The sequence below is a fragment of the Streptomyces sp. NPDC002176 genome, from assembly GCF_044903645.1.
GTDB lineage: Bacteria > Actinomycetota > Actinomycetes > Streptomycetales > Streptomycetaceae > Streptomyces.
In genome coordinates this window covers 57,672-171,942 of record NZ_JBJDQW010000002.1, presented here as the reverse complement: position 1 = coordinate 171,942, position 114,271 = coordinate 57,672, and the positions used below count along the sequence as shown (strand labels likewise).

At 70.6% G+C, this 114,271-nt stretch carries 101 protein-coding genes, 2 pseudogenes and 1 riboswitch (2 of these 104 only partly in view); of the genes and pseudogenes, 76 read left to right on the top strand and 27 right to left on the bottom strand.

Annotated features, from left to right (window positions below; all coding sequences use genetic code 11):
• Positions 1–1,451 carry the 5' portion of an HSP90 family protein gene (locus tag ACI2LY_RS09015; RefSeq protein ID WP_404707293.1) on the bottom strand. The gene continues 367 nt to the left of window position 1, outside the view, so 1,451 of the gene's 1,818 nt are visible here — the first part of the coding sequence; its start codon is at positions 1,449–1,451; the stop codon falls past the left edge of the window.
• Between the two features lie 194 nt (positions 1,452–1,645).
• Between ACI2LY_RS09015 and recG the strand changes: the two genes are divergently transcribed.
• From recG to mutM, 8 genes are all read left to right on the top strand, one after another.
• Positions 1,646–3,847 carry an ATP-dependent DNA helicase RecG gene (gene recG / locus ACI2LY_RS09010; RefSeq protein WP_404706615.1) on the top strand — a complete coding sequence of 734 codons (2,202 nt, stop codon included), beginning with the start codon at positions 1,646–1,648 and terminating at the stop codon, positions 3,845–3,847.
• Positions 3,848–4,003: 156 nt separating this feature from the next.
• Positions 4,004–4,591 (top strand): 16S rRNA (guanine(966)-N(2))-methyltransferase RsmD, encoded by a 588-nt coding sequence (gene rsmD, locus ACI2LY_RS09005; RefSeq protein ID WP_404706614.1) that lies wholly within the window; start codon positions 4,004–4,006, stop codon positions 4,589–4,591.
• Positions 4,592–4,617: 26 nt separating this feature from the next.
• Entirely contained in the window at positions 4,618–5,097 is a 480-nt protein-coding gene (gene coaD / locus ACI2LY_RS09000; RefSeq protein ID WP_404707292.1) for a pantetheine-phosphate adenylyltransferase, read from the top strand.
• A 116-nt stretch (positions 5,098–5,213) separates the two neighbouring features.
• Positions 5,214–6,314, top strand: a complete 1,101-nt coding sequence (locus tag ACI2LY_RS08995) for a cell division initiation protein (protein ID WP_404707291.1) — start codon at positions 5,214–5,216, stop codon at positions 6,312–6,314.
• A 133-nt stretch (positions 6,315–6,447) separates the two neighbouring features.
• Positions 6,448–7,101 (top strand): YceD family protein, encoded by a 654-nt coding sequence (locus ACI2LY_RS08990; protein ID WP_393912831.1) that lies wholly within the window; start codon positions 6,448–6,450, stop codon positions 7,099–7,101.
• A 2-nt stretch (positions 7,102–7,103) separates the two neighbouring features.
• Positions 7,104–7,277: a 50S ribosomal protein L32 gene (gene rpmF / locus ACI2LY_RS08985; protein WP_003951102.1), complete on the top strand. Its 174-nt coding sequence runs from the start codon at positions 7,104–7,106 to the stop codon at positions 7,275–7,277.
• A gap of 8 nt (positions 7,278–7,285) precedes the next feature.
• Complete coding sequence (gene rnc / locus ACI2LY_RS08980) at positions 7,286–8,137, top strand: ribonuclease III (protein WP_404706613.1); 852 nt, start codon at positions 7,286–7,288, stop codon at positions 8,135–8,137.
• Positions 8,138–8,227: 90 nt separating this feature from the next.
• Positions 8,228–9,088, top strand: coding sequence for a bifunctional DNA-formamidopyrimidine glycosylase/DNA-(apurinic or apyrimidinic site) lyase (gene mutM, locus ACI2LY_RS08975; RefSeq protein WP_404706612.1), 861 nt, complete (start codon positions 8,228–8,230; stop codon positions 9,086–9,088).
• Here the strand turns inward: mutM and ACI2LY_RS08970 are convergent.
• Both ACI2LY_RS08970 and ACI2LY_RS08965 read right to left on the bottom strand, forming a co-directional pair.
• Positions 9,061–9,462 (bottom strand): winged helix-turn-helix transcriptional regulator, encoded by a 402-nt coding sequence (locus ACI2LY_RS08970; RefSeq protein ID WP_404706611.1) that lies wholly within the window; start codon positions 9,460–9,462, stop codon positions 9,061–9,063. The genes mutM and ACI2LY_RS08970 overlap by 28 nt on opposite strands.
• Before the next feature lie 85 nt (positions 9,463–9,547).
• Positions 9,548–9,685: a hypothetical protein gene (locus ACI2LY_RS08965; protein WP_404706610.1), complete on the bottom strand. Its 138-nt coding sequence runs from the start codon at positions 9,683–9,685 to the stop codon at positions 9,548–9,550.
• Positions 9,686–10,213: 528 nt separating this feature from the next.
• Between ACI2LY_RS08965 and ACI2LY_RS08960 the strand changes: the two genes are divergently transcribed.
• Positions 10,214–10,723, top strand: a complete 510-nt coding sequence (locus ACI2LY_RS08960; RefSeq protein ID WP_404706609.1) for a GNAT family N-acetyltransferase — start codon at positions 10,214–10,216, stop codon at positions 10,721–10,723.
• A 104-nt stretch (positions 10,724–10,827) separates the two neighbouring features.
• Positions 10,828–11,463, top strand: coding sequence for a tyrosine-type recombinase/integrase (locus ACI2LY_RS08955; RefSeq protein WP_404706608.1), 636 nt, complete (start codon positions 10,828–10,830; stop codon positions 11,461–11,463).
• A 340-nt stretch (positions 11,464–11,803) separates the two neighbouring features.
• Here ACI2LY_RS08955 and ACI2LY_RS08950 read toward each other — a convergent pair whose 3' ends face one another.
• Positions 11,804–12,838, bottom strand: coding sequence for a CAP domain-containing protein (locus ACI2LY_RS08950; RefSeq protein WP_404706607.1), 1,035 nt, complete (start codon positions 12,836–12,838; stop codon positions 11,804–11,806).
• 184 nt (positions 12,839–13,022) lie between these two features.
• On the opposite strand from ACI2LY_RS08950, the gene ACI2LY_RS08945 reads away from it, so the two are divergent.
• The 4 genes from ACI2LY_RS08945 to ACI2LY_RS08930 all read left to right on the top strand — a co-directional run bounded on the left by ACI2LY_RS08945 (position 13,023) and on the right by ACI2LY_RS08930 (position 19,526).
• A complete protein-coding gene (locus ACI2LY_RS08945) occupies positions 13,023–13,304 on the top strand; it encodes an acylphosphatase (protein ID WP_393595980.1) in 282 nt (93 codons plus the stop codon).
• 370 nt (positions 13,305–13,674) lie between these two features.
• Entirely contained in the window at positions 13,675–13,878 is a 204-nt protein-coding gene (locus ACI2LY_RS08940; protein ID WP_388994898.1) for a hypothetical protein, read from the top strand.
• A gap of 256 nt (positions 13,879–14,134) precedes the next feature.
• Positions 14,135–17,881 carry an AAA family ATPase gene (locus ACI2LY_RS08935; RefSeq protein ID WP_404706606.1) on the top strand — a complete coding sequence of 1,249 codons (3,747 nt, stop codon included), beginning with the start codon at positions 14,135–14,137 and terminating at the stop codon, positions 17,879–17,881.
• Positions 17,882–18,107: 226 nt separating this feature from the next.
• Complete coding sequence (locus ACI2LY_RS08930) at positions 18,108–19,526, top strand: sugar porter family MFS transporter (RefSeq protein ID WP_404706605.1); 1,419 nt, start codon at positions 18,108–18,110, stop codon at positions 19,524–19,526.
• 116 nt (positions 19,527–19,642) lie between these two features.
• Here ACI2LY_RS08930 and ACI2LY_RS08925 read toward each other — a convergent pair whose 3' ends face one another.
• Both ACI2LY_RS08925 and ACI2LY_RS08920 read right to left on the bottom strand, forming a co-directional pair.
• The gene (locus ACI2LY_RS08925; RefSeq protein ID WP_404706604.1) at positions 19,643–19,906 is read right to left on the bottom strand and encodes a lysine transporter LysE; all 264 of its coding nucleotides are present in this window, start codon (positions 19,904–19,906) and stop codon (positions 19,643–19,645) included.
• A 94-nt stretch (positions 19,907–20,000) separates the two neighbouring features.
• The gene (locus ACI2LY_RS08920) at positions 20,001–21,452 is read right to left on the bottom strand and encodes a cytosine permease (RefSeq protein ID WP_404706603.1); all 1,452 of its coding nucleotides are present in this window, start codon (positions 21,450–21,452) and stop codon (positions 20,001–20,003) included.
• A gap of 180 nt (positions 21,453–21,632) precedes the next feature.
• On the opposite strand from ACI2LY_RS08920, the gene ftsY reads away from it, so the two are divergent.
• Entirely contained in the window at positions 21,633–22,838 is a 1,206-nt protein-coding gene (gene ftsY, locus ACI2LY_RS08915; protein ID WP_388994881.1) for a signal recognition particle-docking protein FtsY, read from the top strand.
• 84 nt (positions 22,839–22,922) lie between these two features.
• Here the strand turns inward: ftsY and ACI2LY_RS08910 are convergent, their stop codons facing one another.
• Positions 22,923–23,585 carry a bifunctional DNA primase/polymerase gene (locus ACI2LY_RS08910; protein WP_388994878.1) on the bottom strand — a complete coding sequence of 221 codons (663 nt, stop codon included), beginning with the start codon at positions 23,583–23,585 and terminating at the stop codon, positions 22,923–22,925.
• Positions 23,586–24,044: 459 nt separating this feature from the next.
• Between ACI2LY_RS08910 and ACI2LY_RS08905 the strand changes: the two genes are divergently transcribed.
• From ACI2LY_RS08905 to ffh, 5 genes are all read left to right on the top strand, one after another.
• On the top strand, positions 24,045–25,523 hold the full coding sequence (locus ACI2LY_RS08905) for a hypothetical protein (protein ID WP_404706602.1): 1,479 nt from the start codon (positions 24,045–24,047) through the stop codon (positions 25,521–25,523).
• Between the two features lie 359 nt (positions 25,524–25,882).
• Positions 25,883–27,223, top strand: a complete 1,341-nt coding sequence (locus ACI2LY_RS08900) for an ammonium transporter (protein ID WP_404706601.1) — start codon at positions 25,883–25,885, stop codon at positions 27,221–27,223.
• The gene (locus ACI2LY_RS08895; protein ID WP_031181810.1) at positions 27,220–27,558 is read left to right on the top strand and encodes a P-II family nitrogen regulator; all 339 of its coding nucleotides are present in this window, start codon (positions 27,220–27,222) and stop codon (positions 27,556–27,558) included. Before ACI2LY_RS08900 ends, ACI2LY_RS08895 begins: the two co-directional genes overlap by 4 nt.
• Positions 27,559–27,584: 26 nt before the next feature.
• Positions 27,585–30,050, top strand: coding sequence for a [protein-PII] uridylyltransferase (locus ACI2LY_RS08890; protein ID WP_404706600.1), 2,466 nt, complete (start codon positions 27,585–27,587; stop codon positions 30,048–30,050).
• 220 nt (positions 30,051–30,270) lie between these two features.
• Positions 30,271–31,821: a signal recognition particle protein gene (gene ffh / locus ACI2LY_RS08885; RefSeq protein ID WP_404706599.1), complete on the top strand. Its 1,551-nt coding sequence runs from the start codon at positions 30,271–30,273 to the stop codon at positions 31,819–31,821.
• Between the two features lie 56 nt (positions 31,822–31,877).
• Here ffh and ACI2LY_RS08880 read toward each other — a convergent pair whose 3' ends face one another.
• Complete coding sequence (locus ACI2LY_RS08880) at positions 31,878–32,711, bottom strand: methyltransferase domain-containing protein (protein WP_404706598.1); 834 nt, start codon at positions 32,709–32,711, stop codon at positions 31,878–31,880.
• Between the two features lie 434 nt (positions 32,712–33,145).
• On the opposite strand from ACI2LY_RS08880, the gene ACI2LY_RS08875 reads away from it, so the two are divergent.
• The 17 genes from ACI2LY_RS08875 (at position 33,146) to ACI2LY_RS08795 (ending at position 46,239) form a co-directional block, all read left to right on the top strand.
• Positions 33,146–33,745: a hypothetical protein gene (locus ACI2LY_RS08875; RefSeq protein ID WP_030808564.1), complete on the top strand. Its 600-nt coding sequence runs from the start codon at positions 33,146–33,148 to the stop codon at positions 33,743–33,745.
• Positions 33,746–34,023: 278 nt separating this feature from the next.
• Positions 34,024–34,446, top strand: a complete 423-nt coding sequence (rpsP, locus tag ACI2LY_RS08870; protein ID WP_161147810.1) for a 30S ribosomal protein S16 — start codon at positions 34,024–34,026, stop codon at positions 34,444–34,446.
• A 5-nt stretch (positions 34,447–34,451) separates the two neighbouring features.
• Entirely contained in the window at positions 34,452–34,691 is a 240-nt protein-coding gene (locus tag ACI2LY_RS08865) for an RNA-binding protein (protein ID WP_404706597.1), read from the top strand.
• 82 nt (positions 34,692–34,773) lie between these two features.
• On the top strand, positions 34,774–35,349 hold the full coding sequence (gene rimM / locus ACI2LY_RS08860; protein ID WP_404706596.1) for a ribosome maturation factor RimM: 576 nt from the start codon (positions 34,774–34,776) through the stop codon (positions 35,347–35,349).
• Positions 35,346–36,176: a tRNA (guanosine(37)-N1)-methyltransferase TrmD gene (trmD, locus tag ACI2LY_RS08855; RefSeq protein ID WP_404706595.1), complete on the top strand. Its 831-nt coding sequence runs from the start codon at positions 35,346–35,348 to the stop codon at positions 36,174–36,176. Before rimM ends, trmD begins: the two co-directional genes overlap by 4 nt.
• A 138-nt stretch (positions 36,177–36,314) precedes the next feature.
• The gene (gene rplS, locus ACI2LY_RS08850) at positions 36,315–36,665 is read left to right on the top strand and encodes a 50S ribosomal protein L19 (protein ID WP_384366787.1); all 351 of its coding nucleotides are present in this window, start codon (positions 36,315–36,317) and stop codon (positions 36,663–36,665) included.
• A 45-nt stretch (positions 36,666–36,710) separates the two neighbouring features.
• Entirely contained in the window at positions 36,711–37,406 is a 696-nt protein-coding gene (gene lepB / locus ACI2LY_RS08845; RefSeq protein WP_404706594.1) for a signal peptidase I, read from the top strand.
• Complete coding sequence (gene lepB, locus ACI2LY_RS08840) at positions 37,399–38,505, top strand: signal peptidase I (RefSeq protein ID WP_404706593.1); 1,107 nt, start codon at positions 37,399–37,401, stop codon at positions 38,503–38,505. The genes lepB (ACI2LY_RS08845) and lepB (ACI2LY_RS08840) overlap by 8 nt, the downstream gene beginning before the upstream one ends.
• The gene (gene lepB / locus ACI2LY_RS08835; RefSeq protein WP_404706592.1) at positions 38,471–39,376 is read left to right on the top strand and encodes a signal peptidase I; all 906 of its coding nucleotides are present in this window, start codon (positions 38,471–38,473) and stop codon (positions 39,374–39,376) included. Before lepB (ACI2LY_RS08840) ends, lepB (ACI2LY_RS08835) begins: the two co-directional genes overlap by 35 nt.
• A 190-nt stretch (positions 39,377–39,566) precedes the next feature.
• Positions 39,567–40,310 (top strand): signal peptidase I, encoded by a 744-nt coding sequence (gene lepB / locus ACI2LY_RS08830; RefSeq protein ID WP_404706591.1) that lies wholly within the window; start codon positions 39,567–39,569, stop codon positions 40,308–40,310.
• Positions 40,300–40,812: an NUDIX hydrolase gene (locus ACI2LY_RS08825; protein ID WP_404706590.1), complete on the top strand. Its 513-nt coding sequence runs from the start codon at positions 40,300–40,302 to the stop codon at positions 40,810–40,812. Before lepB (ACI2LY_RS08830) ends, ACI2LY_RS08825 begins: the two co-directional genes overlap by 11 nt.
• Before the next feature lie 56 nt (positions 40,813–40,868).
• A complete protein-coding gene (locus ACI2LY_RS08820) occupies positions 40,869–41,177 on the top strand; it encodes a DUF2469 domain-containing protein (protein WP_018544766.1) in 309 nt (102 codons plus the stop codon).
• Between the two features lie 106 nt (positions 41,178–41,283).
• Entirely contained in the window at positions 41,284–41,649 is a 366-nt protein-coding gene (locus ACI2LY_RS08815) for a YraN family protein (RefSeq protein WP_404706589.1), read from the top strand.
• Complete coding sequence (locus tag ACI2LY_RS08810; RefSeq protein ID WP_404706588.1) at positions 41,650–43,275, top strand: YifB family Mg chelatase-like AAA ATPase; 1,626 nt, start codon at positions 41,650–41,652, stop codon at positions 43,273–43,275.
• On the top strand, positions 43,272–44,429 hold the full coding sequence (gene dprA, locus ACI2LY_RS08805; RefSeq protein WP_404706587.1) for a DNA-processing protein DprA: 1,158 nt from the start codon (positions 43,272–43,274) through the stop codon (positions 44,427–44,429). Before ACI2LY_RS08810 ends, dprA begins: the two co-directional genes overlap by 4 nt.
• 344 nt (positions 44,430–44,773) lie before the next feature.
• Positions 44,774–45,616, top strand: a complete 843-nt coding sequence (gene whiG / locus ACI2LY_RS08800; RefSeq protein WP_404706586.1) for an RNA polymerase sigma factor WhiG — start codon at positions 44,774–44,776, stop codon at positions 45,614–45,616.
• 65 nt (positions 45,617–45,681) lie between these two features.
• On the top strand, positions 45,682–46,239 hold the full coding sequence (locus tag ACI2LY_RS08795) for a TetR/AcrR family transcriptional regulator (RefSeq protein WP_404707290.1): 558 nt from the start codon (positions 45,682–45,684) through the stop codon (positions 46,237–46,239).
• Here the strand turns inward: ACI2LY_RS08795 and ACI2LY_RS08790 are convergent.
• Positions 46,236–46,814: a peptidoglycan DD-metalloendopeptidase family protein gene (locus ACI2LY_RS08790; protein ID WP_404706585.1), complete on the bottom strand. Its 579-nt coding sequence runs from the start codon at positions 46,812–46,814 to the stop codon at positions 46,236–46,238. The two genes, ACI2LY_RS08795 and ACI2LY_RS08790, sit on opposite strands and share 4 nt — an antisense overlap.
• Before the next feature lie 271 nt (positions 46,815–47,085).
• On the opposite strand from ACI2LY_RS08790, the gene rpsB reads away from it, so the two are divergent.
• From rpsB to ACI2LY_RS08735, 11 genes are all read left to right on the top strand, one after another.
• Positions 47,086–47,991 (top strand): 30S ribosomal protein S2, encoded by a 906-nt coding sequence (rpsB, locus tag ACI2LY_RS08785; protein WP_393912866.1) that lies wholly within the window; start codon positions 47,086–47,088, stop codon positions 47,989–47,991.
• Between the two features lie 146 nt (positions 47,992–48,137).
• Complete coding sequence (tsf, locus tag ACI2LY_RS08780; RefSeq protein ID WP_388994811.1) at positions 48,138–48,974, top strand: translation elongation factor Ts; 837 nt, start codon at positions 48,138–48,140, stop codon at positions 48,972–48,974.
• Positions 48,975–49,166: 192 nt separating this feature from the next.
• On the top strand, positions 49,167–49,925 hold the full coding sequence (gene pyrH, locus ACI2LY_RS08775) for a UMP kinase (protein WP_388994808.1): 759 nt from the start codon (positions 49,167–49,169) through the stop codon (positions 49,923–49,925).
• A gap of 179 nt (positions 49,926–50,104) precedes the next feature.
• Positions 50,105–50,662 carry a ribosome recycling factor gene (frr, locus tag ACI2LY_RS08770; protein WP_026248385.1) on the top strand — a complete coding sequence of 186 codons (558 nt, stop codon included), beginning with the start codon at positions 50,105–50,107 and terminating at the stop codon, positions 50,660–50,662.
• On the top strand, positions 50,662–51,702 hold the full coding sequence (locus ACI2LY_RS08765) for a phosphatidate cytidylyltransferase (RefSeq protein WP_404706584.1): 1,041 nt from the start codon (positions 50,662–50,664) through the stop codon (positions 51,700–51,702). Before frr ends, ACI2LY_RS08765 begins: the two co-directional genes overlap by 1 nt.
• A 215-nt stretch (positions 51,703–51,917) precedes the next feature.
• Positions 51,918–52,553: a hypothetical protein gene (locus ACI2LY_RS08760; protein ID WP_393912868.1), complete on the top strand. Its 636-nt coding sequence runs from the start codon at positions 51,918–51,920 to the stop codon at positions 52,551–52,553.
• Positions 52,550–53,038 (top strand): hypothetical protein, encoded by a 489-nt coding sequence (locus tag ACI2LY_RS08755; RefSeq protein ID WP_404706583.1) that lies wholly within the window; start codon positions 52,550–52,552, stop codon positions 53,036–53,038. The genes ACI2LY_RS08760 and ACI2LY_RS08755 overlap by 4 nt, the downstream gene beginning before the upstream one ends.
• Before the next feature lie 83 nt (positions 53,039–53,121).
• Positions 53,122–54,228, top strand: a complete 1,107-nt coding sequence (gene rlmN / locus ACI2LY_RS08750; protein WP_388994799.1) for a 23S rRNA (adenine(2503)-C(2))-methyltransferase RlmN — start codon at positions 53,122–53,124, stop codon at positions 54,226–54,228.
• A 41-nt stretch (positions 54,229–54,269) separates the two neighbouring features.
• Positions 54,270–54,377: riboswitch (TPP riboswitch) on the top strand.
• An 80-nt stretch (positions 54,378–54,457) separates the two neighbouring features.
• On the top strand, positions 54,458–55,531 hold the full coding sequence (locus ACI2LY_RS08745; RefSeq protein WP_404706582.1) for a thiamine ABC transporter substrate binding subunit: 1,074 nt from the start codon (positions 54,458–54,460) through the stop codon (positions 55,529–55,531).
• A gap of 56 nt (positions 55,532–55,587) precedes the next feature.
• The gene (locus tag ACI2LY_RS08740; protein ID WP_404707289.1) at positions 55,588–57,189 is read left to right on the top strand and encodes an ABC transporter permease; all 1,602 of its coding nucleotides are present in this window, start codon (positions 55,588–55,590) and stop codon (positions 57,187–57,189) included.
• Positions 57,189–58,211 carry an ABC transporter ATP-binding protein gene (locus tag ACI2LY_RS08735; RefSeq protein ID WP_404706581.1) on the top strand — a complete coding sequence of 341 codons (1,023 nt, stop codon included), beginning with the start codon at positions 57,189–57,191 and terminating at the stop codon, positions 58,209–58,211. Before ACI2LY_RS08740 ends, ACI2LY_RS08735 begins: the two co-directional genes overlap by 1 nt.
• Positions 58,212–58,285: 74 nt before the next feature.
• On the opposite strand, the gene ACI2LY_RS08730 is transcribed toward ACI2LY_RS08735, so the two are convergent.
• The 8 genes from ACI2LY_RS08730 to ACI2LY_RS08695 form a co-directional block, all read right to left on the bottom strand.
• Positions 58,286–58,996, bottom strand: a complete 711-nt coding sequence (locus ACI2LY_RS08730; protein ID WP_404706580.1) for an LAETG motif-containing sortase-dependent surface protein — start codon at positions 58,994–58,996, stop codon at positions 58,286–58,288.
• Positions 58,997–59,154: 158 nt separating this feature from the next.
• Complete coding sequence (locus ACI2LY_RS08725) at positions 59,155–60,282, bottom strand: LOG family protein (protein ID WP_404706579.1); 1,128 nt, start codon at positions 60,280–60,282, stop codon at positions 59,155–59,157.
• Positions 60,283–60,469: 187 nt separating this feature from the next.
• On the bottom strand, positions 60,470–61,030 hold the full coding sequence (locus ACI2LY_RS08720; RefSeq protein WP_404706578.1) for a chloramphenicol phosphotransferase CPT family protein: 561 nt from the start codon (positions 61,028–61,030) through the stop codon (positions 60,470–60,472).
• A 10-nt stretch (positions 61,031–61,040) separates the two neighbouring features.
• Positions 61,041–61,448, bottom strand: a complete 408-nt coding sequence (locus ACI2LY_RS08715; RefSeq protein WP_404706577.1) for a VOC family protein — start codon at positions 61,446–61,448, stop codon at positions 61,041–61,043.
• Between the two features lie 94 nt (positions 61,449–61,542).
• Complete coding sequence (locus tag ACI2LY_RS08710; RefSeq protein WP_404706576.1) at positions 61,543–62,793, bottom strand: hypothetical protein; 1,251 nt, start codon at positions 62,791–62,793, stop codon at positions 61,543–61,545.
• On the bottom strand, positions 62,775–63,515 hold the full coding sequence (locus ACI2LY_RS08705; RefSeq protein ID WP_404706575.1) for an ABC transporter ATP-binding protein: 741 nt from the start codon (positions 63,513–63,515) through the stop codon (positions 62,775–62,777). The genes ACI2LY_RS08710 and ACI2LY_RS08705 overlap by 19 nt, the downstream gene beginning before the upstream one ends.
• Before the next feature lie 180 nt (positions 63,516–63,695).
• The gene (locus tag ACI2LY_RS08700) at positions 63,696–65,060 is read right to left on the bottom strand and encodes an aspartate aminotransferase family protein (protein ID WP_391300549.1); all 1,365 of its coding nucleotides are present in this window, start codon (positions 65,058–65,060) and stop codon (positions 63,696–63,698) included.
• A complete protein-coding gene (locus ACI2LY_RS08695) occupies positions 65,057–65,587 on the bottom strand; it encodes an Lrp/AsnC family transcriptional regulator (RefSeq protein ID WP_401630943.1) in 531 nt (176 codons plus the stop codon). Before ACI2LY_RS08695 ends, ACI2LY_RS08700 begins: the two co-directional genes overlap by 4 nt.
• Positions 65,588–65,794: 207 nt before the next feature.
• On the opposite strand from ACI2LY_RS08695, the gene ACI2LY_RS08690 reads away from it, so the two are divergent.
• From ACI2LY_RS08690 to ACI2LY_RS08660, 7 genes are all read left to right on the top strand, one after another.
• The gene (locus ACI2LY_RS08690; RefSeq protein ID WP_404706574.1) at positions 65,795–67,243 is read left to right on the top strand and encodes a gamma-aminobutyraldehyde dehydrogenase; all 1,449 of its coding nucleotides are present in this window, start codon (positions 65,795–65,797) and stop codon (positions 67,241–67,243) included.
• A gap of 148 nt (positions 67,244–67,391) precedes the next feature.
• Entirely contained in the window at positions 67,392–68,585 is a 1,194-nt protein-coding gene (locus ACI2LY_RS08685) for an extracellular solute-binding protein (protein ID WP_404706573.1), read from the top strand.
• Between the two features lie 115 nt (positions 68,586–68,700).
• Positions 68,701–69,909, top strand: coding sequence for a VWA domain-containing protein (locus ACI2LY_RS08680; RefSeq protein ID WP_404706572.1), 1,209 nt, complete (start codon positions 68,701–68,703; stop codon positions 69,907–69,909).
• The gene (locus ACI2LY_RS08675; RefSeq protein WP_404706571.1) at positions 69,894–70,568 is read left to right on the top strand and encodes a DUF6308 family protein; all 675 of its coding nucleotides are present in this window, start codon (positions 69,894–69,896) and stop codon (positions 70,566–70,568) included. Before ACI2LY_RS08680 ends, ACI2LY_RS08675 begins: the two co-directional genes overlap by 16 nt.
• The gene (locus ACI2LY_RS08670) at positions 70,565–71,008 is read left to right on the top strand and encodes a helix-turn-helix transcriptional regulator (protein ID WP_404706570.1); all 444 of its coding nucleotides are present in this window, start codon (positions 70,565–70,567) and stop codon (positions 71,006–71,008) included. The genes ACI2LY_RS08675 and ACI2LY_RS08670 overlap by 4 nt, the downstream gene beginning before the upstream one ends.
• A gap of 10 nt (positions 71,009–71,018) precedes the next feature.
• On the top strand, positions 71,019–71,429 hold the full coding sequence (locus ACI2LY_RS08665) for a VOC family protein (protein WP_404706569.1): 411 nt from the start codon (positions 71,019–71,021) through the stop codon (positions 71,427–71,429).
• 48 nt (positions 71,430–71,477) lie between these two features.
• Positions 71,478–73,844, top strand: coding sequence for an ATP-binding cassette domain-containing protein (locus ACI2LY_RS08660; protein ID WP_404706568.1), 2,367 nt, complete (start codon positions 71,478–71,480; stop codon positions 73,842–73,844).
• A gap of 36 nt (positions 73,845–73,880) precedes the next feature.
• Here the strand turns inward: ACI2LY_RS08660 and ACI2LY_RS08655 are convergent, their stop codons facing one another.
• Positions 73,881–74,459, bottom strand: a complete 579-nt coding sequence (locus ACI2LY_RS08655; protein WP_404707288.1) for a DUF305 domain-containing protein — start codon at positions 74,457–74,459, stop codon at positions 73,881–73,883.
• A 237-nt stretch (positions 74,460–74,696) separates the two neighbouring features.
• Between ACI2LY_RS08655 and ACI2LY_RS08650 the strand changes: the two genes are divergently transcribed.
• The gene (locus ACI2LY_RS08650) at positions 74,697–76,199 is read left to right on the top strand and encodes an LVIVD repeat-containing protein (RefSeq protein WP_404706567.1); all 1,503 of its coding nucleotides are present in this window, start codon (positions 74,697–74,699) and stop codon (positions 76,197–76,199) included.
• A gap of 310 nt (positions 76,200–76,509) precedes the next feature.
• On the opposite strand, the gene ACI2LY_RS08645 is transcribed toward ACI2LY_RS08650, so the two are convergent.
• Positions 76,510–78,792, bottom strand: a complete 2,283-nt coding sequence (locus ACI2LY_RS08645) for an N-6 DNA methylase (RefSeq protein ID WP_404706566.1) — start codon at positions 78,790–78,792, stop codon at positions 76,510–76,512.
• A gap of 412 nt (positions 78,793–79,204) precedes the next feature.
• Here ACI2LY_RS08645 and ACI2LY_RS08640 point away from each other — a divergent pair, with 412 nt between their 5' ends.
• From ACI2LY_RS08640 to ACI2LY_RS08630, 3 genes are read left to right on the top strand one after another with little or no spacing between them, the layout of a single operon-like run.
• Complete coding sequence (locus ACI2LY_RS08640; protein WP_404707287.1) at positions 79,205–80,656, top strand: 3'-5' exonuclease; 1,452 nt, start codon at positions 79,205–79,207, stop codon at positions 80,654–80,656.
• Positions 80,653–81,351 carry a DarT ssDNA thymidine ADP-ribosyltransferase family protein gene (locus ACI2LY_RS08635; RefSeq protein ID WP_404706565.1) on the top strand — a complete coding sequence of 233 codons (699 nt, stop codon included), beginning with the start codon at positions 80,653–80,655 and terminating at the stop codon, positions 81,349–81,351. The genes ACI2LY_RS08640 and ACI2LY_RS08635 overlap by 4 nt, the downstream gene beginning before the upstream one ends.
• 4 nt (positions 81,352–81,355) lie before the next feature.
• Positions 81,356–83,092, top strand: coding sequence for an ADP-ribosylglycohydrolase family protein (locus tag ACI2LY_RS08630; protein ID WP_404706564.1), 1,737 nt, complete (start codon positions 81,356–81,358; stop codon positions 83,090–83,092).
• Positions 83,093–83,118: 26 nt separating this feature from the next.
• Here the strand turns inward: ACI2LY_RS08630 and ACI2LY_RS08625 are convergent, their stop codons facing one another.
• The gene (locus ACI2LY_RS08625) at positions 83,119–83,805 is read right to left on the bottom strand and encodes a glycerophosphodiester phosphodiesterase (RefSeq protein WP_404706563.1); all 687 of its coding nucleotides are present in this window, start codon (positions 83,803–83,805) and stop codon (positions 83,119–83,121) included.
• A 405-nt stretch (positions 83,806–84,210) separates the two neighbouring features.
• Positions 84,211–85,319 (bottom strand): annotated as a pseudogene (locus ACI2LY_RS08620) (adenosine deaminase).
• 370 nt (positions 85,320–85,689) lie between these two features.
• Here ACI2LY_RS08620 and ACI2LY_RS08615 point away from each other — a divergent pair.
• Positions 85,690–86,340: a DUF4190 domain-containing protein gene (locus ACI2LY_RS08615; protein WP_404706562.1), complete on the top strand. Its 651-nt coding sequence runs from the start codon at positions 85,690–85,692 to the stop codon at positions 86,338–86,340.
• Here the strand turns inward: ACI2LY_RS08615 and ACI2LY_RS08610 are convergent.
• The gene (locus ACI2LY_RS08610) at positions 86,326–86,919 is read right to left on the bottom strand and encodes an NADAR family protein (RefSeq protein WP_404706561.1); all 594 of its coding nucleotides are present in this window, start codon (positions 86,917–86,919) and stop codon (positions 86,326–86,328) included. The genes ACI2LY_RS08615 and ACI2LY_RS08610 overlap by 15 nt on opposite strands.
• A 177-nt stretch (positions 86,920–87,096) precedes the next feature.
• Here ACI2LY_RS08610 and ACI2LY_RS08605 point away from each other — a divergent pair, with 177 nt between their 5' ends.
• The 8 genes from ACI2LY_RS08605 (at position 87,097) to ACI2LY_RS08570 (ending at position 96,784) form a co-directional block, all read left to right on the top strand.
• The gene (locus ACI2LY_RS08605) at positions 87,097–88,677 is read left to right on the top strand and encodes a gamma-aminobutyraldehyde dehydrogenase (RefSeq protein ID WP_404706560.1); all 1,581 of its coding nucleotides are present in this window, start codon (positions 87,097–87,099) and stop codon (positions 88,675–88,677) included.
• 31 nt (positions 88,678–88,708) lie between these two features.
• A complete protein-coding gene (locus ACI2LY_RS08600) occupies positions 88,709–89,956 on the top strand; it encodes a PotD/PotF family extracellular solute-binding protein (protein ID WP_404706559.1) in 1,248 nt (415 codons plus the stop codon).
• A gap of 5 nt (positions 89,957–89,961) precedes the next feature.
• The gene (locus ACI2LY_RS08595; protein ID WP_404706558.1) at positions 89,962–91,113 is read left to right on the top strand and encodes an ABC transporter ATP-binding protein; all 1,152 of its coding nucleotides are present in this window, start codon (positions 89,962–89,964) and stop codon (positions 91,111–91,113) included.
• Positions 91,113–92,039: an ABC transporter permease gene (locus tag ACI2LY_RS08590; protein ID WP_404706557.1), complete on the top strand. Its 927-nt coding sequence runs from the start codon at positions 91,113–91,115 to the stop codon at positions 92,037–92,039. The genes ACI2LY_RS08595 and ACI2LY_RS08590 overlap by 1 nt, the downstream gene beginning before the upstream one ends.
• A 1-nt stretch (position 92,040) precedes the next feature.
• Positions 92,041–92,841, top strand: coding sequence for an ABC transporter permease (locus tag ACI2LY_RS08585; RefSeq protein WP_031183732.1), 801 nt, complete (start codon positions 92,041–92,043; stop codon positions 92,839–92,841).
• 22 nt (positions 92,842–92,863) lie between these two features.
• A complete protein-coding gene (locus ACI2LY_RS08580) occupies positions 92,864–94,294 on the top strand; it encodes an NAD(P)/FAD-dependent oxidoreductase (protein WP_404706556.1) in 1,431 nt (476 codons plus the stop codon).
• A gap of 121 nt (positions 94,295–94,415) precedes the next feature.
• Complete coding sequence (locus tag ACI2LY_RS08575; RefSeq protein ID WP_355193149.1) at positions 94,416–94,877, top strand: hypothetical protein; 462 nt, start codon at positions 94,416–94,418, stop codon at positions 94,875–94,877.
• A 143-nt stretch (positions 94,878–95,020) separates the two neighbouring features.
• Positions 95,021–96,784, top strand: a complete 1,764-nt coding sequence (locus tag ACI2LY_RS08570) for a chitinase (RefSeq protein WP_404706555.1) — start codon at positions 95,021–95,023, stop codon at positions 96,782–96,784.
• Here ACI2LY_RS08570 and ACI2LY_RS08565 read toward each other — a convergent pair.
• Both ACI2LY_RS08565 and gabT read right to left on the bottom strand, forming a co-directional pair.
• A pseudogene (locus tag ACI2LY_RS08565) lies at positions 96,726–97,382 on the bottom strand (phosphatase PAP2 family protein); the annotation flags it as partial. The gene ACI2LY_RS08570 and the pseudogene ACI2LY_RS08565 sit on opposite strands and share 59 nt — an antisense overlap.
• A gap of 400 nt (positions 97,383–97,782) precedes the next feature.
• Positions 97,783–99,117, bottom strand: coding sequence for a 4-aminobutyrate--2-oxoglutarate transaminase (gene gabT / locus ACI2LY_RS08560; RefSeq protein ID WP_404706554.1), 1,335 nt, complete (start codon positions 99,115–99,117; stop codon positions 97,783–97,785).
• 235 nt (positions 99,118–99,352) lie between these two features.
• Between gabT and ACI2LY_RS08555 the strand changes: the two genes are divergently transcribed.
• From ACI2LY_RS08555 to ACI2LY_RS08535, 5 genes are all read left to right on the top strand, one after another.
• Entirely contained in the window at positions 99,353–101,476 is a 2,124-nt protein-coding gene (locus ACI2LY_RS08555; protein WP_404706553.1) for an ATP-binding protein, read from the top strand.
• Positions 101,477–101,597: 121 nt separating this feature from the next.
• On the top strand, positions 101,598–103,181 hold the full coding sequence (locus tag ACI2LY_RS08550; protein WP_404706552.1) for a PucR family transcriptional regulator: 1,584 nt from the start codon (positions 101,598–101,600) through the stop codon (positions 103,179–103,181).
• 128 nt (positions 103,182–103,309) lie between these two features.
• The gene (locus tag ACI2LY_RS08545; protein WP_393912895.1) at positions 103,310–104,755 is read left to right on the top strand and encodes an aldehyde dehydrogenase family protein; all 1,446 of its coding nucleotides are present in this window, start codon (positions 103,310–103,312) and stop codon (positions 104,753–104,755) included.
• A gap of 251 nt (positions 104,756–105,006) precedes the next feature.
• The gene (locus tag ACI2LY_RS08540; RefSeq protein WP_404706551.1) at positions 105,007–105,870 is read left to right on the top strand and encodes a formate/nitrite transporter family protein; all 864 of its coding nucleotides are present in this window, start codon (positions 105,007–105,009) and stop codon (positions 105,868–105,870) included.
• A gap of 148 nt (positions 105,871–106,018) precedes the next feature.
• Complete coding sequence (locus tag ACI2LY_RS08535; protein WP_404706550.1) at positions 106,019–107,956, top strand: acyl-CoA dehydrogenase family protein; 1,938 nt, start codon at positions 106,019–106,021, stop codon at positions 107,954–107,956.
• 3 nt (positions 107,957–107,959) lie between these two features.
• On the opposite strand, the gene ACI2LY_RS08530 is transcribed toward ACI2LY_RS08535, so the two are convergent.
• Complete coding sequence (locus ACI2LY_RS08530) at positions 107,960–108,418, bottom strand: lamin tail domain-containing protein (protein WP_404706549.1); 459 nt, start codon at positions 108,416–108,418, stop codon at positions 107,960–107,962.
• 199 nt (positions 108,419–108,617) lie between these two features.
• Here ACI2LY_RS08530 and dxr point away from each other — a divergent pair, with 199 nt between their 5' ends.
• The 3 genes from dxr (at position 108,618) to ispG (ending at position 112,517) form a co-directional block, all read left to right on the top strand.
• Positions 108,618–109,886, top strand: coding sequence for a 1-deoxy-D-xylulose-5-phosphate reductoisomerase (gene dxr, locus ACI2LY_RS08525; RefSeq protein WP_404706548.1), 1,269 nt, complete (start codon positions 108,618–108,620; stop codon positions 109,884–109,886).
• Positions 109,883–111,187: a M50 family metallopeptidase gene (locus ACI2LY_RS08520; RefSeq protein WP_404706547.1), complete on the top strand. Its 1,305-nt coding sequence runs from the start codon at positions 109,883–109,885 to the stop codon at positions 111,185–111,187. The genes dxr and ACI2LY_RS08520 overlap by 4 nt, the downstream gene beginning before the upstream one ends.
• A 172-nt stretch (positions 111,188–111,359) precedes the next feature.
• On the top strand, positions 111,360–112,517 hold the full coding sequence (gene ispG, locus ACI2LY_RS08515) for a flavodoxin-dependent (E)-4-hydroxy-3-methylbut-2-enyl-diphosphate synthase (protein WP_404706546.1): 1,158 nt from the start codon (positions 111,360–111,362) through the stop codon (positions 112,515–112,517).
• Positions 112,518–112,666: 149 nt separating this feature from the next.
• Here the strand turns inward: ispG and ACI2LY_RS08510 are convergent, their stop codons facing one another.
• Positions 112,667–113,206: an NUDIX hydrolase gene (locus ACI2LY_RS08510; RefSeq protein WP_404706545.1), complete on the bottom strand. Its 540-nt coding sequence runs from the start codon at positions 113,204–113,206 to the stop codon at positions 112,667–112,669.
• A 92-nt stretch (positions 113,207–113,298) separates the two neighbouring features.
• On the bottom strand, positions 113,299–114,271 hold the 3' portion of the coding sequence (locus ACI2LY_RS08505) for a hypothetical protein (protein ID WP_404706544.1). The gene runs 695 nt beyond the window's last position; only the last 973 of its 1,668 coding nucleotides appear in the window; the start codon falls outside the window, past its right edge — the gene reads right to left on this strand; the stop codon is at positions 113,299–113,301.

Below are 114,271 nucleotides of genomic sequence, written 5' to 3'. Positions count from 1 at the left end.
TCGCAGTCCAGCGGATCGAGCCGGGCCCGCGCGGCCGCCAGGAAGCCGGACAGCGCCAGCTCCGCCGCCGGGTCCACCGAGTCCAGATGGGCGGTCACCGTGTCCGCGTCCAGCTCCGCGACCACCGTGCCCGGCCGCACCGACGGCAGCGCCTCCAGCAGCTCGCTGTCGTAGGTGTAGCCCCCGTTCACCACCCCGACGCCCTGCGCGGCGGCGATCGGCGCGACCTGCCGGAACTCCTCGACGCTGCGGGTGAAGTGCACCATCGGGTGCCGCCGTGCGAACTCCTCCAGCGACAGCTGCCCGTCACTGGTCTCGAACGGCAGCCACGGCAGCATGACCTTGAGCATCTCGCCGTCGTGCCGGGCCAGCGCCCGCACCCCGAGATGGTGCACGGCCAGGAACGCCGCCAGCCGCTCCGGGTCACCCGCCGCGAGCCCCGTCAGCCAGTCCCGCACCCGCTCGCCGAGCGCCTCGCGCACCCCGGCCAGCGTCTCGTCCTCGTACAGCGCCTCGCGCGACGCGGTGGGCCGCAGCGTGTCCGTGTCCAGCACGCAGCGCACGAAGAACGCCCAGTCGGGCAGCAGCTGTTCGGCCCGCTCGGTGAGCAGCATGCCCTTGAGATGCACCCGGTGGGTGGCCCGCTGCGCCGGGCTCACCGCCGCGGGGAGCACGTACGCCACCCCGCGCACCCCGGCCAGCGGGACGTCCAGGGGGATCGCGTCCAGCGGGGTGAAGCCGAACAGCTCCCGGCAGTGCGCCTCCAGCGCCGCCCGCCGCTCCACCGGGCTCGGCCAGGGGCGGTCCCAGGGCGCCGGGAGATCCGTGACCGGCTCGTCGTCGACCCGCACGTCGTACGGCAGCAGCGAACCGAAGTCCCGCGCCAGGGTGCGCACCCGCGCCGGTGCCAGCCACTCGCCCGCACCCGCCCGCGCCACCAGGTGCACGGTCGTGCCCGGCTCCGGCCGCGCCGAGTCGGGGAGGGTGCGCACGGTGTACGAGCCGTCGTCGGCGGCCGTCCACTCCACGGGCGGGGCGTCAGGCGTACGGGCGCTGCGGCTGACCACGCGGATGCGCTCGGCGACCACGAAACAGGCCAGCAGACCGATGCCGAACCGGCCCAGGAACCCGGAGCGGGTCTCCTCCAGGCCCTCCGCCCGCTTCGAACTGCGGCCGATGGTCGCCAGCAGGGTGTGCACGTCCGACTCGGTGAGCCCGATGCCGCTGTCCTCCACCCGGAGCCCGCCGCGCCCGTCCGGGAAGAGCCGCACCCGCGCCGGGGCGCCGGGCTCCTCGGCCCGCCGGGCGGTGACGGCGTCCACGGCGTTCTGGAGCAGCTCGCGCAGATAGACCTTGGGACTGGAGTAGAGGTGCTGGGAGAGCAGGTCCACCAGACCACGCAGGTCGACCTGGAAGGTGTGCGGGGATGACTGAGGGTTCTGGGAGTCCATCGTCACGGCGCCGGTGGGGGGAGCTTCGCGCGGCGCGGGGTCGGGCGGTCGGGTGCCGTGGGGGCGGTGACCGCGGGGGATGGCTTAAGGCGCGTCATCCTAGGCCCGAAGGCCCGAGCTGACCAGGTACTTCGGGGATCTCGCCGGGACCGGGCGGAGCCACCTGTACGGCGATGTCGGTGGTGTGGTGTGCAATGGATCTCGTGCCCGCACTGCGAGAACCCCTGAAGAAGGTGCTCGGTCCCGCCACCGCGAAGGTGATGGCCGAGAACCTCGGCCTGCACACCGTCGGCGACCTCCTGCACCACTACCCCCGCAGATACGAGGAGCGCGGCCAGCTCACCCACCTCGCCGACCTCCCCATGGACGAACACGTCACCGTGGTCGCCCAGGTCGCCGACGCCCGGCTGCACACCTTCGCCTCCTCCCGCGCCCCGCGCGGCAAGGGCCAGCGGCTCGAGGTCACCATCACCGACGGCAGCGGCCGCCTCCAGCTGGTCTTCTTCGGCAACGGCGTGCACAAACCGCACAAGGAACTGCTGCCGGGCACCCGCGCGATGTTCTCCGGCAAGGTCTCCGTCTTCAACCACCGCCTCCAACTCGCCCACCCGGCGTACGAATTGCTGGACAAGGATGCCGAGGACGGCGACGAGGCCGTGGAGAGCTGGGCGGGCTCCCTCATCCCGATCTACCCCGCCACCGCCAAGCTGGAGTCCTGGAAGATCGGCAAGGCGGTGCAGACCGTGCTGCCCAGCGTCCAGGAGGCCGTCGACCCGCTCCCCGAGTCACTGCGCGAGGGCCGTGGCCTGGTCGAACTGCCCGAGGCCCTGGTCAAGATCCACCGCCCTGCCACCAAGGCCGACATCGCCGACGCCCGCGCCCGCCTCAAGTGGGACGAGGCGTTCGTCCTCCAAGTCGCCCTCGCCCGCCGCCGCTACGCCGACACCCAACTCCCCGCCGTCCCCCGCCGCCCCCTGCCCGACGGCCTCCTCACCACCTTCGACGCCCGCCTCCCCTTCACCCTCACCGACGGCCAGCAACGCGTCTCCGCCGAAATCTTCACCGACCTCGCCACCGCCCACCCGATGCACCGCCTGCTCCAGGGGGAGGTGGGGTCGGGCAAGACAATGGTGGCCCTGCGCGCCATGCTCGCCGTGGTCGACGCCGGGGGACAGGCGGCCATGCTGGCGCCCACCGAGGTGCTCGCCCAGCAGCACCACCGGTCGATCACCGAGATGATGGGGGAGCTGGCCGAGGGCGGCATGCTGGGCGGGTCCGAGCACGGGACCAAGGTGGTGCTGCTGACCGGGTCGATGGGGGCGGCCGCGCGCAGGCAGGCGCTGCTGGACATCGTCACCGGTGAGGCGGGGATCGTCATCGGCACCCACGCGCTCATCGAGGACAAGGTCCAGTTCCACGACCTCGGCCTGGTCGTCGTGGACGAACAGCACCGCTTCGGCGTGGAGCAGCGCGACGCCTTGCGCGGCAAGGGCAAACAGCCCCCGCACCTGCTCGTCATGACGGCCACCCCGATCCCGCGCACGGTCGCGATGACGGTCTTCGGCGACCTGGAGACCTCGGTCCTGGACCAGCTCCCGGCGGGCCGCTCCCCGATCGCCACCCATGTCGTCCCGGCCGCCGACAAGCCCCACTTCCTCGCCCGCGCCTGGGAACGCGTCCGCGAGGAGGCCGAGAACGGCCACCAGGCGTACGTCGTCTGCCCCCGCATCGGCGACGAGGACGAGAGCGCCGCCGAGAAGAAGGCCACCGAGGGCGACAAACGCCCCCCGCTGGCCGTGCTCGACATCGCCGACCAGCTCGCCCGGGGCCCGCTCCAGGGCCTCAAGGTCGAGGTGCTGCACGGCAGGATGCACCCCGACGACAAGGACGCCGTGATGCGCCGCTTCGCCGCCGGGGAGACGGACGTCCTCGTCGCCACCACCGTCATCGAGGTCGGCGTCAACGTCCCCAACGCCACCGCGATGGTCATCATGGACGCCGACCGCTTCGGCGTCTCCCAGCTCCACCAGCTGCGCGGCCGCGTCGGCCGAGGCTCGGCCCCCGGCCTCTGTCTCCTGGTCAGCGAGATGCCCGAGGCCAGCCCCGCCCGCCAGCGCCTGGGCGCGGTCGCCTCCACTCTCGACGGCTTCGAACTCTCCCGCATCGACCTCGAACAACGTCGCGAGGGCGACGTCCTCGGCCAGGCCCAGTCCGGCGCCCGCACCAGCCTCCGCGTCCTGGAGGTCATCGAGGACGAGGAGATCATCGCGGAGGCGAGGGAGGAAGCGACAGCGGTGGTGGAGGCAGACCCGGAGCTGGAGCACATCCCCGGCCTACGCACAGCCCTGCAGGCCCTCTTGGACGAGGAGAGAGAGCAGTACTTGGAAAAGGGCTGAGCTGCATCTCCGTTAAGGGGCGCGGGGCTGTGTCCATTTGCGGCTCCGCCGCGTGGGCGCGATCAACCACAACGGCCCCGCACCCGCCAACGCACCACAAGACCCCCCACCACCTGCGAAAATAAAAGAACGCCCCCGCAGAAGAAGGACCCTCACATGACCCGCGTGATCGCCGGCACCGCAGGCGGACGGCGCCTCGACGTGCCGCCCGGCACAGGAACCCGCCCCACATCCGACCGCGCACGCGAAGCCCTCTTCTCCACCTGGCAGTCCCTCCTCGGCACCCCCCTGAACGGCGAACGGGTCCTCGACCTCTACGCGGGCTCCGGAGCCGTCGGCCTGGAGGCACTGTCCCGCGGCGCCGCCCACGCCCTCCTCGTCGAGGCCGACGCCCGCGCCGCGAGGACCGTCCGCGACAACGTCCGCAACCTGGGCCTCCCGGGCGCCGAAGTACGGGCGGGCAAAGCGGAACAAGTCGTCCGTACCGCACCCCCCGCCGAGCCGTACGACCTCGTCTTCCTCGACCCCCCGTACGCCGTCTCCGACGACGATCTCCGCGAGATCCTCCTCACACTCCGCGCCGGGGGCTGGCTGACCGCCGAAGCCCTCGTCACCGTGGAGCGCAGCACCAGAGGCGGCGAATTCCACTGGCCGGAGGGGTTCGAGCCGATCCGGTCCCGCCGGTACGGCGAGGGAACGTTTTGGTACGGTCGCGCCGCCTCAACGTGCGAAGACGCACGATGACCGGACCCGAGAGCGAGGGATCTCCAGTGCGCCGCGCCGTCTGTCCCGGATCGTTCGACCCGATCACCAACGGACATCTCGACATCATCGCCCGCGCCTCCCGTCTGTACGACGAGGTGTTCGTCGCGGTGATGGTCAACAAGTCCAAGAAGGGCCTGTTCGACGTCGACGAGCGGATCGGCCTGATCCGCGAGGTCACCGCCGAGTACACCAACGTCCGCGTCGAGGCCCACCACGGCCTCCTCGTCGACTTCTGCAAGGACCGCGACATCCCCGCCATCGTCAAGGGCCTGCGCGCGGTGAGCGACTTCGACTACGAGCTGCAGATGGCCCAGATGAACAACGGCCTCACCGGGGTGGAGACGCTGTTCGTGCCCACCAACCCCACCTACAGCTTCCTGTCCTCCTCCCTGGTCAAGGAGGTCGCGGCCTGGGGCGGCGACATCTCCCACCTGGTGCCCCCGCAGGTGCTCGCGGCACTCGGCGACCGGTTCCGGAAGGACTGACGCCCGCGGGCGTGACGGGGAAGGTGATGACCCGTCACCCGGTGTCGGACGGCCGCCCCATGGCCGTACAGTCGACCCGTCCGTCTCCAACACAGCAGTAGAGAGTGGCGAGCCAGGTGGACGTCCAGAACAAGCTCGACGAGATCGTCTCCGCGGTCTCCGGTGCCCGGTCCATGCCCATGTCGGCCTCCTGCGTGGTCAACCGGGCCGAACTGCTCGCGCTGCTCGAAGAGGTCCGCCAGGCCCTGCCCGGCTCCCTCGAACAGGCGCAGGAGCTGATCGGCGGCCGCGAGCAGCTGGTCGAGCAGGCCCGCGCCGAGGCCGAGCGGATCATCGAGACCGCGCACGCCGAGCGCGGCAGCCTGATCGCCGGTACCGAGGTCGCCCGCCACTCCCAGGCCGAGGCGGACCGCATCCTCGCGGAGGCCCGCGCCGAGGCCGAGCAGGTCCGCGCGGACGCCGACGACTACGTCGACTCCAAGCTCGCCAACTTCGAGGTCGTCCTCACCAAGACCCTCGGCTCGGTCGGCCGCGGCCGGGAGAAGCTGCTCGGCACCGGCCCCGGCCTGGACGAGCACGGCTACGAGGACGAGGACGCCCCCGAGCGCAGCCAGGACCCGGAGACCCTGCGCCACGACGCGGACGCCTACGTCGACGTCAAGCTCGGCGCCTTCGAGGCGGTGCTCGCCAAGACCCTGGAGGCGGTCCACCGCGGCCGCCAGAAGCTGCACGGCCGGATCGCCACCGACGACCTCGGCGCCCTCGCGGACGACACCACGACCTTCCAGCACTCCAGCGACGCCGACTACCTGGCCGACCTCGCCGCCCTGGCGGACACCCCGCCCGCCCCGGCCCAGCGCGCCCCGGCGCCCCCGGCTCCGGCCCCGGAACCGGTGTACGAGGCGCAGGAGGCGTACGGCTACCAGCAGCCCGACGCCTACCCGGCGGCCTACCCCCCGCAGCCCGGCTACGCCCCGCAGGAGGCGTACGGCTACCAGCAGGACCCGTACGCCGCCCCCAACGGCTACGCCCCGCAGACCGAGGGCGCCTTCCACGGCTACGACCCCCAGCAGCCGGGCTACGACCCGAACCAGCAGCAGGGCCAGCAGCAGGGTCAGCCCCAGCAGGACTACGCCCTGGACGAGGCCAGCCTCTTCGACACCAGCATGATCAGCGCGGAGCAGCTGCGCGCGTATGAGCAGGGCCGCGGGCTGTAGCCGCTCGGGGACCCGATTGGGCCCTGAGCGAAAGGTCCAGTATCCTGGCTGTTCGGTCGCGTGTATCCCCGCGATCACCGCTGCCCGGAACACCGTCGGGCGGCGTCCCTCCTAGCCCGGACCGAAAGCAGGAATGGCTTCCAACGCACGACTCGACCACCGCAACCCTCTCGTGATCGACACCCACGAGCTGGGCCGGCGGCCTGGTGCGATGCAGCGCCTGACCCGCGAGGTCGACGCCCCCCGTGACCTCGGTCTCGAGGGCGTCATCGGAGTGCCGGAAGGCGCGCCGCTGGAGCTCGACCTCCGTCTGGAGTCGGTCATGGAAGGGGTGCTTGTCACAGGCACCGCCCGTGCATCGGCGAAGGGGGAGTGCGTAAGGTGTCTGGAGCCGGTCGGGCTGGAGCTCGAAGCGGACTTCCAGGAAATGTTCTCGTACCCTGACGCCGACGACCGTGGCCGCGTGAGCGCGGAACCGGGCGACGACGCCGAGGACGACGAGGACAGGCAGTATCTCGAGGACGGTCTGATCGACCTCGAACCTCTGCTGCGGGATGCGGTGGTGCTCGCACTGCCGATGCAGCCGGTGTGCCAGGACGACTGTCAGGGACTGTGCTCCACATGCGGAGCGCGGCTCACGGACGACCCGGACCACCACCACGACGCCGTCGACATCCGTTGGGCGGCATTGCAGGGACTCGCCGACACCATGTCGGACGGCGAGAAGGACGAGATGAGCGGCGACGTGCCTCGATCCGCACGTGCCGACGAGAAGCAGGAGAAGTAGCCGTGGCTGTTCCGAAGCGGAAGATGTCGCGCAGCAACACGCGCCACCGCCGGTCGCAGTGGAAGGCTGCGGTCCCCACCCTGGTTGCGTGCGAGCGCTGCCACGAGCCCAAGCAGCAGCACATCGCGTGCCCGTCTTGCGGCACCTACAACAAGCGCCAGGTCCTCGAAGTCTGAGCGGGCTGGTGAGAGGCACTGTGTCCACTGCCAAGAAGGCGGAAGACGCCGGAATGAACAGCCCTCGCCGACGTGCGAGTGCCCCGGCGGACAATATGGCCTCGTCCCACACGCTTCTGGAAGGGCGGCTCGGCTACCACGTCGAGTCCGCCCTTCTGGTGCGTGCGCTGACCCACCGTTCCTACGCGTACGAGAACGGCGGTCTGCCGACGAACGAGCGGCTGGAGTTCCTCGGGGACTCCGTGCTCGGTCTCGTCGTCACGGACACGCTGTACCGCATCCACCCCGACCTGCCCGAAGGCCAGCTGGCCAAGTTGCGGGCCGCGGTGGTCAACTCGCGTGCGCTGGCGGAGGTCGGCCGTGGCCTCGACCTGGGTTCCTTCATCCGGCTCGGCCGTGGTGAAGAGGGCACGGGCGGCCGGGACAAGGCATCCATCCTCGCTGACACCCTGGAAGCGGTGATCGGCGCGGTCTATCTCGATCAGGGCCTCGACGCGGCGTCCGAGCTGGTTCACCGGCTCTTCGACCCGCTGATCGACAGGTCCTCCAACCTCGGAGCCGGCCTGGACTGGAAGACCAGTCTCCAGGAGCTGACCGCGATCGAGGGGCTCGGCGTGCCCGAGTACCTGGTCACGGAGACCGGTCCTGACCACGAGAAGACTTTCACTGCTGCTGCCCGCGTCGGGGGCGTCTCGTACGGCACCGGCACCGGCCGCAGCAAGAAGGAGGCGGAGCAGCAGGCCGCCGAGTCCGCCTGGCGGGCCATCAAGGCCGCCGCGGACGAGCGTGCCAAGGCGACCGGCGAGTCCGGCGACGCCGAGGCCGTCAAGGACGACGCACCGTCGTCCGCCACCGCCTGACCCAGCACATCCCGAGCGCCCGCCCCCGTCCGACGGAGGCGGGCGCTCGGTTCTTCCACCCGGTTCACGGTTTTCCACAGGGGGTTGTCGATGCCCGAGTTGCCCGAGGTCGAGGTCGTCCGGCGAGGGCTGGAGCGATGGGTCGAGGGGCGGACCGTCGCCGAGGCCGAGGTGCTGCATCCGCGCGCGGTGCGGCGGCACCTGGCGGGGGCGGACGACTTCGCGCACCGGCTGACGGGGCACCGGTTCGGTACGCCCAGCCGACGCGGCAAGTATCTGTGGCTGCCGCTCGCGGACACCGGGCAGTCCGTCCTCGCCCACCTCGGCATGAGCGGCCAGCTGCTGGTGCAGCCGCACGCGACGCCGGACGAGAAGCATCTGCGGGTACGGGTCCGGTTCGCCGACGACCTGGGCACCGAGCTGCGCTTCGTGGACCAGCGCACCTTCGGCGGTCTGTCGCTGCACGACAACACCGCCGAGGGCCTGCCCGACGTGATCGCGCACATCGCCCGCGACCCGCTGGACCCGGTCTTCGACGACGAGGTCTTCCACCAGGCGCTGCGCCGCAAGCGGACCACGATCAAGCGCGCACTGCTGGACCAGTCGCTGATCAGCGGCGTCGGCAACATCTACGCGGACGAGGCGCTCTGGCGCTCCCGCCTGCACTACGAGCGCCCCACGGCCACCTTCACCCGCCCGGTCACCGCCGAACTCCTCGGCCACGTACGGGACGTGATGAACGCGGCCCTCGACGTCGGCGGCACCAGCTTCGACAGCCTCTACGTCAACGTCAACGGAGAGTCCGGCTACTTCGACCGCTCCCTGGACGCCTACGGCCGCGAGGGCCTGCCCTGCCGCCGCTGCGGTACGCCGATGCTGCGGCGCCCCTGGATGAACCGGTCCAGCTACTTCTGCCCGAAGTGTCAGCGGGCGCCGCGGGTCTCGTCGTAGCGGGCGCGGGCGGCGAGGACCTCGTCCATGGCGCCCTCCACGCAGTCGATGAGCGCGAGCAGCCGCTCGGCGACCTTCCGGCCGAGGTCGGTGAGCTCGTAGTCCACGCGGGGCGGGTTCACCGGCTGCGCGTCCCGGCGCACCAGCCCGTCCCGCTCCAGCGCCTGGAGCGTCTGGGACAGCATCTTCTCGCTGACCCCGTCCACCCGCCGCCGCAACTCATTGAACCGCAACGACCCTTCATACAACGCCCCCAACGCCAGCCCACCCCACCGCCCGGTGACATGCTCCAACGTCCCCCGTGAGGGACAGGCCCTGGCGAACACATCGAACTCGAACCCCTCACCCACCCGCTCCTGAATATTCCCGCTCATGCCTCTCAGCGTAGGCGAGCAGGACGCTAACCGCCAGGTTGCACTAACCGGGAGTTAGCTCTCACCCTTATTGCTCGAGACTGGTCTAGAGCTGGTCCCGCCACCACGGGAGGTCGGGGGAGGGGGCGCTGATCACTTTCGCTCGGCGGAGGATCTTGGAGTCGAGATCCCGGACGAGCTTGCGCAGCTCTCGCGCCGACTTCTTGGGGAGGGCGTGGATCATCTCTTCGAGATGATCGCGGGAGTAGCCCGGATCGCAGCCACACTGCGGAATCCCGCACCGGTCCGAGCTCCGGGGATCGGCGATCGCCCTGAGCGGACCGTGAGCCAGCCGAGCCCAGTCCCGGAATGCCCTGTCCGTGGCGCCCAGCCAGAAGCGCCTGTGTTCGAGCCTGCGAATCTGGGCTGCGCACGCGCCGGACAGCCTGTCGATCGGCGGGCACTCGTAACGGCAGTAGTGCCTGCGGAGGCGCACGGGAAGGTCGTCCCGCACGGCAGAGGGGCGCCTACGCGGCATTGCCCTTTCGGTGGTGAGTCATGGCGGCAATGTACCGCCGCCCGCGTCGATGATCCAGAGCCTTTACGTGAGTACGCGGGCGGTGGAGCGACTGCGGCCGGGACGGCTTTCTCAGTAGCCGAAGAAGTGAAGGGCCGCAATCGTGACCTGCGGTCGCGTAATCGATCAACGCCGTGATCTGCGACTTAGCTGTCGTTGGTGGTGGGAGCATCCCCGTAAACCGAGGAGGAGCCAGTGCAGCTGCGCAACGTCTCACCGGACGATGTCGATGCCTACGTTCGGATGCGGTGTGATCCTGTCATGATGGCCGACCTGGGCGGTCCCCTGCCGCTTGAGGGGATGGCGGACAAGGTCCGCCGGGATGCTCAGGAGGCGGCGGCCGACCTTGCGTGGCTGAAGATGATCGTTCCTGATCTGGCCAGGCCCGACGTGGTGGCGGGGACGGTGACTATTTGGTCCCACGACACCGATGACGGACCGGTTTCCGAGATTGGCTGGATGGTCCTGCCTGAATTTCAAGGGCAGGGGCTAGGCAAACGTGCCGTCCGCGTCCTCCTCGAACAGGCCCGGGATCAAGAGCGCTGGGGACTCCTGCATGCCTTCCCCTCAACGAGTAACGCTGCTTCGAACGGTATTTGCCGTTCTGTCGGCTTCCGGCTTCTTTCAGAGGTTGCTGTGACCTTCGCGGGACGGGTCCTCAAGACCAACCACTGGGTCATAGATCCAGGACGAGATCTGACTTGAGGGTAAGAGCGCTTGCCCCCGTGGCTGGGCGCGGAGACGGAGAAGGTCGGCGGAGCGGCTTTGGGCTGGAGCTGGTCACCTTCGAGCATTACGCCACGGAGTGGATGACGACGCAGATCACGTACCCGCTGACCCGTGAGTCCGTCGAGAGTCGGCTACGGCTGCACGCGATTCCGTATCTGGGCATGCGACCGATGGGCTCGTTCACCCCGTCGCACCTCCGGGCTTGGCTGCGGACGTTGGAAGACCGGGGCCTGTCGGCCGGGTACCGGCGCGGGATCTTCGCTCACGTCTCGACGGTGTTCACCGCTGCTGTAGAGGACAGAGTCATCCGGGTGAACCCGTGTAGTGCCCGTTCGGTGCAAGCGCCCAGGCTGGAACCGCGCAAGGTCAGGCCGTGGTCTGCCGAACAGGTCAAGAACGTCCCGGCCGCGCTGCCAGATCGCTACCAAGCGATGGTCACCCTGGCTGCCGGGTGCGGTCTGCGCCAGGGAGAGCTCTTCGGCATGGCCGTGGAGGACGTGGACTTCCTCGGCGGCTTGCTGCACGTTGTCCGGCAGGTCGAGCTACTGCGGCTGTGCCGACCGGTGTTCGCTCCGCCCAGGGTGGAAGGGAGCGGGACGTTCCCCGGCCGGAGTCGGTGGCGTTCGCGCTGGCACGTCAGCTCAACAGCCACCCGGCCCAGCGGATCACGCTGCCCTGGAAGAACCTCGACGGGCCGCCCGTCACGGCATCGCTGATCTTCACGGGGACCGCCGGGCTCGCGCTGGACCGGAACCGCTTCAACGAGCGAGTCTGGCGGCCGGCGCTTCGGGCCTCGGGGGTCCAGCCGGGCCGGGACAACGGAATGCACGCCCTGCGGCACTTCTACGCCTCGGTGCTCCTGGACGCGGGTGAGAGCATCAAGGCTCTGGGCGAGTACCAGGGCCCACCACGACCCGCTTCACGCTGCGGACGTACACGCACCTCATGGCGTCGAGCGGTAGCCGGACTCGGGCCGCCGTGGACCGCATGTTCGCTCACGCGGAACTGGAGAAAGACGGCCCAGGACGGTGCTTAGGCGTCTGAACTACGGCTTTCTCAGTACCCGAAGTCCTGCGTCCACCAAGGGCCGCCCGGGGCCAGGTGGACCCCGACGCCGAGGGTCTTGAAGTCGCAGTTGAGGATGTTGGCGCGGTGGCCGGGGCTGTTCATCCAGGCTTCCATCACCGCGGCGGCGTCGGACTGGCCGCGGGCTATGTTCTCGCCGCCGAGGCCCGTTATGCCGGCCTTCGCGGCGCGGTCCCAGGGGGTGGCGCCGTCGGGATCGGTGTGGTCGAAGAAGGCACGCGCGGCCATGTCGGAGCTGAACGCCTCGGCCAGCCCGGTGAGCGCGGAGTTCGCCGCGACCGGGGTGCAACCGACCTTCGCCCGCTCGACGTTGACCAGTCGCAGCACCTCGGCCTCGGCGACGGCCTGCGCCGACACGGTGACCGGCGCGGAGGTCTCGGGCGTCTTCGGCTCGGGAGCCGGGGCCGGGGTCTGCGACTCGCTGGGCTTCGGGGCGGGCGCGGGGTCGGCGGCCGGCTTGGACGGGGTCGGCTTCGGCGCCGGGGCCTGGGAGGTGGGGGCCGACGCCGGGGCGGACGGGGCCGGAGCCGCCGGGGTCGTGGTGCGCTGGTTGCCCGTCGACGGGGAGCCGGGGGTGCTCGGGGTGTCCGCGCTGCCGGTGGAACCGCCCTGCTCGCTGGCCGCGTTGCCGGGGGCGCCCACCGCCTGCACCGTCTCACCGGGGCCGGAGCTGGTGCCGCCGATCCGGTAGTTCTGGAGCCCGGGCACCGCGCCCGTGGCCACGGCCGCCGTACCGAGGGCGACGGCGGCGGAGACACCCAGCAGACCCGTACGTACGGGGGTGGCGGCCTTCCTGGCGCGCCGGTGACCGCGCTGCCGGGTGCCGACCCTGGCCGCGAAGTCGTTCTCCAGGGCCCGGCGCTCGTCGTCGGTGGCGTACAGATAGTCCGCGCTGCGGGTGGTGGTCCCGGCGTACGCCTGCGGCCGCTGGTACGACGCCGCACCCCTGGGTTCGTACGACTCCGGCCCCGTGCTCCCTGTGCCGGATCGTCGATGGCGTCCCATGCCCCTGCCCCATTCCTCGTTCTCGCGATCGGCCGACGCCGGGTTGCGGCGGATTCCCCCCGGCCGATCCAACTCACTCACTCGATCGAGTGAGTTTCAGATGAGAGTCATTGGACCGGGACGGTACCGCATGCCACTGGGGCAGGGTGTGCCTCGCGGGACATCCGGCGGTTAGGTTGCAGCCATGAGTGAGGAAGTACGCCTGGTCGCCTGGGTACGCGGACGGGTCCAGGGAGTGGGTTTCCGCTGGTTCACGCGTGCCAGGGCGCTGGAGATCGGCGGGCTGAGTGGTTTTGCTCTCAATCTGGCCGACGGACGGGTCCAAGTGGTCGCCGAGGGGCCCCGCGCGGGCTGCGAAGGGCTGCTCGACTGGCTCCAGGGCGCCGACACGCCCGGCCGCGTCGACGGCGTCACCGAGATCTGGGACACACCGCGCGGCGGATACGACGGCTTCGCCATCCGCTGATCCGACCTCGCCCGGACCCCCCTCCGGACCCCCGCGCGAGGGGGGTCCGGAGGGGAAACAGGCTGGTGGTTGCCAAGAACGGCTCGGCGTGGCAGGCTCCCGAGGTACAGCTGATCGTCACGCCCCGAGGGCCCCGCAGAAGCAGCAGCGCCGCCGTCCACCGGCCGCGCGCCGCGGGTGCGCCCCCCAATACGGGGTGTGATCGTGTTGACCGTCAAACTTTTTGGTGAGACGCTGAAAGCCCCGCGCATCTTGGCTGTTTGGCATGGCGAACGGCAGTGCAACATCAGCGTGTGCCAGGCATGCCGGGTGCGAATCCCTCACGACCCAACCGCATCGGTCGGTCACTCAGTGTGGAGGACCATCCATCATGGCAAAGGCGCTTCTCGGTTACGTCGGCGGCTCCGACCCGCGACTCCTCGCCGAGATGCGACGGCTCCAGCAGCGTGTACAGGATCTGGAATCCGAGCTCACTCGAATCCAGACGGAGAACGACGCGCTGACGGCTGCCGCTTCTCAGGACAGGATCATGGAGAGCATCGACGCACACCAGGCGGAGCCTGCGCTCACCTGATCGCCGCGTCGCCAGCAGTCGCAGCGGTCGGGCCCGCCCGAATCAACCGCTTCCGTGGCCATCGCTTCAAGTAGACCGGACGGCGAAGCCCGTCCGTCCGAGTCCTCAGGGACGCTTCGGCGTCCCTCAGTTCTTTCCCCCGCGCATCCTTTCAGCCCCTTCAACAAATGGTGTGCCCTTCGGGTACATGGGCGAAACCGTGGGGTTGCGAGTGTTCGTGGAGTGAGATAGCACCTGCCCGGTAAAGTCCGGCTGTGTGCATCTCAAGGCCCTGACCCTCCGCGGCTTCAAGTCGTTCGCCTCGGCGACCACGCTCCGCTTCGAGCCGGGCATCACCTGCGTCGTCGGTCCGAACGGCTCCGGCAAGTCCAACGTCGTGGACGCGCTCAGCTGGGTCATGGGCGAGCAGGGCGCCAAGTCGCTGCGCGGCGGCAAGATGGAGGACGTCATCTTCGCCGGGACCACCGGCCGCCCGCCGCTGGGCCGCGCCGAGGTGTCCCTCACCATCGACAACTCCGACCGCGCGCTGCCCATCGAGTACGCCGAGGTCACCATCACGCGGACCATGTTCCGCAACGGCGGCAGCGAGTACCAGATCAACGGCGACACCTGCCGCCTGCTGGACATCCAGGAACTGCTGTCCGACTCCGGCATCGGCCGCGAGATGCACGTCATCGTCGGCCAGGGCCGGCTGGACTCCGTCCTGCACGCCGATCCCCTGGGCCGCCGCGCCTTCATCGAGGAGGCCGCGGGCGTCCTCAAGCACCGCAAGCGCAAGGAGAAGGCGCTGCGGAAGCTCGACGCGATGAAGGCCAACCTCGCGCGCGTGCAGGACCTCACCGACGAACTCCGCCGTCAGCTCAAGCCGCTCGGCCGCCAGGCCGCCGTGGCCCGCCGCGCCGCCGTCATCCAGGCCGACCTGCGCGACGCCCGCCTCCGCCTCCTCGCCGACGACCTCGTCACGCTCCGCCAGGCGCTCGGCGCCGAGATCGCCGACGAGGCCGCCCTGAAGGAACGCAAGGACACCGCCGAACGCGCACTGAGCCAGGCCCTCCAGCGCGAGACCGCCATCGAGGACGAGGTACGACGGCTCACCCCCCGCCTCCAGCGCGCCCAGCAGACCTTCTACGACCTGTCCCAGCTGGCCGAACGCGTACGCGGCACCGTGTCGCTGGCCGAGGCCCGCGTCCGCAGCGCCACCTCCGCACCCCCCGAGGAACGGCGCGGCCGCGACCCCGAGGACCTCGAACGCGAGGCCGCCCGCGTCCGGGAACAGGAGGCCGAGCTGGAAGCCGCCCTGGAAGCGGCCCGGCACGCCCTGGAGGACACGGTCGCCCACCGCGCCGAACTCGAACGCGCGCTCACCGCCGAGGAACGGCGCCTGAAGGACGTCGCGCGGGCCATCGCCGACCGCCGCGAGGGCCTGGCCCGGCTGTCCGGGAAGGTGGGCGCCGCCCGCTCCCGCGCCGCCTCCGCCCAGGCCGAGATCGACCGGCTGACCGCGGGCCGCGACGAGGCCCAGGAGCGCGCGGTCCACGCCCAGGAGGAGTACGAGACGCTGAAGGCCGAGGTCGACGGGCTCGACGCGGACGACGCCGATCTCGCCGACCGGCACGCGTCGGCCAGGCTGCGGCTCACCGAGGCGGAGGCCGCGCTCGGCGCCGCCCGCGAGGCCGTCACCGGAGCCGAACGCGAACGGGCCGCCCTGCGCGCCCGCCACGATGCCCTCGCCCTCGGCCTGCGCCGCAAGGACGGCACCGGCGCCCTGCTGGACGCCCGCCTCACCGGCGTCCTCGGCCCCGCCGCCGAACTCCTCACCGTCACCCCCGGCCACGAGACCGCCCTCGCCACCGCCTTCGGAGCAGCCGCGAACGCCCTCGCCGTCACCTCCCCCACCGCCGCGCTCGAGGCGATCCGCCACCTCCAGAAAGAGGAGGCGGGCCGGGCGTCGCTGCTGGTGGCGGGGGGCCCGGAAGAGGAGCGCTCCACCTGGGTGCCGGGTACCGGAGGTGAGCGGTGGCCGGACGGGGCTTCGGCCTGCGCCGACCCTGATCAGGCCGGTGACGGGCCCGGTTCGCCGGGGGAGCGGCGGCGGGACACGACTCCGCTCTCCGCCCAGGCTGACGCCGGAGGTGGCTCCGCCGACACCCGGACGACCGGGCCTCGTGGCGGCGGCCGTACCCCCGCCCCAGCCCCCGGAGGGCACCCCTTCGCCGCCGATCTCGTACGCGGGCCCGTCGAGCTGATGTCCGCCGTGCGGCGGTTGCTGCGGGGGATCGTCGTGGTGGGGACGCTGGAGGAGGCGGAGGCGCTGGTCCACGCGCGGCCCGAGCTGGTCGCGGTGACCGGAGAGGGGGATCTGCTCGGGGCGCACTTCGCGGAAGGGGGCTCGGCCGGGGTGCCCAGTCTGCTGGAGGTGCGGGCCGCCGTGGACGAGGCCGCCGCCGAGCTGGCGGAGCTGGCCGTGCGGTGCGGGGAACTGGCGCGGGCGCAGGAGACCGCGGCCGGGGTGCGCGCGGAGGCCGCCGCGCTCGTGGAGGACGTGGGGGAGCGGCGGCGGGCCGCCGACCGGGAGAAGTCGACGGTGGCCCAGCAGCTCGGCCGCCTCGCCGGGCAGGCGCGCGGCGCCGCGGGCGAGGCCGAGCGGTCGGCCGCGGCCACGGCCCGCGCCCAGGAGGCGCTGGAGCGGGCCGTCGCCGAGGCGGAGGAACTGGCCGAGCGGCTGGCCACGGCCGAGGAGATGCCCGCCGAGGAGGAGCCCGACACCTCCGTACGCGACCGGCTCTCCGCCGACGGCGCCAACGCGCGGCAGACCGAGATGGAGGCCCGCCTCCAGGTGCGTACGCACGAGGAGCGGGTGAAGGGGCTCGCCGGGCGGGCCGACTCGCTGGACCGGGCCGCCCGCGCGGAGCGCGAGGCACGCGCGCGTGCGGAGCGGCGGCGGGCCCTGCTGCGCCACGAGGCGGCCGTCGCCGGGGCGGTCGCGGACGGCGCCCGGCAGCTGCTGGCGCACATCGAGGTGTCCCTCGGCCGCTCCCAGGGCGAGCGTGACGCCGCGGAGGCCGCCAAGGCGGCTCAAGAGCGGGAGTTGGCCGACGCGCGCGGTGCGGGGCGTGAACTCAAGGCGGAACTGGACAAGTTGACGGACTCGGTGCACCGGGGCGAGGTGCTCGGCGCGGAGAAGCGGCTGCGGATCGAGCAGTTGGAGGCCAGGGCGCTGGACGAACTCGGGGTCGAGCCGGAGGGTCTCGTGGCCGAGTACGGTCCGCTGCAGCCGGTGCCGCCCTCGCTCCCGGCGGACGGCGAGGAGCTGCCGGAGGACCCCGAGCATCCCCGTAACCAGCCCCGTCCCTTCCATCGCGCGGAGCAGGAGAAGCGGCTGAAGGCGGCCGAGCGTGCCTATCAGCAGCTCGGCAAGGTCAATCCGCTCGCGCTGGAGGAGTTTGCGGCGCTGGAAGAGCGGCACAAGTTCCTCAGTGAGCAACTGGAGGACCTGAAGAAGACGCGGGTCGATCTGCTGAAGGTGGTGAAGGAGGTCGATGAGCGGGTCCAGCAGGTCTTCGCCGAGGCGTTCCGGGACACCGCCCGCGAGTTCGAGGGCGTCTTCGCCCGGCTCTTCCCCGGTGGTGAGGGGCGGCTCGTGCTGACCGACCCGGACGACATGCTGGCCACCGGGGTGGACGTGGAGGCGCGCCCGCCCGGCAAGAAGGTGAAGCGGCTGAGCCTGCTCTCCGGCGGCGAGCGGTCGCTGACGGCCGTCGCGATGCTGGTGTCGATCTTCAAGGCCCGGCCCAGCCCCTTCTACGTCATGGACGAGGTCGAGGCGGCGCTCGACGACACCAACCTCCAGCGGCTGATCGGGCTCATGCGGGAGCTCCAGGAGAGTTCGCAGCTGCTCGTGATCACGCACCAGAAGCGCACGATGGAGGTCGCGGACGCGCTGTACGGCGTCTCGATGCAGGGCGACGGTGTGTCGAAGGTCATCTCGCAGCGGCTGCGCTAGCCGTTCTTCCAAGATCAATTAAGCATGCGTTTACTTCTTGAACGACTTCCGCATGTCGCTATCTCTTAAGTCACAGTCATCTGGGTATTGACTTCGAAACTTGAAGGCATAGTCTCTGCAACGTTGCTTTTACCTTCAGGTGTAAGTGGCGCCAAGTTGTGCGCCACTGGAACCTGGAAGGGCTCGCCCCCACCCGGCAGCGTTGCCGTGGCCCGAGGAGTTACACGTGACCAGCACAGCGCAGGCACCCCAGCCAGGAGCCCGGTCGGCTCATCCCGAACATCTCGGGCACGTCATCTTCATCGCGGCCGCGGCCGCGATGGGCGGCTTCCTGTTCGGCTACGACAGCTCCGTGATCAACGGCGCCGTCGAGGCCATCCGCGACCGTTATGACGTGGGTTCCGCCGCGCTGGCCCAGGTCATCGCCATCGCACTGATCGGCTGCGCCATCGGCGCCGCCACGGCCGGCCGCATAGCCGACCGGATCGGCCGTATCCGCTGCATGCAGATCGCCGCCGTGCTCTTCACCATCAGCGCCGTGGGCTCCGCCCTTCCGTTCGCGCTGTGGGACCTCGCCTTCTGGCGCATCGTCGGTGGTTTCGCCATCGGTATGGCCTCGGTCATCGGCCCGGCCTACATCGCCGAGGTGGCCCCGCCCGCGTACCGCGGCCGACTCGGCTCCTTCCAGCAGGCCGCGATCGTCATCGGCATCGCCATCTCCCAGCTCGTCAACTGGGGCCTGCTGAACGCCGCGGGCGGCGACCAGCGCGGCAAGCTGATGGGCCTCGAGGTCTGGCAGGTCATGCTGGGCGTCATGGTGATCCCGGCCGTCCTCTACGGCCTGCTCTCCTTCGCCATCCCCGAGTCCCCGCGCTTCCTGCTCTCCGTCGGCCGCCGTGAGCGCGCCCGCGAGATCCTGGCCGAGGTCGAGGGCAAGGGCGTCGACCTCGACGCCCGCGTGAACGAGATCGAGCACGCGATGAAGTCCGAGCACAAGTCGTCCTTCAAGGACCTGCTCGGCGGCAGCTTCTTCTTCAAGCCGATCGTCTGGGTCGGTATCGGCCTCTCGGTCTTCCAGCAGTTCGTCGGCATCAACGTCGCGTTCTACTACTCCTCGACGCTGTGGCAGTCGGTCGGTGTCGACCCGACGGACTCCTTCCTGTACTCCTTCACGACGTCGATCATCAACATCATCGGCACCGTGATCGCCATGATCTTCGTGGACCGGGTCGGCCGTAAGCCGCTGGCCCTCATCGGCTCGGTCGGCATGGTCATCGGTCTCGCGCTGGAAGCCTGGGCGTTCTCGTACCACCTGGTCGACGGCAAGCTGCCCGCCACGCAGGGCTGGGTCGCCCTCGTCGCCGCGCACATCTTCGTCCTCTTCTTCGCCCTCTCCTGGGGCGTGGTGGTCTGGGTCTTCCTCGGCGAGATGTTCCCGAACCGCATTCGCGCCGCCGCCCTCGGTGTCGCCGCGTCCGCGCAGTGGATCGCCAACTGGGCCATCACCGCGAGCTTCCCGTCGCTGGCCGACTGGAACCTCTCCGGCACGTACGTGATCTACACGATCTTCGCCGCGCTCTCCATCCCCTTCGTCCTGAAGTTCGTCAAGGAGACGAAGGGCAAGACCCTGGAGGAAATGGGCTAGCCGCCCCCCCCGAGCCCGAGGAGAAGGGCCAAGTCCCCGCTGCCCCTCTCCTCGCACCTCCACCGCCCCCATCCCGGCCACTGCCGGGGGTGGGGGCGGTGTTGTGTCCTCTGGCCCTAGTCGGCCCGGCCGGTGACGGCGACCGCCGCACCGAGGCTGATCATGGTCAGGACGCCGGTGGCGCTGATCAGGGCCGTGCGGTGGGGAAAGCGGCTGAGCCAGGCGCGTGCGGTGGAGGCGGTCAGTCCCCAGATTCCGTCGGAGAGCAACTGCCGCAGGGCACCGGCCAGGCCGAGGACAAGCATCTCACCACGAACCCGGCCCGGACCGAACCCCCGAGGCCACCGCCGGGCGACGGTGCGGTGGGAGCCGTCGGCCATGAGCGGATCGTGCCTGGAGACGGCGACCCCCCGCCAGACCTAGGTACACGAAGGCCCCCTCCGCGGAGGGGGCCTTCGGGGTGGGGGCGGCGGGTCAGACCGTCGCCGGGATCTGCTCCTCGGCCGGAGCGGGGGCGGGGGTCGGGGAGGGGACCCGGGGCTTCGGGAGGGCCAGGTACAGGGCGGCGGAGACGACGATCGCGGCGATCCAGCCCAGGCCGTACTCGCCGATGAGGTTGTTCTTCGCCAGCGGGCCGGTGAACCAGTCGGAGGTGGTGAAGAGGAGGCCCGAGACCAGGCCGATCGCCCAGGCGGCGACCGCCGCGGGGGAGAAGCCCGCCCGGTACCAGTAGGCGCTGGTGCGCGTGGTGTCGGCCAGGGCGCGGGCGTCGTACTCCTTGCGGCGGAGCATGTCCGCGCCGAAGACGCCGGTCCAGGCGGAGAAGGCCACCGCGAGCATCGACAGGAAGGCGATGAAGGAGCCCATGAAGCTCGACGCCACCAGCATCAGCACACCGCCCAGCGCCAGCGAGATCACCGCGTTGACGGAGACCGCCCAGTGGCGCGGGATCTTGAAGCCGAGCGTCTGCGCGGTGAAACCGGCCGAGTACATCGACATCGAGTTGATCAGCAGCATGCCGACCACCGCGATCAGCAGATACGGCACGGTGATCCACAGCGGCAGGATCGTGCCGAGGAAGGAGACCGGGTCGGAGGCCGAGGCCAGGTCCGGCGTGCCCACCGCCATCACCGCGCCCATCAGCACCAGCGGCAGCACGACGATGCCCGCCCCGCCGACGGTCTGCCCGACGATCGCCCGCGAGGACGCCGTACGCGGCAGATAGCGCGTGAAGTCCGGCGCGGACGGAATCCAGCTCACGCCACCCGCGGCGATCATGCCGACGGCGGTGATCAGCGACGCCGTCGACCCCGCGCTCCCGTGCAGCACGCGCGACCAGTCGGTGTGCACGGCCAGGTACCCCAGCACCAGCACCGAGAAGACACCGAACAGATACGTCGCGTACTTGCTGCACTTCTGCACGGCGTTGATGCCGAGCCCGGAGATCACGAACGTGGCGATCACGAAGAGCAGCAGCGTGACCATGTCCAGCACGCCGTTCGCCTTGATGCCCAGCGCGAGGTCCAGGATGGTGAGCAGGGCGTACGCGCCGGTCACCGCGTTGATCGTCTCCCAGCCCCAGCGCGCGACCCAGATCAGCGAACCGGGCAGCAGATTGCCGCGCTGACCGAAGACCGCCCGCGACAACGCCATGCCCGGCGCGGCACCCCGCTTGCCGGCGATGCCGATCAGCCCGACCAGGCCGTAGGAGACCAGCGGCGCGACGCCCGCCACGACGAGGGCCTGCCAGAAGTTCAGGTGGTACGTCACGACCAGGCTCGCGCCCATCGTGAGCAGCAGGACACTGATGTTGGCCCCCACCCAGGTGGGGAAGAGCCCGCGGGTGCGCGCGGTGCGTTCGTGATCGGGGACCGGCTCGATGCCACGGGTTTCCAGCGCGCCCTCGCGCGCGGCCGTCTTGCTCATGGAGGGGGAGTGTCCTAGCGGTGGGGGACGAGGACGACGGGCTCGACGCGCGGAGCGGAGCCAAGGGTCATCGTAGTTTAATCCGACTCCATCACCCCTGTGGCATTTGTCTCCTGGAGGAAATGCCCGCTGCGTGGAAGCCCTTTCGTCGGATACACCATGGCCGATACTGGTCGGGTTATGGAAACCATCATCCTTGCTGTAGTCATCGCCGTGGTCGTGCTCGGCGCGCTCGGCGGGCTCCTCATCACCAGCAGGCTCAAGAAGCCGCTGCCGCCGCCCCCGCCGTCGAAGCCCGACCTGACCGCGCCCCCCGCCGAACCGCACGTCGGCGACGAGGCCGAGACCCCGCGCGACGAACAACGCCGGACCATCGACGAGGTGGATCTGCCGGGCGGTGGCGCCCCCACCACCGTCGAGGAGCCCCCCGCCGCCGAGAAGGCTCCCGAGATCGAGATCCCGGAGCCCAGCGCCGGACGTCTGATCCGGCTGCGCTCCCGTCTCTCCCGCTCCCAGAACGCCCTGGGCAAGGGCCTGCTCACGCTGCTGTCGCGCGAGCACCTGGACGAGGACACCTGGGAGGAGATCGAGGACACCCTCCTCACCGCCGACGTCGGCGTCCAGCCGACCCAGGAACTGGTCGAGCGGCTGCGCGCGCGCGTCAAGGTGCTCGGCACCCGCACCCCCGAGGAACTGCGCGGCCTGCTCCGCGAGGAGCTTCTCAAGCTCGTGGGCACCGACATGGACCGCGAGGTCAAGACCGAGCCCGAGAGCCGCAAGCCCGGCATCGTGATGGTCGTCGGCGTCAACGGCACCGGCAAGACCACCACCACCGGCAAGCTCGCCCGGGTCCTGGTCGCCGACGGCCGCACCGTCGTCCTCGGCGCCGCCGACACCTTCCGCGCCGCCGCCGCCGACCAGCTCCAGACCTGGGGCGAGCGCGTCGGCGCCTACACCGTGCGCGGCCCGGAGGCCGGTGACCCCGCCTCCGTCGCCTTCGACGCGGTGAAGGAGGGCAAGGAGATGGGCGTCGACGTGGTGCTCATCGACACAGCCGGACGCCTGCACACCAAGACCGGCCTCATGGACGAGCTGGGCAAGGTCAAGCGCGTCGTGGAGAAGCACGCCCCGCTCGACGAGGTGCTGCTCGTCCTGGACGCCACCACCGGCCAGAACGGCCTGGTGCAGGCCCGCGTCTTCTCCGAGGTCGTGGACATCACCGGCATCGTGCTCACCAAGCTCGACGGCACCGCCAAGGGCGGCATCGTCATCGCCGTGCAGAACGAGCTGGGCGTCCCCGTCAAGCTCATCGGCCTCGGTGAGGGCGCCGACGACCTGGCGCCGTTCGACCCGGAGGCGTTCGTCGACGCGCTCCTCGGTGACTGAACCCGGCCACCCCGCCCGCGACCACGCCGAAGCGCCCGCCCCCACCAGAACCGGGGGACGGGCGCTTCGCCGTACAGCCAGCTGTCAGGCCGGGGCCGCGGAGCGGTGCGCCACATAGGCCAGCGTGCCCAGCAGCAGCCGGGCCGCCGGAGGACGCGTCGCCCCGTCCAGCACCGGCGGCCGGAGCCAGCGCACCGGGCCGAGGCCGCCCCGGTCGGAGGGCGGGGCGGTGATGTACGCACCCGGACCGAGACCGCGCAGGTCCAGCGCCTCGGGGTCGTCCCAGCCCATGCGGTACAGCAGATGAGGCAGCTCGGCGGCGGTGCCGGGAGCGACCAGGAAGTGCGCGCGGCCCTCCGGGGTCGCGGCGACCGGACCGAGCGGCAGCCCCATCCGCTCCAGCCGCACCAGCGCCCGGCGCCCCGCGGCCTCCGCCACCTCGATCACGTCGAACGCGCGGCCCACCGGCAGCATCACCGACGCGCCCGGCACCTCGGCCCACGCCCGGCTCGCCTCGTCCAGCGTGGCCCCGGCGGGCACCCGGGGCGCGAAGTCCAGCGGATGCGCGCCCGGCGCGGGACAGTCGGCGCGCCCGCAGGAGCAGGCGCCGCCCGAGGCACGCGCCCCCGGCACCACGTCCCAGCCCCACAGGCCGGTGAACTCGGCGGCCGTGGTGCATTCCGGCGTGCGGCCGCGCCGACGCGTGCCGGAGCGGATCTCCCGGATGCCGCCGATCGTGAAGCCCATGCCCCCTCCAACGGGTCCAGCGCGCCGGTGGTTACGAAACGGAGCGAGAGGGATGCGGAACGTAACTCCTCGACTCTCGCTTTCCCTCACCTCTACCGGGACAAGGCGGCGCATCGCGGCACGAACGGTGGTGAACGGGGCTTCGCGCGCCCCCGCGCGCTTCCTTCCGCCCACTGTCGTTCGTCCGGTGTCAAGTGAATCGCGGGGCGGTCATCGTGAGTTCATTCGAAGGGGTGGCGAATGGTGGCGTTTCAAGGATCGCCGTGGCTGGAAGGGTGATCGTGGGATTACTGTGAGTGTGCGAGTCCCGGGGGCACATGCACTCATGGGTATGCCGGAGGCAAGCCGTCAGCTCGTTCGAAGGGTGAGAACCACCGGACGGGCGGCCCGGTCCACCGGCATTCTGATAGGGCTTGGCGCATCCGGCGACAGGTGGATTCAGGGAATGGGGGCGTTCCAGTGGGCGGCAACGGCGGTGGCGGGACGAACGCTGACAAGCGCCCCAACGAGCTGCTCGGCTCGTGGTTCGTGCGCAGCGGCTGGTCCAAGGGCGAGCTGGCCCGCCAGGTGAACCGCCGGGCCCGGCAGCTCGGCGCCAACCACATCTCCACCGACACCTCGCGGGTCCGTCGCTGGCTCGACGGGGAGAACCCGCGCGAACCCATCCCGCGCATCCTCTCCGAGCTGTTCTCCGAGCGGTTCGGCTGCGTCGTCTCCATCGAGGACCTCGGCCTGCGCGCCGCCCGCCAGTCGCCCTCCGCCTCCGGCGTCGACCTGCCCTGGACCGGCCCGCAGACGGTCGCCCTGCTGAGCGAGTTCTCGCGCAGCGACCTGATGCTCGCCCGGCGCGGCTTCCTCGGCACCTCGCTCGGCCTGTCGGCGGGCCCCGCGCTCATCGAACCCATGCAGCGCTGGCTGGTCCCCACCCCCTCCTCGTCCGGCCCGCCCGAGCCCGACCCGCTCCACGAGCCCCGCAGGCCCGGCCGCCTCTCCCGCCCCGAGCTGGAGCTGCTGGAGGCCACCACCAAGATGTTCCGCCAGTGGGACGCCCAGTGCGGCGGCGGCCTGCGCCGCAAAGCGGTCGTCGGCCAGCTGCACGAGGTGACCGACCTCCTCCAGGAACCCCAGCCCGAGGCCACCACCCGCAAGCTCTTCAAGGTCGCCGCCGAACTCGCCGAACTGGCCGGCTGGATGTCGTACGACGTCGGGCTCCAGCCCACCGCGCAGAAGTACTTCGTCCTCGCCCTGCACGCCGCCAAAGAAGCCGGGGACAAGCCACTCGGCTCCTATGTGCTCTCCAGCATGAGCCGCCAGATGATCCACCTCGGCCGCCCCGAAGACGCGCTCGAACTGATCCACCTCGCGCAGTACGGCAGCCGGGACTGCGCCAGCCCGCGCGCCCAGTCCATGCTGTATGCGATGGAGGCCCGCGCCTACGCCAACATGGGCCAGCCCGGCAAGTGCAAGCGCGCCGTCCGCATGGCCGAGGACACCTTCGCCGACGCCGACGACTGGGACGAGCCCGACCCCGACTGGATCAGGTTCTTCTCCGAGGCCGAGCTGTACGGCGAGAACTCCCACTCCTTCCGCGACCTCGCCTACGTAGCGGGCCGCAGCCCCACCTACGCCTCGCTCGCCGAGCCGCTGATGGAGCGCGCCGTGGAACTGTTCGCCAAGGACGGCGAACACCAGCGGTCCTACGCGCTCAACCTGATCGGCATGGCCACCGTGCACCTCCTCCAGCGCGAACCCGAGCGGGGCAGCGCCTACGCCTCCCAGGCCATGGAGACCGCCCGCAAGGTCCGCTCCGAGCGGGTCAACACCCGTATCCGCAAGACGGTCGGCGCGGCCGTGCGGGACTTCGGGGACCTCTCCGTCGTCGTCGACCTCACCGAACAGCTCGCCGTCGACCTCCCGGAGAGCGCCGACGCGGGCTGAGCGGCCCGCACCACCCACATTCCCCGGCCGCGGCCGGTCCTCCCGAACTGCCCGACTCGGCTCCCCCATGCCAGGTCATCGAGAGGCCGGACGCGGCCGGTTCACGTATGCCCCCGCCCGCCTGTCGCTACGGCCACCCCGGCGCCGGTTGCGCCACGATAACGACCGGTGTGCCCGGCAGCGGGCAGTTCATGGACGCGTAACACGCCAGGTGCCTTCGTCACCCCCGCGAAACAGTCAGGGGCCCCGGTCGAAACCACGCTGCGTCAGTCTCTGGCGCATAACCGGCCCACCCCTCACTTGACCGGACCGCCCAGGCACCGCCCGCACGGGGCCGTACAACCGATGAGGAGACGCCGATGGCAGCAGCCATCACGCTTGCCGCGGAGGCACCCAAACTGTCCTCCGCGAACACAGGCTTCATGCTGATCTGTTCCGCCCTGGTGCTGCTCATGACGCCGGGTCTGGCCTTCTTCTACGGAGGCATGGTCCGCGTCAAGAGCACCCTCAACATGCTGATGATGAGCTTCATCAGCATCGGCATCGTCACCCTCCTCTGGGTGCTCTACGGCTTCTCCCTGGCCTTCGGCTCGGGGTCCGCCTTCATCGGATGGAACGCCGACTGGCTCGGACTGAGCGACATCGGGCTGACGGAACTCTGGCCGGACTACACCATCCCGGTGTTCGTCTTCATGGTCTTCCAGATGATGTTCGCCATCATCACCCCCGCCCTGATCAGCGGAGCCCTCGCCGACCGGGTCAAGTTCTCGGCCTGGGCCCTGTTCGTCGCCCTGTGGGCCACGGTCGTCTACATCCCGGTCGCCCACTGGGTCTGGGCCTCCGACGGCTGGGCCTACAAACTCGGCGTGATCGACTTCGCGGGCGGCACCGCCGTCCACATCAACGCCGGTGCCGCCGCCCTCGGCGTCATCCTGGTCATCGGCAAGCGCGTCGGCTTCAAGAAGGACCCGATGCGCCCGCACAGCCTCCCGCTGGTCATGCTCGGCGCCGGACTGCTGTGGTTCGGCTGGTTCGGCTTCAACGCCGGTTCCTGGCTGGGCAACGACGACGGCGTGGGCGCCCTGATGTTCGTCAACACCCAGGTCGCCACCGCCGCCGCCATGCTCGCCTGGCTCGCCTACGAGAAGATCCGCCACGGCGCCTGCACCACCCTCGGCGCCGCCTCCGGCGCCGTCGCCGGACTCGTCGCCATCACCCCGTCCGGCGGCGCCGTCTCCCCGCTCGGCGCGATCGCCGTCGGCGCCATCGCCGGTGTCGCCTGCGCCGCCGCCGTCGGCCTGAAGTTCAGGTTCGGCTACGACGACTCCCTCGACGTCGTCGGCGTCCACATGGTCGGCGGCATCGTCGGCTCCCTGCTCATCGGCTTCTTCGCCACCGGCAAGGGCCAGTCCGACGCGGCCGGCGTCTTCTACGGCGACCACACCTTCGACCAGCTCTGGAAGCAGTGCGCAGGCGTCTTCGCCGTCCTCGCCTACTCCCTGCTGGCCTCCGCCGTCCTCGCCTTCCTCCTCGACAAGACCATCGGCATGCGGGTCCCCGAGGAAGAAGAGGTCTCCGGCATCGACCAGTCCCAGCACGCCGAGACCGCGTACGACTTCAGCGGCACCGGCGGCGGGGTCGTCGGCAGCACCACGGCCCAGGCAGCGGCCGCCACGAAGACCAAGAAGGTGGACGCATGAGGCTCATCACGGCGGTCGTCAAGCCGCACCGGCTCGACGAGATCAAGGAAGCCCTCCAGGCGTTCGGCGTCCACGGCCTCACCGTCACCGAGGCCAGCGGCTACGGCCGCCAGCGCGGGCACACCGAGGTCTACCGTGGCGCCGAGTACACCGTCGACCTCGTCCCCAAGATCCGCATCGAGGTGCTGGCCGAGGACGAGGACGCCGAACAGCTGATCGACGTCATCGTGAAGGCCGCCCGCACCGGCAAGATCGGGGACGGCAAGGTCTGGTCCCTGCCGGTCGAGACCGCTGTCCGTGTCCGCACCGGCGAACGCGGCCCGGACGCGCTCTGACACGAGGAAAAGACAGGAGTCGCTGGGTGACGCGCACGGACGACCGTAAAGAGACCGACGACACGGGACCCAGCGGCTACGCGGCGGCCCGGCTGCACCTCCTCAACGAGGGGGCGCGGTCCGGGCCGCCGCGCCGTACCGCCCTCGCCGGACTCACCGACGACTGGCTGACCGGCCTCTTCACCGCCGCCGCCCCCGCCGGCCCCTCCTTCAAGGGCGTCTCCCTGATCGCCGTCGGCGGCTACGGACGCGGCGAACTCTCCCCCCGCAGCGACCTCGACCTGCTGCTCCTCCACGACGGCAGCGACCCCGCCGCCGTCGCCACCCTCGCCGACCGGCTCTGGTACCCCGTCTGGGACCTCGGCATCAGCCTCGACCACTCCGTACGCACCCCCGCCGAAGCCCGCAAAACCGCCGGGGAGGACCTCAAGGTCCAGCTCGGCCTGCTCGACGCCCGCCACCTCGCCGGAGACCTCGGCCTCACCGCAGGACTGCGCACCGCGATCCTCGCCGACTGGCGCAACCAGGCCCCCAAACGCCTCCCCGAACTCCAGGAACTCTGCGCCGAACGCGCCGAACGCCACGGCGAACTCCGCTTCCTCCTCGAACCCGACCTCAAGGAAGCCCGAGGCGGACTCCGCGACGCCACCGCACTACGAGCCGTCGCCGCCTCCTGGCTCGCCGACGCACCCCGCGAGGGCCTCGCCGACGCCCGCCGCCGCCTCCTCGACGCCCGCGACGCCCTCCACCTCGTCACCGGCCGCGCCACCGACCGCCTCGCCCTCCAGGAACAGGACCAGGTCGCCGCCGAACTCGGCCTCCTCGACGCCGACACCCTGCTCCGCCAGGTCTACGAGTCCGCCCGCGTGATCTCGTACGCCGGAGACGTCACCTGGCGCGAGGTCGGCCGCGTGTTGCGGGCGCGTGCTGTACGACCCCGGCTGCGCGCCATGCTCGGCGGGGGGAAGCCGGTCACCGAGCGCACCCCGCTCGCCGAAGGCGTCGTCGAGCAGGACGGGGAGGCCGTCCTCGCCCGCACCGCACGGCCCGAACGCGACCCCGTCCTCCCCCTGCGCGCCGCGGCCGCCGCCGCACAGGCCGCCCTCCCGCTCTCCCCGCACGCCGTACGGCGCATGGCCGCCACCGCACGCCCCCTGCCCACCCCCTGGCCCGCCGAGGCCCGCGAACAGCTCATCACCCTGCTCGGCTCCGGCCGTCCCACCGTCGACGTATGGGAGGCACTGGAGGCCGAGGGCCTGATCAGCCGCCTGCTCCCGGACTGGGAACGCGTCCGCTGCCGCCCCCAGCGCAACGCCGTCCACCTCTGGACCGTCGACCGGCACCTCATCGAGACCGCCGTCCGCGCCTCCGCCCTCACCCGCCGCGTCAGCCGCCCCGACCTCCTCCTCGTCGCCGCCCTCCTGCACGACATCGGCAAGGGCTGGCCCGGCGACCACTCGGTGGCCGGTGAGATCATCGCCCGCGACGTCGCCGCCCGCCTCGGCTTCGACCGCACCGACGTCACCGTCCTCTCCACCCTCGTCCGGCACCACCTGCTGCTCGTCGAGACCGCCACCCGCCGCGACCTCGACGACCCCGCCACCGTCCGCGCCGTCGCCGACGCCGTCGGCAGCCAGAGCACCCTGGAACTCCTGCACGCCCTCACCGAGGCCGACGCCCTCGCCACCGGCCCCGCCGCCTGGTCCACCTGGCGCGGCTCCCTCGTCACCGACCTCGTCCGCCGCGTGGCCGCCCTGCTCGCCGGTGAGCACCCCGACACCGAGCCCGAGACCGCCGCGCCCACCGCCGAACAGGAACGCCTCGCCATCGAGGCCCACCGCACCGGCGGCCCCGTCCTCACCCTGCGCGCCCAGGCCGAACCCGCCCCACCGGAAGAGTCTGAGGAGACCGGCGAGCCGCTCGGCGTCGAGCTGGTCATCGCCGTACCCGACCAGCCCGGCGTCCTGCCCGCCCTCGCCGGAGTCCTCGCCCTGCACCGGCTCACCGTCCGTACCGGCGGACTGCGCACCCTCCGCCTGCCCGACGATGTGGACGACGACGGCTCCGTCCTGCTGCTCGACTGGCGCGTCGCCGCCGAGTACGGCTCCCTCCCGCAGGCCACCCGCCTCCGCGCCGACCTCGTCCGCGCCCTCGACGGCACCCTGGACATCACCAGCCGCCTCGCCGAACGCGACGCCGCCTACCCCCGCCGCCGCGGCCGCACCGCCCCACCCCCACGCGTCACCGTCGCCCCAGCCGCCTCCCGCCACGCCACGGTCATCGAGGTCCGCGCCCAGGACGCCCCCGGCCTGCTGTTCCGCATCGGCTCGGCGCTGGAGAAGACCGGGTTGCGGGTACGGAGTGCCCACGCGTCGACGCTGGGCTCCAATGCTGTGGATGCCTTCTACGTCACGACCGGCGCCGGGCTCCCTGTGCCGACTGAAGAGGCCACCTCCATGGCGAAGGCGCTGGAGGAAGCATTGCGCGCGTGACCTTCGGGGGATGGGGTCGTTGCACGGCTGTGGTCCCCGCAGCGGCGGGGGTGATCCGGCGTCCACCGCCTTCGCACCCAGTGTGCTCACGTAGTCCCCGCAGACGCGGGGTTTTCCGTCCCTCGCCGGTCTCCGCACCGGCGAGGGGCGATTCGCTTGCGGAGCCCGATACTCTGGAGGGCGATCCACCATGCCCCCTACCTGAGGACCGACGAGCGCCGTGTTCGATACCCTCTCCGACCGCTTGGCGACTACCTTCAAGACCCTGCGGGGCAAAGGTCGGCTCACCGAAGCGGATGTCGACGCCACGGCCCGCGAGATCCGCATCGCGCTCCTCGAAGCGGACGTGGCTCTGCCTGTCGTCCGGTCGTTCATCAAGAACGTCAAGGAGCGCGCGCTCGGCGCCGAGGTCTCGCGGGCCCTGAACCCGGCCCAGCAGGTCCTCAAGATCGTCAACGAGGAGCTCGTGACGATCCTCGGCGGCGAGACCCGCCGACTGCGCTTCGCCAAGCAGCCGCCGACCGTGATCATGCTGGCCGGTCTCCAGGGTGCCGGTAAGACCACGCTCGCGGGCAAGCTCGGCCGCTGGCTGAAGGAGCAGGGCCACTCCCCGCTGCTCGTCGCCTGTGACCTCCAGCGCCCCAACGCCGTCAACCAGCTCAGCGTCGTCGCCGAGCGCGCCGGTGTCGCGGTGTACGCGCCCGAGCCGGGCAACGGCGTGGGCGACCCGGTCAAGGTCGCCAAGGACTCCATCGAGTTCGCCAAGGCCAAGGTCCACGACATCGTGATCGTGGACACCGCAGGCCGCCTGGGCATCGACCAGGAGATGATGGCGCAGGCCGCGGACATCCGCGACGCCGTCTCCCCGGACGAGATCCTCTTCGTCGTCGACGCCATGATCGGCCAGGACGCGGTCAACACCGCCGAGGCGTTCCGCGACGGCGTCGGCTTCGACGGCGTGGTGCTCTCCAAGCTCGACGGTGACGCCCGTGGTGGTGCCGCCCTGTCGATCCGGCAGATCACCGGCAAGCCGATCATGTTCGCGTCCAACGGCGAGAAGCTGGACGAGTTCGACGCGTTCCACCCCGACCGGATGGCCTCCCGCATTCTCGACATGGGTGACCTGCTCACCCTGATCGAGCAGGCGGAGAAGACGTTCAGTCAGGAAGAGGCCGAGAAGATGGCCTCGAAGCTGGCGTCGAAGAAGGGCCAGGACTTCACCCTGGACGACTTCCTGTCCCAGATGGAGCAGGTCAGGAAGATGGGCAGCATCAGCAAGCTGCTCGGCATGCTCCCGGGCATGGGCCAGATCAAGGACCAGATCAACAACATCGACGAGCGGGACGTGGACCGCACGGCCGCCATCATCAAGTCGATGACCCCGGCCGAGCGCACCGACCCGAACATCATCAACGGCTCCCGCCGCGCCCGTATCGCCAAGGGTTCCGGTGTCGAGGTCAGCGCGGTCAAGAGCCTGGTGGAGCGGTTCTTCGAGGCGCGGAAGATGATGTCCCGCATGGCCCAGGGCGGCGGGATGCCGGGCATGCCGGGGATGCCGGGCATGGGCGGCGGCCCCGGCCGCACCAAGAAGCAGCCGAAGAAGGCCAAGGGCAAGCAGCGTTCGGGCAACCCGATGAAGCGCCAGCAGCAGGAGCTGGAGGAGGCCCAGCGCCGCGAGGCCGCCGCCAAGGGCGGCAACGCGCTCGGTCTGCCCCAGCAGGGCAGCCAGGACTTCGAACTCCCCGACGAGTTCAAGAAGTTCATGGGCTGAGCAGTCCCGTACGTGCCGAGGGCGCCCCTTCTCGATGAGGGGGCGCCCTCGCGCGTCTACGGCACGCGGGCGATCAGGTAGCGGAAGACGTTCGGCATCCAGACCGTCCCGTCCGGGCGCCGGTAGGGGTGCAGGGACTCGGTCAGTTCCTTGCCGACCTGCTTGCGGTCCGTCGCCGCGATCGCCGCGTCGAACAGCCCGGTCGACACCAGGCCGCGCACCGCGCTGTCGGTGTCGGCGTAGCCGAACGGGCAGGCCACCCGGCCGGAGCCGTCCGGCTTGAGCCCGGCGCGCAGCGCGACCTCCTCCAGGTCGTCGCGCCGGGCCGGACGCCAGCCGTGCCGCGGCTCGGCGAGCTTGGCGGCCACCCGCAGCACGGTGGAGGTGGCGCACCGTTCCGGCGGGCCCCATCCGGCCAGCACCACGGCGGCCCCGCGCGCGGCCAGCGGCAGCGCGGCGGCGAGGGTGTCCCCGAGGCCGTCGGAGTCGTCGAGGGCGCCGACCGTCTCGTAGGCGGTCACGAGGGTGTACGAGGGTGTGTCGTCGTCGGCCGCGTCCGCGGGGGAGTCCGTCTGGACCAGCCGGGCGTCCAGGGGGCCGTCCGGGTCCAGGCGTTCGCGGGCGAGGGCGAGGTGTTCGGGGCGGGAGTCGACGCCGGTGACGGTCGCGCCCTTGGCGGCCGCCAGCAGCAGGGCGAGCCCGGAGCCGCAGCCGAGGCCCAGCAGTCGGGTGCCCGGTCCCACTTCGAGGCGCTCGTGGACGGTCTCGTGGAGCGGGAGAAGCATCCGCTCCTGGATCTCCGACCAGTCGCGCGCGCGTTTGCGGGGGTTCACGCGGGGTGGTGCGGAACCCGCGTGGGCCAGGTGCTCCCGCACGAGCGTAGGTGTCATAGGTAGCGCCCCAATCCGCCGGCTGTCCGTCGCTGTGCCCGGTGTGTGGCCCCCGTGTGCCGTGCGTGCGCACTTTCCACGTATGCCAGGTAACTCCCGGCTCGCCGAGTCGTCCAGTGGTCGTGGGGCCCGGCTTGCCACCGGATGGCGCGTGTGGCTCGAATTCACGCCCCCGCAATCCGGAGCGCACCACCGGGTGCGAGGGCGCTCGGGCGCACCCGGTAACGTGCGGCTGCGGCGGTGTCAGTAGCCCCGGGGGCGCCGGGAACCGTACGTGTGGCTACGCACCGGCTTGGGAGGAGCTGTGAGGCTTCTCCGTGAAACGGCGGACCCGCCCTCGTCAGGACGCATCGGCGACAACTGACGGGTAGGTGCAAAATATTTGAGATGCCCCGGAATAGGAACACAGCGGCACCCCCGCTCGTTGTCATTACGTGAGCACGACACAGACACCACCTGTTCTCGCCGCGGAGCTGGCGCAGGCGTGGGCCGATATTCAGCGGTACCACCCCGAGCTGCCCGACCTCGCCGCACCGGAATCCCTGATCGGGGAGTCGTCGTCCGCGTGCGGGCACGAACTCTCCTTCGAGCGGCTGCTGCACGAGGCGGTGCACGGCATCGCCGCGTCCCGAGGGGTGCGCGACACCTCCCGGGCGGGCCGCTACCACAACCGCCGTTTCCTCGCCGTCGCCGAGGAGTTGGGCCTGGACCACCCCGAGGAGCCGCATCCGAGCAGCGGTTTCTCACTGGTCACGCTCAACCCCGAGGCCAAGCGGCGCTACCGTCCGACCATCGACCGCCTGCAGCGCGCGCTGAAGGCGCACACGGTGGCCACCTCCGCCGACACCTCGCGCACCTTCCGGGGTCCGGCCGCGCGGCACGGCTCCTCCGGGGGCGGTGTCCGGGTGAAGGCGGTCTGCGACTGCGGCCGCAACGTCCGGGTGGTCCCCTCGGTCCTGGCGCAGGCGCCGATCATGTGCGGCGGCTGCGGCAAGCCGTTCCGTATCCCGGAGGCGGTGGCCGCGGCGAGCTGACCACGCGGCTGCTCGTGGCAGCCGTACTCAGCTCTCCTTCACCCTGCGGGCGGCCGTGCCGCAGGGGTAGCGCCGAGTGCTCCACAGGCATGCGCAAGATCGCCGACCCCGTCCCGGACGGCCCCGCGGGGTGTGGCACAATGGCAAGCTGTACTCGACAGTCGCACAGGACCCCTCTCTCCTCCGGCTGACGCGTCCATCGGGCACTCGGGTACCGCAACCCCACGCGGCAACTCCGCCGTGCCCAACACACGTCAAAACCAGGAGAACTCACTCCCGTGGCAGTCAAGATCAAGCTGAAGCGTCTGGGCAAGATCCGTTCGCCTCACTACCGCATCGTCGTCGCCGACTCCCGTACCCGCCGTGACGGCCGGGCCATCGAGGAGATCGGCAAGTACCACCCGACCTACAACCCGTCGGTCATCGAGGTGGACGCCGACCGCGCCGCCTACTGGCTGAGCGTCGGCGCGCAGCCGACCGAGCCGGTGCTCGCCATTCTGAAGAAGACCGGCGACTGGCAGAAGTTCAAGGGCGAGCCGGCCCCCGCGCCGCTGCTCGTGGCCGCGCCGAAGCCGGAGCGTCCGTCGTTCGAGGCCCTGGGCTCCGCCGACGACAACAAGGGTGAGGCCATCACCCAGAAGAAGAAGGCTGAGAAGAAGGACGAGGCGGCCGCTGAGTCCGCCGAGTCGACCGAGGCCTGAGCAGCATGCTCGAAGAGGCGCTTGAGCACCTCGTGAAGGGCATCGTCGACAACCCCGACGATGTGCAGGTCGCCTCGCGTGACCTGCGCCGCGGGCGCGTGCTGGAGGTTCGGGTGCACCCCGAGGACCTCGGTAAGGTGATCGGTCGTAACGGCCGCACCGCGCGTGCTCTGCGTACCGTCGTGGGCGCCATCGGCGGCTGCGGTGTCCGTGTCGACCTCGTCGACGTGGACCACGTCCGCTGACGCTTCATAGCAACCGGCTCGGGCCGGGGAGGGCCACTGGGCCGTCCCCGGCCCGTAGTCGTATGACAGGAGATCTGTACTCGTGCAGCTGGTAGTCGCACGGATCGGCCGTGCCCATGGCATCAAGGGCGAGGTCACCGTAGAGGTGCGTACCGACGAGCCGGAGTCGCGGCTCGCGCCGGGCGCCGTCCTGGCCACCGACCCGGCGTCCGTCGGGCCGCTCACCATCGCCACCGGCCGCGTGCACAGCGGCCGTCTCCTCCTGCGCTTCGAGGGCTTCGGCGACCGTACGGCCGCCGAGACGCTGCGCAACACGCTGCTGATCGCCGACGTCGACCCGGAGGAGATGCCGGACGACGAGGACGAGTACTACGACCATCAGCTGATCGACCTCGACGTGGTCACCGCGGACGGCACGGAGGTCGGCCGGATCACCGAGATCTCCCACCTGCCCTCCCAGGACCTCTTCATCGTGGAGCGCCCGGACGGCAGCGAGGTGCTGATCCCGTTCGTGGAGGAGATCGTCAGCGAGATCGACCTGGCCGAGCAGAAGGCGGTCATCACCCCGCCGCCCGGCCTGATCGACGACCGCGCCGAGATCGCCTCGGCCCGCGACGCGGAGCAGGACGAGGCTTCGGCCGAGGACGACGACGCATGAGGCTCGACGTCGTCACGATCTTCCCGGAGTACCTGGAACCGCTGAACGTCTCCCTCGTCGGCAAGGCCCGCGCACGCGGCCGGCTCGACGTGAACGTCCACGACCTGCGCTCCTGGACCTACGACCGGCACAACACGGTCGACGACACCCCCTACGGCGGCGGCCCCGGCATGGTCATGAAGACCGGGCCCTGGGGTGACGCCCTGGACACGGTCCTGGCCGACGGCTACGAGTCGGGCGCGCACAGCCCCGCCCTGATCGTGCCGACCCCCAGCGGCCGCCCCTTCACCCAGGAACTCGCCGTCGAGCTGTCGGAGCGCCCCTGGCTGATCTTCACCCCGGCGCGTTACGAGGGCATCGACCGCCGGGTCATGGACGAGTACGCGACCCGGATGCCGGTCTACGAGGTGTCCATCGGGGACTACGTCCTCGCGGGCGGCGAGGCGGCCGTGCTGGTCGTCACCGAGGCCGTGGCCCGGCTGCTGCCCGGCGTCCTCGGCAACGCCGAGTCCCACCAGGACGACTCCTTCGCCCCCGGCGCCATGGCCAACCTCCTGGAAGGCCCCATCTACACCAAGCCGCCCGAGTGGCGCGGCCGCGAGATCCCGGACGTGCTGCTCAGCGGCCACCACGGGAAGATCGCGCGCTGGCGGCGGGACGAGGCGATGCGCCGGACCACCGCCAACCGGCCCGACCTGATCGAGCGCTGCGACCCCGCGACCCTCGACAAGAAGGACCGGGAGATGCTCTCCATCCTGGGCTGGGCCCCGGACCCGGAGGGACACTCGTTCGGGCGATTTTGGCGCAGGACCGACGGCGTGGAATAATAGGTCGCTGTTGTGCGTCCGTCCGGCGTGCGCCCCTGCCGCAGGGGGACACGACGCCCGTTCCGACCCGCACGGCAGACCTCTTCGAACATCTAGTTCCGTTGATGACCTGTGGCATCAGCGAAGAAAGCAGACGAAATGTCTCACCTGCTCGACACCGTCGACTCCGCGTCGCTGCGCACCGACATCCCGGCCTTCCGCCCGGGTGACACCGTCAACGTGCACGTCCGCGTCATCGAGGGCAACCGCTCGCGTGTGCAGCAGTTCAAGGGCGTCGTGATCCGCCGCCAGGGTTCGGGCGTCCGCGAGACCTTCTCGGTCCGCAAGGTCTCGTTCTCCGTCGGCGTCGAGCGCACCTTCCCGGTGCACACCCCGATCGTCGAGAAGATCGAGCTCGTCACCCGTGGTGACGTGCGCCGCGCCAAGCTGTACTACCTCCGTGAGCTGCGCGGCAAGGCCGCGAAGATCAAGGAGAAGCGCGACAACTGAGCGCCTTCCCGGAGTCATGGCGGGGCCGGATAGCATCTGGCCCCGATGGACACCGAAGCTCAGCCGACGGAACGCGACCGCTCCCGCCCACCCGGAATTCCGGGTGCGCGGGACCGGTCGCGTTTCGCGTTGGTGGACCGGCTCGCCGAGTGGCTGCCGGGCGGCCGGTTCACCCTGCTCCTCCTCACCTGCCTGGCCTTCCTGCTCGTCCTGAGCACGTTCGTGGTGCGGCCGTTCGAGATCCCGAGCGGTTCCATGGAGGGCGGATTGAGGATCGGGGACCGCGTTCTCGTAAACAAGTTGGCGTACCGTTTCGGTGCCCGGCCGGACCGCGGTGACGTGGTGGTGTTCGACGGGACCGAGTACTTCGGGCACGCGGACTACGTCAAGCGCGTTGTAGGGGTGGGAGGCGACCATGTGGTCTGCTGCGACAGGGAGGGGAGGATCGAGGTGAACGGCCGCCCGGTCGACGAGACGGCGTTCCTCTATCCGGGGAACAGCGCGTCCGACGTGCCCTTCGACGTGGTGGTGCCCGAGGGCCGTCTCTTCCTGCTCGGCGATCACCGCGCCCGCTCCAGCGACTCCCGTGACCATCTCGGCTCGCCCGGTGGCGGCATGGTCCCGGTGACCGACGTGGTGGGCCGCGCCGACTGGATCGTCTGGCCGTACGGCCACTGGACGCGCATCGAGCGCCCCGGCGCCTACGCGCACGTACCTGCCGCGGAGGCCGCGCATGGGTAACCGGGCCAGGCCGCGCGGGGTGTCCGGCGCGGCCGCCGAGAATCTGCTGCCCACCGGCGCCCGCCGGACCGGCAGGCCGAGCCCCGGCCGGTCGCGCGCGGAGCGGCGCAAGCTGCAGCGCAGGGTGAAGCGCAAGCGCAGACGGTCGGCGGTGCGGGAGATCCCGCTGCTGCTCGGGGTCGCCGTGCTGATCGCGCTGGTGCTGAAGACCTTCCTGGTGCAGGCGTTCGTGATCCCGTCCGGCTCGATGGAGCAGACGATCCGGATCGGGGACCGGGTGCTGGTCGACAAGTTCACCCCCTGGTTCGGCTCCCGCCCGGCCCGCGGTGACGTGGTCGTCTTCCACGATCCGGGCGGCTGGCTGACCGGCGAGGAGACGCCGAAGAAGAACGACCCCGTGGGCGTCAAGCAGGTGAAGGAGGGGCTGACCTTCATCGGCCTGCTCCCCTCCGACAACGAGAAGGACCTGATCAAGCGGGTCATCGGGGTCGGCGGCGACCATGTGAAGTGCTGCGACGCCGAGGGCCGGGTCACGGTCAACGGCGCCCCGCTCACCGAGGGCGCCTACATCTACCCCGGCAACGCCCCCTCCGCGAGCTCCTTCGACATCACGGTGCCCAAGGGCCGCCTGTGGGTGATGGGCGATCACCGCGGCAACTCCGCCGACTCCCGCTATCACCAGGACACGTACGGCGGGACGGTCTCCGAGGAGTCGGTCGTCGGCCGGGCGATGTTCATCGGCTGGCCCTTCGCGCACTGGACGCGCCTGGAGGAACCTAAAACCTTCGCAAGCGTCACCGACGCGGCCGCCGGGGCGGCTGCGGTCCCCGCGCCGTCGCATAGGGTTGCCTCCGACGACCCGAACGGACTGACCCAGCTCCCGACCCCTGCGGAACTCCCGCTCGTTATGGGAGTGGTGGGCCTGCACCGTGTATGGGGCAGGCGGCGGCACAGAGTAAGGAGTTGGCGTGGGGGATGTGGCGGTTGGCGCACGGTCGGGGCACGACGGCGAGGAGCACCGCGGGCACCCCGTGGGGTCCGACGCCTCGGCCCCGGACGGCGCCGTGAACTCCGGGAACGGCTTCGCGGCGGCCGGTGACGGCACCCCGCCCGGCCGCCCCCCGCGGACCGACGAGGACGGCGGCGGCAGCGGCGACGCGGCCCGCAGGCCGGCGAAGCAGCGTTCCTTCTGGAAGGAACTGCCGATCCTGGTCGGTATCGCGCTGGTACTGGCCCTGCTGATCAAGACCTTCCTGGTGCAGGCGTTCTCGATCCCCTCCGACTCGATGCAGAACACCCTCCAGCAGGGTGACCGCGTCCTGGTGGACAAGCTCACCCCCTGGTTCGGCTCCAAGCCCGAGCGCGGCGAGGTCGTCGTCTTCCACGACCCGGCCCAGTGGCTGGCGGGCGAGCCCACGCCGGAGCAGAACGCCATCCAGAAGGGCCTCAGCTGGATCGGTCTGATGCCGTCCGCCGAGGAGAAGGACCTGATCAAGCGTGTGATCGGGGTCGGCGGCGACACAGTCGAGTGCGAGGGCGCGGGCCCGCTGAAGGTCAACGGCAAGGCGCTGAACGAGCCGTACGTCTACCCCGGCAACACGCCGTGCAGCGTGGACGACCAGGGCGGCCAGTTCAAGGTCAAGGTGCCCAAGGGCTACATCTGGGTGATGGGCGACCACCGCCAGAACTCGCGGGACTCCCGGTACAACCAGACCGACGAGAACCACGGCATGGTGCCGGTCAAGGACGTCGTCGGCCGGGCGATCGTGAAGGCGTGGCCCGTCAACCGCTGGGGCACCCTGCCGATCCCGGACACCTTCGACCAGCCGGGCCTGGACAAGCAGAACTCCGCCGCCGCTTCGCTGCCGTACGCGCCTGGTGCGGCCGCCGTCGCGGGTGTGCTGCCGATCGCCGTGTGGCGCCGCCGCAAGGCCGCCCGCCCCGCCGCCGAGGCCGCGCGCGAGGGGTGAGCCCGGCGCACTTCGGTGCGCCCCACGGACATCCCCGAGGACACGCCCGAGGGCGGTGTTTCCCGGAGACCCGGTGAAGAACCGGTCACCGGGGGACACCGCCCTCGCGGCTTTCCGGCCCGGTGTGCTACCAAGAGCGGATCGAGCGTGGCAGGCCGGGCGAGCCCGGCGGAGGGGACCGGGAGACGACATGGGAAGTGCCGCAGGCGAGGGGTCCAAGGGGGGCCTCGGCGGAGTGCTGTCGGGCGTGGCGGTGGCCGTGGGCCTGTTGCTCTTCCTGGCCGGTTTCGGCTGGGCGGCGGTGACCTACCGTCCGTACACCGTGCCCACCAGCTCGATGGCCCCGACCATCGACGCCGGGGACCGGGTGCTGGCCCAGCGGGTCGACGGCGCGGAGGTGCGCCGGGGTGACGTGGTGGTGTTCAGCGACAAGACCTGGGTGACCGGCTCCGACGTGGTCAAGCGGGTCGTCGCGGTCGGCGGGGACACCGTCGCCTGCTGCACCGACGGCAAGCTCACCGTCAACGGCAAGCCGGTCGACGAGCCCTACCTGCCCAAGGGCGCCCCGGCCGAGGTCCAGGGCTTTCCGACGGTGACCGTGCCGAAGGGGAGGCTCTTCCTGCTCGGTGACGAACGCCAGGGCTCGCTGGACTCCACCGCCCATCTGAGCGATGCCGCCGGGGGCACGGTGAGCCGGAGCGCGGTGGCCGCCCGGGTGGACTCCGTGGTCTGGCCGATGCGGGGCATGCTCGCCCGGCCGACCGGGTTCGAGGCGATGGGCACGCTGTCCCGGCCGGGTCCGCTGCCCTTCATCGAGGCGATGATCGTCGCCGGTGCCGTGCTGGTGCTGGGCGGTGCCGCCTACGGCCCGATCGCGGCGCGCGTGGGCCGGTCCCGCGCCCGGACCGGCGCGGAGCCCGTCCATGTCGGCTGACGCCCCGGACACCTACGCGGGCGGGCTGCGCAAGGTCGCCCGCGTGGTGCTGCTGGACCCCGAGGACCGCGTCCTGCTGCTGCACGGGCATGAGCCGGACGATCCGGCCGACGACTGGTGGTTCACCCCCGGCGGCGGTGTGGAGGGCGTCGAGACCCGCGAGCAGGCCGCGCTCAGGGAACTGGTCGAGGAGACCGGGATCACCGAGGTCGAGCTGGGTCCGGTGCTGTGGCGCCGCCGGTGCTCCTTCCCGTTCGCCGGGCGCCGCTGGGACCAGGACGAGTGGTACTACCTGGCGCGTACGACGCAGACGGCGACGGCCGCCCTGGGGCTGACCGAGCTGGAGCGGCGCAGTGTGTCGGGAGCGCGCTGGTGGACGTGCCGGGAACTCGAGCGGGCGCATGAGACGGTGTACCCGACCAGACTCGCCGGGCTGCTGCGCACGCTGCTCGACGAGGGTCCCCCGGCCACACCCGTGACCCTGGACACGGAAATCGTCTGAGGGTTCGCCGGACTGGCGCACAATGGGGGGATCGCACGGCTGAAGGGGAACATGCCATGAGCGCCGAGGACCTCGAGAAGTACGAGACCGAGATGGAGCTGAAGCTCTACCGGGAGTACCGAGACGTCGTCGGTCTGTTCAAATACGTGATCGAGACGGAACGGCGCTTCTACCTCACCAATGACTACGAGATGCAGGTGCACTCGGTTCAGGGCGAGGTGTTCTTCGAGGTGACGATGGCTGACGCCTGGGTGTGGGACATGTACCGCCCGGCGCGGTTCGTCAAGCAGGTTCGGGTGTTGACGTTCAAGGACGTGAACATCGAGGAGTTGAACAAGAGCGATCTGGAGTTGCCGAGCGGCTGAGTTCACCCGCACGGGTGGCGGAGTTTTCCACAAGCTCGGCTCCGTCCACCAAGATCCACATCTTTCGGCGTGCCCCGTCACGGTGGGTGCCGGAGGTGGTGCCGACATGGACAAGGCACGTGGTGGACTGGGCAGGTACGGCGAGGATCTGGCCGCGCGGCGGCTGACCGAGGCCGGGATGAGCATCCTGGAGCGCAACTGGCGCTGTGGGCGCTCCGGAGAGATCGACATCGTGGCGCGGGACGGCGCCACGCTGGTCGTCTGCGAGGTGAAGACCCGCAGCGGCGGCGGCTTCCAGCACCCGATGGCCGCCGTCACGCCCGAGAAGGCACGACGGCTCCTGGATCTGGCCGAGCGATGGGTCCACGCGCATGGCGGGGCACCGCCGGGCGGGGTCCGGGTCGATCTGGTCGGGGTGCTGCTGCCCCGGCGCGGGGCGCCCACCGTGGAGCATGCGCGGGGGGTGGCCTGAATGGGATTCGCCCGCACCTGCTCGGTGGCCCTGGTCGGAGTCGAGGGGGTCCTCGTCGAGGTCCAGGCCGACCTGGAGCCCGGAGTGGCCGCCTTCACCCTGGTGGGGCTGCCGGACAAGAGCCTGACGGAGAGCCGGGACCGGGTCCGGGCCGCCGTGGTGAACTCCGGCGGCGAGTGGCCGCAGAAGAAACTCACCGTGGGACTGAGCCCGGCCTCGGTGCCCAAGGCCGGCTCCGGCTTCGATCTCGCTGTCGCCAGTGCCGTGCTCGGTGCCGCCGAGCGCATCGATCCCAGGGTGCTCGCCGACATCGTCATGATCGGTGAACTCGGTCTCGACGGCCGGGTCCGGCCGGTCCGGGGCATCCTGCCCGCGGTACTGGCCGCCGCCGACGCCGGGTACACCCAGGTGGTCGTCCCGGAGTGCGCCGCGGCCGAGGCCGCGCTCGTGCCCGGGGTGTCCGTGCTCGGTGTGCGCAGTCTGCGCCAGCTGATCGCCGTCCTCGCCGACGAACCGGTGCCCGACGAGGAGCCGGACGTCCCGGGGCGCCCCGATCCGCTCCTCGCCGGTCTCCGGATGCCCGGCACGGGCTCGGCCACCGGTATGCACAGCGCCGGAGCCGCCCAGCACGACCAGGGCCACGACCTGGCCGACGTGGTGGGCCAGACCTCGGCGCGCACCGCCGTGGAGGTGGCCGCGGCAGGCGGTCACCATCTCTTCCTGGAGGGGCCGCCGGGCGCGGGCAAGACGATGCTCGCCGAACGGCTCCCCGCCGTACTGCCTCCGCTCACCCGGCAGGACTCGCTCGAGGTCACGGCCGTGCACTCGGTGGCCGGACTGCTCCCACCGGGCAAACCGCTCATCGACGTGGCGCCCTACTGCGCCCCGCATCACTCGGCCACCATGCAGTCGCTGGTCGGCGGCGGCCCCGGCATCGCCCGGCCCGGCGCCGTCTCCCTGGCCCACAAAGGAATCCTGTTTCTCGACGAGGCGCCCGAGTTCCACATCAGGACGCTGGACGCCCTGCGGCAGCCGCTGGAGTCCGGGCACGTGGTGATCGCGCGGAGCGCGGGCGTGGTGCGGTTCCCGGCGCGGTTCCTGATGGTCCTCGCGGCCAACCCCTGCCCCTGCGGGCGGTTCTCCCAGCGCGACTCCCTGTGCGACTGCCCGCCCTCGGCGATCCGCCGCTACCAGTCCCGTCTTTCCGGCCCGCTGCTGGACCGGGTGGATCTGCGGGTCGAGGTCGACCCGGTGACCCGGGCCCAGCTGACCGACCCCGGTGCGCGCGGCGAGTCCACCGCGACCGTCGCCGACCGGGTGCGCGAGGCCCGGCAGCGGGCGGCGGCCCGGCTGGCCGGGACCCCGTGGGGCACCAACAGCGAGGTGCCGGGCAGGGAGCTGCGCAGCCGCTTCCACGCCGTCGCGGGCGCGATGGACGACGCCGAACGCAATCTGGAGCGGGGCGTGCTCACCGCGCGCGGCATCGACCGGGTGCTGCGGGTGGCGTGGACCGTCGCCGACCTGCTCGGACACGACCGCCCGGACGCCAACGACGTGGCCCTCGCCCTGCAGCTGCGCACCGGCGTCCCCCGAGGCGTCCCCATGGCCATCGGAGCCCTGGCGTGACGGCGGACCGTGCGGAGGAGGAGCGGACCGGGCGGGTGTTCCTCACCCGCGTGATCGAACCCGGCGACGACATCGGCGGACGGTGGCTGCGGCTGTTCGGGGTGCCGGAGGTGGTGCGGCGGCTGCGGGAGGGCGGCGACCCTCTGCCGGGGGTGAGCGGCACCCGCTGGCGGGGGCTGCTGGCGCGAGCGGCGCGCGCCGAGCCGGAGGCGGACCTGGCGGCCGCGCGGGAGGCCGGGGCACGGTTCGTGTGTCCGGGGGAAGCCGAGTGGCCCGCCCAGCTGGACGACCTGGGCGACGGCCGCCCGGTGGGCCTCTGGGTGCGCGGGCGGCCCGGACTGCGGATGTGGGCGCTGCGCTCGGTGGCCGTCGTGGGCGCCCGCGCCTGCACCGAGTACGGCGCCCATGTGGCGGCCACCCTCGCCGCCGGGCTCGCCGAGCGGGGCTGGGTGGTCGTCTCCGGCGGGGCGTACGGGGTCGACGGCGCCGCCCACCGGGGTGCCCTCGCGGCGGAGGGTGCCACCGTCGCCGTGCTGGCCTGCGGGGTCGACCGGCCCTACCCGCGCGGGCACACCGCGCTGATCGACCGGATCGCCCAACAGGGTCTGGTGATCGGGGAGTTGCCGCCGGGGGACCATCCGACACCGAACCGGTTCGTCGTACGCAACCGGGTGATCGCCGCGCTCACGCGGGGCACAGTCGTCGTGGAGGCCGCGTGCCGTAGCGGTTCCCTGGTCACGGCCCGCGCCGCCCAGCGGCTCGGCAGACACACCATGGGGGTACCCGGCCCCGTCACCAGCGCGCTCTCCGCCGGGGTGCACGAGCTGCTGCGCGGGGAGGCGGTCCTCGTCAGCGACGCGGCGGACGTCGTGGAACTCGTGGGGGAGATCGGCGAGCTGGCCCCGTCCCGGCACGGCCCGGTGCTCCCGCGCGATCTGCTCGACCCCGAGGCGGCGGCCGTCCTCGCCGCCCTGCCCGCCGCCCGCGCGGCCCGCCCTGCGGAGATCGCCCGTGAGGCGTGCACCACTCGCGAGGAGGCGGTCGCCCGGCTGTACGAGCTTCGAGCGCTTGGCTATGTCGAACGACACGACGACGGCTGGAAGTTGACACGCCAGGCGCTCCGCCCGGTCCGGAAAGACCCGCACCCGCCCTGACCGAGGGTGTTCGGCCGTCCGGGGGAATCCCCTACGCCCTTGGGATTCACCGGAGTTGACGCCCATCGGTGGTCACGCTGAGCGAACCGGGTGACGCGGGGGAGCGGCCTCGTACAGGGGTGCGCGCACGGGTGGTGCCCCACTGTTCGCACACCGCGACTCCTCAGTCACGCTACGCTCACGAAAGCTCCGGTGCGGACGGGCAGGCCCGATCCCGCACGGACCCGCGCGGCCCCCCGCGCCCGCACCCCACCGAAGACCCGGCGTCCAGCCCCTACCCCGCTTCCCCCACCTACGGCACGGCAGTTCACGGCACTTCACGGCAGAACGGCACTAGGCGACGAATGCCCCAGCACACCTCCGGCTCCGACCGGGCGGCGGCCCCCCCAGCCGCCCGCGACGGCGGCAGCGTGCGGCCGCCCGCTCCCTCGACGCTCGACGAGCTGTGGCGGTCGTACAAGGCGACGGGGGACGAACGCCTCCGGGAGCAGCTGATCCTGCACTACTCGCCGCTGGTCAAGTACGTGGCGGGCCGGGTCAGCGTCGGGCTGCCGCCCAACGTGGAGCAGGCCGACTTCGTCTCCTCCGGGGTGTTCGGACTCATCGACGCGATCGAGAAGTTCGACATCGACCGCGAGATCAAGTTCGAGACCTACGCGATCACCCGCATCCGCGGCGCCATGATCGACGAGCTGCGGGCGCTGGACTGGATTCCCCGCTCGGTCCGGCAGAAGGCGCGCAACTACGAGCGGGCCTACGCCGCACTGGAGGCGAAGCTGCGGCGCACCCCGAGCGAGCAGGAGGTCGCCGCCGAGCTGGGTGTGGAGGTCGAGGAGCTGCACGCCGTCTTCAGCCAGCTGTCCCTCGCCAACGTCGTCGCGCTGGAGGAGCTGCTGCACGTCGGCGGCGAAGGCGGGAACCGGCTCAGCCTCATGGACACCCTGGAGGACACCGCCGCCGACAACCCGGTCGAGGTGGCCGAGGACCGGGAGCTGCGCCGCTTCCTGGCGCGGGCCATCAACACGCTGCCCGACCGCGAGAAGACCGTGGTCACGCTCTACTACTACGAGGGCCTCACCCTCGCCGAGATCGGCAACGTCCTCGGTGTCACCGAGAGCCGGGTCAGCCAGATCCACACCAAGTCGGTGCTCCAGCTGAGAGCCAAGCTGGCGAGCTTCGGACGCTGACCTCCTGCCGCGTTTCGCGGCCGGTCCGTAAAGTGGAGGGCGTGCCAAGGATTCGAGCGGCCTCCGTGGCCGAGCACCGGTCGATGCAGCGAGCCGCCCTGCTGGACGCGGCCCGGACCCTGCTGTCCGAGGGCGGGACGGAGGCGCTGACCTTCCCCGCGCTGGCGGAGCGCACCGGTCTTGCCAGGTCGTCGGTGTACGAGTACTTCCGGTCGCGGGCAGCCGTGGTCGAGGAGCTGTGCGAGGTCGACTTCCCCGTCTGGGCGGCGGAGGTCGAGACCGCGATGGGCGACGAGCCCACAGCCGAGGGCAAGGTCGAGGCGTATGTGCGCCGCCAGCTGGCCCTGGTGGGGGACCGTCGGCATCGGGCCGTCGTGGCGATCTCCGCGAGCGAACTGGACGCCGGGGCGCGGGAGAAGATCCGGGCCGCGCACGGCGGGCTGGTGGCGATGATCGTCGAGGCGCTGGCCGACCTCGGGCACGAGGAGCCCCGGCTCGCCGCGATGCTGCTCCAGGGCGTCGTGGACGCGGCCGTGCGCCGGATCGAACTCGGCGCGGCCGAGCATCCCGACGCGATCACCGAGGCGGCGGTCGCCATGGTCCTGCGGGGCGTCCGGGGCTAGCCCGGCGGCACCGGGACTCCCAGTACCGGAAGCAGCCGGGACGGGCCGTGCCCGAGCAGCCACGGTGGCAGCAGGTCCAGGGGATTCAGATAGGTCTCCCCGTCCAGCAGCCCCCAGTGCACACACGCGTCCAGGCAGTGCGACCCGGTGCCCTCCACCCTCCCCACCACCTCCCCGGCCCGGACTTCCGCGCCCTGCTTCACCTCGGCCCGCACCGGCTCGTATGTCGTCCGTAACGACGTGCCCGCCAGGGCCACCGCGACCACGCCCCGGCCCGCGACCCGCCCCGCGAACGACACCCGGCCCGCCGCCACCGCCCGCACCGGGGCGCCCGGCGTCGCCGCCAGGTCCACGCCCCGGTGCCCGGCGGCGTACACGGTGGCGGGTGGCTCCCAGCCCCGCAGCACCGCCGGACGCGACCCCACCGGCCAGACGCGGGCCAGCGCGGGCACCCGCTCACCAGGCGGTCTCTCCGGGGGCGCCGGGTCGGCCCAGGCCAGGGGCGCCAGCACGGCACAGGTCAACAGCAGGGGCAGGACTGTCCAGTTCAGTAGGTATCGCACCAGTCGTCGCATGCGAGAAGTCTTTCGCTCGCCGCCGGAACCCGCCGGGACCTGTGGACAACCAGCCGGTTGTGGACAGCGGCGTCACCCGGCGCCCTGGCGGTCACGTACACTTCTTCTGGCGATCCGGGTCACCGGGTCGACTTCGCACGCCCCGGTACGAAGCCCGTCACAGGGCTCGTACAAGCGCCCCTCGGTCCTTCGCGGCACGGCGCACCGCGGGCGTCAGGCGCGACCGCCGTCCGGCGGACGCGGCACAACCGAGAAACTCAAGGAGATGGCCATGGCCGTCGTCACGATGCGGGAGCTGCTGGAGAGCGGCGTCCACTTCGGTCACCAGACCCGTCGCTGGAACCCGAAGATGAAGCGCTTCATCTTCACCGAGCGCAACGGCATCTACATCATCGACCTGCTCCAGTCGCTGTCGTACATCGACCGCGCCTACGAGTTCGTCAAGGAGACCGTCGCCCACGGCGGCACGGTCATGTTCGTCGGCACGAAGAAGCAGGCGCAGGAGGCCATCGCCGAGCAGGCCACCCGCGTCGGCATGCCCTACGTCAACCAGCGCTGGCTGGGCGGCATGCTCACCAACTTCTCGACTGTCTACAAGCGTCTGCAGCGCCTCAAGGAGCTCGAGCAGATCGACTTCGAGGACGTCGCCGCCTCCGGTCTGACCAAGAAGGAGCTGCTGGTCCTCTCCCGCGAGAAGGCCAAGCTCGAGAAGACCCTCGGTGGTATCCGCGAGATGTCCAAGGTGCCCAGCGCCGTCTGGATCGTGGACACCAAGAAGGAGCACATCGCGGTCGGCGAGGCCCGGAAGCTCAACATCCCGGTCGTCGCCATCCTCGACACCAACTGCGACCCCGACGAGGTCGACTACAAGATCCCGGGCAACGACGACGCGATCCGCTCCGTCACCCTGCTCACCCGCGTGATCGCCGACGCCGTCGCCGAGGGCCTCATCTCCCGCTCGCGCGTCGCCACCGGTGACAAGGGCGAGAAGGCCGCGGCCGAGCCGCTGGCCGAGTGGGAGCGCGACCTGCTCGAGGGCGAGAAGAAGGCCGACGAGGCCGCCGAGGCCGTCGAGATCGCCGCCGAGTCGCCGGCCCCCGACGCCCCGGTCTCCGAGGCCGTCGAAGAGGCTGCCGCCGAGGTCGAGGCCGAGGCCCCCAAGGCCGAGCAGGCCTGACACCGGAGCTGACGGTGGGGGCGGCATGAACCCCGCCCCCGCCCGTCACCCGCAGGCCGACATGACGCCCGCGACCGGCCACCAGCCGATCGCGGGCCCGTGCGGATCTCCGTCCTTCCAAGACTTCCAGAAAGACTCACTGACTCATGGCGAACTACACCGCCGCCGACGTCAAGAAGCTCCGTGAGCTCACCGGCGCCGGCATGATGGACTGCAAGAAGGCGCTGGACGAGGCCGAGGGCAACGTCGACAAGGCCGTCGAGGCGCTGCGCATCAAGGGCCAGAAGGGCGTCGCCAAGCGCGAGGGCCGCTCCGCCGAGAACGGCGCCGTGGTCTCCATCATCGCCGACGACAACTCCGAGGGTGTCCTCGTCGAGCTGAAGTGCGAGACGGACTTCGTCGCCAAGGGTGACAAGTTCCAGGCCGTGGCCAAGGCCATCGCCGAGCACGTCGCCAAGACCTCCCCGGCCGACATCGAGGCGCTCCTCGCCTCCGAGATCGAGCCCGGCAAGACCGTCCAGGCGTTCGTGGACGAGGCCAACGCCAACCTCGGCGAGAAGATCGTCCTGGACCGCTTCGCGCAGTTCACCGACGGCTACGTCTCCGCGTACATGCACCGCACGATGCCCGACCTGCCCCCGCAGATCGGTGTCCTCGTCGAGCTGGACAAGCCCAACGCCGAGGTCGCCAAGGGCATCGCCCAGCACATCGCCGCGTTCGCGCCGAAGTACCTCTCCAAGGAGGACGTGCCGGCCGACGTCGTCGAGTCCGAGCGTCGCATCGCCGAGGAGACCACCCGCGCCGAGGGCAAGCCCGAGGCCGCGATCGCCAAGATCGTCGAGGGTCGCCTCAACGGCTTCTTCAAGGACGCCACGGTGCTCGGCCAGCCGTACGCCCTGGACAACAAGAAGTCCGTCCAGAAGGTTCTGGACGAGGCCGGTGTCACCCTGACGCGCTTCTCGCGCATCAAGGTCGGCATCTGAGTCCGTACCGCGATCGACGCGCGACCCCGATAGGGTCGACAGCAGTCGTCCGCGCGGACCGCCATCCGTGAGCCAGGCGGCGGACGGCAGCAGATCTGACGAGGAGGCCATTGCCGCGCATGGGAGCGAGAACCGACCCCACCGGCAATGGCCTTCTTCGTATGTGCGACACGTGAAAGAGGCGGGATCCCCATGACCACCAAGGCCCAGAAGAGCGACGACGGCAAACTGCACGGCCGGTTTCTGCTGAAGCTGTCCGGAGAGGCGTTCTCCGGCGGCGGTGGCCTCGGCGTCGACCCCGACGTGGTGCACAAGATCGCCCGTGAGATCGCCGCCGTCGTGCGTGACGGCGCCGAGATCGCGGTCGTGATCGGCGGCGGCAACTTCTTCCGCGGCGCCGAGCTCCAGCAGCGCGGCATGGACCGCGCCCGCTCCGACTACATGGGCATGCTCGGCACCGTGATGAACTGCCTCGCCCTCCAGGACTTCCTGGAGAAGGAGGGCATCGACAGCCGCGTGCAGACCGCCATCACCATGGGCCAGGTCGCCGAGCCGTACATCCCGCTGCGTGCCGTGCGCCACCTGGAGAAGGGCCGCGTGGTCATCTTCGGCGCGGGCATGGGCATGCCGTACTTCTCCACCGACACCACCGCCGCCCAGCGCGCCCTGGAGATCGACGCCGAGGCGCTGCTCATGGGCAAGAACGGCGTGGACGGGGTCTACGACGCCGACCCCAAGACCAACCCGGACGCCGTCAAGTTCGACGCGCTCGGCTATGCCGAGGTCATCACCCGCGACCTCAAGGTCGCCGACGCCACCGCCGTCACCCTGTGCCGGGACAACAGCCTGCCGATCGTCGTGTTCGAGCTGCTGGCGGAGGGCAATATCGCGCGGGCCGTCAAGGGTGAGAAGATCGGCACGCTCGTGGGTGACCAGAGCAGCCGGGACTGACCGGCGACCCCGTCTTATGGGCGCGACCCCGTCCGGAGCATGGACGGGACGCGCCCCGGCCGGGGGATGGACAATGTCCTGCCGGTCGGGAACCGTGCAGGAAGCAGACGCGACGCAGCCGGCCGCCGCCCGATCGGGGATCGCAGCCGGGCCTCACTCAAGACACGCAGGAGCAAGTGGTGATCGAAGAGACCCTCCTCGAAGCCGAGGAGAAGATGGAGAAGGCCGTCGTGGTCGCCAAGGAGGACTTCGCCGCGATCCGCACCGGCCGTGCGCACCCGGCGATGTTCAACAAGATCGTGGCCGACTACTACGGTGCCCCGACGCCGATCAACCAGCTGGCCTCGTTCTCCGTGCCGGAGCCGCGCATGGCCGTGGTCACCCCGTTCGACAAGAGCGCGCTGCGCAACATCGAGCAGGCGATCCGTGACTCCGACCTGGGCGTCAACCCCAGCAACGACGGCAACATCATCCGTGTGGTGTTCCCCGAGCTGACCGAGGAGCGCCGCCGCGACTACATCAAGGTCGCCAAGCACAAGGCCGAGGACGCCAAGGTCTCGATCCGCTCCGTGCGCCGCAAGGCCAAGGACGCCATCGACAAGCTGATCAAGGACGGCGAGGTCGGCGAGGACGAGGGCCGCCGCGCCGAGAAGGAGCTCGACGACCTGACCGCGAAGTACGTGGCGCAGGTGGACGAGCTGCTCAAGCACAAGGAAGCGGAGCTGCTCGAAGTCTGATGAGCGACTCTTCCTGGGGGGCGCCGCCGCAGGCGGGGCAGGCCGGGTACTGGGGGCCCACCGCGGGTGGGCCTGCCCAGGGGGCTGTCACGGCGGGTCCCGCATACGATGCGCCCGAGGCGCAGCAGACTCACCTCATGCCCAGCGTGCCCGACGTACCCGCGTATGGCGGAGACCAGGACGACGACCCGATGCCCGACTCCCCGCAGCCGGTGCCCGCGCCGAAGAAGACCGCGGGCCGTGACTTGAGCGCGGCCATAGGCGTCGGCGTCGGACTCGGCGTGGTGATCATCGCCTCGCTGTTCGTCGTCAAGGCGGTCTTCGTCGGTGTCGTCGCCGTCGCGGTGGTCGTCGGGCTGTGGGAGCTGACCAGTCGGCTCCAGGAGCGCAAGGGGATCAAGGCACCCCTGGTGCCGCTCGCGGTGGGCGGTGCGGCCATGGTGGTCGCCGGGTACGCGCGCGGCGCCGAGGGTGCCTGGGTCGCCATGGCGCTGACCGCGCTCGCGGTGCTGGTCTGGCGCATGGCCCAGCCGCCGGAGGGCTACCTCAAGGACGTCACGGCCGGTGTCTTCGCCGCGTTCTACGTGCCGTTCCTGGCGACGTTCGTGGCGATGATGCTCACCGCCGACGACGGGCCCTGGCGGGTGCTGACGTTCCTGCTGCTCACCGTCGTCAGCGACACCGGCGCGTACGCGGTCGGCTGGCGCTTCGGCAAGAACAAGCTGGCTCCGCGCATCAGCCCCGGCAAGACCCGCGAGGGTCTGATGGGCGCGATCGCCTTCGCCATGGTCGCGGGCGCGCTGTGCATGCAGTTCCTGATCGAGGACGGCGCCTGGTGGCAGGGCCTGGTCCTCGGCCTCGCGGTCGCGGCCAGCGCCACGCTGGGCGACCTCGGCGAGTCCATGATCAAACGCGACCTCGGCATCAAGGACATGGGCACCCTCCTCCCCGGCCACGGAGGAATCATGGACCGCCTGGACTCCTTGCTCCCTACGGCCCCGGTGGTGTGGCTGCTGATGGTGGCGTTCGTGGGTTCCTGAACCCCGCACTCGGTCCTCGGGCCCTGCTCTCCGGTCGGAGAGCAGGGCCCGTTGGTGTCAGCGGGGCAGAGCTCATCGCTCCTGACGGGGCCGGAGGGACGTAGATCCTCAAGTTCTCCTCAGAGCATCTCTGTTCCGAGGGTCATGCACATGTCTAGACCATAGTGTCCAAGTGCTCGATCGCCACGGGGGCGGTCCACCAGAAAAGGTGTCACATGGGCATCAGTACATGGCGCGCTCTGACCGGCGCTGCCGCGGCCTCGCTTCTCTGCCTCACGGCAGCCAATACCGCAAGAGCGGAGGAAGTGCCGGCCGACAGTACGGCGATACCTGCCGAACAGACCGCGGACATCAATGACAGGCAGGACTGGGAGGGTGCGGACGACCAGCCGGTCGGTGAGGAGTCGCCGAGTCTGTGCGACCGGCCTTCCACGTGGTACAGCATCAAGTCCAAGAAGGCCGTTCACGTTCCGTCCTGGTGGAACGGCACCAAGTACAAAGATGGGCCGGGCGGCACGATGACCGTGGTCGTGACCAAGGGAGGGACCATCTCCGCCGAGGTGACGGGCACGGGCGAGTTCGAGGCCAGCGGGGTCGTGGCGAAAGCCAAGGCCAGCGTCAGTGTGAAGGTCGGCGGTAGCGTCACGGTCACCACCGGGCACACGTACTCCCGTGAAATCGCCAGGGGTAAGTACGGTCATCTGCAGTACGGTTCCTGGGGCTACAAGGTGACCTGGAAGAAGTACCGTTCCGGCAGCGGCGGCAACTGCGGCGGTGTCGAGATCGGGCATGGGTCGGCGACGCTGCCCACCTCCGAGACCGGCTGGAAGTACTGGGAAACCTCATCATGACCCATACGATTCCGCGGGCCTGGCTCGCCGCCGGTGCTGTGACCGTCTCGGTGTTGCTGCTGGCGTCGTGCAGTTCTGGTGGTGGCGACGGTGACTCCACTGGGCCAGCCTCGTCCCCGGCCGTCGGCGCGTCTCACGACACTGTTGACGCCCGGGAGAAGAAGCTCACCGCCGAGGCTCAGGGTGTCCTTGCCGCGGTGGGCGGCGGGACGAAGGTCGAGGCTGGAGTGGAGCGGGTAAGCGATGGCATCCACACTGAGCCGCTGCTCAGCAAGGGCAAGACGTACAAGCTCAGTCTCGTGTGCGTCGGCAGCGGTAGTGCCCGCGTCACGCTGACTCCTGCGAGTGTCGGTCCGAGTGCCGAGGTGCCCTGCGATCGGTCGATCGTGCAGCAGCGGATCACGGCGCCCGAGCAGGTACGCATCGATGCCGACGGCGTCAAGGGTTCCGTGGGCGTCATCGCGTGGCAGATCGACACCGTTTGATCGTGGCGCCTGGCGGGGTGGGTGACCACTCCCACCCCGCTCTGGCCAGGCACCCCAAGTCGATCTGAGACACTGGTACCACCATGCCCAAGCCCGGAGAACTCACTTTCGTCGCCCCCCGCGGAGCCAAGAAGCCGCCGCGGCATCTCGCTGACCTTTCGCCCGCGGAGCGGAAGGATGCTGTCGCGGAGGCGGGGGAGAAGCCGTTCCGCGCCAAGCAGCTCTCGCAGCACTACTTCGCGCGGTACACGCACGACCCCGAGCAGTGGACGGACATCCCGGCCGGTTCGCGGGAGAAGCTGCGGGAGGCGCTGTTTCCTGAGCTGATGTCGGTGGTCCGGCATCTGGCCACGGACCAGGGCACCACCCGTAAGACGCTCTGGCGGCTGTTCGACGGCACGCTCGTGGAGTCGGTACTGATGCGGTACCCGGACCGGGTCACCATGTGCATCAGCTCGCAGGCCGGGTGTGGGATGAACTGCCCGTTCTGCGCGACGGGACAGGCGGGGCTGGACCGGAACCTGTCCACCGCCGAGATCGTGCACCAGATCGTGGACGGCATGCGGGCGCTCCGGGACGGAGAGGTTCCCGGCGGGCCCGCGCGGCTCTCCAACATCGTCTTCATGGGCATGGGCGAGCCGCTCGCCAACTACAAGCGCGTCGTCGGCTCCATCCGGGCCCTCACCGACCCCGCCCCCGACGGCCTCGGCCTCTCGCAGCGCGGGATCACCGTGTCGACCGTCGGCCTCGTCCCCGCCATCCACCGCTTCGCCGACGAGGGCTTCAAGTGCCGGCTGGCGATCTCCCTGCACGCCCCCGACGACGAGCTGCGCGACACCCTCGTCCCCGTGAACACGCGGTGGAAGGTGCGCGAGGTGCTGGACGCCGGGTTCGAGTACGCGGAGAAGTCCGGGCGTCGGCTGTCCATCGAGTACGCGCTGATCCGGGACATCAACGACCAGGCGTGGCGCGGTGACCGGCTCGGCCGACTGCTCAAGGGCAAGCCCGTGCACGTCAACCTGATCCCGCTCAACCCCACCCCCGGCTCCAAGTGGACCGCCTCCCGCCCCGAGGACGAGAAGGCGTTCGTGGCGGCCATCGCGGCGCACGGCGTGCCGGTGACGGTCCGGGACACCCGCGGTCAGGAGATCGACGGGGCGTGTGGTCAGCTCGCCGCCACCGAGCGGTAACCTGAACCGGTCAGCACAACTTCACACGGTCATACATCTACATATTCCGACAGGGGAGCGCCACAGCGCTGAGAGTGCGGCAACCAGGCCGCAGACCCTCTGAACCTCGCCCAGGTCATTCTGGGTAGGAAGTTCGGTCATCACTCAAGCTGTTGCGCCCTGCCCGGGCTCCCGCGCGGAGTCCGGGCAGGGCCGCGTCTCTTCCTGGCCCACCCCAGGAGGACCACCAGTGCACACCAAGACCTTCGTGGCCGCGGCGGTCGGCCTCGGCCTGCTCACGCTCTCCGCGTGCGGGTCCACCGACACCAAGGGGAGCGCGGACACCAAGACCGTGACCCTCGTCAGCCACGACTCGTGGGCCGCGTCCAAGAACGTGATCGCGGACTTCGAGAAGCAGTCCGGCTACCAGGTGCGCGTCCTCAAGGACGGCGACGCCGGGCAGGCCGTCAACAAGGCGGTCCTCACCAAGGACAACCCCCAGGGCGACGTCTTCTTCGGCATCGACAACACCCTGCTCTCCCGCGCCCTCGACAACGGCCTCTTCCAGCCGTACGCCGCCAAGGGCCTCGGCCAGGTCGACCCCGCCTTCCAGCTGGACCCCGCCAAGCACCGGGTCACCCCCGTCGACCACGGCGACATCTGCGTCAACTACGACAAGGCGTACTTCACCGAGCACAAGCTGAAGCCGCCGCGCACCTTCGCCGACCTCGCGGACCCGAAGTACAAGAACCTGCTGGTCACCGAGAACGCCGCCACCTCCTCGCCCGGCCTCGGCTTCCTGCTCGGCAGCGCCGCGAGTTACGGCGACAAGGGCTGGGAGGGGTACTGGAAGAAGCTCAAGGCCAACGGCGTCAAGGTCGTCGACGGCTGGGAGCAGGCGTACTACCAGGAGTTCTCCGGCTCCTCCGAGGGCAGGAAGGCGGGCGGTGACCGGCCGCTCGTCGTGTCGTACGCCTCCTCGCCGCCCGCCGAGGTGATCTACGCCAAGAAGAAGCCGAAGACCGCCCCCACCGGCGTCTCCGAGGGCACCTGCTTCCGGCAGGTCGAGTTCGCCGGGCTGCTGAACCACGCGAAGAACCCCAAGGGCGGCAAGGCGTTCCTCGACTTCCTGCTGTCCAGGCAGTTCCAGCAGGACATGCCGCTGAACATGTTCGTGTACCCGGTGATCAAGGACGCGAAGGTCCCCGCCGAGTTCACCGCGAACGGGCCCGCCGCCAAGGACCCGGAGACCATGGCGCCTGAGAAGATCGCCGCCAACCGCGACCAGTGGGTCAGCTCGTGGACGTCGCTCGTACTGAAGTAGCCGAAGCAGCCGCACGGCGCAGCCACCCGCGCGGGAGCGCGGCGCGGCTGGGGCTGATGGCCCTGCCCGTCGCGTTCTTCGCGCTGTTCTTCGCCTGGCCCGTCGCCGCCATCACGGCGCGCGGGCTCAAGGCCGACGGCACCTGGCACCTCGGGCGGTTCGCCGAGGTGCTGGGCCGCTCCGACATCCGGCACGTGCTGTGGTTCACCACCTGGCAGGCGCTGGCCTCCACCGCGCTCACCCTGCTGATCGCGCTGCCCGCCGCCTACGCCTTCGCCCGGTTGGAGTTCCCCGGCAAACAGGTGCTGCGGGCCGTGGTCACCGTGCCGTTCGTGCTGCCCACGGTGGTCGTCGGCACCGCGTTCCTCGCCCTGGTCGGCCACGGCGGACTGCTGGACGAGCTGTGGGGCGTGCGGCTGGACACCACGGTGTGGGCGATCCTGCTCGCGCACGTCTTCTTCAACTACGCCGTCGTCGTCCGTACCGTCGGCGGACTGTGGGGACAGCTGGACCCTCGGCAGGAGGAGGCCGCCCGGATGCTCGGCGCGTCCCCGCTGCGCGCCTGGCGCCAGGTCACCCTGCCTGCGCTGGCGCCCGCAGTGGCCGCCGCCGCGCTGATGGTGTTCCTGTTCACCTTCACCTCCTTCGGTGTGGTGCAGATCCTCGGCGGGCCCACCTTCTCCACCCTGGAGGTGGAGATCTACCGGCAGACCTCCGAGGTCTTCGACCTGACCACGGCCGCCGTCCTCACCCTGGTGCAGTTCGCCGCGGTCGGCGCGATCCTCGCCGTGCACGCCTGGACGGTCCGGCGCCGGGAGACCGCGCTGCGCCTGGTCGATGCCTCCGGCACCGCCCGCCGTCCGCGCGGCGCCGGACAGTGGACGCTGCTCGGCGGGGTCCTCGCCACCATCGCGGTCCTGCTGGTGCTGCCGCTCGGCGTGCTGGTGCGCCGCTCCCTGGACGCGCCGGACTTCGGCTACTACCGGGCGCTCGCCGACGCCGACGGCGGTACGTTCCTGGTGGCGCCGCTGCACGCGGTGTGGACCTCGCTGGAGTACGCGGTCGCCGCCACCGGCATCGCCCTGGTCGTCGGCGGGCTCGCCGCGGCCGCGCTGGCCCGGCGGGACGCGGGGCGGCTGGTACGCGGGTTCGACGCCCTGCTGATGCTGCCGCTCGGTGTCTCCGCCGTGACGGTCGGCTTCGGCTTCCTGATCGCGCTGGACGAGCCGCCGCTGGACCTGCGCCAGTCCTGGTTCCTGGTGCCGCTGGCCCAGGCCCTGGTCGGCGCCCCCTTCGTCGTACGGACCATGCTGCCGGTGCTGCGGGCGGTGGACACCCGGCTCAGGGAGGCGGCGGCGGTGCTCGGCGCCTCGCCCTGGCGGGTGTGGCGGGAGGTCGATCTTCCGTTGGTGCGGCGGGCGTTGCTGGTCGCGGCCGGGTTCGCGTTCGCCGTGTCGCTGGGTGAGTTCGGGGCGACCGTGTTCATCGCCCGGCCCGACAACCCCACGCTCCCGGTGGCGGTGGCCCGGCTGCTGGGCCGTCCGGGAGAGCTGAACTACGGCCAGGCGATGGCCCTTTCCACGATTCTGATGGTGGTCTGCGCGGCCGCGCTGCTCGTCCTGGAGCGGCTGCGCACCGACCGGACGGGGGAGTTCTGATGCTGCTGAGCCTCGAGGAGGCGACCGTCCGTCTCGGCGGGCGGCCGGTGCTCGACACGGTGGACCTCGGGGTCGCCGAGCACGAGGTGGTGTGCGTGCTCGGACCGAGCGGCAGCGGCAAGTCGACCCTGCTGCGGAGCGTGGCCGGACTCCAACCGCTCGACTCCGGACGGGTGTTGCTCGACGGCCGGGACCAGGCGGGGGTGCCCGCGCACCGGCGCGGGGTCGGGCTGATGTTCCAGGACCATCAGCTGTTCCCGCAGCGGGACGTGGGCGGCAACGTCGCTTTCGGGCTGCGGATGCACGGCCTGCCCAGGACCCAACGGGACGAGCGGGTGGGGGAGTTGTTGGAGCTGGTCGGGCTGCCCGGGGCGGCCCGGCGGGCGGTGGCCGGTCTTTCGGGCGGTGAGCAGCAGCGGGTGGCTCTCGCGCGGGCGCTCGCGCCCCGGCCGAGGCTGCTGATGCTGGACGAGCCGCTCGGGCAGCTGGACCGCTCGCTGCGGGAGCGGCTGGTGGTCGAACTCCGGGAGTTGTTCGGCCGGTTGGGCACCACCGTGCTCGCCGTCACCCACGACCAGGGCGAGGCGTTCGCGCTGGGCGACCGGGTGGTGGTGATGCGGGACGGGCGGATCGCGCAGTCGGGGACCCCGCTGGAGGTGTGGCGCCGACCGGCCGACGCCTTCGTGGCGAGGTTCCTCGGCTTCGAGAACGTGGTCCCGGCGAGCGTCACCGGGGCGGCCGCCGACACTCCCTGGGGCAAGCTGCCCGTGCCCGAGGGGTCGCCGCAGGGTGCCGGGGAGCTGCTGGTGCGGCCCGCCGGGGTGCGGCTCGTGGCCGTCGGTGAGGGGCTGGCCTGCACGGTGACCGCGCGTACCTTCCGGGGCACCCATGTGGCGCTCCGGCTCCGGCCCGCCGACGGCGGCCCGCACCTGGAGGCGGCCTGCCCGCTGCGCGACGCGCCCGAGACCGGCGCCGAGGTCGGGGTGGAGTTCGACGCGGCGGAGACCGTCGTCCTCGGCTGACCCACGCACATGGCAGCGGCCCGCCCCCGTACGAGACGGGGACGGGCCGCTGTCGTGCTGTGCGGGCGAAGACGTCAGCTGCCGGTCTTCGCGCCACGGCGGCGCATGCCGAAGTACACCGCGCCACCGCCGACGACGACGAGGGCACCGGCGACACCGGCGATCAGACCGGTGTTGGAGTTCGCACCGGTCTCGGCGAGGTTCGAGTCACCGATCGCCGCGGACGGCGCGTTGCTCGGGGCCTCGGACACCGGAGCGGCGGCGCTGCTGCTCTCGGACGCCGACGCGGACGGGGAGGCGCTCTCCTCGGCCGGAACGGAGGCCGACGGGGTCGGCTTCGGCGACTCGGAGGCGGGCGGCGTGGGGGAGGGGGACTCCTCCTTCTTGCACGCCGTGGCCGGGGCGATCACGTTGGGCGTGATGCTCTTGTTGTTGATGAACTTGGGCACGTTGACGTTGACGCGGTAGACCGCGCCGGGCGCCCAGTCCTCGTCGAAGACGATCGTGGCGCCTTCCTTGGTGCCCTTCACCTGCTGCTCGCCGATCTTCTTCTCATCGGCGCCGTTGTTCTCCAGGAACACCGAGACGGTGGCCAGCTGGCCGGAGAAGTCGCGGTCGGTGACCTTGATCTGGCCCTTCTCGCCCGTGCAGACGGCCTCGGCCTTGAACTCGCCGATGTTGCAAGCGAGAGCCTGGCCGGAGACGCCCAGGACCAGAGCGGCCGACGCGGAGGCAAGACCCAGGATGCGCACGGAGCGGCGCGCGTTACGGCGGGATATGGACAAGTCATGTCCTTTACTGAGTGCAGAACTGCGGGGGGCAGACGGGGAGTTGGAGCGATGGACGGAGCGGAGCCCCAGCTTCCCCACAAGACACACAGGTTTATAAGCGCGTCATAAGCATGTCAATGCGTAGGCGGTCAACGGGCGTTGACTTTACCTTCTTATTGCTCAGCCAGACGTTTCAACGCGTCGGAAGCCAGCTCGATCCGGCCAACCAGGGCGATACGGGACTCCATCGGCCGTTCCCGTGCCAACGCCCGCAGCAGGGGCCAGGTGGGGAGCTTCTCGGTCCAGTGCTCCTCGTCCACCAGCACCATGGGCGTCGGATTGCCGCGCGAGCCGTAGTAGTTGGGCGTGGCGTTGTCGAAGATCTCCTGTACGGTCCCGGCCGCGCCCGGCAGGAACACCACCCCGGCGTTGGAGCGGGCCAGCAGACCGTCCTCGCGCGTGGCGTTGGCGAAGTACTTGCCCAGGTGGGAGGCGAACGCGTTCGGCGGCTCGTGGCCGTAGAACCAGGTCGGGATGCCCACCGACCCGCCCCCGTCCGGCCAGCGTTCCCGTACCTCGAAGGCGGCCCGCGCCCAGTCCGTCACGGACGGGGTGAACGACGGCGCCTTGGCCAGAATCCGCAGGGCCTCGCCGAGCATCCCGTCCTCGAACGGGGCCGCGTACGCGCCGAGGTTGGCCGCCTCCATCGCGCCCGGACCGCCCCCGGTCGCTACCGTGAAGCCCGCGCGGGCCAGTTCGCGACCGAGCCGGGCCGCGCCCGCGTACTCCTCGGTGCCACGGGCCATCGCGTGACCGCCCATGACACCCACCACCCGTGCGCCGACGAGGAGTTCGTCCAGGGCGTCGGAGACGGAGTCGTCGTGGACCGCGCGCAGCATGGAGGCGAGGATGTCGCCGTCGGACTTGGTCCGCTGGAACCACTCGTACGCCCGCGCGTCCGGCGTCGCCTCGTACCCGTCCGCCAACGAGGCGAACAACTCCTCGGGGGTGTAGGCGAATCCACGGTACGGATCGAAGGGCAGTCCCGGCACCGGCGGGAACACCAGGGCACCGCGGGCGGCGACATGCGCTGCCGCGTCGGCGTCCATCGGGCACCCGAGGAAGACGGCGCCCTCGGTGTCCAGCTTCAGGAGGTCTTCCGTGCGGCCGGTCAGGTCGACGGCCTGCACGCGGAACCGCGCGAGTGTCCCGTGCGCGGCGACGACGGCGTCGAACTCCGCCAGCGACTCGATCTCATGGTCCGGGGCGACCTCTTCGGGCCGGGCGGGTATCGGAGGCATCCGCACATGCTAGGGGGTGTCTTGTCGATCACGCCGGGCTCGCGGCGTCTGGCACCGCACCTCGCCGCGTTGTCGTCACTCGCCGATGCTCCGCATCGACTCCCTCCTCCGCCTTGCGATGCACGGCACCAGACGCCGCTCCCTGATCCGGCCTGATCGACAAGACACCCCCTAGTGCCGCGCCGCCTCACCCCTCGATGGCGTACCGGGCGCGCAGGCGGCTGAAGGCGGTCGGGGTCGGCCGGTGGGGGAGGAAGTCCCGGATGCGCTCGGCGCAGGCGCGCGGGCTCTCCGTACCGGTGTCGCACTCCAGGTCGTAGTCGCCGTGGGCGTGGACCAGGTCGTACTGCAGGGCGGCGAGGCCCGCCTCGCGGTCGCCGCGGGCCCGCTCGCGCCGCTCCAGCTCCGGGAGCGGGCAGTGGACGCCGACGAAGAGGACGTCCTCGGGGCGCAGCACCGCCAGACAGTCGGCCAGCCGCCACGGCTCGCTCAGCACATGGTCCACCACGAGGTCGTTGCCCACCTCGGCCATGGCGGCGACCGAGCGGTGGAAGCCGAGCCGGGTCCGGCGCAGCGCGGCGTGGAACTCCTGCTCGGACAGCTCCCGTTGGGCGCGCATCGAGTTGAAGGCGTCCACCGACAGGTGGGAGAACACGCCGTCGTCCAGGATGTCGAGCAGCTCGCGCGCGATGCTCGACTTCCCGGAACTCGACGTGCCGTTGAGGAAGATGATCCGGCCGGGTGTCATACGGCCATGCTCACCCCTGGACGGCGGCGGGGTCCATCCACATGATCTCCCAGGTGTGGCCGTCGAGGTCGTCGAAGGCGCGGCCGTACATGAAGCCGTGGTCCTGGGTCTCGCCGTGCGAGGTGCCGCCCGCCGCGATGGCCTTCTCCACCAGCTCGTCCACCTTCTCGCGGCTCTCGGCGCTCAGGCAGAGCAGGGTCTCGCTGGAGGTGCGGGAGTCCACGATCTTCTTCTGGGTGAACTGGGCGTAGTGCGAGGGCGCCAGGAACATCGCCACGATGGTGTCGCTGATCATCACGCTGACCACGTCGTCCGTGCTGAACTGCTCGTTGATGCCGTAACCCAGGTCGCTGTAGAACTTCCGGGTGGCGGGCACGTCGGCGGTGACCAGGTTCACGAAGATCATCTGCTGGTACATGGGTTCTCCCCTGCGATAAGTGCGCGATACGCGTTCGCCGGTATAGACGACGGGCCGCCGGAAAACTCATCGGCGGCCCGTGAACTCGTTCCCGTCACTTCGTCGGCGGCAGCGCCGACAGGTAGGCGATCAGCAGGGTGAGCGGTACGAACAGGGCGATCAGGGCACCGGCCCGCAGCGCGGCGGAACCCCGCAGCATCGTGGCCGGGGCGCCGAGCCGGAGCAGCGCGGACGTGGTGTCGGCGCGGGATTGGCGGGCCTCCACGGCGGCCGTCAGCAGCGTCGCCAGCGTGCAGCCGCCGACCACCAGCGTGGCCACCGTGGACAGCGGGCCGAAGGCGGCGGCGGGCTGGTCGTACATCGCGGTCGTGGCGAGCGCCGCCGACGTCACCGCGCACACCACCCCGAGCGGCCGCCCGATCCGGGTGGCCTCGGACATCAGCACCCGCCCCGCCAGCAGCCGCAGCGCGCCGGGCTGCGCCGACTGGAGCACCTTCCCGCACAGGTAGGTGAGGCCCGGCGCGGCCAGGACCAGCCCGAGCGCGGTGAGCAGCCAGCCGCCCAGCACCGCCGAGCCCTCCACGGGCAGCGCCAGCACGGACGCCGGGGCGGCCCGGTTCGCGTACGCCTGCACGGCGAGGCCCGCCGCCAGCGCGGCGACACCCCAGGGGAAGCCCGCCGGGGCCTCGCGGGGCGGCGGCGCGACGGTCAGCACGTCCGACCAGCCCGCCTGCTCGGCTCCGGCCTCCACCGGGGCCTCCGCGGGCGCCTCCGCCTTGTGGGTGACGGCGTGCCAACGGGCGCCGAAGGTGCCCTTCGCGGCGGGCCGACGCGGGTCCCGCGGGCGCAGACTGAGCGCCACCGCCCCCGAAGCGGCCAGCGGCAGCAGCGCCAGCAGGGTGAGCGCGGCCGGGACCGGGAGCGGCCGGTCGGCCGCGAGGAACTGCGCGCCCTTCCCGTCGATGGGCAGCCCCGACAGGTCGCCGCGCAGATGCAGGAAGAACAGCAGGGCGACCAGCGAGCCCAGCACGCAGGCGAGCAGCGTGGTCAGCGCGGAGACCGCCATCAGCCGGCCCGGCCCGAGCCCCACCGCCGACAGCCCCGGCCGGGGCCGGGTGCCGGGGTCGGTGCGGGCCACCGCGAGCGCCAGGTAGACCGTCGCGGCGAGCGGCACCACGCACCAGGCCAGGCGCAGCGCGGCCGCGCCCGGGGTCTGGGGGTGGTCCAGCGCGTAGCCGAGCGAGCCGAGCAGCAGGAAGCCGGTGCCCGCCGAGGCGGCCGCCACGAGCAGGCGGCGCAGCTGGACGGCGGGTCTGGCCGCGCGGGTCAGACGGAGAGCGAGCACGCCGCCCGGCCTTCCGTGTCCGGGGCGTCGGGCAGGTGCACGGTCTTCACCCGGCGTCCGTCCAGCATCGAGACCGAGCGGTCGGCCAGGGCCGCCGTCTCCGGGTCGTGGGTGGCGAGGACCACGGTGATGCCGTGCGAGCGGGCCGCCGTGGTGAGCGTGCGCAGCACGTGGCCGCGGTCGGCGCGGTGCAGCGGCGCGGTCGGCTCGTCGGCGAACAGGACCGTCGGTCCGGGGGCCAGCGCGCGGGCGATGGCGACGCGCTGCCGCTCCGCCTGGAGCAGTTCGTGCGGGCGCTTCCTGGACTTGTCGCCCACGTCCAGCCGCTCCAGCCACTCCATGGCGGCCACCTTGGCGCGGCGGCGGCTGGTGCCGCGCAGCATCAGCGGGAGCGCCGCGTTCTCCCAGACGTTCAGCTCGGGGACGAGCGCCGGGGCCGGGTCGATCCAGCCGAACCGGTCGCGGCGCAGTTTCTCGCGGGCCATCGGGCCCAGGGTGTGCACCGGGGAGCTGTTGAACCACACCTCGCCCTCGTCCACCCGGACCTGCCCGGACAGACAGCGCAGCAGGGTCGTTTTTCCGCTGCCGCGCGGGCCGCCGACCGCGAGGATCTCGCTCTCGCGTACGCCCAGCGAGACCCCGGCGACACCGGGCGAACCGTCGGGATGCTTGAAGTGCAGGGAGCGTGCCCAGAGCACGTCGTTGTCCGGCGGAGCCTCCATGGCGTACACCTCGGTTCTGATCCGTTTTCCCGTGTTCCTGTGCCCCGTTGGGGGGAACGAAGAGCGGGCCGATCGGTCACTGGGCACGCTAGGCAGCGTCGCGGGGGAGGCGGCACAGCACACGGCCCCGGGCCGCCGTTCTCACTCGAACGGGCGCCGCCGGGGCCGGGGCCGGAGAGGTCAGAGCTTGGTCCACGCCTCCGTGAGGGTCGCGCGCAGGATCTGCTCGATCTCGTCGAACGTCTCCTGGTTGGCGATCAGCGGCGGGGCCAGCTGGATCACCGGGTCACCGCGGTCGTCGGCGCGGCAGTACAGGCCGTTCTCGAACAGGGCCTTGGAGAGGAAGCCGTACAGGACGCGCTCGATCTCGTCGGCGTCGAAGGACTCCTTGGTGTTCTTGTCCTTGACCAGCTCGATGCCGTAGAAGAAGCCGTTGCCGCGGACGTCGCCGACGATGGGCAGGTCGTGCAGCTTCTGCAGGGTGCGCAGGAAGGCGCCCTCGTTGTCCAGGACGTGCTGGTTCAGGCCCTCGCGCTCGAACAGGTCGAGGTTGGCGAGGCCGACCGCGGCGGAGACCGGGTGGCCGCCGAAGGTGTAGCCGTGCAGGAAGACGTTGTCGCCCCGGTAGAAGGGCTCGGCGATCCGGTCGGAGACGACGGTCGCGCCGATCGGGGAGTAGCCCGAGGTCATGCCCTTGGCGCAGGTGATGATGTCCGGGACGTAGCCGAACTTGTCGCAGGCGAACATCGTGCCGAGGCGGCCGAAGGCGCAGATGACCTCGTCCGAGACGAGCAGCACGTCGTACTGGTCGCAGATCTCGCGCACCCGCTGGAAGTAGCCGGGCGGCGGCGGGAAGCAGCCGCCCGCGTTCTGCACCGGCTCCACGAAGACCGCGGCGACGGTGTCCGGGCCCTCGAAGAGGATCTGCTGCTCGATCTGGTCGGCGGCCCAGCGGCCGAACGCCTCCGGGTCGTCGCCGTGGATCGGGGCGCGGTAGATGTTGGTGTTGGTCACCTTGTGCGCGCCCGGCACCAGCGGCTCGAAGGGCGCCTTCAGCGCGGGCAGGCCGGTGATGGACAGGGCGCCCTGCGGGGTGCCGTGGTAGGCCAGCGAGCGGGATATCACCTTGTGCTTGGTGGGCTTGCCGACCAGCTTGAAGTACTGCTTGGCCAGCTTCCACGCGGTCTCCACGGCCTCGCCGCCGCCGGTGGTGAAGAAGACCTTGTTGAGGTCGCCGGGGGCGTACCCGGCCAGCCGCTCGGCCAGCTCGATCGCCTTCGGGTGGGCGTAGGACCACACCGGGAAGAAGGCCAGCTCCTGGGCCTGCTTGAGGGCGGTCTCGGCCAGTTCCACCCGGCCGTGCCCGGCCTGGACCACGAACAGGCCCGCCAGACCGTCGAGATACCGCTTGCCCTTGTCGTCGAAGACATGGGTGCCCTCGCCCCGCACGATGGTGGGGACGGGCGAGTTCTCGTACGAGGACATGCGGGTGAAGTGCATCCACAGGTGGTCGTACGCGGTGCGGCTGAGGTCCTTCTGGGTCATCGGGTTCCCCACATGTAGGTCTGCTTCTTGAGCTTGAGGTAGACGAAGCTCTCGGTGGAGCGGACGCCGGGCAGGGCCCGGATGCGCCGGTTGATCACGTCCAGCAGGTGGTCGTCGTCCTCGCAGACGATCTCGGCGAGGACGTCGAAGGAGCCCGCGGTCATCACCACGTACTCGACCTCGGACATGGCGCTCAGCGCGTCCGCGATCGTCTCCACGTCACCCTCGACATGCACCCCGACCATCGCCTGGCGGCGGAAGCCCACGGTGAGCGGGTCGGTGACCGCGACGATCTGCATCACGCCCTGGTCGAGCAGCTTCTGCACCCGCTGGCGCACGGCCGCCTCGGAGAGGCCGACCGCCTTGCCGATCGCGGCGTAGGGCCTGCGGCCGTCCTCCTGGAGCTGCTCGATGATGGCGAGGGAGACGGCGTCCAGCTGCGGGGTCGCCCCCTTGGACTCGCTCCTGGACTCGCGGGCGGAGTCCCTGTGTTCTGTGCTTCGACTGGCCACGCCCTCACTGTGCACGACACCTCGACAGTTTCGCAAGGCTCGATCGATGAAATTCGTTGTTTACGGGCGTGCAGTGTGCGGATTTCGCAGGAAGGGTGGTGGCGGGGGTGTTGAAAACGTGGGTGTCCCGACTAGGGTTGGGTTGTCTCAGCCACCGGACAGCCGTGCGGCCTTCCGGGGGCGGGACCGCTCGAACCCTCGAACCAGATCAGGAGGCCGGCAGTGAGCACCGAGCCGCGTGGGCTGCGCAAACTCCGGAACTATGTCGCCGGTGAGTTCCGGGACGCCGCCGACGGACGGACCACCGAGGTGGTCAACCCCGCCACCGGTGAGGTGTACGCGACCGCGCCGCTGTCCGGGCAGGCGGACGTGGACGCCGCCATGGACGCGGCCGCCAAGGCGTTCCCGGCCTGGCGCGACGCCACCCCCGCCGAGCGGCAGAAGGCCCTGCTGAAGATCGCCGACGCGTTCGAGGAGCGGGCCGAGGAACTCATCGCGGCCGAGGTGGAGAACACGGGCAAGCCCGTCGGGCTCACCCGCTCCGAGGAGATCCCGCCGATGGTCGACCAGATCCGCTTCTTCGCGGGCGCGGCCCGGATGCTCGAGGGGCGCTCTGCGGGCGAGTACATGGACGGTCTGACCTCGATCATCCGCCGCGAGCCGATCGGCGTCTGCGCCCAGGTCGCGCCGTGGAACTACCCGATGATGATGGCTGTGTGGAAGTTCGCCCCCGCGCTCGCCGCGGGCAACACGGTCGTCCTCAAGCCCTCGGACACCACCCCCGCCTCCACCGTTCTCATCGCCGACATCATCGGCTCGGTGCTGCCCGCGGGCGTCTTCAACGTCGTCTGCGGCGACCGCGACACCGGCCGCATGATGGTCGAGCACCCGACCCCGGCCATGGCCTCCATCACCGGCTCGGTGCGCGCGGGCATGTCCGTCGCAGAGTCGGCCTCCAAGGACCTCAAGCGGGTCCACCTGGAGCTGGGCGGCAAGGCGCCCGTCGTCGTCTTCGAGGACACCGACATCCCCAAGGCCGTCGAGGACATCTCGGTGGCGGGCTTCTTCAACGCCGGTCAGGACTGCACGGCCGCCACCCGCGTCCTCGTCCAGGAGTCCATCCACGACGAGTTCGTCGCCGCGCTCGCCAAGGCCGCGTCCGAGACCAAGACCGGCCAGCCGGACGACGAGGACGTGCTCTACGGCCCGCTGAACAACCCCAACCAGCTCAAGCAGGTCGCCGGGTTCATCGAGCGGCTGCCCGCGCACGCCAAGGTCGAGACGGGCGGCCACCAGGTCGGCGACAAGGGGTACTTCTACGCCCCGACCGTGGTCTCCGGCCTCCAGCAGGACGACGAGATCATCCAGAACGAGGTGTTCGGGCCGGTCATCACCGTCCAGTCCTTCACCGACGAGGACCAGGCCGTCGAGTGGGCCAACGGCGTCGACTACGCGCTGGCCTCCTCGGTGTGGACCAAGGACCACGGGCGCGCCATGCGCATGTCGAAGAAGCTGGACTTCGGCTGCGTGTGGATCAACACCCACATCCCGCTGGTCGCGGAGATGCCGCACGGCGGCTTCAAGAAGTCGGGCTACGGCAAGGACCTGTCGGGGTACGGGTTCGACGACTACACGCGGATCAAGCACGTGATGACTTCTTTGGACGCGTAAGGCCCTGCCGGGTCCCGCCGGATGTCGGCCGCGGGCGCGTGGGGGCTGGTCGCGCTCACGCGGCGGTAGCCGCATGTTGAGGCAGCCCCGCGCCCCTGGGTCGGCATCCGAATTGTTCCTTCGAGGGCTCGGGCGGCACACTTTCCGGGTGCTTCACACCTCTGTTCGTGGCTCCGCCCCCACCCGCCGGTCCTTCCTGCGGGCCCTCGGGGGCACCGCCGCGCTCGGCGCGCTCGCCGGGTGCGGGGTGCCCTCGGCGTACGTCCGCCCCGGCGACCGCTCCGCCCCCGACCGCTCCGCCGCCGACCACCGGCTGACCTGGTCGAACTGGCCGCTGTACATCGACACCGATGACAATGACGCGCGCAAGCGGCCCACGCTGGACGCCTTCGAGAAGCGCACCGGGATCTCCGTCGACTACGTCGAGGAGATCAACGACAACGACGAGTTCTTCGGCAAGATCAGCCCCGCCCTGATGAACCACCGGCCCACCGGCCGCGACCTCATCGTCATCAGCGACTGGATGTGCGCGCGGTACGTCCGCCTCGGCTGGGTCCAGCGGATGGACCGGGCCGGGCAGCCGAACGTAGCGAAGTATTTGGACCCCCTGCTGCGCCGCCCCGCCTTCGACCCCGGCCGCCTGTTCACCGTCCCCTGGCAGTCCGGCATCACCGGCATCGCGTACGACCGCCGCCGTCTCGGCCGCGAGATCCGGCACGTGAAGGACCTCTGGGCGAGCGACCTCAAGGGCCGGGTGACGCTGTTCTCCGGGCTGAACGAGGCGTTCGCGCTGCTGATGCAGGGCAACGGCGTGGACATCACCCGCTGGACGGCCGCCGACTTCCACACCATGTGCGACCAGGTGGAACGCGAGGTCCGCCGGGGCCAGATCCGCCGCTTCACCGGCAACGACTACACCAAGGACCTGGTCAGCGGCGATGTCCTGGCCTGCCAGGCGTACTCCGGCGACGTCATCCAGCTCCAGGCCGACAACCCGCACATCCGCTTCGTCGTCCCCGAGGAGGGCGCCGAACTCTGGTCGGACTCCCTGATGATCCCCGACCGCGCCGCCCACAAGGCCGACGCCGAGCGCCTGATCGACTACTACTACACCCCGTCGGTGGCGGCCGAGTTGGCCACCTGGGTCAACTACGTCTGCCCGGTCCCGGCCGCCCAGCACATCCTCGCCGACAGCGACGACCCGGAAACAGCGTCCCTCGCCGCGAACCCCCTCATCTTCCCCACCCCCACCATGCGCAAGCGCCTGGCCATCGCCCGCGACATCAAGGCGTCGGAACGGGCGGAGTTCATGCGGCGGTGGAACTCGATCGTCGGGCTGTAGGGGTCGCGCGGCGGCGTCGGAATCTGCTTCTCCGAGCCGGACCGAATTCCGTCAAAAGCCGTCGTGACCGGGCAGTAGGGGTCTAACGTATCCCCCCTGCGATCAAGGGGGGCGTATGCGGGCGACGTCGTTGCGCAAGGGGGAGAACGCGCCATTGCTGTCGGCGCCGGTGCTGCTGTCGGTCTCGGTGCAGGGACCTGCGTCGGACGTCTCGGCGCTGCTGCTCGGCGCGCAGGGCAAGGTGCGGGGCGACCATGACCTGGTCTTCTACAACCATCCGGCCCAGGACGGCGTATCGGTCGCGGGCTCGGTGGTGACGGCGGATCTCGGCCGCGTGCCCGCCGACGTGGACCGGGTGGCCATCGTCGTCAGCGTCGACCCGGGGCAGCCGGGCGGGGTCTTCACCCGCGCCCCCGTACTCGCGATCACCCAGCCGGGCACCACGGAACTCTCCTTCACCGCGCCGGACTTCACCGCGGGAGAGACGGTCGTCGTCCTCGCCGAGCTGTATCGGCGCGAGGGCGCCTGGAAGGTCCGGGCCGTGGGTCAGGGGTACGCCTCCGGGCTGGCCGGTCTCGCCACCGACTACGGCGTCGACGTGGAACCTCCCGCGCCCGCCCCGGTTCCGGTCCAGCGACCGCGGGCACCGAGCGCCGTGGTGGACTTGGCCAAGGTGGAGCGGGTCGCGCCGGCTCTGGTCGCCCCGGCCCGGCAGGCGTCCCGGGTGCTGGCGATGCGGGGCATCGGGCAGCGGCGGGCGGCGGTGTACCTGCTGCTGGACCACGGCTGGAACATGGAGGAGCTGTACGAGTCGTTCGCCGTACAGGCTTTCGCGGAACGGGTGCTGGCCCTCTCGGCCAACCTGGACGACGACGGCACCGTCCCCGTCCTCTTCTCCAGCGGGGACCAGCCGTTCCTGGAGGACATCCGGCTCGACAACTACCGGGGCCGGATCGACCAGTTGCACACCCAGGTCGACTGGGGCTGGGGCAATGTCGCGGCGGCGATGCGGCACGCGGTCGGCCACTACCGGGAGTCAGGGGCGCAGGACCCGGCGTTCATCGTGACCCAGGTCGGCGACGAGCCCTGGGACAAGGCCGAGGTGCGGTCCCTCCTCCAGAACACCGCCTCCCTTGGGGTGTTCTGGCTCTTCGTCGGCTTCGGCCGAGGCAAGCTCGCCTTCTACAAGAACCTCAACGCCGCCACCGGTGCCAAGTTCCCCAACGTCGCCTTCTACGACGCGAGCAAGAATCCGGGGGCGGTGCCGGACGAACGGTTCTACGCGGGGCTGGTGGAGGGGTTCGCGGCGTGGATGCGGGGCTGAGGGACATCGTGCGGGGCCGTCTGGGCTCCGAGAGTGCCGTGGGTGATCTGCGGAGGTACTTCGGGCTGGAGGGCGGGGCCGCTTATACGGGGGCGCGGTTCGAGCATCTGGGGGGCGGGGGTGATCGGGACGGGGTCGCGGATGTGGTGACGGCGGAGGATCTGGTCGCGGTGCAGATGTTGTCGGTGACGGTGTCGGCGAAGGGCGCCTTGGAACTGCTGGAGGGCGAGCCGGGCAGGCGGCTGAGCGGGCTGCTGAGGCGTATACCGGTGGATGCCGACATGGCCGACGTCGATGCTGCGGAGTTGGACACCGGCTCGGCCGCTGTTCTGGCGTGGAAGCTCCTGCGTACTGTGGACGGCATCGGCTGGGTCACAGCGGGCAAGCTGCTGGCCCGTAAGCGGCCCCGACTGGTCCCCGTCTACGACAACGTCGTGAAGTGCCTGCTCGGCCGCCCCTCGGCCTTCTGGCTCCCCCTCCACACCGCCCTCCGAGCCGACGATCACGCCCTCCGCCACACCCTCCTCGACCTGCGGAAACGTGCTGGGATACCCGAGACGGTCAGTGCCCTCCGGGTCTGCGACATCGTCCTCTGGATGGCGCACGAGCAGGATCACAAGGCCCGGCGATGTGCCGGGCATGGCACGATTTCGGTATGACCACCTCACCCGCCGACCCGCGCCGCCTGCGGGAGCTCAAGCTGCTGCGGCAGGTGCGGGACCGGATCGACCGGGAGTACGCGCGGCCGCTGGACGTGGAGGCGTTGGCGCGGGGGGTGAACATGTCGGCGGGGCATCTCAGTCGGCAGTTCCGGGCGGCGTACGGGGAGTCGCCGTACAGCTATCTCATGACGCGGCGGATCGAGCGGGCGATGGCGTTGCTGCGGCGGGGGGATCTGAGTGTGACCGAGGTGTGCTTCGAGGTGGGGTGTTCGTCGCTGGGGACGTTCAGTACGCGGTTCAGGGAGCTGGTCGGGATGGCGCCGAGCGTGTACCGGACCGAGGCGGCGCGGGCGACGGAAGGGCTGCCGACCTGCGTGGTCAAGGTGGTGACCAGACCGGTCAGGAATCGAGAAGCGCGGGTCCCGGGCCACGGCTAGCGTGACGGCCATGGACATCAGCATTCACGCCAGCTTCCTCCCGCAGGACGACCCGGAGGCGGCCCTCGCCTTCTACCGGGACACCCTCGGCTTCGAGCTGCGCAACGACGTGGGACACAACGACCTGCGCTGGCTCACCGTCGGTCCCAAGGGCCAGCCGGACACGAACATCGTGCTCAGCCCGCCCGCCATGGACCCCGGCATCACCGACGACGAGCGGCGCGTCATCACCGAGATGATGGCCAAGGGCACGTACGCCAGCATGGTGCTCGCCACCCCCGACCTGGACGGTACCTTCGACCGGCTGGTGGCCGCCGGTGCCGACATCGTCCAGGAGCCCGCCGACCAGCCGTACGGCATCCGGGACTGCGCGGTACGGGACCCGGCGGGCAACATGCTCCGCATCCAGGAACACCGCTGAGCCTGCCCGGCGTACGACAAGAAGCCAGTACGTGAAGATGGAGATGGGATGACCAAGGGCACGGACGTGCACGCAGCCGACAGCCACGAGATGATCCGGGTCCACGGCGCGCGGGTGAACAACCTGAAGGACGTCAGCGTCGAGATCCCCAAGCGGCGGCTGACGGTGTTCACCGGCGTCTCCGGCTCCGGCAAGAGCTCGCTGGTGTTCGGCACCATCGCCGCCGAGTCGCAGCGGCTGATCAACGAGACGTACAGCGCGTTCGTCCAGGGCTTCATGCCGACGCTCGCCCGCCCCGAGGTGGACGTGCTCGACGGGCTGACCACCGCCATCATCGTGGACCAGCAGCGCCTCGGCGCCGACCCCCGCTCCACCGTCGGCACCGCCACCGACGCCAACGCCATGCTGCGCATCCTGTTCAGCCGCCTCGCCGCCCCGCACCTCGGCCCGCCCAGCGCGTACGCCTTCAACGTGGCGTCGGTGCAGGCCAGCGGCGCGATCACGGTGGACAAGGGGGCGCGCCGGGCGGAGAAGGTGACCTTCAGCCGCACCGGCGGGATGTGCCCGCGCTGCGAGGGCCGGGGCGCGGTCACCGACATCGACCTCACCCAGCTCTACGACGACACCAAGTCGCTGCGCGAGGGCGCGCTGACCATCCCCGGCTACAGCGTGGACGGCTGGTACGGCCGTATCTACACCGGCTGCGGCTTCTTCGACCCCGACAAGCCGATCGCCAAGTTCACCAAGCGCGAGCTGCACGACCTGCTCCACAAGGAGCCCACCAAGATCAAGGTGGAGGGCATCAACCTCACGTACGAGGGCCTGATCCCGAAGATCCAGAAGTCGTTCCTCTCCAAGGACGTCGACGCGCTCCAGCCGCACGTACGCGCCTTCGTGGAGCGCGCCGTCACCTTCACCGTCTGCCCCGACTGCGCGGGCACCCGGCTCAACGAGGGGGCCCGCACCTCGACCATCGACGGCGTGAGCATCGCCGACGCCTGCGCGATGCAGATCACCGACCTCGCCGCATGGGTACGCGGCCTCGACGCCCCCTCGGTCGCCCCGCTGCTCACCGCGCTGGGCCACAGCCTGGACTCGTTCGTGGAGATCGGCCTCGGCTATCTTTCCCTGGACCGCCCCTCGGGCACGCTGTCCGGCGGCGAGGCGCAGCGGGTCAAGATGATCCGGCACCTCGGCTCCTCGCTCACCGACGTCACGTACGTCTTCGACGAGCCCACCACCGGACTGCACCCGCACGACATCCAGCGGATGAACGGCCTGCTGCTGCGCCTGCGCGACAAGGGCAACACGGTGCTGGTCGTGGAGCACAAGCCGGAGACCATCGCCATCGCCGACCACGTGGTTGACCTCGGTCCGGGCGCCGGTACGGGCGGCGGTGCCGTCTGCTTCGAGGGCACGGTGGACGGGCTGCGGGCCTCGGACACCGTCACCGGGCGCCATCTGGACGACCGGGCCTCGCTGAAGAAGACCGTCCGTAAGGCCACCGGCGCGCTGGAGATCCGGGGTGCGGACGCCAACAACCTGCGCGGGGTCGACGTGGACATCCCGCTCGGGGTGCTGGTCGCGGTGACCGGGGTCGCCGGGTCCGGCAAGAGTTCGCTGGTGCACGGGTCGGTGCCCGAGGGTGACGGGGTCATCTCCGTGGACCAGGGCGCGATCCGGGGTTCGCGGCGGAGCAACCCGGCCACCTACACAGGGCTGTTGGACCCGATCCGCAAGGCGTTCGCCAAGGCCAACGGGGTCAAGCCCGCGTTGTTCAGCGCCAACTCCGAGGGTGCGTGCCCCACGTGCAACGGCGTCGGCGTGGTCTACACCGACCTCGCCATGATGGCGGGCGTCGCCACGACCTGCGAGGAGTGCGAGGGGCGGCGCTTCCAGGCGGCGGTGCTGGAGTACCGGCTCGGGGGCCGCGACATCAGCGAGGTGCTGGCGATGCCGGTCAGCGAGGCGGAGGCGTTCTTCGCGGAGGGCGAGGCCCGTATCCCGGCCGCGCACCGCATCCTTACCCGCCTCTCCGACGTGGGCCTCGGCTACCTCCCCCTCGGCCAGCCGCTGACCACCCTCTCCGGCGGCGAACGCCAACGACTCAAGCTGGCCACGCACATGGCGGACAAGGGTGGTGTGTACGTCCTCGACGAGCCGACCGCCGGACTGCACCTCGCCGATGTCGAGCAACTGCTCGTTCTGCTGGACCGGTTGGTCGACTCCGGCAAGTCCGTCATCGTCGTGGAACACCACCAGGCGGTGATGGCCCACGCGGACTGGATCATCGACCTGGGGCCGGGTGCGGGTCATGACGGCGGGCAGGTCGTGTTCGAGGGGACGCCGACGGAGCTGGTGGCGGACGGGTCGACGCTGACGGGACGGCACTTGGCGGAGTACGTGGGGGAGTGACGGCTCCGGCCCGGGCGGTCAGGTCGGCCGCCTTGGTCAGAGCATGTCGCGCATCCGGACGATCTCGCTGGTCTGCTGGGCGATGACGTCGTCGGCCATCTCCTCGATCTGGATGTTGTTGCCCTGTGCCTTCACGTCGGTGGCCATGGTGATGGCGCCGTCGTGGTGGGCGATCATCAGCTTCAGGAAGAGCTGGTCGAACGCCTTGCCCTTGGCGGCGCGGAGTTCGGCGAGCTGGGCGTCGGTGGCCATGCCGGGCATGACGGCGTGCTGGTGAGCGTCTTTGGCGCCCTTGCCGTATGTGCTCAACCAGCCCTTCATGGAGGCGATTTCGGGTCCCTGCGCGGCGGATATCCGTTCCGCGATGCGCTTCACCTGGATCGACTGGGCTCTCTTCTGGGCGAGTTCGGTCAACGTCAGGGCCTGGGCGTGGTGCGTGATCATCATGTGCGCGTAGGAACGGTCCGCCGCGTTGGGGGAGTTGTCGTCCTCGCGCTGCTCGGCGGCGTCCTCGGCGGACATCGTCCGGTTCGCCTCGCCCGGCTTGCCCGGCGCGATGACCGAAGGTCCGGCGTGCGTTGCGGAGTCGGGGTCGGAACCGGAGCAGCCGCCCATCGTGAGTACGGCAGCCGCCGTCAGGAGGGCCGTGGTGAGGGATGTGCGGCGGTGAACCACGGAGATCTCCTGCCTTCGCGATGGTGCGGACACTGACCGTCCTAGCACTTTCCGGCCCGCGAATGACCGAGAACCTTCGGATGCGACTCATTGCGCACTGTTGACCTGTCCATGACGCGGACGATACTGCGGGGGAGTGTGAGCCGCGCCCCCACGTCCGGCACCAGGGAGGAAGCAGTGACCCTGTCCCACGATCCCCGAACCCGTCGCAGACGCCTGGGAGTTGCCGCCGCCGCGGCAGGTCTCCTGGCCGCGCTGCTCACCACGGCACCAGCCTCCGCCACCCCCGACCCCGGCGACAGCCCCGCCGCCGGGCAGCGCGTCTCCAAGAGCGACGCGGCCGAGGTGCGCGATGCGATCGCGGACGGTGAGATACCGGGCCAGGACGAGATCGTCCACTCCGCCAACATCGAACACCTCACCAACGTCCCCAAGGACGCCCTGCCCGGCTTCAACACCGACCTCGCCTTCCAGGGCCGGTACGCCTACGCGGGCAACTACGACGGCTTCCGCATCTTCGACATCAGCAACCCGAAGGCGCCGAAGACGGTCTCGCAGGTGCTGTGCCCCGGCTCGCAGAACGACGTCTCCGTCAGCGGCGACCTGCTCTTCCTCTCCACCGACTCCTCGCGCAGCGACAACTCCTGCGCGAGCACCTCCCAGCCCGCGACCGAGAAGTCGTCGTGGGAGGGCATGAAGATCTTCGACATCAGCGACAAGGCGAACCCGAAGTACGTCGCCGCCGTGGAGACCGCGTGCGGCTCCCACACCCACACGCTGGTGCCCGACCGCCGAGACGTCTACATCTACGTCTCCTCGTACTCGCCGAGCGCCACCTTCCCCGACTGCCAGCCGCCGCACGACGGCATCTCGGTCATCAAGGTGCCGCGCAAGGCGCCCGAGAAGGCGGCCGTGGTCGGCTTCCCCGTCCTCTTCCCCGGCGAGGGCCCCGACGGCGGCGGCAACCCCGGCGCGCCCACCAACCCCGGCGTCTCCAAGACCACCGGCTGCCACGACCTGACCGTGCTGCCCTCCAAGGACCTCGCGGCGGGCGCCTGCATGGGCGACGGCATCCTGTTCTCCATCAAGGACCCCGAGCACCCGAAGGTCATCGACCGGGTCCAGGACAACGTCAACTTCGCCTTCTGGCACTCCGCGACGTTCAACCAGCGCGCGGACAAAGTCGTCTTCACCGACGAGCTGGGCGGCGGCGGCGCGGCCACCTGCAACGCGGCCATCGGCCCGAACCGCGGCGCCGACGGCATCTACGACATCGTGGGCCGTGGCGACCACCGCAAACTGGTCTTCCGCAACTACTACAAGATCCCCCGCCACCAGGCCGACACCGAGAACTGCGTCGCCCACAACGGCTCCCTCATCCCCGTCAAGGGCCGCGACCTCATGGTCCAGGCGTGGTACCAAGGCGGCATCTCCGTCTGGGACTTCACCGACTCCCGCCACCCCAAGGAGATCGCCTACTTCGAACGCGGCCCCCTCTCCACGGACACCCTCCAGGTCGGCGGCTCGTGGTCGGCGTACTACTACAACGGCTACATCTACTCCAACGACATCGTGAAGGGGTTCGACGTCCTGAAACTGAACGACCGCCGCACCGACTCGGCCCGCCGGGTCCACCTGCCGGAACTGAATGTGCAGACGCAGCCGGAGTACTTCGACTGAGGCGTTGGCCGCTCGCCGGAAGGTGGGCGGCCTCTGCCATCTCATAGAAACCTTCAGCCGCGCTGACGCAGTTGTTGGACTACCGGTACCACAGCCAGGCAGAGCAATGCGGCTCCTCCGAACGCTGCACCTGCCGAGAGCAGTGCCTCCGAGGTGTGACTGCCACCGAGGATCTTCAGAAACCCCACGCAGACCGCGACGAGGGTGGAGAACAAGGCCATGACCAGCAGCCATGGAATCCACGCGCTGCTTGCAGATGTGGGCGCCGACGGGGGAGGGGGCGTCGGAACAGACGGTCGGTGCCTGGCACTCACAGCGCTGCTTCCTTTTCGAATCGGTGGGGAGGAGTAGTGGCTGCATCGGCTCTGACCGCTGGACTGAGCAGCGCTTCCGCCAGTGCGATGCGAGCGCGCCGCGCCGAGTCAGCGACGGCGAGATGCGCGCGATCCAGTTCGTCGAGGCCGTTCAGCGCCGCCACGCGCTCTTCCTGCTCGGCAAGGGGGGGCAGTGAAATTCGCAGCGTTCCTAGAGATTCCGACCGGAGTGAGGGAGCGGCGGTTGCTGCTGCCCGGTCCCGCATCCATGCCACGGATTCGTCCAGGCACAGATAGTGGAGCAGGTACTCGGGCAGCACCTGGTTCATCCGGTCCGCGGGCACACGGAGCCGGATGATGTTGGGGCTCATAAGCCAGCCCGCCTGATGCTGCTGTACCAGCGCCGGCGGAACGATCGCACCGGATCGGATACAGACAATGTCCCGATGCCGCACCGCGAAGTGCTTCAGCCGGCGTGCTGTCTCCTCGGTCACCCGTTCATCCGCATCGTCGCTGACACGCTGGTGCTTCAAATGCCGCGGGAATACCACTGGGACTGTGCCGTTGACGCTACGTTGATCCTTGCCGAGCTTGGTATAGGAGGGACCGGCCTGGATTTCGCACAGTGAGGCAAGGCTGAATGTTCCAGCTTTCCGACGGCCTTGAAGGATCGGTGCGGGTCCACGCCCCCCTAGCGGGAGTCCCGTGAGAGCGTCCTGTACATCCCCGAGGTGCTCCTCGGCGTCGTCCAGATGTTTCCAGGCAGAAATGAGCTTGTGCTCGGTGCCGTCTCCACCACCTGCGTGCTCGATGTGATCGAGAGGGTTGAGCGAGTAGCCGCTGAGGCACAGTTGTTCCCTGGGTACCAGAGCGGTTGCCACGACGTGCTCTCCCTCTTGTATGTCGGGGCGAGTTAAGGGCCCTCCTGTGTTTCGGTGGGCACGGTAGGCGGCGAGAAGAACTTCAGCGTCGTGGGCGCTGAGGACGCGTCGCGATCCGCTTTTTGTTCCCATGTGCCGCGCGTCGAGGAACAGCGTGTCGGAGCTCGGATTGTCAGGGTGGCGCAGTATCCACACGCAGACCGGAACGGTGGCGCCGGTGAACAACTGTGCAGGTAGGGCGATGACGCAGTCGACGACTCCGCTCTCCACCAAGTTCCGGCGGATGGCTTGCTCGGCCTTGTGACCGGAGTTGCCTGCCTTGTTGGGCATGATGATCGCGGCTCGGCCCCGCTTGCCCAGCTTGGCCACACAGTGCTGAACCCAGGCAAGGTTGTCATTGTCGAGTGGCGGAGGACCGAACGCCCATAGTCCTTCGCTGCGTTCTTCGCCGCCCGGGTCACTCATGTTGAACGGCGGGTTGGTGAGGACGATGTCGAACGAATCCAGCGGGGGACCCTCCGAGCCACCGTGCCACGGAGGCGTGCGCTTCAGGTCGAGATTCGGTGAGACGCCGTGGAGCAGCAGATTCATGGTTGCCAGCCGCCACGTCTCGGCACGTCTGGTCTCGCCGTACGACTGCAATCTTTCGCGGCGCGGCAGACCGTTCTTGTCCAGAGCGCAGGCGGCCATCGCCTCGATGAGGAATCCGCCGTCACGCGCGTAGGGATCGTAAACCGACTCGGGTTCTCCCGGACCGAACTCCGAGCACGCCAGATTTGTCATCAGCCGGACCACGGGGCGGGGAGTGAAGAACTCACCGCTACCGAGTGCGGCTCGTTGCTCGTACTCGTCAAGGATCAGGCCGAAGACGTCCTCGGTGAGGCTGCCCATCGCCTCCACGACCCTGCGAAGGTCACGAGCAGTCCGCGGCTCAAGCCGCCCCAATGCCTCCTGCATGCTTGAGTGCACCCCGATCCCACGCATGTCTTCGTCTGCGGTGCGGCCGATGTCCCGGAGCAACTGGTTGGCTTCGTCGACGCTGCCGAGAGTGCGGGCGCGGTCGGCCACCGCATCGAATCCTTTAGGGGAAGCGCTGCGCAGGTAGTGGAGGCAGAACAGAAGGTTCAGATAGTCGAGGACACTGGCCGCGCCGCGAACCCGGTCGACGAGGTTCCCCATCAGGTCGGTCACGATCTGTTGGTTTTCGGGCCGGGGTTCATCAACGGCGCCCGTCGGGATGCGGTACGACGTCGTGGTGCCGGGCCGGCTCTTCACGGCGTCTGAGGAACGCCCGTCGGACCATTCTCTTTTTCTTGCACGGTCCCCGTAGGTCGTACCCACGGTCTCGCCAGCAAGGAGCCGCGAGGGGGGAACCGGCCGGTGGTCCAGCCAGTCCATGATTTCCGACCGTCGGAAGTAGTCCTGTCCGTTGGAGCGCCGTGGTGGTGGGAAGCCGGCGCTCCCACTTTCCCAGGACGTCACGGTCGGGCGACTCACTCCGGCGAGTACCGAGATCTGGGCTCGTCTGAGCAGCGGATCGTCACGGGACGGGGGTGAGGGCATGTGCATGTGATCCTTTCCAGGACACCGCGAGCTGTAGCTGACGGTTGATTAGCCTAGGTCTGCGCGACGATGCTGACCAACTGCGCACCTACAGTGCGCAAATCGAGAAGGCGTTCCAAGCGCTGGGCATGCAACAGGGGTGTTCCGCTCTGGCCAGGCATTCGCCGACATCTAAGACTTCGTGGTCAAGGATGTTGTCTGAAGCGGGTGTTGGTCTCCATCCGACCCTCGCGTGCGCTGGAAGAGGATGCTTGCCGCGTCTGTACCTGATGGCCATGGACGCGTCATAATGTCGCGATGGGGCTTTCGTTACCCGACCCGAGGGGTCACCAGCGGGACGTCGTCTTCCTCAATGAACGCGGCCACTGTGTCGTCCTCGGCACGGCCGGGAGTGGCAAGACCACGATGGCGGTACACCGGGCTCACTACCTCGCCCGGGCGCCGGGAGTCGGTGGCCGCACGCTGCTGGTCACCTTCAACAAGGCGCTCGTCACCTACCTCAAGGGCATGGGGGCGGCCCCCTCCGAATCTCCAGATCGAGACCTATCACGCCTTCGCCCGCGGCTACCTCGCGCACCGGACAAAAGCGGCGGTGCGCATATGCAAGATCAAGAAGAAGTTGGTGGAGCAGGCGCTGCAGGAGGCCCGTCAGCGACTTCACGGCCGGGCGGTTGTCAAGCGTCCGCTGGAGTTCTTCCTGGACGAGCTGCACTGGTTGGTCGGGTACGGCATCAACCGGCAGACGTACGTGGAAGGCCGTACCCGTCGAGTTGGCCGTGGCAAACCCCTCCAGCAGCCCGATCGCGAAGTCGTTTTCGCGATCTACCAGCGCTATGAACAGATGCGCTCCGAGGTCGGGTACGAGTACGACTTCGAGAACATGGCGTCGTCCGTTCTGGCGCTGCTCAGTGAGGACGAGACCGCGCGGCACTACCGGCACGTGGTCGTCGACGAGGGGCAGGATTTCACGCCAGAGATGATCCGCAGTCTCGCGGCGGCCATCCCGAAGCATGGATCACTGACGTTCTTCGGGGACTACGCGCAGCAGATCTATGGCAGCCGGATGTCCTGGCGTTCACTCGGACTTCACGTACCTAAGGGAGTCGTGGAATTCGCTCACAATTACCGTAACAGTCGTCAGATCGCTCAACTCGCGCATGTTATGTCGGAGATGCCGCATTTCCAGGACGAGGTCGACCTCGTTCAACCGACCAGACCGGCTGCCGACGGCCCGAAGCCGACCATTCTGGAGACGCCCGGCAAAGAGCGGCAACTCGCTGAGGCCGCGCGCACAGCCCTGGCCCTGGGCGCCGACCGGCAAGTCGCGATTTTGATGCGTACTCGGGATCACGAAGCTCAGTTGAGGCGCCTTCTCACTGGTAGCCGTGTACCTGTCGAGAAGCTGCACCGCGACCTGCCACGCTGGACGGATCAGCCCGGTGTCTTCTACGGAACGTATTCGGCAGCGAAGGGCTTTGAGTTCGACTCGGTGATCCTGCCGTTCTGTGACGCGGACGAGCTGCCGAAGGCAAGCGAGTTGGAGGCGCACGGTTCTGACGAGGCGAAGGCGCGCGAAGCGCGGCAGTTGTACGTGGCCGTCACACGAGCCCGGGCGGAACTCGTCATTCTGCATTCAGGGAAACTCACCGACCTGCTGCCGAACGAGATGTCGGACCTCTATGTCCGGGTGGGCGCGTGAGCGACATCATCGCGCGGGCAACGGCCCGCAGTGTCACGCGACTGTGCCACTGCACCAAGTCGACCAACCTGTCCCACATCCTCCAGAGCGGTGGAATGCATTCGGTGGCCGCGCTGCGGGAAACATCCGGCGCCTATCGCCCGGCGGATATCCAGCGACTGGACGGGGCGCCGGACCGCACCTTTTTGAGTGTCGAGTATCCGAACGCGTGGTACCAGTTTCAGGCTGCGGGGCGGGACCCGTACTTCGCGGACTGGGTGGTGCTCACACTTGATGTCGAAGTGCTCGCCATGCCTGGTGTGCGGTTCTCTCCCTACAACTCGGCGCGGGACCAGAGTCTCGGCGCGCTGCCCGGCCCGGACGCCTTTGACGCTCTGTTCGCGCCTGTCGTGACCGGCAACGCCACCCGGAAGAGAGGACGGGGGCACCCGACGTGGTGGCCTACGGACGACCAGGCCGAGATACAGGTACCCGGAACCATTCCACTGGCCGCCATACGCTCGATCATCGTGCGGGACGAGCAGCAGGCGGCCTTGGAACACTTCAGGCTTGCACAGTTCAGCATGGAGACTCTCCTGCCGCCATTGGTCATCGCGCCAGTGCTCTTCGATCGCTACGCCTTGAGCAACTCTGTACGTGCGGGCTTCCGGCCACACGAGACCCCGTACATCCCACGAACGACGCTGGCAGAGTGAACACGTGAACGCTGAGCTTCACCCATGGAACGATCGGGCCCGCGGCGTCCTGGTCGGGTCAGCCGTCGGGGATGCCATGGGCTGGCCCTATGAGCGGCGCGACCAGACACGCTCGCTGCCGACCCAGAGCCAGGTTTCCGGTCGGTTCTTTGGCTGGCGGCGTATGACCGGCCACCGCTTCCGCCCGATCATCGATGACATCGGGCCGGGCGAGTACAGCGACGACACTCAGATGCTGATCGCGGTGGCCCGCGCTCGTCTCACCGCGGGAGACCAGTGGCTATCGTGGCTGCAACGAGTTGAGTGGCCTTTCCTTCTCGACTATGAACGTGGCGCGGGGGCCAGCGTCAAGCGTGCTTGCCGGGCTTGGGAGAAGCAGGGATCAGCCTGGGGAAACCGGGCCGACGACCAGGACAAGTACTTTGCCGCTGGAGCCAACGGTGCAGCCATGCGCATCGCGCCGCATGCCGTCGCTCACCACGAGAGTCCTTTTGCCGAGTTGGCCCAGGACGTGATCCGCGACGCAGCGACGACTCACGGGCATCCCCGTGCGCTTTTGGGCGCCTTGCTGCACGCCTACGCTCTGTGGGCCAGTTTGAGGCAGCCCGCGCCGCTCTCCTACGGCTGGCTGCTCGAAGCAGCGCTGGACGGATTGAAGGACTGGCGTGAACCGGTGTGGCAGAGCTTGGACCAGCGTTGGCTGGACGCAGCGTCACTGGCGTTCTCGGAGGAGTATGAGTGTGCTTGGGACGACACTGTGCAAGAGGTGGAGGAACTACTCTCCAGCGCACGGACGTCGCTGAAGAGTGGAGCCATCAGCGCTCCGTCCGCCTTCCTGGAGGAACACGGGCTGACGCGGCCCAAGACACGCGGGTCAGGCACGCTCTGTGCGGTGGCCGCCATATACCTTGCGGCCCGCTCCGCCTCCAATCCGGATGTCGGCGTCGGCGTACCGGCACGGCAACGGGGTGCGGATCCGGACACGTTGGCATCCATGACGGCTGGGCTGCTCGGGGCGGGACTGGGGCAGGAATGGCTTGGCGCCCATGGTCGGTCCGTCCAGGATGCTCGTCTGCTGGCGGGGCTGGCCGAGAATCTGCTCCAGCCGGTTCTCAAGCCGCAGGCCGTGCCCTCCCCGGACGAGGCACGTCAGGCACGGTCTCGGTTCCTTGCGGGAATCGATGCCGCCGACAGCGGAGCCAGCCTTGTCCTCCCGGATCGACGCGAAGCACGTGTGGTGAGTCGAGGCACGCTGGCGGCGGGCGGCTGGTCGGCGGAGCAAGCCACCCTGACCACCCTGGATGGACAGACCCTCTTCTTCATTCGCAGGATGCGGCGCCTGGATACAGAACACGCAGAGGCTGTGCATAGCCCCCAGGTAACAGCGAAGGAGCAGAACCGGCCGGCTGTGCAAGCGCGCTTGCAGGGGGCGTACCTGGCCGCCACCAATGTCGGGCGGGTGTATGAAGCCCTCACCGCCCTGGGCATGACTCCTTCCCGTCGGGGCAACGACTGGGTCTCCTACGACAACCTGGTCATCAGGCAGACCGAGGCCGAGGTGCGAGGGGCCGACGTGCCGGGAGCCCAACTTCGCCTTGCGATCAGCGAAGTCCGGGCCGCGTGGGAGCGACTGCGGGACATGGGATTCGACGGGGCGCTCCAGCGGGACGGGAGTGCCTTCTGGCTGCAGATCGACCTCTACCTGATCGTCTCTGTCAACAACGCGGAGTCGTCTGCCTGAGCGACGCACAGTGGTGAACGTCCATCTCACACCCTCTTCTGCAGGGCGGTCAGGGTGTCGATTCGGTTCGTTGTGATCGAGTCCGCTCCCAGCGACAGCAGCTTGCGCATGGAGCGGCCCGTGTCCGGGGTCCATACCGACAGGAGGTAGCCCTCCTTGTGGACTCGGGTGGCGAGGTCGCGGTCGACCAGGGAGAAGCGGTAGTTGAGGTAGCGGGGGCGCAGGGCGGTGAGGAGGGCGGGGCGGGGGCGGGCCTTTGTGGTCCAGGTGAGGGCCAGTTCGGCGGCGGGGGCGGCTGCGCGGAGGGTCAGGAGGGACCGGGCGCCTGAGGAGTAGTAGACGCGGTCTTCGGCGCCGGACTGGTGGACCACGTCCAGGACTCGGTCCGCCACTCGGGGGGTTACGCCGCCGCACAGGTCCGCCATGACCCGCGTGCCCTCTGTTGCCGACAGCGCTTCCGCCAGGGTCGGGACGCCGCCCGCCGTCAGTTCCGTCACCTGCGACGCCGTGAGGGACGCCAACGGGCGGTCGATCTCCCACAGGCGCTTCAGGGTGTCGTCGTGCAGCAGGACGGGGACGCCGTCGCGGGTGAGGCGTACGTCGATCTCGACCGCGTCCGCGCCCCGGTCGAGCGCGGAGCGCAGCGAGGCGAGGGTGTTCTCGCGGAAGCGGTAGGGGTCACCCCGGTGTGCGACGGCGGTCCAGGTCTGCATGGCCGTCATTCTGGCAGCCGGTGAAGCGTCGCCGGGCGAGGCCTCGCCTCGTGGGCGTGGGCAGGGAGCGGGCAACGGTGGTGCGGTGGACCGGCCGGGCCATGGGCGGCGGCAGGTCCGGCCAGCGGCGCAGAAGGGCTGCGACTGGGCGGGCCAACGGGGGCGCGGGGGCCGCGACCGGGGTGGCCGAGAGGGTTGCAGGGCTGTGACCGGGCTGGCCGAAAGGGCCTTGGGGCTCGCGAGCGGGCTTGCCCATAGGGATGCGGGGTTGTGAGCGGGCTGGCGGCAAGGCCCAGGCCGGCCCCGGGCGGGCCGGAACCGCCATGGGCCGCGACCGGGGCCGGCCGACGAGGCCCGTTGGTGGGTCCAGCTGTCCCCCGTTGGCCAGCCCCGGCAAGGGCCCCCTCACCCCGCGAGCCACGCCTCCGTGTACGCGTCGATCTCCGACGAGATCCGCTCCTTGCCCGCCGCGTCCAGGAACGACGCCTCCACCGCGTTCTTCGCCAGGGCGGCCAGACCCCGCTCGTCCAGGTCGAGCAGGCGGGCCGCGATCGCGTACTCCTTGTTCAGGTCCGTGCCGAACATCGGCGGGTCGTCGGAGTTGATGGTGACCAGGACGCCCGCGTCGACGAACTGCTTCAGCGGGTGTTCGTCCAGGGTGCGGACCGCGCGGGTGGCGATGTTGGAGGTGGGGCAGACCTCGAGGGCGATGCGGTGCTCGGCCAGGTGGGCCAGGAGCGCCGGGTCCTGGGCCGAGCTGGTGCCGTGGCCGATCCGCTCCGCGCGCAGCTCGGTCAGGGCGTCCCACACCGTCTGGGGGCCGGTGGTCTCGCCCGCGTGGGGGACCGAGTGCAGGCCCGCGGCGATCGCGCGGTCGAAGTACGGCTTGAACTGCGGGCGGGGTACGCCGATCTCCGGGCCGCCGAGGCCGAAGGACACCAGGCCCTCCGGGCGGACACGGTCGTCCGTCGCCATCCGGGCCGTCTCCTCCGCCGACTCCAGCCCGGCCTCGCCGGGGATGTCGAAGCACCAGCGCAGCACGGTCCCGAAGTCGGCCTCGGCGGATTTGCGGGCGTCCTCGATCGCGTCCATGAAGGCCCGGTCCGCTATGCCGCGCCGGGTCGAGGAGAACGGGGTGAGGGTCAGCTCGGCGTACCGCACCTGCTGCCGGGACATGTCGCGCGCGATCTCGTACGTCAGCAGCCGGACGTCCTCCGGGGTGCGGACCAGGTCCACGACCGACAGGTACACCTGGATGAAGTGCGCGAAGTCGGTGAAGGAGAAGTAGTCCGCCAGCGCCTCCGGATCGGTCGGGACCTTGGAGTCGGGGTGCCGGGCGGCCAGTTCCGAGACGATGCGGGGGGAGGCGGAACCGACGTGGTGGACGTGCAGTTCGGCCTTCGGCAGTCCGGCGATGAAAGCGTGCGGATCGCGGGCGGCGCTGCGCTCGGTCAAGGGGTCCTCCCCGAGGAAAGGCGCCCGGGGCCAGGGGTGACAGGTCGGGCGCGGGTGATCGGCTGATCGGATGGTGCGCAGACATCCTAGAGCGGGGCGGGAGCCGCGGCCGAGGCGCTACGGTCGGTGCAGGGAGTGGGTGGGTACGGCCCGTGCGGCGGCCCTAACATGATCTGACGATCGATGCGGGGGGATGAGGACGTGACGGAGCAGACGCAGCCCGACGGCGGACGAGGAGCTACGGGGCAGGAGGCGAGCTCCGATCCCTGGGCCCCGCCCCAGCCGCCACAGTCGCCCCAGTCTCCCCAGTCTCCCCAGGGGTCGGGCTCCGATCCGTGGGCCCCGCCCCAGCCGCCCCCGGGGCCTTCGCTCCGGAAGGACGCGCCGCCGCCCTCCGCGCAACAGCCCTCGGTCCACGACCAGGCCACCATGGCCGCGATGCCCGCCGTCGGCCTCGGCCCCTACGCGGGTCCCACGGTGCCGCCCCAGCCCGGCGCGCCCACCGGCCAAGCGGTCCCGCCCCCGCCGATCGCCCCGAACGGCCCCGGCGTTCCGCCGTTCACCCCCACCGGCGCCCCCGCGCCCCCCGCGGGCTACGGCTACCCGGGCTACCCCAGCCCGCAAGTCCCCCCGCCCTACCCGGGCCCGCACGGCACCTCGCCCTACCCCCAGCCCCCGGCCTACCCCCAGCCCCCCGCCTACGGCTGGCCCGGTGCCCCCATGGGCCCCGTCCCCCAGAACTCCGCGGGCACCGCCGCCCTCGTCCTCGGCATCCTCTCCATCGCCCTCTTCTGCTTCTACGGCGTCCTCTCCATCGTCATGGGTGTCGTCGCGGTGATCCTCGGTATCCAGGGCCGCAAGCGGGCCGACCGCGGTGAGGCCACCAACCGCTCCCAGGCCCAGGCGGGCATTGTGTGCGGAGTGATCGGCATCGTCGTCGGCCTCATCGCGCTGGCGTTCGTGATCTTGATGTACTTCCTCGCGGTCGGCGCGGACAGGCACTCGCACAGCCCGGACACCGACCCCGGCGACTCCTCCTACAACTCCGCGCCGCAGGTCCCCGCCTCACCCCGCCTCTGAACGCAGCCGCTCCCGAGCCGCCATCAGCGCGAAGCCCAGCAGGTTCGGCCCCTTCCAGCGGGCCGGGTCCCACGCGGCCTCGTCCCGCACGCCGAGCCCGATGCCCCACACGCGGTCCACCGGGCTCGCCTCCACCAGCACCCGCTCACCCGTGCCGAGCAGGTACGCGCGCAGCTCGGGGTCGGCGGCGAACTTGTGCACGCTGCCCTCGACGACGATCCGGAACCGTTCCCGGCGCCATATCTCCTCGTCGAAGCCCCGGACCAGCCGCCCCGCCTTCTTCGCCCCGGCCGGATGCTCAGCGGCCAGGACCAGCCGCTCGGCGTCCGGGTCGGCGAAGAGCCGCGCCTTGCCCGCCATCATCCAGTGCTCGGCCGTCGCGTAGCCGACCCCGTCCACCGTGAACGGCGCCGGCCACCACTGGCTCAGGCACCCCGCGCCCACGCTCCCGTCCCGCTGCGGGCGATGCCCCCAGAAGTGCAGATACTTCACGGGCGTCCCCGCCCGGACCGCGCCGATCAGCGCTTCCACCCCGTCGATCTTCCCCATGCACGGAAGTGTGGCAGCCGCCACTGACATTCCGTCCGGCCCCGAATGCCCTGAGTAGACAGCCCGCCGACAGATTCCGTCGCGTAACCAAAAGGCAACAACGGAATCCCTTGTTGGCGTCCCACTCCTCTGTCAGGATCGGCACTCAAATCGAGCTGGAGCCACGCCACCCGGCCCCCGACGGGGTGTCCGGCGGAGGAGAGCGACATGCACAAACCGGGCACCGACACCCCGGAACGATTTCCCGCACGCGACCGCGACCGCGAGCACGACCCCCTCCCCGACCGCTTCCGCGACCACTTCACCGACGGCGCGCAGTTCATCGCGGGCCGCCCCGCCCCCGGCACCTCGGGCCGCACCCACGCGGTGACCGACCCCGCGACCGGCGAGGAGGTGTACCGCTACGAACTCGCCGGGGAGCAGGACGTCGACGCGGCCGTGGCCGCCGCCCGCGCCGCCTTCCCCGGCTGGGCCGCCACCACGCCCGGCGAGCGCTCCGACGCGCTGAACCGCTTCGCCGCCGTGCTCGCGGACCGGGCCGAGGAGTTCGCCCGGGCCGAGTCGCTCCAGTGCGGCAAGCCGCTGAAGCTCACCCGCGAGTTCGACGTCCCCGGCACCATCGACAACACCGCCTTCTTCGCGGGCGCCGCCCGGCAGCTCCAGGGCCAGTCGGCGGGGGAGTACTCCGGCGACCACACCTCGTACGTCCGGCGCGAGCCGATCGGGGTGGTCGGGTCGATCGCGCCCTGGAACTACCCGCTCCAGATGGCCGCCTGGAAGATCCTCCCGGCCGTCGCCGCGGGCAACACCATCGTGCTCAAACCCGCCGAGCTGACCCCGCTCACCTCGCTGCTCTTCGCCCAGGCGGCCGTCGACGCGGGCATCCCGGACGGTGTGATCAACATCGTCAGCGGGACCGGGCCCGAGGCGGGGGAGCGGCTGGTCGAGCATCCGGACGTGGCGATGACCTCGTTCACCGGTTCCACCGCCGTCGGCCGCCGGGTCGCCGAGATCGCCACGGCCACCGTGAAGCGGCTCCACCTGGAGCTGGGCGGCAAGGCGCCGTTCGTCGTCTTCGACGACGCCGACCTGGACGCCGCCGTCAACGGCGCGGTCGCGGGCGCGCTCATCAACACCGGCCAGGACTGCACGGCCGCCACCCGCGCCTATGTGCAGCGCCCGCTGTACGAGGCGTTCGTGGAGCGGACCGCCGCGCTGATGGAGACCGTGCGGCTCGGCGACCCGTTCGCGACCGGCACCGACCTCGGCCCGCTCGTCTCGCACGCCCACCGCGACCGCGTCGCCGCCTTCGTGGACCGGGCCCGCGCCTACGCGACCGTCGTCACCGGCGGCGAGGCCCCCGGCGGCGACCTGAAGAGCGGCGCCTACTACCGGCCCACCCTGATCACCGGCGCCGCCCAGGACAGCGAGATCGTCCAGTCGGAGCTGTTCGGCCCGGTCCTCGTCGTGCTCCCCTTCGACACCGACGACGAGGGTCTCCGGCTCGCCAACGACACGCCTTACGGGCTCGCCGCCTCCGCCTGGACCGGCCACGTCTACCGCGCCCAGCGGGCCACCCGCGAGCTGCGCGCCGGGTGCGTGTGGATCAACGACCACATCCCAATCATCAGCGAGATGCCGCATGGCGGATATAAGGCGTCCGGGTTCGGCAAGGACATGTCGGCGTACTCCTTCGAGGAGTACACGCAGGTCAAGCACGTCATGTTCGACAACACGGCGGCCGTCCGCAAGGACTGGCACCGCACGGTCTTCGGGGACCGCCCCTAAGCGTCCCGTTCTCCGAAAGGGCACCACGCGTATGGATCAGTACGAGCCCGACCGCCTCACCCCGCCCCAGCTGGCCGCCGTGCGGCGCAGTCTGCGGAGCGGGCGGGCGGCCCTGACCCGCCGGTCGCTACTGCGGGCGTCCGCCGGAGGCGTGCTCACGGCGGGGGGCCTGGGCGCCCTCAGCGCCTGTGGCATCCCGGCGGCCGGACGGACCCCGGGCGGCACTTCGGCGGACGACCGCTCGGCCAAGGAGAAGACGGTCAACTTCTCCAACTGGACCGAGTACATCGACGTGGACGACAGCGGCAAGCACCACCCCACGCTCGAAGCGTTCCAGCAGAAGACCGGGATCTCGGTCCGGTACACCGAGGACATCAACGACAACAACGAGTTCTTCGGCAAGATCAAGCCGCAGCTCGCCGCGGGCCAGGAGACCGGCCGCGACCTGATCGTCCTCACCGACTGGCTGGCCGCCCGGCTGATCCGGCTCGGCTGGGTGCAGAAGCTGGACCCGGCGCACCTCCCGCACGCCTTCGCCAACCTCTCGCCCCAGTTCCGCACCCCCGACTGGGACCCCGGCCGCGCCTACTCCTACCCCTGGCAGGGCATCTCCACGGTCATCGCCTACAACAAGAAGGCGCTGGACGGCGTCGAGGTGAGATCCGTCTCCGACCTGCTCGACAACCCCAAGCTCAAGGGCCGGGTCGGCTTCCTCTCCGAGATGCGGGACAGCGTCGGCATGACCCTGCTCGACATGGGCAAGGACCCGGCCGACTTCACCGACGACGACTACGACGCGGCGATAGCCCGGCTGCAGAAGGGCGTCGACAAGGGGCAGATACGCCGGTTCACCGGCAACGACTACACCGCCGACCTCGCCAAGGGCGACTTCGCGGCCTGTGTCGCCTGGGCCGGTGACGTGGTCCAGCTCAAGGCGGACAGCCCCGATGTGGACTTCATCATTCCGGACAGCGGTTATGTCACGTCGACGGACAATATGCTGATCCCCAACAAGGCACGTCACAAGACGAACGCCGAGCGGCTGATCGACTTCTTCTACGAACCCGAGCAGGCCGCCGCGCTCGCCGCCTACATCAACTACGTCACTCCGGTCGACGACGTGAAGCCCTGGCTTGCGAAGATCGACCGGGACGCGGCGGACAACCCGCTGATCGTCCCCGACAAGGCCATGCAGGCGAAGTCCCACGCCTTCCGCTCCCTGAGCCAGAAGGAAGAGACGGCCTACGAAGAGAAGTTCGCAAAGCTCACAGGGGCGTGACGAGGATGAAGACGACGACAGACGGCAGCGGCGACGTCCGCCTCACCGGGATCGGCAAGACGTACGGCAGTTTCACCGCCGTGCACCCGCTGGACCTCACCGTGCCCCAGGGCTCCTTCTTCGCGCTGCTCGGCGCCTCCGGCTGCGGCAAGACCACCACCCTGCGCATGATCGCCGGACTGGAGGAGCCGACCTCCGGGACCGTGCACCTCGGTGATCTCGACGTCACCGGGCTGCCCCCGTACAAGCGGCCGGTCAACACGGTCTTCCAGTCCTACGCGCTCTTCCCGCACCTCGACATCTTCGAGAACGTCGCCTTCGGCCTGCGTCGGCGTGGCATCAAGAGCGTGAAGAAGCAGGTCGAGGAGATGCTGGAGCTGGTCCAGCTCGGTGAGCAGGCCCGGAAGAAGCCGCATCAGCTCTCCGGCGGCCAGCAGCAGCGCGTCGCCGTCGCCCGCGCCCTCATCAACCACCCCAAGGTGCTGCTGCTGGACGAACCCCTCGGCGCCCTCGACCTCAAGCTGCGCCGCCAGATGCAGCTGGAGCTGAAGCGCATCCAGACCGAGGTCGGCATCACCTTCGTCCATGTCACGCACGACCAGGAGGAGGCCATGACCATGGCCGACACGGTCGCCGTGATGAACGCGGGCCGCGTCGAGCAGCTCGGCTCGCCCGCCGAGCTGTACGAGAACCCGCGCACCACCTTCGTCGCCAACTTCCTCGGCACCTCCAACCTGATCGAGGCGGAGGTCGACTCGCGGAGCGGCGGTGACATCGTGCTGCGTGCCGGGGACGGCAAGCTGCTGCTGCCCGAGGCGCGATGTCAGGCCCCGGCGCCCACCGGCGGCAAGCTGCTGGTCGGCATCCGCCCCGAGAAGATCGCGCTCACCCACGCCGACGACGCGGGCTCGGTCCCCGAGGGCCGTAACCGCCTCACCGGCACCATCGCGGACGCCAGTTTCATCGGCGTCTCCACCCAGTACGTGATCGACAGCCCGGTGGCGGGCGCGCTCGCGGTGTACGCGCAGAACGTCGAGCGGGACATCCGCCTCGTCCCCGGCGCCGAGGTCGTCCTGCACTGGAATCCGGCGCACACCTTCGCCCTCGACGCGGCCCAGGACATCGACGCGGGCACCGAGGAAGAGGTGGCCGTCTGATGCCGACGCTCGCCGAGGCGCCCTCGCCGCTCGCCCCGCCGGAGCCCGCGAAGCCACCCCGCAAGCGCGGCCGGTTCACCCCGTACTGGCTGCTGCTGCCCGGCATCCTGTGGCTGATCGTGTTCTTCGCGCTGCCGATGGTCTACCAGGCGTCGACCTCGGTGCAGACCGGTTCGCTGGAGCAGGGTTACAAGGTCACCTGGCACTTCGCCACCTACTGGCACGCGCTCGCCGAGTACTGGCCGCAGTTCGTCCGCTCGGTGCTCTACGCGGCCGCCGCGACCGTGCTCTGTCTGCTGCTGGGCTACCCGCTGGCGTATCTGATCGCGTTCCGCGCCGGGCGCTGGCGGAACCTGATCATGGTCCTGGTGATCGCGCCGTTCTTCACCAGCTTCCTGATCCGCACCCTCGCCTGGAAGACGATCCTCGCGGACAACGGGCCCGTGGTGCACGCGCTGAACACCCTGCACGTGCTGGACGTGACCGGCTGGCTCGGCTGGACCGCGGGCGACCGGGTGCTGGCCACCCCGCTGGCGGTGGTGTGCGGGCTGACGTACAACTTCCTGCCGTTCATGATCCTGCCGCTGTACAGCTCGCTGGAGCGGATCGACGTACGGCTGCACGAGGCGGCCGGGGACCTGTACGCCCGGCCCTGGACCACCTTCCGCAAGGTGACCTTCCCGCTGTCGATGCCCGGCGTGGTCTCCGGCACCCTGCTCACCTTCATCCCGGCGGCCGGTGACTACGTCAACGCCGAGCTGCTCGGCTCCACCGACACCCGCATGATCGGCAACGTCATCCAGACCCAGTTCCTGCGCGTCCTGGACTATCCGACGGCCGCCGCGCTCTCCTTCATCCTCATGGCCGCGATCCTGGCCATGGTCACGCTCTACATCCGCCGGGCCGGGACGGAGGACCTCGTCTGACATGGCCGTCTTCACCTGGCTCAAGCGCCGTCTCGTGGTTGTCGCGGGACTGCTGACGCTCGCCTATCTGCTGCTGCCGAACATCGTCGTGACGGTGTTCTCCTTCAACAAGCCCAAGGGCCGCTTCAACTACGAATGGCAGCACTTCTCCACCGACGCCTGGCAGGACCCGTGCGGGGTCGCCGACATGTGCGGCTCGCTCGGGCTCAGCCTCCAGATCGCCCTGTGGGCCACCATCGGCGCCACCGCGCTCGGCACGATGATCGCCTTCGCGCTGGTCCGGTACCGGTTCCGGGCGCGCGGCGCGGTCAACTCGCTGATCTTCCTGCCGATGGCGATGCCCGAGGTCGTCATGGCCGCCTCGCTGCTCACCCTGTTCCTCAACATGGGCGCCCAGCTCGGCTTCTGGACGATCCTGATCGCCCACATCATGTTCTGCCTGAGCTTCGTCGTCACCGCGGTCAAGGCGCGCGTGATGTCGATGGACCCGCGCCTGGAGGAGGCCGCCCGCGATCTCTACGCGGGGCCGGTGCAGACCTTCTGGCGGGTCACCCTGCCCATCGCGGCACCCGGGATCGCCGCGGGCGCGCTGCTGTCCTTCGCGCTCTCCTTCGACGATTTCATCATCACCAATTTCAACGCGGGCTCCACCGTCACCTTCCCCATGTTCGTCTGGGGCTCGGCACAGCGCGGGACGCCCGTTCAGATCAATGTCATCGGGACGGCCATGTTCCTGATCGCCGTGCTGTTCGTGCTGGTCTCGATGCTCGTCACCCGTCGACGCGGTCACCAGAAGGCGTAAAGCCCCGTAGGGAGTTGAAATCATGGCCCCTAGCGCCATGAGCCGTGGAAAAGACAACTGGATCGCTTCCCTCTCCGAAGCCCAGCCGGTCCCCTACTGGCTGGAGGACCCCGGCAAGCCCCACCCCGAGCCCGCCCTCACCGGCACCGAGACCTGCGATCTCCTCGTGGTCGGCGGCGGCTACAGCGGACTGTGGAGCGCGCTGAACGCCAAGGAGCGCGACCCCGGCCGGGACGTGGTGCTGCTGGAGGGCCGCGAGGTGGGCTGGGCCGCCTCGGGCCGCAACGGAGGCTTCTGCGCCGCCTCCCTCACCCACGGGTTGGCCAACGGTCTGGCCCGCTGGCCGGACGAGATCGGCACGCTGCACAATCTCGGCGCCCGCAACCTGGACGGCATCGAAGACGCGCTCGCCCGGCACGGCATCGACTGCGACTTCGAGCGCACCGGCGAGATCGACGTGGCCACCGAGACCTACCAGGCATGGGAACTGCGCGACTGGCACCGCGAGCTGCGGGACAAGGGCCTCGCCGACGGCATGGAGTTCCTCGACCGCGACGCCCTGCGCGCCGAGGTCGGCTCGCCCACCTTCGAGGCCGGGCTGTGGGACCGCCGGGGCGTCGCCCTGCTGCACCCGGCCAAGCTCGCCTGGGGCCTGAAGCGGGCCTGCCTCGCCCTCGGGGTCCGGGTGTACGAGCACACCCCGGCCCTGACCCTGAAGCATTACGGCGCCGGGATGGAGGCGGGCACCCCGTACGGCACGGTCCGGGCCCGTAAGGTCGCGCTCGGCACCAACATCTTCCCGAGCCTGCTGCGCCGGGTCCGCTCCTACACGGTCCCGGTCTACGACTACGCGCTGACCACCGAGCCGCTGACCGCCGAGCAGCTCGACTCGCTCGGCTGGAAGAACCGCCAGGGCCTCGGGGACGCGGCCAACCAGTTCCACTACTTCCGGCTGACCCCGGACAACCGGGTGCTGTGGGGCGGCTACGACGCGATCTACCCGTACGGCGGCCGGGTGCGCGCGGAGTACGACGACCGGCCGGAGACCTACGCCAAGCTGGCCGGGCACTTCTTCACCTGCTTCCCGCAGCTGGAGGGGGTCCGCTTCACCCACGCCTGGGGCGGCGCCATCGACACCTGCTCCCGCTTCTCGGCGTTCTTCGGCACCGGACATCAGGGCCGGGTCGCCTACGCGGCGGGCTACACCGGGCTCGGGGTGGGGGCCACCCGCTTCGGCGCCGATGTGATGCTGGACCTGCTGGACGGTGCGGACACCGAGCGCACCCGGCTGGCGATGGTCCGCAGGAAGCCGTTGCCGTTCCCGCCCGAGCCGTTCGCCTGGACCGGGATCGCGCTGACCCGCTGGTCGCTGGCGCGGGCCGACGCGCAGGCCGGGCGGCGCAATCTGTGGCTGCGGACCATGGACCGGCTGGGGCTCGGCTTCGACAGCTAGGCGCCTGCCTGGTGTGACCCAGGTCACTCCAAAGAGGCCGGTGAACCCGCGTAATGCGGACGGCCCTACCTCCCTCTCATTCGCAGACGCGCGTGTCCGCGAACGAGAGGGAGGTCTTTTCATGACAGGGGCGAAGACTGCGGTGGAGTGGCTGGCGTCCGTGGCGCCGGACCCGGAAGCCTGCCGGTGGGAGTGGGAGCGCAGCCCGCTGGGGGTCGCCCTGCTGCCCGCCGGGAAAGCGTGGGACGTGCTCGTCCTGCCGGGGGAGCTGGGCTATCCGACGCTGGACGTGCTCACCCGTGTGCTCGATCAACTGGGCCCGGTGCTGGTCGACTTCGGGGACAACCGGGTGGGCTTCTTCGTGCCGCCCGGCACCGCCGCCCGCTGGCTGGGCACCGGTATCCGCACGGCCGGGTCCGGCACCTGGATCGTCGTGCCGCACCCCGGCCGGGCGACCCAGGGGGTGCGCTGGCTGGTGCCGCCGGACGGGTCGGGCACGCTCACCGACCCGGCGCTGCTGGAGCTGGCGATGCACGAGGCGGCGGCGGCACTGGCGAGCGAGGAGGACGGGCGGCGCTCCTGACCCCTTGGCCGGGCTCTTTGGCGGGGACTCCTTGACAACAGAATTGGTCTGGACCAAGTTGGGGGCACCCTCGACCTCCAACTCCCCCATGCCTGGAGGCATTTGTGGACCGTTCCCGACCTCTGGTCGCATTCCTCACGGTCATGGCGCTCGCCGTGCCCGGCAGTGCCGCGCTCTCGTCGGCCGCCCGTGCGGCCGACGCGGACGCCGCGGTCAACGGCGGCTTCGAATCCGGTCTGTCCCCCTGGACCTGCACCGCCGGTACCACCGTCACCTCCCCGGTGCACGGCGGCGCCTCGGCCCTGCAAGCCACGCCGCAGGGCAGCGACAACGCCCAGTGCGCCCAGACGGTGACCGTCAGACCCAACTCCCAGTACACCCTGGCCGGTTGGGTGCGCGGCTCCTACGTCTACCTCGGCGCGAGCGGCACCGGCACCACCGACGTCTCCACCTGGACCCAGTCCGCGCCCGACTGGCAGAAGCTCGCCACCACCTTCACCACCGGCGCCAACACCACCAAGGTCACGATCTACACCCACGGCTGGTACGGCACCGGCGCCTACTACGCCGACGACATCTCCCTCACCGGCCCCGGCGGCGGCACCACCACCCAGCCGCCCACCGTGCCGACCGGGCTGAAGACCGGCACCGTCACCGCCACCTCCGTCGCCCTCTCCTGGACCCCGGTGACCGGCGCGACCGGGTACGCGGTCTACCGGGACGGCGTCAAAGTCCAGAGTCTGAGCGGCACTTCGGCCACCGTGAGCGGCCTGAACCCCTCGACCGCGTACGCCTTCCAGGTCACCGCCACCAACGACGCGGGGGAATCCGCCCGGTCCGCCACGGTGACCGCGACCACCCCGGCCCGCGGCGACGGCGGGGGCAACACGCAACTGCCCGCCCACGCCCTGGTCGGCTACCTGCACGCCAGCTTCGCCAACGGCTCCGGGTACACGCGGATGGCCGACGTGCCCGACAGCTGGGACGTCATCGACCTGGCCTTCGGCGAGCCCACCTCGGTCACCTCGGGCGACATCCGCTTCAACCGCTGCCCGGTCTCGGAATGCCCGAACGTGGAGAGCGACGCGGACTTCAAGGCGGCCATCAAGGCCAAGCAGGCCGCGGGCAAGAAGGTGCTGATCTCCATCGGCGGCCAGAACGGCCAGGTCCAGCTGACCACCACGGCCGCCCGCGACGCCTTCGTCTCCTCCGTCTCGAAGATCATCGACCAGTACGGTCTCGACGGCCTCGACATCGACTTCGAGGGCCACTCGCTCTCGCTGAACACCGGCGACACCGACTTCAGGAACCCGACCACCCCGGTGATCGTCAACCTGATCTCCGCGCTGAAGACCCTCAAGGCCAAGTACGGCAGCAAGTTCGTGCTCACCATGGCCCCGGAGACCTTCTTCGTGCAGAACGGCTACCAGTTCTACGGCAGCGGCAAGTGGGGCGGGCAGGACCCGCGCTGCGGCGCCTACCTCCCGGTCATCCACGCCCTGCGCGACGACCTCACCCTGCTGCACGTCCAGGACTACAACTCGGGCCCGATCATGGGTCTGGACAACCAGTACCACTCCATGGGCGGCGCCGACTTCCACATCGCCATGACCGACATGCTGCTCACCGGCTTCCCGGTCGCGGGTGACGCGGGCAACGTCTTCCCGCCGCTGCGCCCCGACCAGGTCGCCATCGGCATGCCCGCCTCGGTCAACGCGGGCAACGGCTACGTCGCCCCGGCCGAGGTCACCAAGACCCTGGACTGCCTCACGAAGAAGACGAACTGCGGCTCGTACCCGACCCACGGAACCTGGCCCGCGCTACGGGGTCTGATGACCTGGTCGGTGAACTGGGACCGGTTCGCGGGCTGGGAGTTCCAGCGGACCTTCGACTCCTACTTCGGCTGAGCACCAGGCCCAGGCAGGTCAGCAGCACCGCGCCCAGGCACCAGGACGCCAGCACGTCCAGCGGCCAGTGGAACCCCCGCCGCACCAGCCCGTACGACACCGCGAGCACCAGCGCGGCCGGGACACCGACCGCCGCGAGACGGGCGGCGCGGGTGCGGCACCAGGGGAGGAGGAGCAGCGCCGAGGCGCCGTACGCCACGGCCGCCGTCGCGGTGTGGCCGGAGGGGAAGTAGCCGGTGGCCGGGGGCACCACGGGGGTCCCCGGCCGCGCGGTCCACAGCTTCAGCGGGACGACGATCGCCGGGAGCACCGCCATCAGCAGCGCGGCCGCCGAGGGTGGCAGCCACCAGCGGTGCGCCCCGGCGGACCGGCCGCGCCAGGCCGCGTACCCGAGGGCGAGCACCAGCACCGGTACCGCCACCGTGATCTCCCCGAGGTCGGAGAGGAGTTCGGAGAAGCGGTCCGGGTGGACCAGGCCCCGGCTGAGCCGGGCGTCCAGCGCGAGCAGCGGGCCGTGGGCCAGCACCTGCCAGGTGAGCAGCGCGAACAGCAGCGCCGGGAGGGCGGCTACGAGGGCGAGGCGGCGGGCTTGAGGCACCGGGTCAGCTTCGCATGTGCGCGAGCGGGGAGAAGGAGGTCGGCCGCCCAGGAACAGGGGGGGTGGTTCCGGGGCGGCCGTCCGGACCGGGATGTCGCGCGCCCCGGGGGGTTTGGGGCGGCGACCGTCCGATCGGTGTGGAGATCCCGGAGCCCTCAGGCCCCGGTTGTGTGCGCGAGGGCACGACCAGGTCGAAGCTGGGGAGGCCCCGTCCTGAACTCACCCGCAGTTCCCTGCGAGCGGGGTGTATCTCTCATCGGGACCGAACTTACGGCAGGCGGAGGCGGTCGGACAGACGCAATCGCGTCCTGTCATCCACCTCGCACACGTTCTTCACACGGCCTGCCGCAGTCGTCCGCCAGAGGTACGGACCACTCGACAATCAGAGCGGTCTTACCGCTCAGATGCGCGAGAAAGCCTGCTCGATGATGTCCAGGCCCTCGTTCAGCAGGTCCTCGCCGATGACCAGCGGGGGCAGGAAGCGCAGCACGTTGCCGTAGGTGCCGCAGGTCAGGACGAGCAGGCCCTCCTGGTGGCACGCCTTGGCCAGCGCGGCGGCCGCCTCGGCGTTCGGCTCCTTGGTGTCGCGGTCCTTGACCAGCTCGATCGCGATCATGGCGCCGCGGCCGCGGATGTCGCCGATGATGTCGAACTTCTCGGCCATCGTCGCGAGGCGGCCCTTCATGACCTCCTCGATGCGCTTGGCCTTGCCGTTGAGGTCCTGCTCCTTCATCGTCTCGATCGCGCCGAGCGCGGCGGCGCAGGCCACCGGGTTGCCGCCGTAGGTGCCGCCGAGGCCGCCCGCGTGCGCGGCGTCCATGATCTCGGCGCGGCCCGTCACGGCGGCGAGCGGCAGGCCGCCCGCGATGCCCTTGGCGGTGGTGATCAGGTCCGGGACGATGCCCTCGTCCTCGCACGCGAACCACTGGCCGGTGCGGCAGAAGCCGGACTGGATCTCGTCGGCGACGAAGACGATGCCGTTGTCGTTGGCGAACTTCACGATCTCCGGCAGGAAGCCCTTGGCCGGCTCGATGAAGCCGCCCTCACCGAGCACCGGCTCGATGATGATCGCGGCCACGTTGTCCGCGCCGACCTGCTTGGTGATCTGGTCGATCGCCTGCTTGGCGGCCTCCGGACCCGCGTTCTCCGCACCGGTGGGCCAGCGGTAGCCGTAGGCCACCGGCACCCGGTAGACCTCGGGCGCGAACGGGCCGAAGCCGTTCTTGTACGGCATGTTCTTCGCCGTCAGCGCCATCGTGAGGTTGGTACGGCCGTGGTAGCCGTGGTCGAACACCACGACGGCCTGGCGCTTGGTGTGGGCGCGGGCGATCTTCACCGCGTTCTCCACCGCCTCGGCACCCGAGTTGAACAGCGCCGACTTCTTCGCGTGGTCACCCGGCGTCAGCTCCGCGAGGGCCTCCGCGACCTCCACGTAGCCCTCGTACGGGGTGACCATGAAACAGGTGTGGGTGAAGTCGGCCAGCTGGGCGCTCGCGCGGCGCACCACGGCCTCGGCGGAGGCGCCCACCGAGGTCACGGCGATGCCGGAGCCGAAGTCGATCAGGCTGTTGCCGTCGACGTCCTCGATGACGCCGCCGCCCGCGCGCGTGACGAACACCGGCAGCGTGGAGCCCACGCCCTGGGCGACGACCGCGGTGCGGCGGGCCTGAAGCTCCTGCGACTTCGGGCCGGGAATGGCGGTGACGACGCGGCGCTCCTGCGGAAGTGCGGTCATGCGGGGCTCCTGGGGGTATTACGGACGCTTGCCTTGTTTTCCCGCAGGCTAAGACGGGTGCCGTGGGGTGGGCATGCTCCATGTGGGCGTTTTCGGCGTGGCCCGTTGTCCGTGGTGGACATAGCGATGCGGGACGCCTGTGCGGCCGTCGGCCGCGTAACCAGTGAACTCCCCTTGCGGGGGCGTTAGATTGACTCGCTGACGGTGACGGACCGGCTGGTCAGGGGGCAGGGCGATGGACAGCGAAGGTACGCGGGACACGCGGGCCACCCACACCGGCCCGGTGCCGCGCCCGACGCGGCCCCCGGAAGGCCCGCCACCCATGCCCACGATGCCACCCGGAGCGCCGCCCCGCCCGGACGGCTCGGCCTTCCTCACCTGGCTGCGCGCCGCCCGGCCCACCGCGGCGCCCGGTGTGTGGCGCCTCGGGCACCGGCCCCGGCCCGAGACCGAGCCCGAGCTGACCCCGGCCCGCCAGCTGCTCAGCGGGGCCGTGATCGCGTTCCTGGTCGGCTGGCTGGTGTGGTCCCTGCTCTGGAACGGCTACCTCGGCGGCTGGTGGGTGCTCCCGCTGGAGCTGTTCACCCCGGACTCCTGGCGCGAGGGCAACGACCGCGTCGGCAACGCCGTCCTCTGGTACTCGTACTACACCCTCATCGCCCTCGCCATCCTCTTCGTCGTCGCCCGGATCGGGCGCTGGGGCGAGGTCTGGCGGCGCTTCGGGCCGCCCGCGTGGCTCAAGACCGCCAGCCCGGCCGAACCGCCGCCGCCCGCGCCCGGCGCGGACCCCGCCGACTGGCCCGAGCTGCGCGCCCACGGCGCCCACGAGGCCGCCGAGCGGCTCGCCGCCGAGGCGCGCACCGGGCTGATGCGGGACGTCGACCACGCCCGGATCGGCCGCGCCTGGCAGGGCGTGCGCACCGGCGCGAACACGCTGGCCGCGTTCACCGGCGCCGTCCTGCGCGACGGTTCCGCCGCCTGCCCGCACCCCTCCGGCGACCGCGACCTGCCCGCCCGGCAGGCCCGGCACGACCTGCTCACCGGCCAGGTCCGGCTCGGCACCGCCGCCGACGACCCGCGCAACCCCTACCAGTACCGGGGCGCCGGACTCGCCCTCGGCACCGACCTGCTCGGCACCTCCCTGGTCGCCGTCGGCCCGGCCGGGTCCGGCAAGACCGGCAGCCTGGTCCGGCCGCTCGCGGAGTCCCTCTGCCTGCACGCCCTCGCCGGACGCGCCGCCGTGGTCAGCGTCGGCGCGGCGGGCGCCGGGATCGGCCTGGCCGAGGCGTACGACGTGGTGGTCCGGGTCGGCCACCCCGACTCGGTGTACGACCTCGACCTCTACGGCGGCACCACCGACCCCGACGAGGCCGCCGCGATACTGGCCGAGGCCCTCGTCGGCGACCTCGCGGACGCGCACCCCGGCTCGGACAGCCGCCGCTCCACCACCGTCCTCGCCCAGTTGCTCGGCCCGTTCCGTGCCGTCCACGGCCGCTTCCCCTCCGTGCCCGAGCTGCGTGGACTCCTCGACGGCGCCCCCGGCCCGGTCGCCGCGCTGCGCAAGGCGCTCACCGAGACGGGGCACGCGTCCCTGCTGCGCGAACTCGACGCCCGCGAACGGCAGCAGGCGCACCCCGGTGACGTGGCCGCCGTGCTCGCGGACCGGGTCGCGCTGCTGGACCGGCCCGCGTTCGCCGCCTTCTTCGACACCTCCGGCGCGTCCCGCCCGTTCACCCTGAAGGCCCTCGACCACCCGGTCCGGGTCCGCATCGACCTGCCCCAGCGGGGCCACGCCGACGCCTCCCGCATCCTGGCCCGGCTGGTGCTGGCCCAGTTCACGGCCGCCGTCACCGCCCGCGAGGACCGCTCCCTCTTCGCCTGCCTGCTGCTGGACGAGGCGGCCGGGGTCGTCACCCCCGAGTCCGTACGCGGCATCCAGCGACTGCGCTCCGCGGGCGCGGGCGTCGTGCTCACCCTGCGCACCCTGGACGACGTGCCCCGGCCCCTGCGCGGCCCGCTGCTCGGCGCCACGGGGTGCCGGATGGCGTTCTCCGGCCTGACCCCCTGGGACGGCCAGGACTTCGCCGAGGTGTGGGGCAAGGAGTGGATCGAGACCCGCGACGTCACCGACCGGCAGATCATCGCGGAGACCCCGGCGGGCAAGGCCGTGCACATGCTCCGCCGTGTCATCACCGGCCAGGCGCCCACCGCCCGCGCGGTCACCGTCCGCCAGGTCGAGCGCGAACGCTGGTCCGCCTCCGAACTCGCCCACGCCGTCCCCCCGGGCCACGCGGTCCTCTCCCTGACCACGGTGCGGGGCGAACACGCTCCGCCTCTGCTGGTGGATCTCCGGAACTGAGCGGGAGCCCGCCATCGTACGGTGAGGCAGAATCGGGGTGGGCCGTTCATACGCGGCGGCCAAAAGATCACCGCCCCCGGTCGGCGCGACGACGCGCAGGCCGTCCCGACCTGAAGGTCCCATGCCGCCCACGCTCGCCTCGCTCGTCCACCACTCCGCGCTGAAGCTGACGGTCCGCGCGGGGGAGGACCGGCTCGACGTACCCGTCCGCTGGGCGCACGTCAGCGAGCTGGCCGACCCCGTGCCGTACATGGAGGGCGGGGAGCTGCTGCTCATCACCGCGCTCAAGCTGGACGCGGAGGACCCCGAGGCGATGCGGCGGTACGTGAAGCGGCTGGCCGGGGCGGGTGTCGTCGGCCTCGGCTTCGCGGTCGGCGTCAACTACGACGACATCCCCGAGGCGCTGGTGCAGGCCGCCCGGCTGGAGGGGCTGCCCCTGCTGGAGGTCCCCCGGCGCACCCCGTTCCTCGCCATCAGCAAGGCCGTCTCCGCCGCCATCGCAGCCGACCAGTACCGCGCCGTCACCGCGGGCTTCGCCGCCCAGCGCGAGCTGACCCGGCAGGCGCTCACCACCGGCCCCGAGGGCCTGCTCGCCGCGCTCGCCGCCCAGGTCGACGGCTGGGCCGCGCTGTACGACGCGTCCGGCGCCGTCGTCGCCGCCGCGCCCGAGTGGGCGGGCCGCCGCGCCGCCCGGCTCACCGCGGAGGTCGAGCGGCTGCGGGAACGCCCCGCCCCCGCCTCCTCGGTGGTCGCCGCCCCCGACACCGAGGACCGGATCGAGCTGCACTCGCTCGGTACCGGCCGCCGCCCCCGCGCCGCGCTCGCCGTCGGCACCGCCGCAGCCCCCGGCACCGCCGAGCGCTACGCCGTGCACTCCGCGATCGCCCTGCTCACCCTCACCACCGAGCGCTCCCGCTCCCTGCACGCCGCCGAACAGCGGGTCGGCGCGGCCGTGCTGCGGATGCTGCTCGCCGGGGAGCCCGACCACGCCCGCGCGGTCGCGGGTGACCTGTACGGCGGGCTGCTGGACGCGCCGTTCCGGCTGCTCGTCGCCGAGGCCGTGCCGCGCCAGGGGACGGACGGGGACCCGCTGGACGCGCTCGCGGAGACCGCCGAGTCCGCCGCCGCCCGCTCCGGGGAATCCGTCTTGGTCGTGCCCGAGGGCGAGCGCCTGGTGGTCCTCGCCACCGACGGCGGCACGGCGGTCGCCGCCTGCACGGCCTACGCGGACGCGCTGGAGGCGGCACGCCTCGTACCGGACTCCTCCGGCGGCGAGGACGGTGACCTCGTCGTCGGCCTCTCGGCCCCGGCGGGCCCCATCGCGGCCGCCACCGCCTACAAGCAGGCCGGGCAGGCGCTCTCCGTGGCCCGGCGGCGCGGCCGGGTCCTGGTCGAGCACGAGCACGTCGCGACCGGCTCGGTCCTGCCCCTGCTGGCCGACGACGCGGTACGGGCCTTCGCGGACGGCCTGCTGCGGGCGCTGCGCGACCACGACGCGACCGGGCGCGGCGACCTCGTCGCCTCCCTGCGGGCGTGGCTGTCCCGGCACGGGCAGTGGGACGCGGCCGCCGCCGACCTCGGCGTGCACCGGCACACCCTGCGCTACCGGATGCGCCGGGTCGAGGAGATCCTCGGCCGCTCGCTGGACGACCCGGACGTGCGGATGGAGCTGTGGCTCGCGCTGAAGGCCACCTCGGGGGAGTAGCCGACCCCGCCGAACCGGCACATCGGGCACCCGTTTCCGTACGACTCGGACAAGCGACCCCCGCCCGCGCCCGCCCTACCGTGGATCACGCAAGCACACCCCCCGACACGGAAGGGCCGGACCCGCACATGACCTCCACCCACGCCTTCTGGCTGGCCGGCCGCCAGGCCACCGGCGAGGACAGCTTCGACGTCACCTCCTCGTGGGACGGCCGGGTCGTCGGCCGGGCGAGCGTGCCCACCGACGCGCAGGTCGAGGAGGCCGTGGCCGCCGCGTACGCCGTGCGTGACGAGTTCGCCGCCGTCCCCGCGCACGTCCGCGCCACCGCCCTCGAGCACGTCGCGAAGCGGCTGACCGAGCGCACCGAGGAGATCGCCCAGCTGATCTCCGGCGAGAACGGCAAGCCCATCAAGTGGGCGCGCGGCGAGGTCGCGCGCGCCGTCTCCGTGTTCAAGCTCGCGGCCGAGGAGGCCCGGCGGTTCAACGGCGGCGAGGCCCAGCGGCTCGACACCGACGCGGGCGGCCAGGGCCGCATGGCGCTGATCCGCCGCTTCCCCAAGGGCGTCGTCCTCGGCATCGCGCCGTTCAACTTCCCGCTGAACCTGTGCGCGCACAAGGTCGCCCCGGCCATCGCCGCCGGTGTCCCGATCATCCTCAAGCCCGCCCCGGCCACCCCGCTGTCCGGCCTGGTCATCGGCGAGCTGCTGGCCGAGACCGAGCTGCCCGCCGGGTCCTGGAGCGTGCTGCCGGTCGCCAACGACAAGATGCCCGCGCTGGTCCAGGACGACCGCCTCCCGGTGATCTCCTTCACCGGCTCCGAGCAGGTCGGCTACGCGATCATGGACTCGGTGCCGCGCAAGCACTGCACGCTGGAGCTGGGCGGCAACGGCGCGGCCGTCGTCCTCGGCGACTGGGCGAGCGACGCCGACCTGGACTGGGCCGCGACCCGCATCGCCACCTTCTCCAACTACCAGGGCGGCCAGTCCTGCATCTCGGTGCAGCGGGTCATCGTGGACGGCGCGGTGTACGAGCGGCTGCTGCCGCGCATCGTCGCCGCCGTCGAGGCCCAGGTCACCGGTGACCCGGCCGACGACAAGACCGAGGTCGGCCCGCTGGTCAGCGAGGCCGCCGCGCAGCGCGTCGAGTCCTGGGTGAACGAGGCCGTCGAGCTGGGCGCCACCCTCCTCACCGGCGGCGAGCGCGACGGCGCTACCTACGCGCCGACCGTCCTCACCGACGTCCCCGCGGGCGCCACCCTCGCCACCGAGGAGGTCTTCGGACCGGTCCTCACTGTCACGAAGGTCGACGGCGAGGCCGAGGCGTTCGCCGCCGTCAACGACTCCAAGTACGGCCTCCAGGCAGGCGTGTTCACCCACGACCTGCAGACCGCCTTCCGTGCCCACCGCGCCCTCGAGGTCGGCGGCGTCGTCATCGGCGACGTCCCCTCCTACCGCGCCGACCAGATGCCGTACGGCGGCGTCAAGCAGTCCGGCGTCGGCCGCGAGGGCGTCCGCTCCGCGATGGACGACTACACCTACGAGCGCGTCCTGGTCCTCACGGGCCTCGCACTCTGACCTGCCACGGACAGGTCACCCCGGAACGGCCGGAGCCCGCTGTGCGGGGGCTCCGGCCGTTCCCTTTTTTGCCTTCTGCCTGCGGTGATAAACACCGCCGATCGCACGATCGGTTTCGCCTCTTAAGTCCGATAAACAGTGCCTATCGAGTCATTGATTGCGCTTTTGACTTTTTCGTGCACGCAGGCGCACACTTCCCTCCGCATCGAGCCGCATTTGGAGCGGTCATTCGCGGAAAGTGAGAGGGCATCGTGCCGATACCCATGGAAGACGCCCTGGACGCGCAGGTCGCCACCGCCCGGAGCAAGGCGAAGCTGCTCCATTCCCCCGGCCGCTACCTGGTGCTCTCGGCGCTCGCCGGTGCCTTCATCGGGATGGGCGTCGTCCTGATGGTCATGGTGTCCGGCCCGCTCAGCCTCGCCCATTCGCCGTGGGTCCGGCTGATCCAGGGCCTGGTCTTCGGCGTCGCGCTGACGCTGGTGATCTTCGCCGGTGGCGAGCTGGCGACCAGCAACATGATGACGATGGTCCAGGGCGCGGTCCGCCGGGCCCTGACGCCCCTCACCGCGCTCGCCGTGATCGTCGGCTCCCTCGTCGGCAACCTGGTCGGCTCGGTCGCCCTCGCCGGACTGGTCCACGCCGCCGGAGTGCTCGGCGTCGCCCCCGCCCCTGGAGCCCCCGCCCCCGGCCTGGCCGCCCTGACCGGCATGCTCACCGCCAAGATGGCCGAGAGCGGCGAGGCGATGTTCTTCCGCGGCGTGCTCTGCAACTTCCTGGTCTGCCTGACCGTGTGGATGGGCATGCGCACCCGCTCCGACGCCGCCAAGATCATGCTGATCTTCGCGGGCATCCTGGCCTTCGTCGCCTCCGGCTTCGAGCACGTCGTCGCCAACATGACGACCTTCTCGCTCGGCCTCTTCGAGCACGTCCCCGGCGTGACGGTCGGCGCCTTCGCCCACAACCTGCTCTACGTCGGCCTCGGCAACCTCGTCGGCGGCGGACTGCTGGTCGGCGTCGCGTACGCCGTCGCCGGTCGGCGCGACACCCCGGCCGCCACCCAGGACGGCCCCGCCGAGGGGCAGAAGCCCCTGGCCCCGGCCCTCGAAACGGTCTGAGCGACCTCTGTCCCCCCGCGCGTCCGTTCACCTGAACGGACGCGCAAGGGGTGGTGGGCCGCGCCCGATTCAGGTACCAACGATCCAGTAGCAACGGGTCGGTTACCCACGGTCCGCCACCATCCCTCTTCGCGGTGAGGTGAGCCTCATGTCCGCCCCCACCACTCAACGCACCAACGTCTCCGAGCGCGAGGCCCGACAGGTGGCGGAGGCCGCCCGGGAGCAGAACTGGCGCAAGCCCAGCTTCGCCAAGGAGCTCTTCCTCGGGCGCTTCCGGCTCGACCTCATCCACCCCCATCCGCTCCCCGACGCCGAGAGCGTCCGGCGCGGCGAGACCTTCCTCGCCGAGCTGCGCGCCTTCTGCGAGACGGAGATCGACGCGGCCCGCATCGAGCGCGAGGCCCGTATCCCCGACGAGGTCGTGGCCGGACTGAAGCGGCTCGGCGCCCTCGGGATGAAGATCGACACCAAGTACGGCGGCCTCGGCCTCTCCCAGCTGTACTACAACAAGGCCCTCGCCCTGGTCGGCTCGGTCAGCCCCGCGGTCGGCGCGCTGCTCTCCGCCCACCAGTCGATCGGCGTGCCGCAGCCGCTGAAGATCTTCGGCACCCAGGAGCAGAAGGACGCCTTCCTGCCCCGCTGCGCCACCACCGCCATCTCCGCCTTCCTGCTCACCGAGCCGGACGTCGGCTCGGACCCGGCGCGCCTGGCCACGTCGGCCGTCCCGGAGGGCGACGAGTACGTCCTGGACGGCGTCAAGCTGTGGACCACCAACGGTGTCGTCGCCGACCTCCTGGTCGTCATGGCACGGGTGCCGAAGTCCGAGGGGCACCCCGGTGGCATCACCGCGTTCGTGGTGGAGGCCGACGCCGAGGGCATCACCGTGGAGCACCGCAACGCCTTCATGGGCCTGCGCGGCATCGAGAACGGCGTCACCCGCTTCCACCGGGTGCGGGTCCCGGCCGCGAACCGGATCGGCCCCGAGGGCGCGGGTCTGAAGATCGCGCTGACCACGCTCAACACCGGTCGGCTGTCGCTGCCCGCGATGTGCGCCGGTGCGGGCAAGTGGTGTCTGAAGATCGCCCGCGAGTGGGCCGCCGAGCGCGAGCAGTGGGGCAAGCCGGTCGCGCTGCACGAGGCCGTCGGCTCCAAGATCAGCTTCATCGCGGCGACCACCTTCGCGCTGGAGGCGGTCGTCGACCTCGCCTCCCAGATGGCCGACGAGGACCGCAACGACATCCGCATCGAGGCCGCGCTCGCCAAGCTGTACGGCTCGGAGATGTCCTGGCTGATGGCCGACGAGCTGGTCCAGATCCGGGGCGGCCGGGGCTACGAGACCGCCGAGTCGCTCGGCGCGCGCGGCGAGCGGGCCGTACCGGCCGAGCAGATGCTGCGCGACCTGCGCATCAACCGCATCTTCGAGGGCTCCACCGAGATCATGCACCTGCTGATCGCGCGCGAGGCGGTCGACGCCCACCTCTCGGTCGCCGGTGACCTCATCGACCCCGAGAAGTCCCTCCAGGAGAAGGCGAGGGCCGGTGCGGGCGCGGGCGCCTTCTACGCCAAGTGGCTGCCGAAGCTGGTCGCCGGTCCGGGGCAACTCCCCACCTCGTACGCCGAGTTCAAGCACGGCATCGACCTGTCCGGGCATCTCCGGTTCGTCGAGCGGCACGCCCGCAAGCTGGCCCGCGCGACCTTCTACGGCATGTCCCGCTGGCAGGGCCGGATGGAGACCAAGCAGGGCTTCCTCGGCCGGATCGTGGACATCGGCGCGGAGCTGTTCGCCATGAGCGCGGCCTGTGTACGGGCCGAGCGGCTGCGGCGCGAGGGCGAGCACGGCCGCGAGGCGTACCAGCTCGCCGACGCCTTCTGCGGGCAGGCCCGCGTCCGCGTCGACGAGCTGTTCGCCCGCCTGTGGCACAACACCGACGACATCGACCGCAAGGTCGTCAAGGGCGTCCTCGGCGGCGCCTACGAGTGGCTGGAAGAGGGCATCCTCGACCCCTCGGGCGACGGCGCCTGGATCGCGGACGCCACCCCGGGACCGAGCGAACACGCCAACGCCCGCCGTCCGTACGGCGGTTAGCCGCTAGCAGTACTTGTCGCTGCCGTCCCGGGTCGTCCACGAGCAGGTGTCGACCTTGGAACCGTTCGACTTGGTCAGGGTCGCCGTGTCGCTGGTGTTGTTCCAGACGTAGGCGCGGCGGCCCTGGTACTTGTCGGAAGTGGTGTCCGAGCCGCTGCCGGTGTGGATCTTCATGTACTTCCCGGCGCCGATCGTGACGTTCGGGAAGGAGTACTTGTGGTTCGAGGCGTCCTTCAGAATCCACCCCTTCAGCGAGACCGCCGAGCGGCTGGTGTTCTTGAGCTGGACCCACTCGCCGTTCAGGCTGGAGTTGGACCGGGTGTCCTTGCCGGGGCTGTCGAAGTACACCCGGTGGATCTGGACGGTGCCGGCCGCCTGGGCCGGGGTGCTCATAACGGTGCCGGTGAGCAGGGCCGCGCCAACGAGAGCGGGCAGGGCGGCGCGGAGGCGCACGGTACGCACGAAGAAATCCCCCCAAGGATGTCGTTCACAAAACGCTGCACAGGCGAGAAGTTCACCCGTTCAACCGAATTGTTATCACAGGATCTTCACCCCGGTTTCACAGAGGGAGAAACCTTCCCGCGATAGAGGACCCCTTTCCGGCCACCCCGCCGGGGGACGCGCGGTCCTCCTCGCCCCCGAGGCCCGCCACAATGGAGGGATGACCGACAGCCCCGCCAGCCCCGCCCCGCTCGCCGACCCGCATCTCGTGTTCGATCCCGTCGCGGGCGACGGCCCGAAGGACGTGGTGATCCTCGGCTCCACCGGGTCCATCGGCACCCAGGCCATCGACCTGGTGCTGCGCAACCCCGACCGTTTCAAGGTCACGGCCCTCTCCGCGAACGGCGGCCGGACGGACCTCCTCGCCGAGCAGGCGCGCAAGCTGCGGGTACGCACCGTCGCGGTCGCCCGTGAGGACGCCGTACCGGCGCTGCGCGAGGCCCTGGCCGAGCAGTACGGCAGCGAGCCGCTCCCGGAGATCCTCACCGGACCGGACGCCGCCGCCCAGCTCGCCGCGTCCGACTGCCACACCGTGCTGAACGGCATCACCGGCTCCATCGGCCTCGCGCCGACCCTCGCCGCGCTGGAAGCGGGCCGCACCCTGGCGCTGGCCAACAAGGAGTCGCTGATCGTCGGCGGCCCGCTGGTCAGGGCGCTGGCCAAGCCCGGCCAGATCATCCCGGTCGACTCCGAGCACGCGGCCCTCTTCCAGGCCCTCGCCTCCGGCAACCGCGCCGATGTGCGCAAGCTGGTCGTCACCGCCTCCGGCGGCCCCTTCCGCCGCCGGACCAAGGCCGAGCTGGCGGACGTCACCGTCGCCGACGCCCTCGCGCACCCCACCTGGGCGATGGGCCCGGTGATCACGGTCAACTCCGCGACCCTGGTCAACAAGGGCCTGGAGGTCATCGAGGCGCACCTGCTCTACGACATTCCCTTCGACCGCATTGAGGTGGTCGTGCATCCGCAGTCGTATGTCCACTCGATGGTCGAGTTCACCGACGGTTCCACGATCGCCCAGGCGACGCCCCCCGACATGGGTGGGCCGATCGCCATCGGGCTGGGCTGGCCCGAGCGCGTCCCCGACGCCGCCCCGGCCTTCGACTGGAGCAAGGCGTCCACCTGGGAGTTCTTCCCGCTGGACAATGACGCCTTCCCCTCGGTGAACCTCGCCCGGCACGTGGGCCGGCTCGCGGGCACCGCCCCGGCGGTGTTCAATGCGGCCAACGAGGAGTGCGTCGAAGCCTTCCTGGGCGGCGTGCTGCCCTTCAACGGGATCATGGAGACCGTCATCCGGGTGGTCGAGGAACACGGCACCCCGGTCTCGGGAACTTCACTCACGGTGTCGGACGTCCTCGAAGCGGAGACCTGGGCCCGGGCCAGGGCCCGTGAACTGACCAACCGGACGGCAATCGCGGAGGCGCGTGCATGACGACCCTGATGTTCATCCTCGGCATAGTGGTCTTCGCGGTCGGCCTGCTCGTCTCGATCGCCTGGCACGAGCTGGGGCACCTGTCCACGGCCAAGCTCTTCGGCATCCGCGTCCCGCAGTACATGGTCGGCTTCGGCCCGACCATCTGGTCGCGGCACAAGGGCGAGACCGAGTACGGCATCAAGGCCGTCCCGCTCGGCGGCTACATCCGCATGATCGGCATGTTCCCGCCGGACGACGCGGGCCGGGTCTCCGCCCGCTCCACCTCCCCGTGGCGCGGCATGATCGAGGACGCCCGCTCACAGGCGTACGAGGAGCTGAAGCCCGGCGACGAGACGCGGATGTTCTACACGCGCAAGCCGTGGAAGCGCGTCATCGTGATGTTCGCCGGGCCGTTCATGAACCTGATCCTGGCGGTCGGGCTCTTCTTCACGGTGCTGATGGGCTTCGGCATCCAGCAGCAGACCAACACCGTCTCCTCGGTCTCCGCCTGCGTCATCGCGCAGAACCAGAACCGCGACGACTGCAAGAAGTCCGACCCGGCCTCCCCGGCCGCCGCCGCGGGGATCAAGGCGGGCGACAAGATCGTCTCCTTCGACGGCAAGCCGACCGAGAAGTGGAACACGCTGTCCGACCTGATCCGGAACAGCGCGGGCCGCGATGTCCCGATCGTGGTCGAGCGAAACGGCAAGGAGCTGACCCTCCACGCCACCATCGCCACCAACCAGGTCGCCAAGAAGGACTCCTCCGGCGCCTACGTGAAGGGCGAGTACGTCAAGGCCGGGTTCCTCGGCTTCGGCGCCGCCACCGGCGTCGTCAAGCTCGACTTCGGCGACTCGGTGGTCTGGATGGGCGACCAGGTCGGCAACGCGGTGGAGTCCCTCGTGGCGCTGCCCGGCAAGATCCCGGCCCTGTGGAACGCCGCCTTCGGCGACGGCCCGCGCGAGCCGGACTCCCCGATGGGCATCGTCGGCGCCGCCCGCGTCACCGGCGAGATCGCCACGCTGAACATCCCGGCCTCGCAGCAGGTAGCGATGGCCGTCTTCGTGGTCGCCGGGTTCAACCTGTCGCTGTTCCTCTTCAACATGCTCCCGCTGCTCCCGCTCGACGGCGGGCACATCGCGGGCGCCCTGTGGGAGTCGCTGCGGCGCCAGATCGCCCGGCTGCTGCGCCGCCCCGACCCGGGCCCGTTCGACGTGGCCAAGCTGATGCCGGTGGCCTACGTGGTGGCCGGGATCTTCGTCTGCTTCACGGTGCTCGTGTTCATCGCGGACGTGGTCAACCCGGTACGGATCTCGTAGACGGCTCCCACCAGGAGAACGGCCCGGAACCTTTTGGTTCCGGGCCGCCGTCCATTGGGTGGGTTTGCCGGGTGGGATGTGCTCGGGCACAGCCCGGTGTCGTAATCTCAAAGTCTGGAGCCCGCCGTTCACGGGACCGGATCTTGATCCACGACTTGGGGTTGCACAGCAGATGACTGCGATTTCTCTCGGCATGCCGTCCGTACCGACCAAGATCGCCGAACGACGCAAGAGCCGTCAGATCCAGGTCGGCACCGTCGCGGTCGGCGGCGACGCGCCTGTCTCGGTGCAGTCGATGACGACCACCCGCACCTCGGACATCGGGTCGACGCTGCAGCAGATCGCGGAGCTGACGGCGTCCGGCTGCCAGATCGTGCGGGTGGCCTGTCCCACGCAGGACGACGCGGACGCCTTGGCGACGATCGCGCGGAAGTCGCAGATCCCGGTGATCGCGGACATCCACTTCCAGCCGAAGTACGTGTTCGCGGCGATCGAGGCGGGCTGTGCGGCGGTCCGGGTGAACCCGGGCAACATCAAGCAGTTCGACGACAAGGTCCGTGAGATCGCGAAGGTGGCCAAGGACCACGGCACCCCGATCCGGATCGGTGTGAACGCGGGCTCGCTGGACCGCCGCCTGCTCCAGAAGTACGGCAAGGCCACCCCCGAGGCCCTGGTCGAGTCGGCCCTCTGGGAAGCGTCCCTCTTCGAGGAGCACGACTTCCGGGACATCAAGATCTCGGTGAAGCACAACGACCCGGTCGTGATGATCGAGGCGTACCGCCAGCTCGCGGCCCAGTGCGACTACCCGCTGCACCTGGGTGTGACGGAGGCGGGTCCGGCGTTCCAGGGCACGATCAAGTCGGCCGTGGCCTTCGGTGCGCTGCTATCCGAGGGCATCGGCGACACCATCCGCGTCTCCCTCTCGGCCCCGCCGGTGGAGGAGGTCAAGGTCGGCAACCAGATCCTGGAGTCGCTGAACCTGAAGCAGCGCGGTCTGGAGATCGTGTCCTGCCCGTCCTGTGGGCGTGCTCAGGTGGACGTCTACAAGCTGGCCGAGGAGGTCACCGCTGGCCTGACCGGCATGGAGGTCCCCCTCCGTGTCGCCGTCATGGGCTGCGTCGTGAACGGCCCCGGCGAGGCCCGCGAGGCCGACCTCGGTGTCGCCTCCGGCAACGGCAAGGGCCAGATCTTCGTGAAGGGCGAGGTCATCAAGACCGTCCCGGAGTCCAAGATCGTGGAGACCCTCATCGAGGAGGCCATGAAGCTGGCCGAGCAGATGGAAGCGGACGGCATCACGTCGGGCGAGCCGACGGTGGCGGTCGCGGGCTGACCCCGGCAGCATCCGAGTCCCGTCACCCCTGGGTGGCGGGACTTTGCCGTACCTCCGCCCACACGGTCTTACCGGGCTGCCTCGGCGCCACCCGCGATCAGCGTGACGGCCTCGTTGACCCGGCCGTCGTACGGATGCCCCCAGCTGTTTCACACCCAGGTGTAGTTGTCGTCCGTGACAGCGTCCAGGGCAGCGTTGCCGATGGGGGCGCGGGGGTTGTCCAGGGCGGCGAGGGCAGGGCCGATGGGCGGGAAGATGGGCAGTTCGGCGGCCTTGCGGTAGTCGATCCACTCGATGGTGCCGACCTCGTGGCTGCCGTCGGGCTGTTCGTCCAGCTCCTGTTCGGCGAGGGTGGCGCGGACGTCGGGGGTGATGTGGAGGCGGTAGAGCAGGTGGAGCTTGCGGGGCGGCGGGGTGGGGCCGGGGCGGGTGACCCGCTGGTCGATGACCCAGACGAGGTCGCCGCCGTCGGCCTGGCCGACGTCCAGGCCGAGTTCCTCCTCCAGCTCGCGGGCGAGCGCCGCGTCGAGGTCCTCGCCGTGCTCGACGTTGCCGCCGGGCGGGGTGTAGTGGGTGGAGTCGGGGCGGTCGCGGCGGATGAGGGCGACGTCGTCGCCGCAGAAGACGAGGGCCCCGGTCCGGATCTTGATCCGGGAGAACGGGGCCGTCTGCTCGGAGGTGTTGGTCATGGCGGCCAGTATCGCGGCCGTGCCGGGAGCCGTAAGCGGGCTTTGCCTCACGTTCACTCCCCCGGCCCGGCCTTCGGCGACCGGGGCGGCGTCTACTGGGCGGGCAGGCCGGGCAGGGCGTAGGCGGCCCGGCCCTCGCTCATGCTGGTGTGCTCGATCCAGCCGTCCGGCAGGGTGAGGGTGTGGCGTCGCAGGCGGCAGCCGGTGGTGCGCATGACCGGGGAGAGGTGGCAGGGGTCCAGCTCCTCGACCAGCACGGTCGGGACGGGCGTGGAGGGGTTCTTCTTCCCGGCGACCGAGAGCGGTAGTCGCCCGGTGGCCGCGAGCGGCAGGGGGGTGATCCGCCAGATCGGGCCCCGGACGGTGGAGAGGCTGGCCTGGCCGAAGCCTCGCTCCTCGCGCGGGGTCATCGGTTCGCCGTCGGTGCCGGTCAGGCCGCGGAAGAGTCCTTTGGCGCGGCCCTGGTTGACGATCTGTCCGGTGTCGATGGTGAAGGCGCGGGAGAAGAACAGGCTCGGCGGGTAGTCGGCCAGCTCCAGCGCCGTGGCGTAGGCGGTCACCTGGGGGTGGATCTGCTCGCGCAGGTGCGCGGCCGCCGCCCGGTCCACACCGTCCAGCGCGTCGGCCTGGGCGGCCAGGGCGTCCAGGACGGCGGTCACGTCCGCGCCGGTGGCGGTGGTGAACTCCTCGCGCCGGCGAAGGCCGTGGGCCTCCTTGTAGGCGAGGAGGGTGTTGAGCAGGTGGCGGGTGGCGTCGGTGTAGCCGGAGCGGGGCCGTACGTCGGTGGCCGGGTAGAGGTGCAGGGCGGTGAAGGTGCCGTCGGGCTGGAAGTCGCCGTCGGCGGCGTAGTACGGGCCGTCGGCGTTGAGGAAGCGCTGCACGCCGACCGTCCCGGCCCGGTGCGGCACGGACAGCGTCCCGGTGAGCGCGGCCCGCACGGTGGCGGGGACCGGCTCGGCGGCGTCGGAGGTGATGTGCAGGTAGGGGGTGCCGGGCCGGGAGTACACCGGCTGGGTGTGTTCGTCCAGGCGCTCGATGACGCTCTCGGGCAGCTCGCCGTCGGTG

What these genes read in the sequence shown, in the direction of transcription:
- recG (WP_404706615.1), top strand. Translation starts at nt 1,646, where the DNA reads ATGGATCTCGTGCCCGCACTGCGAGAACCCCTGAAGAAGGTGCTCGGT.
- rsmD (WP_404706614.1), top strand. Translation starts at nt 4,004, where the DNA reads ATGACCCGCGTGATCGCCGGCACCGCAGGCGGACGGCGCCTCGACGTG.
- ACI2LY_RS08990 (WP_393912831.1), top strand. Translation starts at nt 6,448, where the DNA reads ATGGCTTCCAACGCACGACTCGACCACCGCAACCCTCTCGTGATCGAC.
- mutM (WP_404706612.1), top strand. Translation starts at nt 8,228, where the DNA reads ATGCCCGAGTTGCCCGAGGTCGAGGTCGTCCGGCGAGGGCTGGAGCGA.
- ACI2LY_RS08970 (WP_404706611.1), bottom strand. Translation starts at nt 9,462, where the DNA reads ATGAGCGGGAATATTCAGGAGCGGGTGGGTGAGGGGTTCGAGTTCGAT.
- ACI2LY_RS08965 (WP_404706610.1), bottom strand. Translation starts at nt 9,685, where the DNA reads ATGATCCACGCCCTCCCCAAGAAGTCGGCGCGAGAGCTGCGCAAGCTC.
- ACI2LY_RS08955 (WP_404706608.1), top strand. Translation starts at nt 10,828, where the DNA reads ATGACGACGCAGATCACGTACCCGCTGACCCGTGAGTCCGTCGAGAGT.
- ACI2LY_RS08950 (WP_404706607.1), bottom strand. Translation starts at nt 12,838, where the DNA reads ATGGGACGCCATCGACGATCCGGCACAGGGAGCACGGGGCCGGAGTCG.
- ACI2LY_RS08945 (WP_393595980.1), top strand. Translation starts at nt 13,023, where the DNA reads ATGAGTGAGGAAGTACGCCTGGTCGCCTGGGTACGCGGACGGGTCCAG.
- ACI2LY_RS08940 (WP_388994898.1), top strand. Translation starts at nt 13,675, where the DNA reads ATGGCAAAGGCGCTTCTCGGTTACGTCGGCGGCTCCGACCCGCGACTC.
- ACI2LY_RS08925 (WP_404706604.1), bottom strand. Translation starts at nt 19,906, where the DNA reads ATGGCCGACGGCTCCCACCGCACCGTCGCCCGGCGGTGGCCTCGGGGG.
- ACI2LY_RS08920 (WP_404706603.1), bottom strand. Translation starts at nt 21,452, where the DNA reads ATGAGCAAGACGGCCGCGCGCGAGGGCGCGCTGGAAACCCGTGGCATC.
- ftsY (WP_388994881.1), top strand. Translation starts at nt 21,633, where the DNA reads ATGGAAACCATCATCCTTGCTGTAGTCATCGCCGTGGTCGTGCTCGGC.
- ACI2LY_RS08910 (WP_388994878.1), bottom strand. Translation starts at nt 23,585, where the DNA reads ATGGGCTTCACGATCGGCGGCATCCGGGAGATCCGCTCCGGCACGCGT.
- ACI2LY_RS08900 (WP_404706601.1), top strand. Translation starts at nt 25,883, where the DNA reads ATGGCAGCAGCCATCACGCTTGCCGCGGAGGCACCCAAACTGTCCTCC.
- ACI2LY_RS08895 (WP_031181810.1), top strand. Translation starts at nt 27,220, where the DNA reads ATGAGGCTCATCACGGCGGTCGTCAAGCCGCACCGGCTCGACGAGATC.
- ACI2LY_RS08880 (WP_404706598.1), bottom strand. Translation starts at nt 32,711, where the DNA reads ATGACACCTACGCTCGTGCGGGAGCACCTGGCCCACGCGGGTTCCGCA.
- ACI2LY_RS08865 (WP_404706597.1), top strand. Translation starts at nt 34,452, where the DNA reads ATGCTCGAAGAGGCGCTTGAGCACCTCGTGAAGGGCATCGTCGACAAC.
- trmD (WP_404706595.1), top strand. Translation starts at nt 35,346, where the DNA reads ATGAGGCTCGACGTCGTCACGATCTTCCCGGAGTACCTGGAACCGCTG.
- rplS (WP_384366787.1), top strand. Translation starts at nt 36,315, where the DNA reads ATGTCTCACCTGCTCGACACCGTCGACTCCGCGTCGCTGCGCACCGAC.
- lepB (WP_404706594.1), top strand. Translation starts at nt 36,711, where the DNA reads ATGGACACCGAAGCTCAGCCGACGGAACGCGACCGCTCCCGCCCACCC.
- lepB (WP_404706593.1), top strand. Translation starts at nt 37,399, where the DNA reads ATGGGTAACCGGGCCAGGCCGCGCGGGGTGTCCGGCGCGGCCGCCGAG.
- lepB (WP_404706591.1), top strand. Translation starts at nt 39,567, where the DNA reads ATGGGAAGTGCCGCAGGCGAGGGGTCCAAGGGGGGCCTCGGCGGAGTG.
- ACI2LY_RS08825 (WP_404706590.1), top strand. Translation starts at nt 40,300, where the DNA reads ATGTCGGCTGACGCCCCGGACACCTACGCGGGCGGGCTGCGCAAGGTC.
- ACI2LY_RS08820 (WP_018544766.1), top strand. Translation starts at nt 40,869, where the DNA reads ATGAGCGCCGAGGACCTCGAGAAGTACGAGACCGAGATGGAGCTGAAG.
- ACI2LY_RS08815 (WP_404706589.1), top strand. Translation starts at nt 41,284, where the DNA reads ATGGACAAGGCACGTGGTGGACTGGGCAGGTACGGCGAGGATCTGGCC.
- ACI2LY_RS08810 (WP_404706588.1), top strand. Translation starts at nt 41,650, where the DNA reads ATGGGATTCGCCCGCACCTGCTCGGTGGCCCTGGTCGGAGTCGAGGGG.
- whiG (WP_404706586.1), top strand. Translation starts at nt 44,774, where the DNA reads ATGCCCCAGCACACCTCCGGCTCCGACCGGGCGGCGGCCCCCCCAGCC.
- ACI2LY_RS08790 (WP_404706585.1), bottom strand. Translation starts at nt 46,814, where the DNA reads ATGCGACGACTGGTGCGATACCTACTGAACTGGACAGTCCTGCCCCTG.
- rpsB (WP_393912866.1), top strand. Translation starts at nt 47,086, where the DNA reads ATGGCCGTCGTCACGATGCGGGAGCTGCTGGAGAGCGGCGTCCACTTC.
- tsf (WP_388994811.1), top strand. Translation starts at nt 48,138, where the DNA reads ATGGCGAACTACACCGCCGCCGACGTCAAGAAGCTCCGTGAGCTCACC.
- pyrH (WP_388994808.1), top strand. Translation starts at nt 49,167, where the DNA reads ATGACCACCAAGGCCCAGAAGAGCGACGACGGCAAACTGCACGGCCGG.
- ACI2LY_RS08765 (WP_404706584.1), top strand. Translation starts at nt 50,662, where the DNA reads ATGAGCGACTCTTCCTGGGGGGCGCCGCCGCAGGCGGGGCAGGCCGGG.
- ACI2LY_RS08760 (WP_393912868.1), top strand. Translation starts at nt 51,918, where the DNA reads ATGGGCATCAGTACATGGCGCGCTCTGACCGGCGCTGCCGCGGCCTCG.
- ACI2LY_RS08755 (WP_404706583.1), top strand. Translation starts at nt 52,550, where the DNA reads ATGACCCATACGATTCCGCGGGCCTGGCTCGCCGCCGGTGCTGTGACC.
- rlmN (WP_388994799.1), top strand. Translation starts at nt 53,122, where the DNA reads ATGCCCAAGCCCGGAGAACTCACTTTCGTCGCCCCCCGCGGAGCCAAG.
- ACI2LY_RS08740 (WP_404707289.1), top strand. Translation starts at nt 55,588, where the DNA reads ATGGCCCTGCCCGTCGCGTTCTTCGCGCTGTTCTTCGCCTGGCCCGTC.
- ACI2LY_RS08735 (WP_404706581.1), top strand. Translation starts at nt 57,189, where the DNA reads ATGCTGCTGAGCCTCGAGGAGGCGACCGTCCGTCTCGGCGGGCGGCCG.
- ACI2LY_RS08725 (WP_404706579.1), bottom strand. Translation starts at nt 60,282, where the DNA reads ATGCCTCCGATACCCGCCCGGCCCGAAGAGGTCGCCCCGGACCATGAG.
- ACI2LY_RS08720 (WP_404706578.1), bottom strand. Translation starts at nt 61,030, where the DNA reads ATGACACCCGGCCGGATCATCTTCCTCAACGGCACGTCGAGTTCCGGG.
- ACI2LY_RS08715 (WP_404706577.1), bottom strand. Translation starts at nt 61,448, where the DNA reads ATGTACCAGCAGATGATCTTCGTGAACCTGGTCACCGCCGACGTGCCC.
- ACI2LY_RS08705 (WP_404706575.1), bottom strand. Translation starts at nt 63,515, where the DNA reads ATGGAGGCTCCGCCGGACAACGACGTGCTCTGGGCACGCTCCCTGCAC.
- ACI2LY_RS08700 (WP_391300549.1), bottom strand. Translation starts at nt 65,060, where the DNA reads ATGACCCAGAAGGACCTCAGCCGCACCGCGTACGACCACCTGTGGATG.
- ACI2LY_RS08680 (WP_404706572.1), top strand. Translation starts at nt 68,701, where the DNA reads ATGCGGGCGACGTCGTTGCGCAAGGGGGAGAACGCGCCATTGCTGTCG.
- ACI2LY_RS08670 (WP_404706570.1), top strand. Translation starts at nt 70,565, where the DNA reads ATGACCACCTCACCCGCCGACCCGCGCCGCCTGCGGGAGCTCAAGCTG.
- ACI2LY_RS08665 (WP_404706569.1), top strand. Translation starts at nt 71,019, where the DNA reads ATGGACATCAGCATTCACGCCAGCTTCCTCCCGCAGGACGACCCGGAG.
- ACI2LY_RS08660 (WP_404706568.1), top strand. Translation starts at nt 71,478, where the DNA reads ATGACCAAGGGCACGGACGTGCACGCAGCCGACAGCCACGAGATGATC.
- ACI2LY_RS08655 (WP_404707288.1), bottom strand. Translation starts at nt 74,459, where the DNA reads ATGGGCGGCTGCTCCGGTTCCGACCCCGACTCCGCAACGCACGCCGGA.
- ACI2LY_RS08645 (WP_404706566.1), bottom strand. Translation starts at nt 78,792, where the DNA reads ATGGACTGGCTGGACCACCGGCCGGTTCCCCCCTCGCGGCTCCTTGCT.
- ACI2LY_RS08640 (WP_404707287.1), top strand. Translation starts at nt 79,205, where the DNA reads ATGCTTGCCGCGTCTGTACCTGATGGCCATGGACGCGTCATAATGTCG.
- ACI2LY_RS08625 (WP_404706563.1), bottom strand. Translation starts at nt 83,805, where the DNA reads ATGCAGACCTGGACCGCCGTCGCACACCGGGGTGACCCCTACCGCTTC.
- ACI2LY_RS08615 (WP_404706562.1), top strand. Translation starts at nt 85,690, where the DNA reads ATGGCCGCGATGCCCGCCGTCGGCCTCGGCCCCTACGCGGGTCCCACG.
- ACI2LY_RS08610 (WP_404706561.1), bottom strand. Translation starts at nt 86,919, where the DNA reads ATGTCAGTGGCGGCTGCCACACTTCCGTGCATGGGGAAGATCGACGGG.
- ACI2LY_RS08605 (WP_404706560.1), top strand. Translation starts at nt 87,097, where the DNA reads ATGCACAAACCGGGCACCGACACCCCGGAACGATTTCCCGCACGCGAC.
- ACI2LY_RS08600 (WP_404706559.1), top strand. Translation starts at nt 88,709, where the DNA reads ATGGATCAGTACGAGCCCGACCGCCTCACCCCGCCCCAGCTGGCCGCC.
- ACI2LY_RS08595 (WP_404706558.1), top strand. Translation starts at nt 89,962, where the DNA reads ATGAAGACGACGACAGACGGCAGCGGCGACGTCCGCCTCACCGGGATC.
- ACI2LY_RS08590 (WP_404706557.1), top strand. Translation starts at nt 91,113, where the DNA reads ATGCCGACGCTCGCCGAGGCGCCCTCGCCGCTCGCCCCGCCGGAGCCC.
- ACI2LY_RS08585 (WP_031183732.1), top strand. Translation starts at nt 92,041, where the DNA reads ATGGCCGTCTTCACCTGGCTCAAGCGCCGTCTCGTGGTTGTCGCGGGA.
- ACI2LY_RS08580 (WP_404706556.1), top strand. Translation starts at nt 92,864, where the DNA reads ATGGCCCCTAGCGCCATGAGCCGTGGAAAAGACAACTGGATCGCTTCC.
- ACI2LY_RS08575 (WP_355193149.1), top strand. Translation starts at nt 94,416, where the DNA reads ATGACAGGGGCGAAGACTGCGGTGGAGTGGCTGGCGTCCGTGGCGCCG.
- ACI2LY_RS08570 (WP_404706555.1), top strand. Translation starts at nt 95,021, where the DNA reads ATGGCGCTCGCCGTGCCCGGCAGTGCCGCGCTCTCGTCGGCCGCCCGT.
- gabT (WP_404706554.1), bottom strand. Translation starts at nt 99,117, where the DNA reads ATGACCGCACTTCCGCAGGAGCGCCGCGTCGTCACCGCCATTCCCGGC.
- ACI2LY_RS08555 (WP_404706553.1), top strand. Translation starts at nt 99,353, where the DNA reads ATGGACAGCGAAGGTACGCGGGACACGCGGGCCACCCACACCGGCCCG.
- ACI2LY_RS08550 (WP_404706552.1), top strand. Translation starts at nt 101,598, where the DNA reads ATGCCGCCCACGCTCGCCTCGCTCGTCCACCACTCCGCGCTGAAGCTG.
- ACI2LY_RS08545 (WP_393912895.1), top strand. Translation starts at nt 103,310, where the DNA reads ATGACCTCCACCCACGCCTTCTGGCTGGCCGGCCGCCAGGCCACCGGC.
- ACI2LY_RS08535 (WP_404706550.1), top strand. Translation starts at nt 106,019, where the DNA reads ATGTCCGCCCCCACCACTCAACGCACCAACGTCTCCGAGCGCGAGGCC.
- dxr (WP_404706548.1), top strand. Translation starts at nt 108,618, where the DNA reads ATGACCGACAGCCCCGCCAGCCCCGCCCCGCTCGCCGACCCGCATCTC.
- ACI2LY_RS08520 (WP_404706547.1), top strand. Translation starts at nt 109,883, where the DNA reads ATGACGACCCTGATGTTCATCCTCGGCATAGTGGTCTTCGCGGTCGGC.
- ispG (WP_404706546.1), top strand. Translation starts at nt 111,360, where the DNA reads ATGACTGCGATTTCTCTCGGCATGCCGTCCGTACCGACCAAGATCGCC.
- ACI2LY_RS08510 (WP_404706545.1), bottom strand. Translation starts at nt 113,206, where the DNA reads ATGACCAACACCTCCGAGCAGACGGCCCCGTTCTCCCGGATCAAGATC.